101 protein-coding genes (1 of these 101 running past the window's edge) are annotated in these 115343 nt (G+C 32.0%); 86 read left to right on the top strand and 15 right to left on the bottom strand.

Features of this window, described 5'->3' with window-relative positions; all coding sequences use genetic code 11:
* The 5 genes from abc-f to DP68_RS16845 all read left to right on the top strand — a co-directional run.
* Window positions 1-1449, top strand: partial view of a ribosomal protection-like ABC-F family protein gene (gene abc-f / locus DP68_RS16865; RefSeq protein WP_035311577.1) — the 3' portion only. 432 nt of this gene lie to the left of the window's left edge; 1449 of the gene's 1881 nt are visible here — the last part of the coding sequence; the start codon falls outside the window, past its left edge; its stop codon occupies window positions 1447-1449.
* Between the two features lie 30 nt (window positions 1450-1479).
* Entirely contained in the window at window positions 1480-2742 is a 1263-nt protein-coding gene (locus DP68_RS16860) for an MFS transporter (protein WP_291550006.1), read from the top strand.
* Between the two features lie 376 nt (window positions 2743-3118).
* Window positions 3119-4543 (top strand): efflux RND transporter periplasmic adaptor subunit, encoded by a 1425-nt coding sequence (locus DP68_RS19065; protein ID WP_052085874.1) that lies wholly within the window; start codon window positions 3119-3121, stop codon window positions 4541-4543.
* Window positions 4543-5250: an ABC transporter ATP-binding protein gene (locus DP68_RS16850; RefSeq protein WP_035311576.1), complete on the top strand. Its 708-nt coding sequence runs from the start codon at window positions 4543-4545 to the stop codon at window positions 5248-5250. Before DP68_RS19065 ends, DP68_RS16850 begins: the two co-directional genes overlap by 1 nt.
* Entirely contained in the window at window positions 5251-6456 is a 1206-nt protein-coding gene (locus DP68_RS16845) for an ABC transporter permease (RefSeq protein ID WP_035311575.1), read from the top strand. It abuts the gene before it with no gap.
* Between the two features lie 88 nt (window positions 6457-6544).
* Here DP68_RS16845 and DP68_RS16840 read toward each other — a convergent pair whose 3' ends face one another.
* The 3 genes from DP68_RS16840 to DP68_RS16830 all read right to left on the bottom strand — a co-directional run bounded on the left by DP68_RS16840 (window position 6545) and on the right by DP68_RS16830 (window position 7952).
* The gene (locus tag DP68_RS16840; protein ID WP_035311574.1) at window positions 6545-6943 is read right to left on the bottom strand and encodes a (deoxy)nucleoside triphosphate pyrophosphohydrolase; all 399 of its coding nucleotides are present in this window, start codon (window positions 6941-6943) and stop codon (window positions 6545-6547) included.
* 81 nt (window positions 6944-7024) lie between these two features.
* The gene (locus DP68_RS16835) at window positions 7025-7516 is read right to left on the bottom strand and encodes a DMT family transporter (RefSeq protein ID WP_035311573.1); all 492 of its coding nucleotides are present in this window, start codon (window positions 7514-7516) and stop codon (window positions 7025-7027) included.
* Window positions 7517-7529: 13 nt separating this feature from the next.
* Complete coding sequence (locus DP68_RS16830) at window positions 7530-7952, bottom strand: DMT family transporter (RefSeq protein ID WP_035311572.1); 423 nt, start codon at window positions 7950-7952, stop codon at window positions 7530-7532.
* A gap of 126 nt (window positions 7953-8078) precedes the next feature.
* Between DP68_RS16830 and DP68_RS16825 the strand changes: the two genes are divergently transcribed.
* Window positions 8079-8774, top strand: a complete 696-nt coding sequence (locus DP68_RS16825; protein ID WP_035311612.1) for a cyclic nucleotide-binding domain-containing protein — start codon at window positions 8079-8081, stop codon at window positions 8772-8774.
* 139 nt (window positions 8775-8913) lie between these two features.
* Here DP68_RS16825 and DP68_RS16820 read toward each other — a convergent pair whose 3' ends face one another.
* Together DP68_RS16820 and DP68_RS16815 are read right to left on the bottom strand one after the other, a co-directional pair.
* On the bottom strand, window positions 8914-9864 hold the full coding sequence (locus DP68_RS16820; protein ID WP_052085873.1) for a hypothetical protein: 951 nt from the start codon (window positions 9862-9864) through the stop codon (window positions 8914-8916).
* Window positions 9857-10345 (bottom strand): sigma-70 family RNA polymerase sigma factor, encoded by a 489-nt coding sequence (locus DP68_RS16815; protein ID WP_035311571.1) that lies wholly within the window; start codon window positions 10343-10345, stop codon window positions 9857-9859. Before DP68_RS16815 ends, DP68_RS16820 begins: the two co-directional genes overlap by 8 nt.
* Before the next feature lie 232 nt (window positions 10346-10577).
* Here DP68_RS16815 and DP68_RS16810 point away from each other — a divergent pair, with 232 nt between their 5' ends.
* The 17 genes from DP68_RS16810 to DP68_RS16730 all read left to right on the top strand — a co-directional run bounded on the left by DP68_RS16810 (window position 10578) and on the right by DP68_RS16730 (window position 27748).
* Complete coding sequence (locus DP68_RS16810) at window positions 10578-12758, top strand: EAL domain-containing protein (RefSeq protein WP_035311569.1); 2181 nt, start codon at window positions 10578-10580, stop codon at window positions 12756-12758.
* 283 nt (window positions 12759-13041) lie between these two features.
* The gene (locus DP68_RS16805) at window positions 13042-13890 is read left to right on the top strand and encodes a Rossmann-like and DUF2520 domain-containing protein (protein WP_035311568.1); all 849 of its coding nucleotides are present in this window, start codon (window positions 13042-13044) and stop codon (window positions 13888-13890) included.
* On the top strand, window positions 13887-14714 hold the full coding sequence (gene panB / locus DP68_RS16800) for a 3-methyl-2-oxobutanoate hydroxymethyltransferase (RefSeq protein ID WP_035311567.1): 828 nt from the start codon (window positions 13887-13889) through the stop codon (window positions 14712-14714). The genes DP68_RS16805 and panB overlap by 4 nt, the downstream gene beginning before the upstream one ends.
* A 38-nt stretch (window positions 14715-14752) precedes the next feature.
* Complete coding sequence (gene panC, locus DP68_RS16795) at window positions 14753-15607, top strand: pantoate--beta-alanine ligase (protein ID WP_035311566.1); 855 nt, start codon at window positions 14753-14755, stop codon at window positions 15605-15607.
* Between the two features lies 1 nt (window position 15608).
* Window positions 15609-15983, top strand: a complete 375-nt coding sequence (gene panD / locus DP68_RS16790; RefSeq protein WP_035311565.1) for an aspartate 1-decarboxylase — start codon at window positions 15609-15611, stop codon at window positions 15981-15983.
* 337 nt (window positions 15984-16320) lie between these two features.
* Window positions 16321-17322 (top strand): 2-hydroxyacyl-CoA dehydratase, encoded by a 1002-nt coding sequence (locus DP68_RS16785; protein WP_035311564.1) that lies wholly within the window; start codon window positions 16321-16323, stop codon window positions 17320-17322.
* Complete coding sequence (locus tag DP68_RS16780) at window positions 17319-18080, top strand: acyl-CoA dehydratase activase (RefSeq protein ID WP_035311563.1); 762 nt, start codon at window positions 17319-17321, stop codon at window positions 18078-18080. The genes DP68_RS16785 and DP68_RS16780 overlap by 4 nt, the downstream gene beginning before the upstream one ends.
* 17 nt (window positions 18081-18097) lie before the next feature.
* Window positions 18098-18529: a 6-carboxytetrahydropterin synthase QueD gene (gene queD, locus DP68_RS16775; RefSeq protein WP_035311561.1), complete on the top strand. Its 432-nt coding sequence runs from the start codon at window positions 18098-18100 to the stop codon at window positions 18527-18529.
* A 1-nt stretch (window position 18530) separates the two neighbouring features.
* The gene (gene queE, locus DP68_RS16770) at window positions 18531-19196 is read left to right on the top strand and encodes a putative 7-carboxy-7-deazaguanine synthase QueE (protein ID WP_035311560.1); all 666 of its coding nucleotides are present in this window, start codon (window positions 18531-18533) and stop codon (window positions 19194-19196) included.
* Between the two features lie 4 nt (window positions 19197-19200).
* Entirely contained in the window at window positions 19201-19791 is a 591-nt protein-coding gene (gene folE, locus DP68_RS16765; RefSeq protein WP_035311559.1) for a GTP cyclohydrolase I FolE, read from the top strand.
* Between the two features lie 22 nt (window positions 19792-19813).
* The gene (queC, locus tag DP68_RS16760) at window positions 19814-20470 is read left to right on the top strand and encodes a 7-cyano-7-deazaguanine synthase QueC (RefSeq protein ID WP_035311558.1); all 657 of its coding nucleotides are present in this window, start codon (window positions 19814-19816) and stop codon (window positions 20468-20470) included.
* 207 nt (window positions 20471-20677) lie between these two features.
* Window positions 20678-21223 (top strand): carbonic anhydrase, encoded by a 546-nt coding sequence (locus DP68_RS16755; protein ID WP_035311556.1) that lies wholly within the window; start codon window positions 20678-20680, stop codon window positions 21221-21223.
* Between the two features lie 257 nt (window positions 21224-21480).
* A complete protein-coding gene (locus tag DP68_RS16750) occupies window positions 21481-22176 on the top strand; it encodes a response regulator transcription factor (protein WP_035311555.1) in 696 nt (231 codons plus the stop codon).
* Between the two features lie 3 nt (window positions 22177-22179).
* Window positions 22180-23421, top strand: coding sequence for a HAMP domain-containing sensor histidine kinase (locus DP68_RS16745; protein WP_035311554.1), 1242 nt, complete (start codon window positions 22180-22182; stop codon window positions 23419-23421).
* A 185-nt stretch (window positions 23422-23606) separates the two neighbouring features.
* Window positions 23607-24287 carry an ABC transporter ATP-binding protein gene (locus DP68_RS16740; protein WP_035311553.1) on the top strand — a complete coding sequence of 227 codons (681 nt, stop codon included), beginning with the start codon at window positions 23607-23609 and terminating at the stop codon, window positions 24285-24287.
* 16 nt (window positions 24288-24303) lie between these two features.
* Window positions 24304-26787, top strand: coding sequence for an FtsX-like permease family protein (locus DP68_RS16735; protein WP_052085872.1), 2484 nt, complete (start codon window positions 24304-24306; stop codon window positions 26785-26787).
* Between the two features lie 184 nt (window positions 26788-26971).
* The gene (locus tag DP68_RS16730) at window positions 26972-27748 is read left to right on the top strand and encodes a hypothetical protein (RefSeq protein WP_035311552.1); all 777 of its coding nucleotides are present in this window, start codon (window positions 26972-26974) and stop codon (window positions 27746-27748) included.
* A gap of 70 nt (window positions 27749-27818) precedes the next feature.
* Here the strand turns inward: DP68_RS16730 and DP68_RS16725 are convergent, their stop codons facing one another.
* From DP68_RS16725 to DP68_RS16710, 4 genes are all read right to left on the bottom strand, one after another.
* Window positions 27819-29291: a rhamnulokinase family protein gene (locus DP68_RS16725; RefSeq protein WP_052085871.1), complete on the bottom strand. Its 1473-nt coding sequence runs from the start codon at window positions 29289-29291 to the stop codon at window positions 27819-27821.
* 29 nt (window positions 29292-29320) lie between these two features.
* The gene (locus DP68_RS16720; protein ID WP_291549978.1) at window positions 29321-30115 is read right to left on the bottom strand and encodes a DeoR/GlpR family DNA-binding transcription regulator; all 795 of its coding nucleotides are present in this window, start codon (window positions 30113-30115) and stop codon (window positions 29321-29323) included.
* Between the two features lie 143 nt (window positions 30116-30258).
* Entirely contained in the window at window positions 30259-30864 is a 606-nt protein-coding gene (locus DP68_RS16715) for a class II aldolase/adducin family protein (protein WP_035311549.1), read from the bottom strand.
* Window positions 30865-30897: 33 nt separating this feature from the next.
* Complete coding sequence (locus tag DP68_RS16710; protein WP_035311548.1) at window positions 30898-31833, bottom strand: 1-phosphofructokinase family hexose kinase; 936 nt, start codon at window positions 31831-31833, stop codon at window positions 30898-30900.
* A 327-nt stretch (window positions 31834-32160) separates the two neighbouring features.
* Here DP68_RS16710 and DP68_RS16705 point away from each other — a divergent pair, with 327 nt between their 5' ends.
* The 17 genes from DP68_RS16705 (at window position 32161) to DP68_RS16625 (ending at window position 49836) form a co-directional block, all read left to right on the top strand.
* Window positions 32161-33141 carry a sugar phosphate isomerase/epimerase gene (locus DP68_RS16705; protein ID WP_035311547.1) on the top strand — a complete coding sequence of 327 codons (981 nt, stop codon included), beginning with the start codon at window positions 32161-32163 and terminating at the stop codon, window positions 33139-33141.
* 33 nt (window positions 33142-33174) lie between these two features.
* The gene (locus tag DP68_RS16700; RefSeq protein ID WP_035311546.1) at window positions 33175-34242 is read left to right on the top strand and encodes an alcohol dehydrogenase catalytic domain-containing protein; all 1068 of its coding nucleotides are present in this window, start codon (window positions 33175-33177) and stop codon (window positions 34240-34242) included.
* A gap of 25 nt (window positions 34243-34267) precedes the next feature.
* A complete protein-coding gene (locus tag DP68_RS16695) occupies window positions 34268-35509 on the top strand; it encodes a 2,4-dienoyl-CoA reductase (RefSeq protein ID WP_035311545.1) in 1242 nt (413 codons plus the stop codon).
* 131 nt (window positions 35510-35640) lie between these two features.
* Window positions 35641-36615 (top strand): ABC transporter substrate-binding protein, encoded by a 975-nt coding sequence (locus DP68_RS16690; RefSeq protein WP_035311543.1) that lies wholly within the window; start codon window positions 35641-35643, stop codon window positions 36613-36615.
* A gap of 137 nt (window positions 36616-36752) precedes the next feature.
* Window positions 36753-38264 carry a sugar ABC transporter ATP-binding protein gene (locus DP68_RS16685; RefSeq protein WP_242966388.1) on the top strand — a complete coding sequence of 504 codons (1512 nt, stop codon included), beginning with the start codon at window positions 36753-36755 and terminating at the stop codon, window positions 38262-38264.
* Between the two features lie 25 nt (window positions 38265-38289).
* Window positions 38290-39276: an ABC transporter permease gene (locus DP68_RS16680; protein WP_052085870.1), complete on the top strand. Its 987-nt coding sequence runs from the start codon at window positions 38290-38292 to the stop codon at window positions 39274-39276.
* Window positions 39277-39392: 116 nt separating this feature from the next.
* Window positions 39393-40232, top strand: coding sequence for a PHP domain-containing protein (locus tag DP68_RS16675; protein ID WP_035311541.1), 840 nt, complete (start codon window positions 39393-39395; stop codon window positions 40230-40232).
* 114 nt (window positions 40233-40346) lie between these two features.
* The gene (locus tag DP68_RS16670; protein ID WP_035311540.1) at window positions 40347-41276 is read left to right on the top strand and encodes a sugar phosphate isomerase/epimerase; all 930 of its coding nucleotides are present in this window, start codon (window positions 40347-40349) and stop codon (window positions 41274-41276) included.
* A 36-nt stretch (window positions 41277-41312) separates the two neighbouring features.
* Window positions 41313-42359 (top strand): Gfo/Idh/MocA family oxidoreductase, encoded by a 1047-nt coding sequence (locus DP68_RS16665; RefSeq protein ID WP_035311539.1) that lies wholly within the window; start codon window positions 41313-41315, stop codon window positions 42357-42359.
* Between the two features lie 781 nt (window positions 42360-43140).
* Window positions 43141-44391 (top strand): DNA polymerase IV, encoded by a 1251-nt coding sequence (locus DP68_RS16660; protein ID WP_035311538.1) that lies wholly within the window; start codon window positions 43141-43143, stop codon window positions 44389-44391.
* A gap of 15 nt (window positions 44392-44406) precedes the next feature.
* Entirely contained in the window at window positions 44407-44670 is a 264-nt protein-coding gene (locus tag DP68_RS16655; protein ID WP_035311536.1) for a hypothetical protein, read from the top strand.
* 93 nt (window positions 44671-44763) lie between these two features.
* Window positions 44764-45300, top strand: coding sequence for a toll/interleukin-1 receptor domain-containing protein (locus DP68_RS16650; protein WP_052085869.1), 537 nt, complete (start codon window positions 44764-44766; stop codon window positions 45298-45300).
* Window positions 45301-45337: 37 nt separating this feature from the next.
* A complete protein-coding gene (locus DP68_RS16645; protein ID WP_035311534.1) occupies window positions 45338-46117 on the top strand; it encodes an EFR1 family ferrodoxin in 780 nt (259 codons plus the stop codon).
* Between the two features lie 24 nt (window positions 46118-46141).
* The gene (locus DP68_RS16640) at window positions 46142-46375 is read left to right on the top strand and encodes a hypothetical protein (RefSeq protein WP_035311533.1); all 234 of its coding nucleotides are present in this window, start codon (window positions 46142-46144) and stop codon (window positions 46373-46375) included.
* A 148-nt stretch (window positions 46376-46523) separates the two neighbouring features.
* A complete protein-coding gene (locus DP68_RS16635) occupies window positions 46524-46961 on the top strand; it encodes a MarR family transcriptional regulator (RefSeq protein WP_035311530.1) in 438 nt (145 codons plus the stop codon).
* Window positions 46962-47047: 86 nt separating this feature from the next.
* The gene (locus tag DP68_RS16630) at window positions 47048-48439 is read left to right on the top strand and encodes an MATE family efflux transporter (protein ID WP_035311529.1); all 1392 of its coding nucleotides are present in this window, start codon (window positions 47048-47050) and stop codon (window positions 48437-48439) included.
* A 308-nt stretch (window positions 48440-48747) separates the two neighbouring features.
* Window positions 48748-49836: a tetratricopeptide repeat protein gene (locus DP68_RS16625; RefSeq protein ID WP_035311528.1), complete on the top strand. Its 1089-nt coding sequence runs from the start codon at window positions 48748-48750 to the stop codon at window positions 49834-49836.
* Window positions 49837-50010: 174 nt separating this feature from the next.
* Here the strand turns inward: DP68_RS16625 and DP68_RS16620 are convergent, their stop codons facing one another.
* Window positions 50011-51390, bottom strand: a complete 1380-nt coding sequence (locus tag DP68_RS16620; protein ID WP_035311526.1) for a cache domain-containing protein — start codon at window positions 51388-51390, stop codon at window positions 50011-50013.
* Window positions 51391-51588: 198 nt separating this feature from the next.
* Between DP68_RS16620 and DP68_RS16615 the strand changes: the two genes are divergently transcribed.
* The 6 genes from DP68_RS16615 to DP68_RS16590 all read left to right on the top strand — a co-directional run bounded on the left by DP68_RS16615 (window position 51589) and on the right by DP68_RS16590 (window position 60201).
* Window positions 51589-53316: an ATP-binding protein gene (locus DP68_RS16615; protein WP_035311525.1), complete on the top strand. Its 1728-nt coding sequence runs from the start codon at window positions 51589-51591 to the stop codon at window positions 53314-53316.
* A complete protein-coding gene (locus DP68_RS16610; protein ID WP_035311524.1) occupies window positions 53306-54697 on the top strand; it encodes a sigma-54 dependent transcriptional regulator in 1392 nt (463 codons plus the stop codon). The genes DP68_RS16615 and DP68_RS16610 overlap by 11 nt, the downstream gene beginning before the upstream one ends.
* A 221-nt stretch (window positions 54698-54918) precedes the next feature.
* Window positions 54919-55836 carry a glutaminase A gene (glsA, locus tag DP68_RS16605; RefSeq protein ID WP_035311523.1) on the top strand — a complete coding sequence of 306 codons (918 nt, stop codon included), beginning with the start codon at window positions 54919-54921 and terminating at the stop codon, window positions 55834-55836.
* An 88-nt stretch (window positions 55837-55924) separates the two neighbouring features.
* Window positions 55925-57346, top strand: coding sequence for an alanine/glycine:cation symporter family protein (locus DP68_RS16600; protein WP_035311522.1), 1422 nt, complete (start codon window positions 55925-55927; stop codon window positions 57344-57346).
* Between the two features lie 411 nt (window positions 57347-57757).
* On the top strand, window positions 57758-58675 hold the full coding sequence (gene glsA / locus DP68_RS16595; RefSeq protein ID WP_035311520.1) for a glutaminase A: 918 nt from the start codon (window positions 57758-57760) through the stop codon (window positions 58673-58675).
* Window positions 58676-58731: 56 nt separating this feature from the next.
* On the top strand, window positions 58732-60201 hold the full coding sequence (locus tag DP68_RS16590) for an alanine/glycine:cation symporter family protein (protein ID WP_035311518.1): 1470 nt from the start codon (window positions 58732-58734) through the stop codon (window positions 60199-60201).
* A 159-nt stretch (window positions 60202-60360) separates the two neighbouring features.
* On the opposite strand, the gene DP68_RS16585 is transcribed toward DP68_RS16590, so the two are convergent.
* The gene (locus DP68_RS16585) at window positions 60361-61470 is read right to left on the bottom strand and encodes a DEAD/DEAH box helicase (protein ID WP_035311517.1); all 1110 of its coding nucleotides are present in this window, start codon (window positions 61468-61470) and stop codon (window positions 60361-60363) included.
* Window positions 61471-61644: 174 nt separating this feature from the next.
* On the opposite strand from DP68_RS16585, the gene DP68_RS16580 reads away from it, so the two are divergent.
* Complete coding sequence (locus tag DP68_RS16580; protein ID WP_035311516.1) at window positions 61645-61878, top strand: hypothetical protein; 234 nt, start codon at window positions 61645-61647, stop codon at window positions 61876-61878.
* Between the two features lie 244 nt (window positions 61879-62122).
* Entirely contained in the window at window positions 62123-63016 is an 894-nt protein-coding gene (locus DP68_RS16575) for a chemotaxis protein (protein WP_035311514.1), read from the top strand.
* A gap of 50 nt (window positions 63017-63066) precedes the next feature.
* Here the strand turns inward: DP68_RS16575 and DP68_RS16570 are convergent, their stop codons facing one another.
* Window positions 63067-65007 carry a Cache 3/Cache 2 fusion domain-containing protein gene (locus tag DP68_RS16570; protein WP_035311513.1) on the bottom strand — a complete coding sequence of 647 codons (1941 nt, stop codon included), beginning with the start codon at window positions 65005-65007 and terminating at the stop codon, window positions 63067-63069.
* Window positions 65008-65343: 336 nt separating this feature from the next.
* Between DP68_RS16570 and DP68_RS16565 the strand changes: the two genes are divergently transcribed.
* Genes DP68_RS16565 through DP68_RS16555 form a run of 3 tightly spaced genes read left to right on the top strand, consistent with a single transcriptional unit; the run spans window position 65344 to window position 67445 of the window.
* The gene (locus DP68_RS16565; RefSeq protein WP_035311512.1) at window positions 65344-66024 is read left to right on the top strand and encodes a pseudouridine synthase; all 681 of its coding nucleotides are present in this window, start codon (window positions 65344-65346) and stop codon (window positions 66022-66024) included.
* A 3-nt stretch (window positions 66025-66027) separates the two neighbouring features.
* Window positions 66028-66699 carry a chloramphenicol acetyltransferase CAT gene (locus tag DP68_RS16560; RefSeq protein WP_035311510.1) on the top strand — a complete coding sequence of 224 codons (672 nt, stop codon included), beginning with the start codon at window positions 66028-66030 and terminating at the stop codon, window positions 66697-66699.
* 20 nt (window positions 66700-66719) lie between these two features.
* Window positions 66720-67445 carry an MBL fold metallo-hydrolase gene (locus DP68_RS16555; RefSeq protein ID WP_035311509.1) on the top strand — a complete coding sequence of 242 codons (726 nt, stop codon included), beginning with the start codon at window positions 66720-66722 and terminating at the stop codon, window positions 67443-67445.
* Between the two features lie 56 nt (window positions 67446-67501).
* On the opposite strand, the gene DP68_RS16550 is transcribed toward DP68_RS16555, so the two are convergent.
* Window positions 67502-68125, bottom strand: coding sequence for a flavodoxin family protein (locus DP68_RS16550; RefSeq protein ID WP_035311508.1), 624 nt, complete (start codon window positions 68123-68125; stop codon window positions 67502-67504).
* A gap of 293 nt (window positions 68126-68418) precedes the next feature.
* On the opposite strand from DP68_RS16550, the gene DP68_RS16545 reads away from it, so the two are divergent.
* From DP68_RS16545 to DP68_RS16520, 6 genes are all read left to right on the top strand, one after another.
* A complete protein-coding gene (locus DP68_RS16545; RefSeq protein WP_291550044.1) occupies window positions 68419-70044 on the top strand; it encodes a GH3 auxin-responsive promoter family protein in 1626 nt (541 codons plus the stop codon).
* A 196-nt stretch (window positions 70045-70240) separates the two neighbouring features.
* Complete coding sequence (locus DP68_RS16540) at window positions 70241-71086, top strand: ABC transporter ATP-binding protein (RefSeq protein WP_035311506.1); 846 nt, start codon at window positions 70241-70243, stop codon at window positions 71084-71086.
* Window positions 71037-71963 carry an iron-hydroxamate ABC transporter substrate-binding protein gene (locus DP68_RS16535; RefSeq protein ID WP_035311504.1) on the top strand — a complete coding sequence of 309 codons (927 nt, stop codon included), beginning with the start codon at window positions 71037-71039 and terminating at the stop codon, window positions 71961-71963. The genes DP68_RS16540 and DP68_RS16535 overlap by 50 nt, the downstream gene beginning before the upstream one ends.
* A 74-nt stretch (window positions 71964-72037) precedes the next feature.
* Window positions 72038-73045, top strand: a complete 1008-nt coding sequence (locus DP68_RS16530; protein ID WP_035311606.1) for an iron ABC transporter permease — start codon at window positions 72038-72040, stop codon at window positions 73043-73045.
* The gene (locus DP68_RS16525; RefSeq protein ID WP_035311503.1) at window positions 73042-74049 is read left to right on the top strand and encodes an iron ABC transporter permease; all 1008 of its coding nucleotides are present in this window, start codon (window positions 73042-73044) and stop codon (window positions 74047-74049) included. The genes DP68_RS16530 and DP68_RS16525 overlap by 4 nt, the downstream gene beginning before the upstream one ends.
* Before the next feature lie 203 nt (window positions 74050-74252).
* Window positions 74253-76577 carry an Ig-like domain-containing protein gene (locus DP68_RS16520; RefSeq protein WP_035311501.1) on the top strand — a complete coding sequence of 775 codons (2325 nt, stop codon included), beginning with the start codon at window positions 74253-74255 and terminating at the stop codon, window positions 76575-76577.
* A 314-nt stretch (window positions 76578-76891) separates the two neighbouring features.
* On the opposite strand, the gene DP68_RS16515 is transcribed toward DP68_RS16520, so the two are convergent.
* A complete protein-coding gene (locus tag DP68_RS16515) occupies window positions 76892-76993 on the bottom strand; it encodes a putative holin-like toxin (protein ID WP_035311500.1) in 102 nt (33 codons plus the stop codon).
* A 295-nt stretch (window positions 76994-77288) separates the two neighbouring features.
* On the opposite strand from DP68_RS16515, the gene DP68_RS16505 reads away from it, so the two are divergent.
* The 3 genes from DP68_RS16505 (at window position 77289) to DP68_RS16495 (ending at window position 80581) form a co-directional block, all read left to right on the top strand.
* A complete protein-coding gene (locus tag DP68_RS16505) occupies window positions 77289-77822 on the top strand; it encodes an amidase domain-containing protein (protein WP_035311498.1) in 534 nt (177 codons plus the stop codon).
* A gap of 232 nt (window positions 77823-78054) precedes the next feature.
* A complete protein-coding gene (locus tag DP68_RS16500) occupies window positions 78055-79155 on the top strand; it encodes a PQQ-dependent sugar dehydrogenase (protein WP_035311496.1) in 1101 nt (366 codons plus the stop codon).
* Between the two features lie 619 nt (window positions 79156-79774).
* On the top strand, window positions 79775-80581 hold the full coding sequence (locus DP68_RS16495) for an MBL fold metallo-hydrolase (protein ID WP_035311495.1): 807 nt from the start codon (window positions 79775-79777) through the stop codon (window positions 80579-80581).
* Window positions 80582-80791: 210 nt separating this feature from the next.
* On the opposite strand, the gene DP68_RS16490 is transcribed toward DP68_RS16495, so the two are convergent.
* Window positions 80792-81706 (bottom strand): branched-chain amino acid transaminase, encoded by a 915-nt coding sequence (locus DP68_RS16490; RefSeq protein ID WP_035311494.1) that lies wholly within the window; start codon window positions 81704-81706, stop codon window positions 80792-80794.
* Between the two features lie 463 nt (window positions 81707-82169).
* Between DP68_RS16490 and ilvN the strand changes: the two genes are divergently transcribed.
* From ilvN to DP68_RS16360, 26 genes are all read left to right on the top strand, one after another.
* A complete protein-coding gene (gene ilvN, locus DP68_RS16485; protein ID WP_291549925.1) occupies window positions 82170-82649 on the top strand; it encodes an acetolactate synthase small subunit in 480 nt (159 codons plus the stop codon).
* Window positions 82650-82685: 36 nt separating this feature from the next.
* Window positions 82686-83678, top strand: coding sequence for a ketol-acid reductoisomerase (gene ilvC / locus DP68_RS16480; RefSeq protein WP_035311490.1), 993 nt, complete (start codon window positions 82686-82688; stop codon window positions 83676-83678).
* 80 nt (window positions 83679-83758) lie between these two features.
* Window positions 83759-85270 (top strand): 2-isopropylmalate synthase, encoded by a 1512-nt coding sequence (locus tag DP68_RS16475; RefSeq protein WP_035311489.1) that lies wholly within the window; start codon window positions 83759-83761, stop codon window positions 85268-85270.
* A 9-nt stretch (window positions 85271-85279) separates the two neighbouring features.
* Window positions 85280-86842: a citramalate synthase gene (cimA, locus tag DP68_RS16470; RefSeq protein ID WP_035311488.1), complete on the top strand. Its 1563-nt coding sequence runs from the start codon at window positions 85280-85282 to the stop codon at window positions 86840-86842.
* 17 nt (window positions 86843-86859) lie between these two features.
* A complete protein-coding gene (gene leuC, locus DP68_RS16465; RefSeq protein WP_291549922.1) occupies window positions 86860-88128 on the top strand; it encodes a 3-isopropylmalate dehydratase large subunit in 1269 nt (422 codons plus the stop codon).
* On the top strand, window positions 88129-88620 hold the full coding sequence (leuD, locus tag DP68_RS16460) for a 3-isopropylmalate dehydratase small subunit (protein ID WP_035311487.1): 492 nt from the start codon (window positions 88129-88131) through the stop codon (window positions 88618-88620). It begins immediately after the preceding gene.
* 17 nt (window positions 88621-88637) lie between these two features.
* Complete coding sequence (leuB, locus tag DP68_RS16455) at window positions 88638-89711, top strand: 3-isopropylmalate dehydrogenase (RefSeq protein WP_035311485.1); 1074 nt, start codon at window positions 88638-88640, stop codon at window positions 89709-89711.
* Window positions 89712-89723: 12 nt separating this feature from the next.
* Window positions 89724-91385, top strand: coding sequence for a dihydroxy-acid dehydratase (gene ilvD / locus DP68_RS16450; RefSeq protein WP_035311484.1), 1662 nt, complete (start codon window positions 89724-89726; stop codon window positions 91383-91385).
* Window positions 91386-91390: 5 nt separating this feature from the next.
* Complete coding sequence (gene ilvB / locus DP68_RS16445) at window positions 91391-93058, top strand: biosynthetic-type acetolactate synthase large subunit (RefSeq protein ID WP_035311482.1); 1668 nt, start codon at window positions 91391-91393, stop codon at window positions 93056-93058.
* A 207-nt stretch (window positions 93059-93265) separates the two neighbouring features.
* Window positions 93266-94930: a PAS domain S-box protein gene (locus DP68_RS19345; RefSeq protein WP_081957304.1), complete on the top strand. Its 1665-nt coding sequence runs from the start codon at window positions 93266-93268 to the stop codon at window positions 94928-94930.
* 124 nt (window positions 94931-95054) lie between these two features.
* Complete coding sequence (locus DP68_RS16435; protein WP_035311481.1) at window positions 95055-96191, top strand: 4Fe-4S binding protein; 1137 nt, start codon at window positions 95055-95057, stop codon at window positions 96189-96191.
* A 411-nt stretch (window positions 96192-96602) separates the two neighbouring features.
* Window positions 96603-97406: an enoyl-CoA hydratase-related protein gene (locus tag DP68_RS16430; RefSeq protein ID WP_035311479.1), complete on the top strand. Its 804-nt coding sequence runs from the start codon at window positions 96603-96605 to the stop codon at window positions 97404-97406.
* An 81-nt stretch (window positions 97407-97487) separates the two neighbouring features.
* Window positions 97488-98807, top strand: a complete 1320-nt coding sequence (locus DP68_RS16425; protein ID WP_035311478.1) for a GntP family permease — start codon at window positions 97488-97490, stop codon at window positions 98805-98807.
* Window positions 98808-98903: 96 nt separating this feature from the next.
* Window positions 98904-100463: a CoA-transferase gene (locus DP68_RS16420; RefSeq protein ID WP_035311477.1), complete on the top strand. Its 1560-nt coding sequence runs from the start codon at window positions 98904-98906 to the stop codon at window positions 100461-100463.
* 24 nt (window positions 100464-100487) lie between these two features.
* The gene (acrC, locus tag DP68_RS16415; RefSeq protein ID WP_035311475.1) at window positions 100488-101624 is read left to right on the top strand and encodes an acryloyl-CoA reductase; all 1137 of its coding nucleotides are present in this window, start codon (window positions 100488-100490) and stop codon (window positions 101622-101624) included.
* Window positions 101625-101634: 10 nt separating this feature from the next.
* Window positions 101635-102429, top strand: coding sequence for an electron transfer flavoprotein subunit beta/FixA family protein (locus DP68_RS16410; RefSeq protein WP_035311474.1), 795 nt, complete (start codon window positions 101635-101637; stop codon window positions 102427-102429).
* Window positions 102430-102444: 15 nt separating this feature from the next.
* Window positions 102445-103485 carry an electron transfer flavoprotein subunit alpha/FixB family protein gene (locus tag DP68_RS16405; RefSeq protein ID WP_035311473.1) on the top strand — a complete coding sequence of 347 codons (1041 nt, stop codon included), beginning with the start codon at window positions 102445-102447 and terminating at the stop codon, window positions 103483-103485.
* Window positions 103486-103522: 37 nt separating this feature from the next.
* Window positions 103523-103966, top strand: a complete 444-nt coding sequence (locus DP68_RS16400; protein ID WP_363330966.1) for a MaoC family dehydratase — start codon at window positions 103523-103525, stop codon at window positions 103964-103966.
* 164 nt (window positions 103967-104130) lie between these two features.
* Window positions 104131-105444 (top strand): SLC13 family permease, encoded by a 1314-nt coding sequence (locus DP68_RS16395; protein WP_035311471.1) that lies wholly within the window; start codon window positions 104131-104133, stop codon window positions 105442-105444.
* Between the two features lie 266 nt (window positions 105445-105710).
* Entirely contained in the window at window positions 105711-107123 is a 1413-nt protein-coding gene (locus DP68_RS16390; RefSeq protein WP_052085868.1) for a sigma-54-dependent Fis family transcriptional regulator, read from the top strand.
* Between the two features lie 355 nt (window positions 107124-107478).
* A complete protein-coding gene (locus DP68_RS16385) occupies window positions 107479-108699 on the top strand; it encodes a Zn-dependent hydrolase (RefSeq protein WP_035311470.1) in 1221 nt (406 codons plus the stop codon).
* 210 nt (window positions 108700-108909) lie between these two features.
* Window positions 108910-110298: a dihydropyrimidinase gene (hydA, locus tag DP68_RS16380; RefSeq protein WP_035311468.1), complete on the top strand. Its 1389-nt coding sequence runs from the start codon at window positions 108910-108912 to the stop codon at window positions 110296-110298.
* A gap of 27 nt (window positions 110299-110325) precedes the next feature.
* Window positions 110326-110811 (top strand): DUF1097 domain-containing protein, encoded by a 486-nt coding sequence (locus DP68_RS16375; protein WP_035311466.1) that lies wholly within the window; start codon window positions 110326-110328, stop codon window positions 110809-110811.
* A 97-nt stretch (window positions 110812-110908) separates the two neighbouring features.
* A complete protein-coding gene (locus DP68_RS16370) occupies window positions 110909-112123 on the top strand; it encodes an FAD-dependent oxidoreductase (protein WP_035311465.1) in 1215 nt (404 codons plus the stop codon).
* 12 nt (window positions 112124-112135) lie between these two features.
* A complete protein-coding gene (preA, locus tag DP68_RS16365) occupies window positions 112136-113389 on the top strand; it encodes an NAD-dependent dihydropyrimidine dehydrogenase subunit PreA (RefSeq protein ID WP_035311463.1) in 1254 nt (417 codons plus the stop codon).
* 197 nt (window positions 113390-113586) lie between these two features.
* Entirely contained in the window at window positions 113587-115032 is a 1446-nt protein-coding gene (locus tag DP68_RS16360) for an amino acid permease (protein WP_035311461.1), read from the top strand.
* Window positions 115033-115343: the final 311 nt, after the last annotated feature.

Genomic DNA, 115343 nt, shown 5'->3' with positions numbered 1-115343 from the left:
ATATGTAGTGGATTAAAATTAACAGAGGAATTTCTAAATAAGCAGTTCAGCGTACTAAGTGGAGGAGAAAAGACTACTGTAATGCTAGCAAAGATATTGCTAGAAGAACCAGATATATTACTTTTAGATGAGCCAACCAACCATTTAGACACCGAATCTTTAGAGTGGCTTGAAAATTACCTGAAAGAATACAGGGGAACCGTTCTTATGGTATCCCATGATAGATATTTTTTAGATAGTGTTGTATCTAAAATAGTTGAAATCGAGAATTTAGAATGTAAGACCTACATAGGGAATTACTCTAGTTTTATAAGGCAAAAAGAAGTGAATATTAACCTGGAAGTAGAGGCGTATAAAGAACAGCAGAAGAAAGTAGGGGCTATAGAAAATTCAATAAAGACCTTAAGAGATTGGGCTAATAGAAGTGGCAATGAAAAGTTTTTTAGAAGAGCTGCAAGTATGCAGAAGAGACTAGATAAAATTGAGAGAGTAGATATACCTAATACTGAAAAACAAAATATGAAACTAAGTTTTATAGATAGTGAGCAGTCGGGGAAGGAAGTAGTAAAGATTGAAGATGCATATAAAAGCTTTGATGATAAGATATTATTTGAGAATGCTAATTTATTAGTTAGCTATGGAGAAAGGGTAGCACTGATGGGATCTAATGGAAGTGGAAAATCTACTATTATGAGAATTTTATTAGGAGAAGAAGGTGTTAGTACTGGCAAGGTGGAGCTAGGCGCTAATATTAAAGCTGCATATTTACCGCAAAATATAATCTTCGAGGATGAAGTGCAAACTGTTCTTCAGTATTTTAGAGAAGATTTAGATATATTAGAAGGTAAGGCTAGAGAATATCTTTCAAAGTTTATGTTTTTTGGAGAAAGTGTGTTTAAAAAGGTCAAAAATTTATCGGGAGGAGAGAAAACAAGACTTAAATTAAGTAAACTTTTATATGAAGATATAAATTTACTAATGTTAGATGAACCTACAAATCATTTGGATATTGATTCAATAGAAACGCTAGAAGATGCATTAATAGATTTTAAAGGAACTATATTCTTTATATCTCATGATAGATACTTTATAAATACAATTTGCAATAGAATAGTGGCCCTTGAAAATAAGCAGCTTATAAATTACCTGGGAAATTATGATTACTATAAAGTAAAAAAAGCCGAACTAAAAGAAAGGCAGGAAGAGATAAAGGAAAAAAAGCCAAGGAAGGTAAGAGAGGTAAATGAGACAAAGAAAAAAGAAATTGAGACTAGGAAGATAGAGAAAAAAATAAATAAACTTGAGCAAGAGATCTCTGAATTGGATATTAAAATAGACTCTATAGGTTCTGATTATATAGAACTAAGTAAATACACTTCTCAAAAAGAGAATATTGAAAAGGAACTAGAAAGGTTACTGGAAGAATGGATTAAATATAATGAAAATTAATTAAATATTATGCAAGGACGTGAATATAAAATGAAATATTTAAAACAACTGCTAAAACCATATATAGGATTGCCTAAAGAAATATATGTAATATTTGTTGCTAGAATAATTAATGCTTTTGGTTGCTTTGTAATGCCATTACTAACAATTATACTAAAGGACAAAATAGGACTATCAGAGCAAATGGTTGGAGTGTATATAAGCGCCACAGGTATATTACAGCTCCCAGCTGCTATGCTCGGCGGAAAACTGGCGGATAGTATTGGAAGAAAAAAAGTAATAGTTATATTTGATTGCTTAGCCGCGTTACTTTACCTAAGCTGTGGATTTATGAAGCCATCTATTACTATGGTATATGTATTAATGCTGGCATCAGCCTCAATGATTACTGCAGGACCAGCGCATGACTCTTTAATAGCAGATTTAACTACCAATAAAAATAGGGAGGGGGCATATGCTCTTTCATATATGGGATGGAATTTAGGTTTTGCTATAGGACCAGTTATAGGTGGACTTTTGTATGAAAAAAACTTATCTCTTATATTTATAGGAGATGCAATAACAGCTTTAGTTTCTCTGGCATTGATCACGCTATTTATTAAAGAAACTATTCATAAAACAGAGGAAGAAATTACTGATGAAGATCGTATTATGGAAAGGCGCGAAGAAGGTTCCATTTTTCAGGTACTTATAAAAAGACCAATATTAATTTACTTTGCTGTAATTGTATGTGGATTTAACTTTGTCTACTCTCAATGGTCATACTTAATGCCGCTTCATCTTATATCTATTCATCCGGAAAATAAAGCTGAAATTTTTGGACGAATATCAGGACTCAATGGAATAGTAGTAATATTATTTACTCCTTTAATTACTTATATGTCTAAAAATGTTAAGAGTATTAGAAGAGTAGTTTATGGAGGGGTGTTATATGCCTTAGGGTTTGGAATGCTAGGATTTTATAATGGGTTAGTATACTTCTTTGTAAGTACATTTATATTTACTTTAGGAGAAATATCACTTGCAATTAGTACGTCACCATTTATTGCAAATCATACACCAGCGTCCCATAGGGGAAGAATGAGTGCTATTATTCCTATGATATATGGATTGGGTTATACACTAGGACCTGTAGGAATGGGGCAAATATTAAGATTTGTAACAATAAATGGTGCTTGGAAGATAGTTGGAAGTATAAGTGTAGTTGCGTCTTGCTTTATGCTTATACTTGAGTCTTATGAAAGAAGAAGTAAAATTCAAAATAGTACTGAAGAGGTAATAAGTGTAAAATAGTATAAAAAAACATGGCTAATGGATTTTTGTAATCAATAATTTTTCCTTTAGATAGAGGTTTCATTGTAGTTGTTAAGAAATAATTAATATATTAAATTTACTATGAAGTAACTGGAAATATTGAACTATTGCTTTGCATATGATATCATAAATGGCATAAAAGCCAATTGGTTGAATAATATAACTCAATTGGTTGATATTTGTATTTGTTAATTGATGATAGTGAATACGAAATTGAATTACCCTGATAATTTATCTAAATACATTTCTTAGAAGTGTATTTGGTTAATTATTAGGGCATTTTAATGAAAAATAAAAGAGATCATATAAATGAGTGTAACATTGAAGTGATCTATAAGTATAAAGGGGGAGAATTATGGATAATGGAAATTTAGAAAATCAGTCAAGTATAGGAGTGGATACACAGCCAAATGCAAGGACAATTATAGGGTCTACCTCAGGTATAGACATCAATAATACTAAACCACAAAAACCTAAAAAGCTCAGATTTAGGCTTAAAAAACCAATGATATTTGTTTTACTTATAATCATTGTAGTAGGAGTATTTGGAATTAGGTCCTATTCTAAGTCTCAAAAGGCGAAGATTAAAGAAGTTAGCACTGCAGCAGTTAAAAAAGGTTCATTAACTCAATCAGTAACGCTTACAGGCAGTATTGAATCAAGCAGCAGAAACGAAATAGCATTATCACCTTCTCTGAAGGTTGTGGAGATTTTTATAAAAGAAGGACAAACTGTCAAAAAGGGTGATGTCTTGGCTAAGTTAGACGACTCAGATTTTAAAAGTCAGTTAGAAAAGCAAAAACTTAATTTATCTAATGCAGAATATAATTTAAATTACATAGTAGAAAACAGTTCATCAAACGACAAACTAACTTCTGAGAATGCATTAAAACAGGCACAGATATCACTGGAAAATGCCAAAATTAATTTGGACGATGTAAATAAGAAATATGGACAAAGTAAAAGTTTATTTGAAGGTGGATTGGTATCAGCCAATGAATTTGAAGCAGCAAAAAAAGCAGTTAAGGACAACCAAAATGCTGTGAAGAGTGCTGAAATTGCTCTGGCAAATGCTCAAAGTACTTATTCTAGCATGGATTCAACTATAAACAATAAGATTATAAATCAAAAAAATCAAATTGAATTAATTCAGTCAGAAATTCAGAGTCTTAACAAGAGGATTGAGGATTGTAATTTAAGAGCAAATGTAGATGGAATAGTTACAAAAATAGATGCTAAAGTAAATCAATATCCAGAAGCAGGGGAGAAGATTATAATAGATGATAATTCATTATATAAGGCTTCTATGGATGTAAGTCAGTATGATGCTATAAAGATGAAGAAGGGACAAAAGGCAATAATTAATGTAAATGGAGGGGACAAAAAATACACAGGAGCTGTCACAGATATTGGCCAGCGTGCAGAAAAAAAGTTAAACTCAACAGATCAGGATTCAAAGGTTAATGTCAAAGTATCTATAAACAAGCCAGATACGAATGTTAAAATAGGGTATGAAGTAGACACAGAAATTATTTTGAATGAAAAGAAAGATGTACTACAAATAGGTTTTGAAGCAATAAAAGAAGATGCAGGTAAAAAATATGTTTTTGTTATAGATGGTAATAATACAATAGTTAGAAGATACATCACTACAGGATTGGAAACTGATTATAATATTGAGGTTTTAAGTGGATTAAAAGAAGGGGAAAAATACGTATTAAGTCCAGAAAAAACTTTAAAAGAAGGCGACAAAGTTTCTGAGTCTGGAGGAAATAAATAATGGTTATTGAAATTCAAGATCTTATAAAGATATATGATACGGGAGCTATTACGCTAAAGGCTTTGAAGGGCGTTAATTTTCAGGTTGAAGAAAATGAATATGTTGCAATTATGGGTGCATCTGGTTCAGGCAAGTCTACACTTATGAATATTTTAGGCTGCCTAGACAGAGCTTCTTCTGGTAAGTATATTTTAGATGGCAAAGATATATCTACTCTAGATGATGATAGTCTTGCTGAAATTAGGAACAAAAAAATAGGATTTGTGTTTCAGTCATTTAATTTACTTCCAAAGCTTAGTTCTCTTGAAAATGTTGAGCTGCCTATGATGTATAATAGGATACCTTTAGCGGAGAGACGTAAAAGAGCCAAGGTAGCTTTGGCAAAGGTAGGGCTTGAAAGCAGAATGCATCATAAACCAAATGAGTTATCTGGAGGTCAAAGACAGAGAGTTGCAATTGCGAGAGCTTTAGTCAATAATCCGTCGATACTTTTGGCAGATGAACCTACAGGAAATTTGGACAGTGCATCAAGCGAAGAAATAATGGGTATTTTTAAAGAGTTAAATGATGAAGGTGTAACCATAGTAATGGTAACTCATGAGTCAGATATAGCAGCATATACAAAGAGAAATATTCTGTTTAGGGATGGAAATATAATATCCGATAAACCTGTTTTAAATAGAAAATTAATTAGGGGGCAGGTATAAATGTATCTTCTTGAGAGCTTAAAATCTGCTGTTCAAAGTATAAAGGCAAACAAAATGAGATCTTTTTTAACTATGCTTGGAATAATAATAGGTATATCATCTGTTATCACGATAGTATCAATTGGAGAAGGGGCAAAGCGGTTTATTACAGGTGAGTTTGAAGGTATGGGAACCAATGTGATAAATTTACAGATAAGTTCCTCAACAGACGATGTAGCAAAAAGGGATTATTTTACCTTAGAAGATGTAGATTTATTAACAGCTAAGGTACCAGAAGTTACTGCAGTTGTTCCTGTAGTTAGCGGATTTAGTTCCATTAAAGTAAACAATAAGTCTAACAGGGCATATGTAAGTGCAATAAATCATAATTATCCAGAGATTGAAGATATAAAGCTTTCTTATGGAAGATTTTTAAATGAGCATGATGTTGATACTAAAAAAAATGTTGCAGTAATAGATGAGAGAACAGCAGTAAAATTATTTAATGATGTAGGAAATGTAATTGGGAAAAAGGCAAAGGTTAATATAGGTGAAAAATACTTAGATGTATCAATTATAGGTGTTTTAAAGGAGAAAGAAGGGTTAGCTTCTTTCGAGGATAGCAGGCCAGGTCAAATATATATACCTATAACAATACGGGAACAAATAATGAAATCTAGTGATATAAGCTATATGTCTGTTATTGTATCAGATATGTCAAAAGCAGATGAAATAAGTTCTAAAATAATAAGAATTATTGAAAATAAACATAGTAACTCAGGTAAATACACAGCGAACAAGGGCTTTGAAGATCTGGATAGCGTTAACAAGATATTAGACATGATTATACTTGGGTTAGGTGCAATTGCAGCTATATCATTATTAGTTGGTGGCATAGGAGTAATGAACATAATGCTTGTATCTGTAACAGAAAGAACAAGAGAAATAGGTATAAGAAAAGCAATTGGTGCTAAGACCAGTGATATAAAACTTCAGTTCTTATCAGAATCGGTTATTTTATGCTTAATAGGAGGAATAGTTGGAACTATGCTGGGTATCTCAGCAGGAAAAGCAGCAAGTAAGTTAATGAAGGTGGAAATTCCAGTATCAATAAAAGTTATACTTATTGCTTTTATTTTCTCATCATCAGTGGGAATTTTCTTTGGCCTATATCCTGCTAAAAAAGCAGCAAAACTTGATCCAATTGATGCCTTGAGGTATGAATAAAAGGGGTCAGGCCCCTGGGATAAAAGGTAAAACTAGAAGTTTTCATTAGTAAAAAATGTAGGAGGGATAAGCTATTTAACTTTCCCTCCTAATCGATTTTTGATGCCAATAATTTAACAGCAGGGATATCTGCAGGTGCCCAGTTTAAAGAAAGCAAGTTTTCTTTAGGTAACCAAATAAGTTTTGCATGCTCATCTGCAATAGGGTGTCCACCTACAATTCTGCACTTTGTTGTAATTAAATTTACTATACAATTATCATATTCATGAGTGTTGTCATTGAATATATTAATGAATTCAATATCACAACTAAGCTCTTCTTTAATTTCCCTTACTATTGCATCAGCAATTGACTCACCTTGCTCAATTTTTCCACCAGGAAATTCCCAAAGATTTGGGAGTGTCATTTTTGTAGAACGAAGAGCACAAAGCACTTGATTTTGTTCATTTTCAATAATTGCACCAACTACTTTTACTATTTTCTTCACTTTAAACACCTCTTTATATAGTGTAGCATAGATGTCAAGTGCCAGGCACGTGGCAAGTTACAGGTGATTATTAAATAGATATTAATCATTTATAAATTCTGAGGTGGATGTTATAAGTTGTTCGCTATCAGTTTTCATTTCATGTTTCTTATCTATTAGCAAGTTATAGGTAAGTCCAAGTAATACTAAAAATCCTCCTATAATTTTGCCTATTGATAATCCATCCAAAGTAAAATAATCAATTAATATTCCAACAAATAATTGGCCTATAAAAATAAACAAGGTCAAATAAAAGGCAGAAATTTTTGGCGTTACATAGCTTGATAGTAAGACTACTAAGACACCCAATAGTCCTCCTGAGTAAGCCAATATTGGAATTGAGCTAAATCTTACATTAGATATATATATAAATTCCTTATTTAAAATCAAAAATACAAAAGAAAAAAATAGTCCAATAACATAATTAAAAAAAGTGCCTTGAAAAATACCAATTATTTTAGCTAAGTTAGAATTAATAACCCTTGCAACTACAATGGAAACACCAGCTAAAATTGATACAAATATATATAACATTGATAAACCTCCATTAATAAATAGTCATTATAAATATTCCTAAAATAATAAATATCAATCCAATCAATTTCTTTTTTTCAAATTTAAAAATTTGCATTTCTAATAATCCAAAATTATCTATAACTATGGACGAAAGTGATTGACCTAATAAACCTAAAGCAATTGTTAAAGATGCTCCAAGTTTTAAAAAACTCAAATTACTAAAAAGAACAGTTAACACACCTATAGCACCAGCGCTATATAAGTATATAGGAATATCCTTTTGGATTTTAACCTTTGATTTATTTATTAGCATCACTAGTGTAATAAAAAAAAGTCCAACAATATGAATGATTACACTGGAAGTATAATTTCCAGAGGCAGAAGACAAAGTTCCATTAAACATAAGCATTACAGATATTAATGCACCTATAAGAACTGAAACTGAAGTATTCATAGAATTTATTCCCTCCTTAAAACTCTAAATTTAATTTACCATAAAACAGTTGCAAGGGATTATGACATATGTCATAATTAATGAAAAATATAGGCTGATTTTTATATGAGTTTAAAGGTAGGAACTATGATAAAAATTAATGATTTAAGTTTAATGGATAAGTATATTTTCAAATATAGAATTGACGAAATATTTACTAGTGATATGAGACCTTTCATGGAATTATTACTTTTTAAAAAGAGTGAACATATTTGTAGGGAAAATGAAGCTATAGAATATCTTTTTTTCTTTGTAAAAGGTAAAGCTAAAGTGTATACCACACTTAGCAATGGCAAATCTTTATTACTTTGCTTTTATCAAGATTTTAAAATTTTAGGAGACTTAGAAATTATCAACCCTCAAAACGCTTCTTCAAGTGTGCAGGCTATAGAGGATACATATTGTATAGGTATTTCTTTACAAAATGCGGGGAAACAATTACTTAGTGATGTGAAGTTTTTAAGATTTATGTGTAACTCTCTAGGTGAAAAGCTAAATAGATGCTCAAAAAATAGTTCTATAAACTTGCTTTACCCACTGGAAAATAGATTAGCTAGTTATATTCTTGCTACTGGACAAAGAACAGATAGTAACGGTGAGATAATAATAGAATTTAATGAAAATTTAACTGAGATATCAGAGCTTTTAGGAACAAGTTATAGACATTTATTAAGAACATTAAATCTTCTTTGCTCAAAGGGAGTTATAATAAGAAAACATAATTATTTCCAAGTGATAGAGGAGATAAATTTAAGAAAGCTTGCAGCAGACTTGTATAAATAACTTAAATATAAAGATTAACAATTAATAAATATAATTTAGAAGGCGATTTGTTTGGAAAAGTTATCGAAGATGCTTAATATAGGTGACATATTATTTACCGCCCCCTAAATTTAGGGGGCGGCATCTTGAAAACAGCTATTTATTTTGTAGGATTTGAAACAGTTAGTTCATTCCATAGTTTCTCAAAAACTTTATCATTAATTTTAAAGTATACAGTGGAATAGCCATAATATACATATCCACTTTTTAAAATTGTAAAACTTACCTCGCAGCCATCCTTTAATTTTAAGATGAGTTCTTTATATTCATCATCATTTCTATAATCACCTAAGGAAGTTTCTATTTCCTCCTGAGAGTAAGGAGTAGACTTATTTACCTTATCAAGAAAGCGATTTAATAAAGCTATATCATTTATTGGGCTAAAAGCTTCTACACCATTATTCCAATTATTATAACTTCTAAATTTAGCTTCGATAACATTGCCCTTAAGATTTAATTTTCCAAATACATCTGCTCCGGTATTAATTGTTATTCCATTCAAACAGTCATAAAACTCAGGGTAAGATGCTCCGTCGGGAGTTTTAATATTAGTCATTATTCTAAAGGCTTTATCATAGTCTTTTACTGTATATACATCCTGCTCTCCTATATTAGAGGCAAACTCCTTTGAATACTCTGTTTGTTTACTCCATTCATTTATATTAGCCTTTGTTCTACCTAGTTTCTCGCCTAAAAGATTTTCCGTATTTTTAGAATCAATGATTGTATGAGAAGAAGTATATATTTTGCCATTATATACAATAAGGGGAATCATTTTAACATAGATGCCATTGTTATTTGGTAATTCTATTTTAGGGATGGTTACTATATTAGGTGGATTTTTAGTTTTATTTATTATAGTTTTAAAGCTCATAAGTCCTATGCAGATTAATAAAATAGCGGCTACTGCTGCAAAGGAATTATTATACAACTTTTTCTTTGTCCTCTTTGTCTCTATAGAAGTAGACTTTAAATTGTTCGCTAGTTTATTTTTGAATTCTTCACTTGCTTTTATATTAGAAAAGGCATTTTTGATTTTATTTTTATTCATGCTCAAAATCCTCCATCAATTTAGATTTAAGTAATTTCCTTGCTCTACTAAGTTGTGAACCAACTGTTGATTCTTTTAAATTTAAAATGTTAGCAATTTCAGAAATACTATAATCTTCATAGTAAAATAGAAAAATAACACTTCTATATTTCAATGGCAAGCTTAAAACAGTTGCAATTATTTCATTATCTTCCTGCGTAGCAGCAATAAACTCACCCTCTAATGGAGCTGTCTTTTTAAACCATGAGGACTTTAATTTATCTTTACTTAAATTAATTGCAACTTTAATTAACCAGGCCTTTTCTTGTTCACTGCTTTGAAATGTTGGCTGCTTCTCAAGAAGCTTAATAAAAGTCTCTTGTGTTATATCTTCAGCATCATTAAGGTTTTTCATGTAAGAGTAGGAAATTCTTAGTATCATATCAGAATATTTTTCAATAATATTTTGAATATAATTTTCGGTACCATAAAATTTATTCATGAGTTTTTACTCCCCTTTCACTACTAATACGATTCATAAAGGCAAAATTTTGCACTAATCAATATTTTTATTAAGTAAATCTTTATATTGCATTATGTTATTTTTGGTAATATAATATCATTGGTATGTCTTGGTAAATTTGCCAAGGATAATGTTTGCTAAGATTGCTAAATTGCATTTTGATAATTGGACAGGCGTATTGTGCCTGTTTTTTTGTTAATAGAGGTGAATTATGACTAAGCATATAAAAAATCATTTACTAATATCTTCAATTATTAGCTTTATTTTTATTGGAATAATTACAATATTTGTAGTTAAAGAAAATAGTAATATAAAAATTAAGTATGAATTAAATTTAAGCAATAACAATAAGGATTGTATTTACTTTATTAATCAACAAATTTCTCATGAAAAGTTATCTATACAATCTAAGGGGGATGTAGTAGTAGAACTTCTAGGTAATTCTTTAGAGGAAACTTCTGAAGATAATACCAATATAATATCAAGTATATTTAAAGATAAAAATTTATTATCCAATATGTCACATAACATATATTTTGTCGATGCCTTATCTGGTAATAAGATTAATTCAAAAGAAATAGTTAAATTAACTGATATGGAATATGATTTGAGAGGAAGAGAGTGGTATAAGGATGCTGAAAAATCACAGATTCCTATTGTAAGCAATGTTTATACTGATATGGCAACTAAAAAGCCATGCATAACAATAAGTTACTCTATCTACAAGAATCAGAAGTTTATTGGCGTTATCAGTGATGATATACTGCTGGAGGATATATATAAGTTGCTTGTAAAAAAGGTATACAACTATGATATATATTTGGTATTTAATGATTACAATGTAATAATTTCATCATCTGAAGAGTCAGTAGATAATAATATTAACGAAATTAAAGATAAATGGATTGGAATAAATAAAAATATTTTGGGGTATATAAATTATAAGAATATCAATGACGATGAGATATATGGATATTACAATAGTATAGAAAATTTAAAGTGTAAAATACTCACTTTTACTAAACCTGCTGTAATAAGCAGGGAAAAGAATATATCAAATTTTCGTATTGCATCTATAGGAAGTATTATTTGTTTATTACTTCTTATACTGGCAAATTATTTTATAAATAGGTTTTATAATTTTAGTGATTTAACGGGTTTTAAAACCAAAAATAAATTATATGCTGACATCATAAGAAACTCTAAATATTATGGCAATGCTAGCTTACTAGTAATTAGTATTAAAAAATTAAGTAACATTAAATTTGCATATGGAAGAAACCTATATGAAATGGCTATAAATAAATATGCAAAATTAATAAAAGAACTCTTTGATGATAAGGCAACTTTATATAGTTACAATGATAAATCCTTTATTTTGCTGTTTAAAGATGAAAATAAAGAGGAAGTTTTAGATTTCATTGACAAGAATTTGGCTAAATTAGAGCGCAGAGAATTTAATATAAAAAATAAAAGTATTGAAATAGAATCATTTTTGGCACTTATAGATATAAACAAAATAGAAATGCAAAAGGCTAATGATAGCTTATTCAAGATAGAGAAAATAGTAGATGACTTAAAGTATAGTAAAGATAAGTATATATGCTCTAGTTTAGAAGCGTTAGCAAAAGATATAGAATTGGATAATAATAAATTAATGTTATTAAAAGAAGCAATAAAGGAAGATAGATTAGTACCATTTTTTCAACCAATAATTAACATAAAAACAAAAGAAATAGAAAAGTATGAAGTGCTTATGAGAATAAAAGATGGAGAAAATTATTTATCTCCGTATCCTTTTATTATAACTGCAGAAAAAAATGATTTAATAGAAATTGTTGATTTAACAATACTTGAAAAAGCATTATGTTATAAAAGTAAGATTGACAAAGAAAATAAATTGATATTTGCATTTAATTTATCTGTAAAAGAGATAGATAATATTGATTACTTAAATAAAGTAAATTCAATTATAGATAACTACAATGTTAAACATGAAAATATAATATTTGAAATTACAGAGACAGAAAACATAAAAGACTTTAAGAAATTTACTTCAATAATTAATGAATGTAAAAAGAATAATTATAGGTTTTCTATTGATGATTTTGGCACAGGCTTTTCTTCCATGGACTATTTTAAAAATCTAGATGTAAATTATTTGAAAATTGATGGTTCATTTATTAAGGATATAAATAGTAAACGAGAAAATTTATATATTGTTCAAGCAATTGTAAGTATGGCAAAAGCATTTAATGTAAAGACTGTCGCAGAATTCGTAGAAGATAAGGAAACGCTGAATGCTGTTGAAGAATTAGGTGTGGACCTGTCTCAAGGGTATTATACAGGTAGACCTGATATTAATATTACCCACAAGTATAAAAATATATAATTTCCTATACAGTAAAAATGAGCCGGTTAATGTTTGTAAAATAACATTGACCGGCGTTTTATATTTTTCTTGCCTAGTATTTTTTTCTGTGATAAACTCATTTTAATGGGTGGTATCCTTAGGGAACTGCACTGTTTTATTATATTCAACAAGATTAATTTTGACTTTATATCAATATCTGCTCATATCACAATGAATGAGACTACTATACAGGAGAAGTATACCTCAGTATAGCTGAGGATTTTTTTGTATCACTTCAAAAAAATTAAAGAGGTGATGCTTATTGAATATAGGTTTTATCGGTGCCGGTAAAGTTGGCTTTTCTCTTGGAAAATATTTATCTTATAATAAAGTAAAAGTTGAGGGGTATTATAGCAGAACCTTTCAGTCTGCATATAAAGCGGCAATTTTTACAAATTCAAAAGCTTATAATAATCTAGAGGAACTTGTAAATAACAGTGATACAATTTTTATTACAACTTCTGATGATAGTATATGTGATATTTGGCAGAATATAAGAAATTTTAATATAAAGGATAAAATTATTTGCCACACAAGTGGCGCAGAATCTTCTAAAATATTTTTGGATATAAACAATTCAGGTGCATTCGGATATTCTATCCATCCTATGTTTCCATTTTCAGATAAGTTTAAAACACACATGTATTTAAAAGGTGCCTATTTTTCAATAGAAGGAAGTAGTGAATATCTAGACTATTTATGCTCTTTTTTTGAGGAAATAGGTAATAAGGTTATAAGGATTGATGTCAATAAAAAGTCACTTTATCATTTAGCTAATGTTACTGTGTCTAATTTTGTGCTATCACTTATAAGTTTAGGATGTAATTACTTAGAAGAATGTGGGGTAGATTCTGAAGAATCTACTAACGCATTGATGCCCCTTATTATCAGTAATGTAAAAAACATAGGAGAAAATGGGTTTGTTAATTCACTTACAGGTTCTGTTGAAAGAGCTGATTTAGGCACAATAAAAAAACATATAGAGTGTATTCCGACAAAGGATGTGTACTTATATAAAACTCTGTCAATGAAGCTCTTAGAATTATCTAAAGTGAAAAATCCAGGAAGAAATTATGACCATATAAAAACTTTTTTGGAGGTACTAGAATGAAGAATACATCAGTTAGTTTTAAGAAGGCTAAAACAGAAGGAAGTAAGCTTACAATGCTTACGGCTTATGATTATTTAACAGCAAAAATGATAGACGAATGTGGAATTAATGGAATACTAGTAGGGGATTCTTTAGGAATGGTTTGTCTTGGTTATAAGGATACTTTAAGTGTTACCATGGAAGATATGATTCATCATATCAAAGCTGTATCCAGAGGAAGTAAGAATGCACTTATAGTAGGAGATATGCCATTTATGTCCTATCAAACTTCAGCATATGATGCTTTGGTTAATGCTGGAAGACTAATTAAAGAAGGAGGAGCTGAAGCTGTAAAACTAGAAGGTGGAACTTCGGTATGTAAACAAATTGAAACTATAGTGAATGCGCAAATCCCAGTTATGGGGCATATTGGCCTTACTCCACAATCTATAAATGTTTTTGGTGGATTTAAGGTACAAGGTAAAGATGAATCAGTTGCTATAAAGCTTATTGAAGATGCGAAAAAAATTGAGGCTGCTGGAGCTTTTGCTATAGTACTTGAATGTGTACCAGCTAAGCTCGCAGAAATTATAACTAAATCTATATCTATTCCAACTATAGGAATAGGAGCAGGAGTAGGTTGTGATGGACAAATACTTGTATATCAAGATATGCTAGGCATGTTTTCAAATATTAGTCCTAAGTTTGTAAAGAAGTTTGCAGAGGTTGGAGAAAGTATGAAAAATGGCTTCAAGAGATATATAGAAGAAGTTAATAATGGAACTTTTCCATCGCAAGAACATACTTTTTCAATAGATGATAAGATAATAGATAAATTATACTAAGGGTTTCATTTAATCGGAAGGGAAGAAAGGTATTAAATATGATAACTGTATCTACAATAAAAGAACTAAGAGAATATACAAGAAAGTGGAGAAGAGAAGGATTAAGTATAGGGCTTGTTCCTACTATGGGATATCTACATGAGGGCCATAGAAGTTTAATTGATAAAGCAGTAAAGGAAAATGATAAGGTTGTTGTAAGTATATTTGTAAATCCTACTCAATTTGGACCTAATGAGGATTTAAGTACTTATCCAAGAGATATTCATAGAGATAAGGAACTATGCCAAAAGACAGGTGCAGACATAGTATTTAATCCTGAAGCATCAGAGATGTATTTTAATAATGCTAGCACTTATGTTGATGTAGAAAATTTAACAGAAGGACTTTGTGGGGCTAAAAGGCCAGGTCATTTTAGAGGGGTATGTACTATAGTTTCTAAATTATTCAATATAGTTAATCCAGATAGGGCGTATTTCGGAGAGAAGGATGCTCAACAGTTAGCAGTAATAAGAAGAATGGTCAGAGATTTAAATTTTGATATACAGATAATAGGATGTCCTATAATAAGAGAAGAAGATGGACTTGCTAAAAGTTCAAGAAATGCATATCTTTCACCGGAAGAAAGAAGTGCAGCTACAATTCTTAATAAAAGTTTAATGAAAAGCAAAGAACTTTTAGAAAATGGTGAGATGAATACAGAAGTTATTAAGTCTAAAATAAAATCAGAAATTGATGGTGAACGTCTTGCAAAGATAGATTATATAGAAATTGTAGATAAATATTCACTTGAAACTGTAAGTAGTATAAAAAATTCTATTCTTATTGTAATAGCTGTATTTATTGGGAATACTAGACTTATAGATAATTTTATTTTTGAATTGGAGGAGAAATAATATGCAGTTACATATGTTAAAATCTAAGATACACAGAGCTACGGTAACTCAAGCTGAACTTAATTATGTAGGAAGTATAACTATTGATAGAACTTTAATGGAAGCTGCTAATATTTTGGAATGTGAAAAGGTACAAATAGTAGATATTAATAATGGAAGCAGATTTGAAACTTATGTTATACCAGGAGAGCCAGGAAGTGGAACTATATGTTTGAATGGTGCAGCAGCAAGATGTGTTCAAACTGGTGATAAGGTAATAATAATGGCTTATTGTCAGATGGATGTAGAAGAAGCTAGAGAGTACAGGCCTATTGTAGTAATAGCTAATGAAGATAATACAATAGATAAAATAACAAATTATGAAAGAAATGAATAGAGTATAATACATAGAAATACTAAATAATAATAAAAGTATCCACGAAATTATTAATTAAGTGGATACTTTTATTTTGGCCTGTGGGAATTTATGGGGCATCATAATACTTTATCCTGATCATCTATTTTTATAAACTTGACTTACTAAATGTTTTATAGTAAACTGTAGCCACATAAAAAATAATAGAGACAGTTCGTAACCATCCTGTCTATAAACAAAACTAGGACGTAACTACTGAATTAGGTAGTTTTTTGTTTATGGAGGGCGTATGCCCTTTTTTGTTTGGAAAAAATAGAAAATTATAGATATATAGTTCCTAAAGTAAGGAGAAGTTGTAATGAAAAAAATAGGTTTAACTACAACAGTACCAATAGAAGTTATAATTGCTGCAGGATATACACCGGTAGATTTAAATAATATCTTTATAACCTCAGAGAATTATTTGAAATATATAGATATAGCTGAAAGAGATGGATTTCCTAAAAGCTTATGTGCTTGGATAAAGGGAATTTATGGAGTATGTTTAGAAAATAATATTAAAGAAATAGTTGGAGTTATGGGGGGAGATTGTTCTAATACTAAAGCCCTTATTGAAGTGCTTGAGTTAAGAGGAATAAAGGTTTATCCATTTTCCTTTCCAAATAGCCATAATCTTAAGGATGTAGAAAATGAAATAAAAAGATTTATGGATATCTTTAATGTAACTCTAGAAGAAGTTGAACCAGTTCGAAAAAGATTGAATGAAATTAGGGAGTTAGGTAAGGAAATTGATGAATTAACATATAAGGAAAACAAGGCTACTGGCTTTGAAAATCATCTGTATCAGGTAAGCTTAAGTGACTTTAATGGAGATATAAATTTATATAAAGCTGATCTTGAAAAGGCTATCCATGATATTAGAAAAAGGGAGCCAATAAATAAAAAATTAAGATTAGGATATATAGGGGTTCCTCCAATGACTGGAGATATATATGACTTTGTTGAAAATTTTAATGCTCATTTTGTTTATAACGAAGTTCAAAGAGAATTTGCTTTTCCTAGAGGGAATAAAGCTTTAAATATATTTCAGCAGTATTATGACTACACTTATCCTTATGATACTGGATTTAGAATTAAGGAATTAAAAAAACAAATTGAACATAGAAAATTAGATGGTATAATTCACTACACTCAGGCCTTTTGTCACAGAGCAGTTGAAGATATAGTGATTAAAAGCCAATTGGATATTCCCATCCTGAACATTGAAGGAGATAAGTTAAATGTATTAGATGCAAGAACAAAACTTAGGCTAGAAGCTTTTCTTGATATGCTTCTTGATTTAAAGGAGGCTGAAAGATGAGAATATTAGGAATAGACATTGGAAGTAGAGAAGTTAAGATTGTCTTAATGGAAAATAATAATATAGTCCAAAAGAAAAAAGTAAGTACAATGAGTTTTTACAGAGATTACTGTAGTTTTGATGGCAAGATAATTGTAGATTTAGAAAAACTTGATATAGGTGAGGTTGATAAGGCAGTATCCACAGGTTACGGAAAAAACAATACTGACTTAAAGCTCTTTACACCAATAAATGAGATAAAGGCTCATACTTATGGAGCTATTTACCAAACTAATTTAAAAGATTTTATACTTTTAGATGTTGGTGGACAGGATGTTAAGGTAGTTAAAATAGAAAAAGGTATTACTACGGATTTAGAGCTTAATGAAAAATGTGCTGCTTCCTGCGGTAGATATTTAGAGAATATGGCCAATGTGCTTGAAATAGCCCTTGATGAAATGAGTAAATACTCAGAAAATCCTGTGGATTTAAATTCAACTTGCGCGGTATTTTCTGAGTCAGAGCTAATTGGTAAAATCGCTGAAGGCGTAAGTATTGAAAGATTATGTGCAGGGGTTAATTATTCTCTTTATAAAAGATTGCAGCATCTTTTAACTAAATTTAGAGGTGAAAAACTAGTTTTAACTGGTGGTGTTGCTAATAATACTGCAATAAGGAATTACCTTAAGAATGATTATGAAGAAATAGTGCCTGTAGAAGAACCTCAATTTAATGGAGCAATTGGTTGCTGCTATTATGGAAGTAAGATTTTAAGATAATGTGAGGAGGAATAATTATGTATATTTTAAAAGCAGAACACAGCTTTGATAGTGCTCATTTCCTTGCTAATTATGAAGGGAAGTGTGGAAATATTCACGGACATAGATGGAAAGTTCAAATTGAAGTACAGTCAGAAACATTACAAAAGGGCGGTCAGCTGGATGGAATGGTAATTGACTTTGGAGATTTAAAAAGAGATATTAAAACTATAGTAGATTCTTATGATCATGCATTAATAATTCAGGAAGGAACTATGAGAGAGGAAACATTACATTGTATATGTCAGGACGGATTTAAAGTAATACAGGTGAGTTTTAGACCAACAGCAGAAAATTTTGCAGCATTTTTCTTTAAAACAATGAAAGAAAAAGGATATAACGTAAAACGAGCTACAGTCTATGAAACTCCTACTAATAGTGCTATATATGAGGAAAGCGAGGCTAGATAAGGTGGATTTTAAGGTGGTTGAAAAATTTATTAGTATTAATGGAGAAGGACGACTTTGTGGACAATTAGCAGTATTTATAAGATTTGCAGGATGTAATTTAAACTGCAGCTATTGTGATACTACCTGGGCTAATGAAAAAGATGTACCTTATGAGCTAATGTCTGCTTATGATATATATGAGTATATTAAATCCACAGGTGTTAAAAATGCAACCTTAACAGGGGGAGAGCCTCTTCTTCAAGAAGGAATAATAGAACTTTTAGAAGTGCTATCTAGAGATAAAGAACTTAACATCGAAATAGAAACTAACGGAAGTGTACTTTTAAATAAGTTTGCAAACATAGAAAATCTACCAAGCTTTACCATGGACTATAAGCTTCCATCAAGTAATATGGAAGAAAAAATGGCAGTAGAAAATTTTAATTATTTAAGTAAGAAAGATACAGTTAAATTTGTATCTGGCAGCACCAAAGATTTAGAGAAAGCTAAATATATAATAGATAAGTATAATCTCGTGGATAAAGTTAGTGTATATATTAGTCCTGTATTTGAAGAAATTCAAATGGAAGATATAGTAGAATTTATGAAAGATAATAAAATGAATGGAGTTAACTTACAGGTACAGCTTCACAAAATTATATGGGAACCAAGTAAAAAGGGGGTATAATATCATGGCTATTGATATAAAAGCAATTGAAGAGCATATAAGGGGAATCTTGGTAGCTTTAGGTGATGATCCTAATAGAGAAGGGCTGAAGGACACGCCTAAACGTGTAGCTAAAATGTATGAAGAAGTATTTAAGGGAATGTGCTTTACTAACGATGAAATTGCAGAAATGTTTAATACCACTTTCGAGGATGATTTATCTATAAATGAAAATTCTAGTGATATAGTTTTTATGAAAGATATAGAAATATTTAGCCATTGTGAGCATCATTTAGCATTGATGTATAACATGAAGGTGGCAGTAGCATATGTGCCTAATGGAAAAGTTATTGGATTAAGTAAAATAGCAAGAATAGCGGATATGGTAGGCCGCAGACTTCAGCTTCAAGAGAGAATTGGAAGCGATATAGCAGAAATAATGAAAAAGATAACTGGTTCAGAAGATGTAGCAGTTATTATAGAAGGTGAACATGGATGTATGAGTACTAGAGGAATAAAAAAGCCAGGAACCAAAACAATATCAACTACTTTAAGAGGTAGATTTAACACAGATACAATTTTAAATAATAAATTGATGATGCTTTATACTAAATAAAAACTTAAAGGCGGTGTAGTAAATGAATAAGAAAAAAGCCATAGTAGTATTTAGTGGTGGACAAGATAGTACAACTTGCTTATTTTGGGCAAAAGAAAAGTTTGAAGAGGTTATAGCAGTATCCTTTGATTATAATCAAAAGCACAAAGTAGAATTGGAATGTGCAAAGGACATATGCAAAAAATATAATGTAGAACATCATATTTTAGATTTAAATTTATTAAATCAATTAGCACCGAACTCATTGACTAGACAAGATATAATTGTTGATAAAAATGCACCATCAGAGGGAGTGCCTAATTCATTTGTAGATGGGAGAAACATGTTGTTTTTAACCTTTGTTGCAGTATTTGCAAAACAAAGGGGAATAAACACTATTATAACAGGTGTGTCTCAAAGTGATTTTAGTGGTTATCCAGACTGTAGGAATGTATTTATAAAATCCTTAAATGTTACATTAAACTTAGCTATGGATTATGAATTTGAAATCATCACTCCTTTAATGTGGATAAATAAAGCAGAAACTTGGAAAATGGCCAGTGATTTAGGAGTTCTTAATATTGTAAAAGAAGAAACCTTGACTTGTTACAATGGAATAAAAGGAAATGGCTGTGGAGAATGCCCAGCCTGTAAATTAAGAAAAAATGGTTATGTAGAGTTCAAAAAAGAATATTTATAATGAAAATGGGGATGGTTAACAACTAATTGTGATTTTCTTAAATAGTTGTTGATTGTCCTTAATTTATTGGACGGCGTTTTCAAATATTTAATGAAAAAACTTGGCTTAAGCTATCAAATATACTATAATAGTAAACTATATACTTGTAGGGAGTAATAAATACGGTTCGTGACTACTTTTATTTACATAAAATAAGGAGGGCTATTTATGAATAGATTAATAAAGGTATTAGATAAAAAGGATATATTACCACAATATATAAATACTCCAATTGAAAAGTTGTTACAATATCATAATTTAGGGTACGATTTTGAAAAATATGCTAAAGCTGAACTTTTAGTAGGAATGTGTATGGATAATCGTAAACAACTTAGGATTCCTAATAACTTTGCTTATATTTTACGAACAGGTGGGGGCAATTTGAGATATAGCGAATTTAAGGTATCCTATGCTGTTGCTATTGGAGGTATTAAAACAATAGCTTTAATAGGACATAATAATTGTGGAATGGTAAATTTAATGTCCAAAAAGGATAATTTTATAAAAGGATTAATTGAGAATGCTGGATGGGATGAAAAACATGCAGAAGAACATTTTACAAGTTTTGCTCCAATGTTTGAAATTGAAAATGAAATAGATTTTTTGTTAAGTGAAACAAAAAGGTTAAATGAAAAATATCCAAAGATATCAGTTATACCGTTATTTTATAATGTAGATGATAATCTCTTGTATTTAATTGAGGAAAGTAAATAAACTTACAGTGTTATTGAGAAAATAAGTGATATAATATAAATTTAAGCTAAAGGCATTTGCAAATTGCAGGTGCTTTTTTCGTGTGCGCCCGGCATGGGCGTAATCTTGTCAGTGAAAGTCTGATACTCGACTTGCCAAGTGCCACCCACATGGCAAGTTGTTATATGCATGATAAGTGTGTTAATAATTATAATATAGATGTATAATCTAATTGAAATAAAGATATGGATTGTAGTTTCAAAATGATGGAGGAATATATGAATAAATTACTATTAGTTGAAGATGATGAGGCATTATCAATGGGTATAGAATTTACCCTTACAGATGAAGGCTATGAGGTTTTTAGTGCTTCCACTTTAGAAAATGGAAAAGCACTCTTTGAAAAAGAAGATTTTGATTTAATAATATTAGATGTAAATTTGCCAGATGGTAATGGATATGAACTTTGTAAGTACATCAGAACTAAAAGTGATACACCTGTAATATTCTTAACTGCCTTAGATGAAGAGGTAAATGTGGTGCTTGGCTTTCAAATGGGTGGAGATGACTATATAACTAAGCCTTTTAGAGTAAAGGAACTGCTGCTGAGGATAAAAGCAATTTTAAGAAGAAATTCTAAGATAGCGGCATCTGGAAACAAATTGATAAGTGAAGATATTGTTATAGATATATCCACAGCTCTTACTAAAAAGAATGGGAATGAATTAACTCTTACAGCTCAGGAATATAGATTACTTTTAATATTCATGTCAAATGCAAATGTCTTAATGAAAAGAGAAGAAATATTAAAAGAGTTAATGGATGGGGCAGAAGTTTTCTTTGATGAAAATACCCTTTCTGTGTACATAAAGAGAATTAGAGAGAAGATAGAAGAAAATCCTAAGGAGCCAAAGTACATAGTAACTGCAAGAGGGCAAGGGTATAAGTGGAATAAGGAAGTAATTAAGGAGTAATATATGAAAAGATATTTTAATAACCCGGAAATAAAAAGGAGTTCTATTATATTTCTTTTAATAATGGCTGTATTCTTAACTTGCAATTATTTTATGATAAAGGCTCATAATGAAAAGTTAAAAAGCGATTATATAAAGGCTTTAGGGAGTGTTACAGCTAAGATAGTTGAATCTGATCCTAAGTTTGAAAAAGAAATAGTACCACTTTTAACAAGGGAAGTAAGTAAGGAACAAGAGAGAAAAGGGAGAGAAATTTTAAGGCAATATGGGTTAAGTGAAAAGTTAGATATAAGTTTATTTCCTTATATAAAAGGCAATTTTAAAAGTATGGAACTAAGTATATTTAGTGCAGGAATTATTCTTACAATGCTACTTTTTATTCTTAATTATTTTCAGCATGGATATTTTTATGAAAATATGAGAAACTTTAGCTCAGCAGCAAAAAAAATCGTGGAGGGAGACTATAATTTAAAACTTAGTGAAGAAAAGGAAGGGGATTTATCAAAGCTCACAAAATCCTTTAATTCCATGGGAGAGGTTATTAGAGGCAACTTATTCACTCTTAACAAGGAAAAAAGGTTTTTAGTAGAATTACTTTCAGATATTTCTCATCAGTTAAAAACTCCTCTCTCTACAATGATTTTATATAATGATATTCTTTTAAATAAGGATTTAACAAAAGAGCAGCAAAATACTTTCTTGAAGAATAATGAAAATCAGCTTAATCGTATGAGCTGGCTTATTTTAAATTTACTAAAGCTTGCTAAAATAGATGCTAATGCCATAGAACTTGAAATGGAGGAGCAGAGCTTAAATGAAACCATAGAAGAAACTGTGGAAATACTGGAAAGCAAAGCTATGGAAGCTAAGGTTAAGGTAGAATTTATACCAAAGGATACTGTAATCTTAAAGCATGATAGGCTATGGATGCAAGAAGCACTAAGTAATGTAGTTAAAAATGGAATAGAGCATGCCTGCCAAGGTGGAAAAGTAAACATAAACATAGAAGACAATCCAATATACACAAGAATAATCATAAAAAACACTGGAGAACCTATTTCAGAAGAGGATTTACCTCATGTGTTTAAGCGGTTCTATAAGAGTAAAAAATCCAAAAAAAGTGACTCTATAGGAATAGGTTTATCATTAGCAAAATCAGTAGTTGAAAGGCATGGGGGGTATATTGAGGTTATAAGCAAAGAACAAGATGGAACAAGTTTTATAATTACATTTTTAAAATATTAAGGTTATCTTACTAAACTGTAAGATAACTTTTTTCTTTGTAAGCAGTATGTCATGGAGACTTTATTTAAATAAGACTATAATAATGTCATTGGTAGAAGTGAGCTATAATCTAATACTAAAAGCCATTTCTAATTTTAATTAATAGAAGCTGTTTTATATGGAAGATAATATTAGGAGGTAAAAATATGGAGATATTAAAGGTTCAAGGCTTAAATAAGATTTATGGAAAAGAAGGAAATAAAGTAGAAGCATTAAAAGGTGTGGATTTAAGTATAAATAAAGGTGAATTTGTAGCCATAGTAGGGGCTTCGGGTTCTGGAAAAAGTACTTTACTTCATCTTTTAGGAGGATTGGATAGACCTACTGAAGGAAAGGTTATTATTGATGGAGAGGATATTTATAAATATAAGGAAGAAAAGCTTGCTATATTTAGAAGAAGAAAAATAGGTTTCATTTTTCAATTTTTTAATCTGTTACCAATACTTGATGTAGAAGAAAATATTGCATTACCAGCTTTACTTGATAATGATAAAGTAGATAAGAAATATTTAGCTGAAATAATAAAACTTTTGGGCTTGGAAGATAGGAAAAACCACTTGCCCTCAGAACTTTCGGGAGGTCAACAGCAGAGAGTATCTATAGGAAGGGCGCTTCTGAATAAACCATCCATAATACTTGCAGATGAGCCTACTGGAAATCTTGACAGCAGTAATTCCAAGGAAGTTATTGAGCTTTTAAAGTTTTCTGCAAAAAAATATAACCAAACTTTGATTTTGATTACTCATGATGTTAACATAGCTTCTAGTGCAGATAGAGTAATAACGATTATGGATGGAAGAATAGTTTCAGATAAATATTTGAAATAGATTAGAGGTGAAAAATATGATAAAGAGTTATAAGGAGATAACAGGGAAATATCTAAGAGGAAATAAAAAAAGAACAATACTTACTTTAATAGGAATTATATTATCAGTTGCTTTAGTATCATCCATAGGATTTTTTCTAAAGAGTATGCAAGAAGCACAAATACAAGATATGAAAAATACCTATGGGTCATGGCATATTATGTATTCTAAAGTTGATGAAAATCTTATTACTAAAATAAAGAGTAACCCAAATGTTTTAAGAAGTGGTACTTATGCAAAGGGAAAAGAAATAAATATAGGCAATAATCTTAAGGGACAAGAAATATTTGTAACAGATGAGGGTGTAAAACTACTACCTTACACTCTTAAAGAAGGAAGATTTCCAGAAAGGGATACAGAAGTAGTTTTAGAAAAGTGGTTTCTTGGCAAAATAAGTAAAGATTCAAAGCTAGGAGACACTATAAAGATATCAGATAAAGAGTATACTTTGGTTGGAATATTAAGTGATACTTTTAGGAGCCAAAGTCTAGGCATAGGAGAGATAATTACAAATAGTTCTGATTTAAATCAAAATGAGAGAATTTTACTAGCAGAACTGCATGTTAATAAAAATCTTGGAACAAACCTTGATGAGCTTAAAAAGTTATCAGATGAAAAATCAGTTGTGAAAAATTCTGATTTATTAGCAATGCAAGGTGAAGGATTTCCTAAGGAATTATTAAATGTTTTAATTGTGGTAATTGGAATTGTAATAATTGCTACCATTGCTGTTATATATAATGCTTTCCAGATAAGTGTAGTAGAAAGAGTTAAGCAATTTGGACTTCTAAGAGCTGTAGGAAGCACTCCAAAACAAATAAGAAAAATTATATTAAGAGAAGCTACATTTCTTGCAGCCATAGGAATTCCTATAGGACTAGTTGGAGGAATAATTGCATTATATGGAATAGACTTAGCATTTAAAATTATAGGTAAAGGTGAATTGGTTTTCATTAAACCAACCATCACTATAGAGGTTTTAATTATCAGTGCCATTGTTGGATTACTTTCAATTTATACATCAGCAATGCTTCCAGCGGTATTTGCAGGGAGAATTTCACCGTTAGTTGCAATAAGCAGTAGAAATTCAATAACAAAAGAAAAGATAAAGAAAAGAAAAAGCTTGGTTGTAGGAAAAATTTTTGGATTTGAAGGAGCTTTGGCTTCAAAAAATATAAAAAGAAACAGAAAAAGGTATAGAACAACTATATTTTCAATAATAATTAGTGTAACTTTATTTATAACATTTAAAGCTTTTATGGATATGTCCCTAAATGTTTACAGTGAAATGAATGAGTCAAATAATATACATTTTTCAGTAAGAACTTCTGGAGATGATAATACTAAGGGTATAGAAGATAAAGTTTTAAGTGATGTAAAAAAGCTACCTGAAATGGGAACTTTGTACAAGGAATATGGGACACAGTATTTTAAGGCAGTTATAGATAAAACTAAGGAATTGGCACCTATAAAAGCTATAGGAGGAATATATGAGGATATAAAATATAAGGGAGAAGTTAAGACTTTAGCTGATGCTTCTTTAGTTGTTTATGATGAAGCTTCTTTAGAAGTTGCAAAGAAGTATTTAAAGGAAGGAAATATAAATGTTGATAACCTTAATAATGAAAATGGGGTAATTATAATAGGGAAAAATAGAGTATATAATGGAAAAACCAAGAATAGTTACTACGGACCTGTAACAGATTTAAAGGTAGGAGACAAAATTCTTCTTCAAAGAGATGGAAGTAGATTTAATGAAGAGGAGGGTATCTTAGGGTTTGGAGAAGGAGATGTAAATAAAGTTAAAGTCCTGGCTGTGCTTGAAAGCAATCCTTTTGATTTTCTGGGATCTGAAACAGATATTAAAATAATAACTACGGAAAAGGTTGCCGAAGAATTAATAGGCAAGAATATAAAACCTTCAGCATTAAACATAAAATTAAAGGATGCAAAGGCAGAAGATACAGCTAAAAAAGATATTGAATCTATAATAAGTGGAGAAGGAAACTTAAAGCTTATAAATATTATAGATCAAAATAGAAAAACAAAGGCTTCTATATTGATGATTAAAATCTTATTATTTGGATTTGTTGTGGTGGTATCATTAATAGGCAGTGTTAATATTATAAATACATTAACCACAAACTTAATACTAAGAAGAAGAGAATTTGCGGCACTAAAATGTATCGGGCTCACTCAAAAAGGACTTAAAAAAATGATAACTCTTGAGGGAATGCTTTATGGAATTGTGGGAAGCTTATATGGGTCAATAATAGGAATTTCATTATCTTATGCTATGTACAGAAGTATGAATGAGGTGAGAGAACAAAGTTATAAACTACCTGTAGATTCTATAATTATTGCAGTGGCAGGAGCTATGATAATCGGATATATCTCTGTGCAGGCACCTCTTAGAAGAATGAAAAAGGAAAATTTAATAGATGTGGTAAGAGAAGAATAGTGCCACCCACATGACAAGTGGCAAGTTAAAAGCATCTGCAATTTGTAGATGCTTTTTTCATAGAAGCAGGAGAAGTTAATAATAAAAGAATCAGAAAATAATGTGAGTTGTTTCAGTATAATTAACAATACTCCGTAATATAGTTATATTGAGATAATATAAACAAATTTGGGGGGAGTAACACATGGCGAAAAGAAAGATAATGCCAATGATTTTAGCTTTGACACTATCGATTGGACTTTTAGCAGGATGTAGTTCAAGTCAGCCAACTGCACAGCAGGCTAACCAAACACAGTCAACACAAATGAAAATTTATAGGGGAGTAGGACAAATTCCAACTTTCCGTGTAGGACCTGGAAAGGATAGTAAGGGAACTCAAGTGTATACCTTTACTTATGTAACTGCTAGTGCGATGTTTGATAAGGATGGGAAAATACTTGATGTTTATTTTGATTCCTTAGAAGTAAGTACCCCTAACTATGATGGCGCAAGTATGCCTCATTTTTCTGGATGGCCAGGCACACAAGGATATAATGTAACTGATCATAAAACCATGGAGGTAAGTGGAGTATCTAAGAATACTGATGAAACGATTGCAGCTGAGGTTAATGGTTGGAAAACTAAACGTGAACGTGGAGATGAATATGGTATGGACTATGCTAGAGATTGGTATAAACAAGCGGACTTCTACCAGAAGGTTTTTAAAGGTAAAACCGTAGCAGAAATTGAACAGTGGTATGCAAAAAATTGTTCTGACGTTAATGGACGTCCATTAAAGGCTGATTCCAAAAACGAGAAAGATAAGGAAAAGTATGCTAAGCTTACTGATCAGGAAAAGAAAGATCTTGCCGATGTAGTATCTGGGGCAACTATGAGTCTTAAAGATGCGCATGGTGATATAATAGGTGCAATTAAAAAAGCTTATGAAAATCGTGCTGAAATAACTGTTACTACTAAGTAATGGCTTATTAACTTAAAAAAGCATCTGCAAAATGACAGATGCTTTTCCTATTATAAGAGGGATAAGGGACTCAATCTAAATTAAACAAACCTTTAAATCTAAAATATTGTTCCTCCCAAACTCTTGTGTCCTCAGGATAAAATTTCTGAGTTGGAAAGGATTTTTGTAATATGTTTTTTCCTTGGTTAATATCAGAGATTTGTTTGTTAGCAATAAGTTGAACAAGAATATTTCCTAGTGCTGTGGCTTCTGAAGGCCCAGCGATAACTGGTTTGTTACATGCATTAGCTGTAAACTGACACGTTAATACTGAGTTTGAACCACCACCAACAATATTGATAGTTGGTAACGGCTTGCAGGTAATTTGTTCAAGCTTTTCAATGGTCCAACGATATTTAAAAGCCAAACTCTCATATATACAACGTACTAGCTCACCTATTGTTTTAGGAGCATGTCCATAAATATTCATGCAATATGTGGAGATTTTTTCAGGCATATCTCCAGGTGAAAAGAATATTAGATTATCAACATCTATTAGATATACAAAAGGCGGTGCTTCAACTGCCAAAGATTCTAGCTGAGCATAACTATAGTCTTGACTTTGGTTTTTATAATATTCACGAATTTCCTGAATTAACCAGGAACCCATTACGTTTCGAAGTAGGCGATGTCTTCCGGGATAGCCGCCCTCATTAGCAATATTGTATTTAAAACTTTCATCTGTAATAATAGGTTCAGATACTTCTGTACCAACTAAAGCCCAAGTTCCACTACTAATAATAGCGCAATCGCTTTGGCAGATAGATGCCAGAAATGCAGAGGCGGTATCGTGTTCGCAAACTGCAGTAACTTGAAATCCTTTGGTCTGTAGTTGCTTATTGTATGACTCTTTTGTAGTCCCTACAATTGTACCAGGTTCAACTAAATCTCCAAATAAATCTTTAGAAATTTTAAATGTATCCAAAATTTCATTGCACCAGTTTTTGTCTTTAAAACTATACATTTGGCTAACAGAAGATATAGTATATTCAGATATAAATTTATCAGTTAAAAAATTAATAAGCAAATCAGGGGTAAAAAGCATTTTGTGAGAGTTATCCAAAATAAAACTTTGACCTGCTTGTTGCATTGCAGCCAATTGCATTAAAGTATTAAATGACGCATTTTGGTTTCCTGTAAGAAGATAAAGAGCTTTTGGAGAAATCTTATTATAAATGTCTTGCTGATACTTTTGTGTTCGATTGTCACGATAACAACGTAACGGAGAAAGTAATTCTCCGCTGCTATCAATAAATACAAAATCATTAGAAAAAGTATCAATGCCTAATGACTCAATATTATCATTTGTAATATGAATTGCTTTTTTTATACCAATATTCATTTGCTGATAAATACTTATGATATTCCAATAAAGAGCTCCATTAATGGAAATAGGACTATTTTCAAATCTATGAACATTTTCAAGATATATAGTGTGTCCGTCAAACTGCCCCAAAAACACTTTGCCACCGCTTCCACCTAAATCAAAGGCTAAAACATTCATAAAGTAACTCATCTCCTATAATCAATTAACTAATCGGCAAAAATCAACTTAACATTTGTTTTATCTAAATATCCTAAGGATTCTTTATCTGTTTGATTATCAGTAATAATATAGTCAATTGGATCAAAACTAGATAAAAAAATCTGGCCTGCCTTTTCGAACTTCGTGTGATCAGCAAGTACAAAAACTTCTTGAGAACGTTCAATCATCATACGCTTTGTATCAACTTCGTGAATGCTAGAATCTGCAAGCATATTATGTGGGCTTATTCCTGAACAAGACATTAAAGCTTTATTAGGATAGTATTCACTAGCGCTTTGCAAAGTACTGTTTCCGTAAACAGAAAGATTACTATCATTAAAAATACCTGATAAGCAAATTAGAAGATGATTGTTATTTGGATTTTTTGTATACTCTAATAAGAATTTAATAGAATTTGTAATAATAGTTACACGGATATCAGATGGAATATATTTAGCTAAATATATGGTAGTAGAACTATTATCCACAAAAATAGTATCGCCATCTTTAATAAAAGAAGCTGCTTTCTTGCAAATTTCATTTTTTTCATTGAAGCGTTGTATACCGCGTACCGCAACAGGATATTCGGTAGAGACAGGGGTGTTTGAAGATTGCTGAATAAGTACAGCACCACCATGAGTACGTTTTAAGGCACCTGCATTTTCTAACTCCTTAAGATCACGACGGATAGTTTCTTTAGAAATTCCAAATCTAAGTGCAAGGGCATTTACATCCACGCTGCCTGTTTTTTCTAAGATATTCATTATTTCTGATTTTCTCTCAATATTATACAATTTAATCACTCTCTACATTTTATTAAATTTAAGCATAAATTTAAGTAGCTTATTTTCTTTATACTACCAATAATTCCTTGTGTGGTCAACAAGTTTTAAGACTTTATTTTTGATTATGACCGTATGTGTATTAATAAATTATATATGGAGTCTTATATAGTATTTCTTGTAATAGTACAGAATGCATCTGTTTCAATTCTCTCAAGCATACTGTAGGCCATATAGATATCTGGTCCGGAAACGACAACTCCATGAAGAGGAAGAATAACACCAATTGGTTTTCTTTCCGCAAGCTCTCTGTGCTTTTCGAAGTAATTATATACATTTTGTGAAAGTTCAGGAGTATATGCTTTTGTATATTCTATACATCCTACAGCCCCTCTTCCTAAAGTAGCTTCTGTTACATTAGGGATTGGTTTTGCTTGGGCCACAAATGGCATACAATAGAATGGGTGAGCATGAATTGTGCATCCAATTTCTTTAAAATTCTTTAAAATCAGCATATGCATAAGACCTTCACGAGAAAGCTTTCCGCTGCCTTCTAAGATATTTAAGTCATAATCGATAAGCAACATATCGCTAGGTTTTAAGCAGCAATGATGACGTTCGGACATTAAAGATGGAGAAATAAGAATTCGATTATCATCAACTCTAACAGCAAAATTACCTCCTGCTGCATTAGTCAATCTGCGATCCCACATGTTTTTTGCTACAATGGCCATTTCTTCCCTAATTTCAATATATGATAAATTACTCATTATCAAAGACCTCTTTTCATTTTAATTTTATATTTAACGAATTTTACTTACTGTCACCAAAGGAATGAGTTCTAATGCACGGCTTAATTCAAAGCCTACTGACATTGATGATTCAGCAGTTGCTGCAGAAGCTGCTGTTGCTAGCTGAATCATATAAGTTGTTGTCATATTTTTAGAAATACCGAAAATTAATCCGGATAAAAAACAGTCTCCGCAGCCAATAGTATTTACTACATTGACTTTAGGAGGAGTTGCTTTATAAATGCCATCAGGTGTTTTAATAATTGAACCTGCACTACCAAGAGACACAGCAATAATTTCCATATTATATGGTTCAAGTGAATCAATTGCTGATAAAATATCATCGTCATTACATGTAAGGGTTCGTCCACATAAACTAGATAACTCATCTAAGTTTGGCTTGATTAAGAAAGGGGACTCTTTAATACATTTTTTTAGTGAGTCACCACTAGTGTCTAAAAAAACTTTTAAGTTCTTATCCTTAAGTTCGGTTAATATTTTATTGTATACTGTTGAATCAGAATAATTTGATGCATCTCCAGATAATACAAGATAATCATTATTTTGTATTTCATTTTTCATATTCAGTAGCATGTCCTGAAAATCGGCATCAGAAATCTGCACTCCTTTTTCAGCCACTACCGTACAATCTCCATTTTCTTCCACTAACAAATAATTGGTACGGCTATCAAAATTATCTTTATGAGTAAAATGGACATCTACATCAAATTTCCTCAGCATATCAATAATCTTTTGACCTATTTTCCCATGAGATATACCAAATGCTTTGCTATTTTCTCCGAGTATCTTCAAGTTAATAGATACATGAGTACCTTTTCCTCCTATGGTTTCTGCAGTATCTTGAACACGACTAGTTACATTTTTTTCTAACTTACCTAGATATAATACCTTATCTACTGCAGGGTTTAGTGTTACTGTGTTTACCACTCACATCGCTCCTTTCATTAGTTATACTAAAGCGGGCAATATAGAAAAATTATTTTTGTTTATGACTGAATTGTAACACCAAACGGTCATAAAAGCAATATGTTTTTGAACGTTTGGATTTATTTGAAAATATATAATATTTAGCAAAAAGTGTTTAATCTTATTAAAATCATCATTTAAACTGGAAAAATATTCTTTACTGTATTGCATTTTTAATAATGCGCTGATATAATAAACACATAAGCAAAAACAAAATCAATTAAACGGAAGTGAGAACAAACACACATAAACAAGCATAGAGAGTGGATTATAAGGGGGAAAAAATATATGAAACTTGGATTTTTTACTGCAAACTTTACTGAAAAACCATTAGAAGATGTTGCTAAGATGGTCTCTAGTTATGGCTATGAGGCACTTGAGATACCTGCTTATGAAGGAAATGGGCAACTGGAAACGGTAGAGGTTATAAAAGGGAACAATGCAGAACAAATTAGAAAGATGGTTGCTAGTTATGGATTATCTATATCAGCACTTAGTAATCATGCAGATTCATTCTTAATTATGGGACCTACAGGAGTTGAAACAGACTTTATATATAAGGGAAGCGCTGAGGAAAAGATTAAACATGGTACAGAAAGTTTGATTCGTACAGCTCAGGCAGCCAATGCTTTAGAGGTTCCAGTTGTAGTTGGTTATCCAGGTGTAGAAAATTGGGGACGTTTTTTCTTTTTTCCATATGGACAAGGGTGGAGCGAATATGAAGAACAATTTGTAGAACGCTTTATTCCCATATTAGATAAATTTAAAGAATATGGTGTGAAATTTGCAATTGAACCTCATCCAAATAGCTTTATATATGATATTCATACAGCTGAAAGAGCATTAGAATTAGTGAATTATCATCCTTGCCTTGGATATAACTTTGATCCAGCAAATGTAACTTATCTTTCTTTAAGTCCAGAAATATTTGTTGATAGATTAAAAGATCGTATTTTCCATGTCCATGCTAAGGATGCTGAATTGGTAGCACATAATCTTGCAACTGGAGGAACTCTAATGCAGGGTGATATGAGCAGACTAGATCGTTCATTCCGTTTCCGTATACCTGGTTGGGGTGATGTAAATTGGAAGAGACTAATTACAGAACTTTCAATGACAGGTTATCAAGGAGTTTTAAGTTATGAACATGAGGACGTTACAATGAGTCGTATGGATGGAGTGGAAAAGACAGTAGCATTCTTAAAACCATTATTAATCAAGGCGCCTTATGAAGGACGTACTGATAAATTATTTAGTAATAAAGACTAATATTAATTATTTAATAATATAGGGGGGAAAGCAATGACGAAAATGATGCGTGCTCAGGTAGTACAAGCTCCAGGTAAAATGGAACTTAAACAAGTACCTGTTCCAGAAATAAGTGATGATGAAGTACTAATTAAAGTTAAAATGTGTGGCATTTGCGGTACAGATTTAAAAATTTATGCTGGGGAATACGTAAAAGAACATCTTCCACTTATTTCTGGGCATGAGTTTTGGGGAATTGTAGAAAAAGCTGGTAAAAATGCAAAAGGAATTAAGGTGGGAGATAGAGTTTCAGCTGATATATGCATGACATGCGGAACTTGTTATTTTTGTAGAAGAGGCGATGAGTTACTATGTGAAAGCTTCACTCAGCTAGGTATACACACCAATGGGGCTTTTGCTGAATATGTAAAGGCTCCATGGAAGAATTGTTACCTTATTCCAGAAGAAGTAGATGACTATTCAGCAGCATTTATTGAACCTATGACAGCTGTATTAGAAGCTTCAAAAGTAATGGATTGTAAAATTTCTTCTAGTGTAGTTGTACTTGGTAGCGGTCTAGGTATTTTACATGCAGCAATGGCTAAGGCAAGGGGTGCAGCACCTGTTATAATTACTGGCGACAGCAAAAATCGTTTACAGTTAGCTAGAAAAATGAACGTAGCAGATTATTATATAGATATTACAGAAGTAGATGATGTAGTAGCAGAAGTAAAACGAATCACAGGTGGAGTGGGTGCAGATTATGTAATTGAGGCAATTGGGCGTCCTGAAACCTATGAACAAGCGTTTAAAATGGTACGCAGAGGTGGAGTTGTTGAAGCGTTTGGTGTAGTTGGACAAGGGAAAACTGCTTCATTTGAACCCTATGAATTTGTTTTAGGCGAAAAGAAAGTTCGTGGCAGCTGTGCAGGAATTGGAAATGATTGGGCTGAAGTTATCAATCTTTTAAGATATAAACGTATTGATCCTAAACCTATGTTTTCTCAAGTTGTTCCATTAGAAGATTTAGAAGATGCAATTCACGAATTAAAAACCAATAGAGAATTGATTAAAATATTTGTTTCTCCAGAGATTACTGAAAGAATATATTTTGATAGATAAATTTATTTTAGAGAGGATGACAAAAATGAGCTATAAAGAAACATTATTAAATCCTATAAAAATTGGGAATAGGGTAGCACAAAATAGATTTTTTATTCAAGCAATGGAATGTAATGATGAGGATGAATCAGGCAATCCATCAGAACGTACAACAGAGAGATATAAAAATTTAGCTAAAGGTGAAGCGGGGTTAATTTCGCTAGAGGCTATTTCTATTACAAGAGAAAGTCGTTCTAGAGATAATCAGTTGACTATTATGCCTCAAAATGAAAAAGCATTAACTAAGTTTGTTAAAGAAGTTAAGGAAGCAAACCCTGATACATTATTTGTTTTCCAACTTACACATTCAGGGGAACTTTCAAATCCACAATTCTCCAGAAGGGTTACAGTTAAGCCGCTTCATGGTTACGGTGGAGATGTTCTTACTGAAGATGAAGTTGATAAAATTATGGATGACTTTGTTCTGGCAGCTAAAATTGCACATTCAGCCGGTGCTGATGGTATTGATATGAAGCTATGCCATGGATATTTAGGTTCACAAATACTTAGACCTTATAATGACCGCAAATGGAAATACGGTGGTTCATGGGAAAACCGCAGCAGATTCGCATTTGAGCTTTATGAGCGTATATCAAAAGAAGTAAATGATAAAAACTTCTTAATTGGATCTAAGATATCCGCATGGGAAGGATTCCCAGGGGGGTTTGGAACTGATGGCCCTGACTCACCAATTATTGATCTTACTGAACCAATTTCCTTAATTAAAGGATTAGAGGAGCGTGGAGCTCAGTATTTTATCCAATCAGCAGGAAGTCCTTCTATTACAATTAGCTTAACACAAGTTGACAAACATATTCCTTATTATGCATATCTTCATCAATATTTTGCTAAAGAATTAAAAAAGAACTTAAAGCCTGAAACTGTACTTATTGGTTCGAATTTTTCACCATTCCGTGATGGAAAAAATGGTCTTTGTGCTGTTAATGAAGAACAAAGTTCTTTGCTTCACTATGGTGCACAGTGTGTCGATCGTGGTGTAGTAGATATGGTTGGACTAGGCCGTCAATCATTTGCAGACCCATTCCTAGCTAAGAAACTTCGCGAAGGTAAAGAAAATGAAATTAAATATTGTACACTTTGTGATAACTGCTTAGAATTGCTAATTCAACAGAGCAAAGTTGGATGCGCTACATTTGACAAACGTTATACTGATGAACTTGTGAGGACACGTAAAGAAAAAGGTAAATTAAGAATAGCTCACACATAAGATAAGTAAGTTATTTTGTAAAAAGTAAGAAGTAACTTATAGAAAATAATAATGTTATTCTCCTTCTCTATAGAGGAGGAAAATATAAAAGTCAAAGGGAAAAATTAATCATATCTAAGGGGGATAAGTGTATGAAAAAAAGTTTAACCAAAATTCTTGCACTACTATTGATGACAAGTACCCTAAGTTTTGCGGGTTGTTCTAATTCAAAGTCTACAAGTACTGAACCAAAAAAAGAAGAGGCTAAAAGTAAAGTCATTGGAATAAGCGTTCCAGCGGCAACACATGGATGGGTAGCTGCCACAGCTTATTATTCAGAGAAAAAGGCAAAGGAACTTGGGCTTGAGTACAAATTAGTTGTAAGTGCTAATCCAAGTGAGCAGGCAGGTCAACTTGATGAATTAATAGCAATGAAACCTGCAGCAATCGTATTGCTACCACAAAATGACGAGGTTACAGTTGCGGCTCAAAAGGTATTAGATGCAAAAATACCTCTTGTTAACTTTGATCGTAAAGTTAATGTAGATTCAACTGCTTATATAGCAGGAGATAACGTAGGAATAGGCGTTGAAAGTGCAAAATATATAGGAGAAAAGCTTAATAAAGAGGGCAGCGTAGTTATTGTTGGAGTTCCTAGCTGGGGAGCTATCAATACAGAAAGAATAAATGGATTTAAAGATTACGTTTCTAAAAACTTGCCAAATATTAAAATCATTAACGAATACGGTGCTGCTACTGCTGCATCACAAGATGGACTTAAGGTTATGGCTGATGCATTGACAGCAAACAAGAAAATTGATGCAGTATTTTCTGTAGATGATGAACTTTCTATAGGTATTCAAAAGGCTTTAGAAGAAGCTAAGAGAACAGATGTAAAAGTTGTTACAGGCGGAGGCGGAATGCAGGCATATTTTAACCTTATAAAGGCTCAAGATAAAACTTGGTATGCAAGTGCTCTTTATAGCCCTTCAATGATTCAGGATGCTGTGCAAATTGCAAAAGATATTATAGATGGAAAAACACCTGAAAAAACAAAGATTATTCCAAGCGTAGTTGTTGATCGTAATAATGCGGACAAATACTTAGATGCAAAATCTCCATATTAATAGTGCAATTTATTTTATTTTTACAGACTGTAGTATATACAGTCTGTAAAAGGTATTTATATTTAAAATTCATATTATAAGGTTATGCTCTAATATTTAAGAGTTATAAGAACTAAAAATATAATAGAGGTAGAAATATGGAAAATATTATATTGGAAATGAAAAAAATAAACAAATCCTTTAATTCAAACCGCGTAGTAAAAGATGTGAACTTTAAAATGGTAAAGGGAGAAATTCACGCTTTACTCGGGGAAAACGGAGCAGGTAAATCTACATTGATGAATATATTAGGCGGGGTGCTAAAGCCAGATAGCGGAGAGATATATATAGATGGACAAGAAGTTGATATCCAAAATCCATCAAATGCAAAAGAGCAGGGGATAGCATTTATTCATCAAGAATTAAATCTGGTAAATGATTTAACAGTATATGAAAATATGTTTTTAGGCTCTGAAATATTGAAGAAGTCAGGATTTATTGATATAGAAAAGATGTGTGAAAAAACAAAAGAGGTATTGAAACTAATAAAAGTTAATATAGATCCTAAGACCATGGTTAGTACACTTGATGCTTCATATAAGCAAGTAGTGGAAATAGCTAAAGCAATTTTGCTAAATGCAAGGTTAATTATTATGGATGAACCTACAACATCACTTACTAATGTTGAGATAGAAAATGTATTTAAAATAATGAGAACATTAAAAGAAAATGGCGTGGGTATTATTTTTATTTCACATAAGCTGAGGGAAATTGTAAGTATATGTGATTCTTATTCCGTCTTAAGAGATGGGGTGCTTGTGGCAAATGGAGATCTTAAAGAAGATAAAATTACAGAGGAAGATTTAGCGTCGTTCATGGTAAAGTCCGATGTGCAAATTGATAAGTTTAATCGAAAGAGGGAATTAGGAGATACAATCCTTGAAGTAAAGGATTATTCCATGAAAAACTATTTTTCAAATATCAATTTTTCAATAAAAAAGGGTGAGATTTTAGGTTTCACAGGTCTTCTAGGGGATGGAAGCAGCGAAGTTTTTCAGTCATTATTTGGATGTAAGAGTGGTGCCAAGGGATCAGTAAGACATAAAGGTAAAGAAGTAGTGATCAGAAATCCTATTGAAGCTGTACAAGCAGGAATAGGTTATGTGCCTAGAAATAGAAAGGAAAATGCAATAATAAAGGATTTAACAATAGTAGAAAATATCACTTTAGTTGCATTAAATAATTTTAAAAGAAGGTTTTTAATAGATCACAAAATGGAATGTGGTTGTGCTTGTAAGTATAAGGATGCTTTACAAATAAAGATGAGAAACGAGAAAGATTTAATCACATCTCTTTCTGGAGGAAATCAGCAAAAAGTTGTTTTAGGTAAATGGATGGAAGCAAGACCAGATGTTTTAATACTAGATAATCCCACGCAAGGTGTAGATGTTGGAGGTAAATATGATATTTACTCGATAATATTTGAACTTGTGGCTAAGGGAATGAGTATCATTGTACTTTCAAATGAGGCACAAGAGGTAATGCGTTTATGTGACAGAATAATGGTTATGTATCACGGGGAAATTGTTAGGGAGTTATCATCGGAAGAAGCAACCGAGGAAAAGATTATGATACTTGCTACAGGTGGAAGTATAGATAAAGTTAACTAATATTTTGGATTAAGAGGTATTAAGAATGGATAAATTGAATTTTAGCGGAAAACGTATAGATCTCAGTAAAATTTGGGCTAATTACAGTGTAGGAGTAATATTTGGGATAATAGTATTACTTTCTATTATGGTTAAAGGTAGAGATTTCTTTTCAGTTACAAATATAGTTAATATATTCAGAAATAATTCTATTGTAGGAATTATTGCGCTCGGAATGACTTTTGTTATCATTTTAGGTGGTATTGATCTTTCTGTTGGATCCCAGCTTGTTGGTGTGGGAACAATCGTGGTATTGATTCTTGAATCAACATCAAAATCTTTTTCTCCGATTTCATCTATTCTTCTTGCGGTTCTAGGAGGAATCGTCACTGGAATAGTACTAGGCGGATTAAATGGCTTAATTATAACAAAAGGAAAGGTGCCTGCTTTTATTATGACACTTGGAACCATGAATATTTATAGGTCTGTTGCACAGTATTTTCTAAGAGGAGGAGGGTTTTCAACAACTAACAAATCATATATTCGAATAGCTAACTATGAATTGTTTGGAATAATACCACTTCCTATTATTTATTTTTTAGTACTTACTTTTATAATGCATGTAATTAGCAAGTACACAAGATTTGGAAGATATATTTATGCAGTAGGAAGTAATGAAAAGGCTGCAAAGTTATCAACTATTAATGTAAACAAGATAAAAATGCTTACCTATACATTGATTGGACTATTAGTGGGTATAGCAGCTATTATAGAAACTTCCAGAATGGGAAGCATAAATCCAACGTCCTCTGGAAATTTTTATGAAATGGATGCAATTTCTGCAGTTGTTGTTGGTGGAGTAAGCATGAGCGGCGGCAAGGGTATGATTATGGGTACCTTCTTTGGAGTTTTAACCATTGGACTAATAAATAATATGATGACTTTAATGGGAGTACCTCCATTTCTAGTAAATGCAACTAAAGGAGTTATTATCGTAGCTGCTGTACTTTTACAAAAGAAAGAATCGGATTAGTATAGATAAAAGCAGGGAATATTCCCTGCTGCTTTATAATATATTTTCTTAGCTACAAAGTTGATGAAAATTTTTAATGCCAATAATATTTATTGCGTAGGATAGGATGTGTAATGATGAAGTGTGATTTACATATTCACAGCAAATTATCGGATGGGTCTTTAAGTATTAAAGATATTGTATGTTACTCAAAAAAAATAGGTTTAGATTATATTGCTATTAGTGATCATGATACTTTGGCGGGGGTAAAATCTGCAATATACTTTGGAAAACAATTTAAAATAAATATAGTTCCTGCTGTAGAAGTTTCAACTGTTGATCCAAATTGTAATAGGCCAGTTCATATGCTCTGCTACTTACCACAAAAGCCAGAAATTTTACAAACCTTTCTAAATGACACACTAAAAAGCAGATATATACAAAAGATTAAAGTTATAGAAAAAATCATGAAGTTATATCCAATTACAATGGAGCATATTAAGCAATACAGCGATCAAAGTCAATCTATCTATGAATCTCATATTATGCAGGCTCTGTGCGATTTAGGTTATAGTAATATAGCCATAGGTCCTCTTAGAGATGAGCTTATATCGAAACAAGGAAGTTGTTATGTACCAAATATTTATCCTGATATTTATTCAGCCTTAGATATAATCTCTGAAGCAGGTGGAATTTCCGTTATGGCACATCCAGAACAATTTGATTCATTGAGTTTGCTAGAGGAACTAGCAGCTCAACAAAAAATACATGGTGTTGAATATAATCATCCACGAAATTCTGATGAAACAAAGAAACATATCCTTAAAATTGCATCAAAATACAATTTAATAACAACAGGGGGATCGGATTTTCATGGACAATATGCAAAAAATCCGCATCCACTAGGATCATTTACTTGTTCGGAAAAAACTATACATGATATGTTCAAATTAGCTAATGAAATTAAGTTTATTTAGTCAGATAATATCTTCTTAGAACATAAATAATAAACTACTTGCTTTGTGAGTAGTTTGTTTTCTATACAGAATTTAAATCATAATAATGATATAAAAGAAGGAAGGTATAGCAATATGAAACTTGGATTTTTAACTGGATGTTTACAAGAAAGCACATTGGTAGAGAAAATAAACTGGGCAAAAGCAAATGGATTTGACTGTGTAGAAGTATCCTGCTGGCCTAAGATAAATACAAGAAATTATTCTGGTAGTGATATAGACGTAAAAAACTTAGATGAAAAAGGCGTAAAAGCAATAAAGGAAGTGTTTAAAAAAAATGATTTATTCATATCTTCTTTAGCTTATTATGACAATAATTTGCATAGAGATATTGATGTTAGAAGAAAAAATATTGAACATTTAAAAAAAGTTATCGATGCAGCTCAAATGCTAGAAGTGGAACTTGTGGGCACTTTTGTAGGTAGAAATTTAGATATGACAATAGAAGAAAATTTTGATTTGTATGAAGAAGTATTTACAGAATTAGTGGAGTACTCAAAAAATAGAAATGTAAAGCTTATGATAGAAAATTGCCCTATGCCAGAATGGCAAATGGATGGAGGTGCTGGAACCATATCTTATTCACCAGAACTATGGAATGAAATGTTTAAACGAATACCAAATGAAAGCCTTGGCTTAAACTTTGATCCTTCTCATTTAACTTGGCTTCAGATTGATTATATTAAGGCTTTTATAGATTATAAAGATAAAATTTTTCACGTTCATGCAAAGGATATAGAGTTTTCTAAGGAAATGCTTTCTCGCTATAGTATCTTTGGAAAACAGCTGAATAAAAAGACACCTATTGACTTAGGGTGGTGGAAGGCAAAAATTCCAGGAAAAGGTCAAATAGATTGGGATAAATTTATAAACACTTTGAAAGAAAACAATTATAAAGGCGTTGTCAGCATAGAACATGAGGATGAAGATTATGCAAATGATGAAAGTATAATAAAAGAAGGTCTTGTATATAGCAGTAAGCATTTAAGAAAATTTATGGATTAAATTTAAGTGACTAAATAAATTAGTTGAGGTGGGAATATGATTAAAGTAGGAATTTTAGGTTGCGGTTCAATAACGAAATTTAGACATGCTCCCGAATATGCAAATAACCAGCAGGTAGAAATTGCAGCTTTTTATGATACTAATAAAAATAGAGCTGAAGAGCTAGCTTCTATTTATGGTGGTAAAGTGGCTGAGACTTATGAAGAAATTTTTAATGATCCAGAAATCACTGCAATCAGCAACTGTTTGCCCAACAATTTGCATTATAAAACAACTATAGAGGCATTAAAATCTGATAAGCATGTATTATGTGAAAAGCCTATGACTGGAGATTTAAATGAAGCTAAGGAAATGGTAGAAGTAAGCCAAAGCACTGGAAAGATACTTATGGTGGATCACAATCAAAGGTTTGCCGAAGCTCATAAAAAGGCTAAGGAGATATTAAAAAGTGGCGAACTTGGAAGAGTATTAACTTTTCATACGGTTTTTGGACATAAGGGTCCTGAATATTGGAGTGAAAACAAAACTAAAGGAACTTGGTTTTTTAACAAGGAACAATCTATACTTGGGGTTGCAGGTGATTTAGGAATTCATAAAATTGACCTGATAAGATACATCCTTGAAGATGAGATAGAGTATGTAACTGCAATGGAAGGCACATTAGATAAGAAAGATGAAAATGGTGATCTTGTTAAAGTAAGTGACAACATGATATGCACTCTTAAGACTAAAACTGGAATTATAGGAAATGCAACTTTTAGCTGGACGTATTATGGTGAGGAAAAAAATTATACAATGTTGTTCTGTGAAAAAGGAATAATGAGGATTTATGATAATCCTGAATATGACTTAATAGTTGAAAAACTTAATGGCGAAAAGGTGTTTTATAAAGTAGGTAAACTTCAGACAAATGATAATCAAACATCTACAGGTATCATTGATGAATTTATTGAGGCAATAATACAAAATAGAAAACCATTAATTACAGGAGAAGATGGCTTAGAAGCCTTGAAGGTTATCTTAGCAGCAATTGAATCAGCTTCAAGTCATAAGAGTGTCCGTATATCAAAGGCAAATGGATAGTTAGGGTTTACTTCTATATTTTACTATATAAAAAATCAGATAGTATTATTAAATTATTTTTTAAAAATAAAAAAAGATAATGTATTATATTTTTATAATTGAGCACAATAATAGCATAAGGGACATGACAGTTGAGCGAAGACTTATATATGCTCTTAGGTTTTGGGGTGTATATGAGTCGAACAAAGATTTTACATAGATCTATAAGGGTTTATGTAAGGTCGGCGATAAGATCTTATACTGTGAGGTAAAGTTTTATTATAGTTGATTTTGAAAAATAAATTCATTATAATAGGGCTGAAACTTATAATATAAGGTCGAGTTAAGATTATATAATGTATTGAAATAGATTTTATAGAGTCGAGAGATTTTATAAGGTTTATTATATATGTTATATAGTCGAGGAAACCATTATTATAGGTTGTGATTTGTTTTATTATAGTCGCAAGATTATAATAAGGCAATAAACTATCTATATTAGTGCAACTTAGATTATTATGTTCTTTAGATGTGATATTAGCCCTAAAAAGTTAATAACTTTATGAAAACTAATATCATAAAATGGGCATAAATGGATTGCTCATAAAAACCAGAAATTCCGATACTTTACGAAATAAAGTATCGGAATTTTTTTGTTTTTATAATAATACCTCAATTATAGTTTTAACTTAAGTCATAATTTTTTTAAAAACCTCTTATAAAAAGTATAAAAATGGTATATAATATATACGAACATATGTTCTAAGGTATGAATTGAAATTTATTAAGAGGTTGAGAGTTTATGAGTAGATTAATTTTTCACATTGACGTAAATAGTGCATACCTTTCATGGGAGGCAACCTACAGGCTTCAGCAAGGAGAGGAATTAGATCTTAGAACAATTCCATCAGTGGTAGGTGGGAATGAGTCAAGTAGACATGGAATTGTTTTGACGAAATCCATTCCTGCAAAGAAATACAATATTCAAACCGGTGAAACTTTATATAATGCTAGAATAAAGTGCCCTGAATTAGTAGTGGTACCACCAAGATATTGGCTATACGTTCAGTGCAGCTCAGCTATGCATGAAATATTACAAGAGTATACACCCAACATACAAAGATTTTCTGTAGATGAAAGTTTCTTAGATTTTTCTGATATGGAAAATTTACATCCAGATTATATTAAACTTGCTGAAACCATAAAGCAAAGAATAAAAGATGAATTAGGGTTTACAGTGAATATAGGAATATCAAATAATAAACTACTTGCAAAAGTTGCTTCAGATCTAAAAAAGCCAGATAAAATACACACTCTATTTCAACGGGAGATAAAGGAGAAAATGTGGCCTCTTCCAGTTGAAGATTTATTTATGGTAGGTAGAGCTACAACTCCTAAATTACACAAATTAAATATCAATACAATAGGAGATTTAGCAAATTATGATGTTAATATACTAAAAAATATTTTAAAAAGTCATGGAGAATTAATTTGGAATTATGCTAATGGTATAGATAACTCAAAGGTTAAAAAAGGTAATTATATTGATATTAAGGGCATAGGGAACTCTACAACAATTCCTTTTGATGTAGAAGATAAAGAAACAGCCCATAAGGTAATTTTATCTTTATGTGAAACAGTAAGTATGAGGCTTAGAAATTCAGGTAATTGCTGTAAGGTGGTTTCAGTATCAATAAGAGGCAGTGATTTGATATCTTATTCACGTCAAAAGAAGTTAATTACAGCTACAGATTCCACTAGAAAAATATATGAAGTAGCATGCTTGTTATTTGATAATGCATGGAAAGGAAATAACATAAGACATCTAGGGGTGCATATAACAGATTTTTGTAATAATGATTTTTATCAATACAGCATACTTGATTCCTTTGATTATGATAGAGATAGAGAATTAAATAAGGCAGTGGATGAAATTAGATTAAAGTATGGAAATAAAGCTATCATGAGATCGTGTTTTCTGCATTCAGGTTTGAGTTCAATGTGCGGAGGCATAGGGGAAGAGGACTATCCGTTAATTAGTTCTATGCTATAGTGAAAGGTGAGATTTATGAGAATCATAGCTAAGCCAATTGAAGTAGTTTCTTACACCAACGATAAGGGTGATATAAGGCCTTTAAGATTTAGGTTGCAGATGGAGGACGAAACTATAAAGGTAATAAAAGTTGATAAGGTTATTGTAAAAGAAACTGAGAAGCTTGCTGGCAATATCATGCTTGTATTTAAATGCCAAAGCTTAATTGATGATGTGATGAAATTATTTGAAATTAAGTACGATTTAAAAACCTGCAGATGGATGCTATATAAAATCTAGTGCCACCCACATGACAAGTGGCAAACTAGGCATAGGATTATACTGACACATAAAGATTTAAATTTATTATTAGGTACAGGGAGATGAGGTTGAATGAATAAGAATATTTTTTTATCCTATTGTTGGAAGGATGAGGAAGTTGTAAACGAAATAGATAATTATTTTAAAAGTAGACAGGTTATATTTCAAAGGGACAAAAGGGATATTGAAAGTTGGGAAAGTATAAAAGTCTTCATGAAGAGAATAAGAAAAAGCAGCTACGCAATATTAGTGATTAGTGACAATTATTTGAAATCTGTAAACTGTATGTATGAAGTATTAGAAGTAATGAAAGATGAAAATTATAGAGAGAGAATACTTACTGTAGTTTTAAATGATGCCCTAATATATGATGCATTAAGTAAAGCTAAATATATAAAGTATTGGAAAGAAAAATACAGTGAATTATATGATACAATAAAAGAGATTGATGATAATCAAAGTACTATAAAATTATTAGAGGAACTTAAGAAAACTAAGGAGATAATGAATAATATCGGTGAATTTATGGCAATAGTATCTGACATGAATAATCCTTCCATAAATAATGTTTGCGAAGAAATAGGAATTAAGCTAAAAAACAATAGCTGAGGATAATCAAATTAATATATAGGAGAGAGGTTTTATTATGATATTTTATTTTTCAGGTACAGGCAACTCTTTAGAGGCAGCTAAAAAAATTGGAAGTTATAACGATGAACTATTGATTTCTGTATCAAAGGAAATGAATAGTAAGAGTGGGAGTTTTGAGTATACTCTAAAAGATAACGAAGTTATAGGATTTGTATTTCCGGTGTATGCTTGGGCACCGCCTAAGATGGTGCTGCAGTTTATTGAAAAATTAAAGATTAATAATTATAATAATAATTACATTTTTTCTGTAGCAACTTGTGGAGAAAATATAGGGAACACTATGAAGATTCTTGATAATTGCCTGAATAAGAAAGGCATGAAATTAAGCAGCGGATTTTCCCTTGTAATGCCTAACAACTATATTATTATGGGTAATATTGATTCAAAAGAAGTTGAAAGTAAGAAGTTACAGTGTGCAGATGAAGTTTTAAGAAATATTAGCAGGATAGTTAAAGAAAAAACAGTGGGTATATTTCAAATTGAAAAGGGATTCTTACCGGGAATATTAACATCAGTCATAAATCCATTATTCAATAAATATGCCATGAATACAAAAAAGTTCAATGTAAATAATAAGTGTACTAGGTGTGGAATATGTGAAAAAGTATGCAATTCTAAGACTATTAGGGTTAAAGAAAAACCAGAGTGGGGAGATACATGCACACAATGTTTAGCATGTATTCATCTTTGTCCAGTAAAAGCTATTGAATATGGTAAGAATACGCAAAATAAGGGAAGATATAAGAATCCTAATATAAGTATAAGCGAGATGTAAATAACAATTTAAGGAGAAAGAACTATGAGAGTAATATTTGAATTTAAAGACTCAAGTGGCACAGTACTTACAGAAAATAATATAGAAAAGCAGTTAACTAATGAAGAAATTCTTGTAATCTTAAATAGTAAGGAAGTAGCTTATCCGGTACATGATGGATTTTTGTTCACAGTTAAGCACTGTGTAATTGAGAATTCCATGTATGATATGTTTGCAGAGCCTTATAAGTTAAAAATAAGTCTTAGAGAAAGGCTATAGATTAAATCTATAGCTTTTTTATATATTTATAGCTGCATTAAATGTTCTATAAAATGAAGCATCAATTAATTTCTGGTGTAATTTCCTTGCAGTAAAGCTTAATATTTGTTATGCTTATATAAGAAATGCTTAGGAGGCTAACTAATTTATGAAGGAAAAACCTGAAGATTGGATTGGATATTGGATTAATAAAATCGATAGAGCCATGAAAAATGTTCATGATAAAAGGTTTCAGGAGTATGATCTAACCACATCCCAAAAGTCAATTTTGTATCAGCTTTGGAATAAGGATGGACTTACTCAAAAAGAAATTCAAGAAAATCTATGTTTGAAAGCAGCTTCTGTATCTGGACTTGTAGAGATGTTACTAAAAAAAGGATTTATATATAGAGAACAGGATGATGAAGATGCAAGATTCAAAAGACTTTATCTAACGGAAAAGGGAAGACAGATGAAGGAGATATCTATAGCAATTTTAAAAGAAATTGAAGATGAAGTATCTCAAGGGTTTTCTGATGATGAAAGAAGAATTTTTATATCATGGATGAGAAAGCTATATATTAATCTTAATGCTATAGAAAAATAAGTATATAGCATATTTTAATGCGTTTAATTATACTTAGATGCTTAGGAAGCTAAATAAAGTAGTTAAAATAAGGGAGGTAGCAAAATATGAATGAATCAAAAGAATTGGAAACGGAAAGTGTAGGGAAACTTCTCCTTAAATTTTCTATTCCAGCTGTTATAGGCATGCTTGTTAATGCCCTATATAGTATTGTAGATAGAATATTTGTTGGAAGAGGAGTTGGATCACTTGCACTTTCAGGTGTAGCAGTTACCTTTCCTATTACCAATATAATTATGGCAGTAGGAATGCTTGTAGGAACAGGTGCTGCAGCGGTAGTTTCTATAAAACTGGGACAAAAGAAGAAAGAAGATGCAGAAAAGATTTTAGGGACTTCTTATGTTCTTACAATAATAATGTCAATAATCGTAACTATTTTAGGACTTATATTTTTAGAGCCTCTTTTAAAGATATTGGGTGCAAGTGCAGAAACCATGCCTTATGCAAAGCAATTTGGAGGGATAGTACTTCTAGGAACTGTACTTCAAAATATAGGATTTGGACTGAATCCAATAATTCGTTCACAAGGTGACCCTAAGACAGCCATGAATACTATGCTTATAGGTGCTGTACTTAATTTGATTATAAATCCAATATTAATATTTGGATTTAATTTAGGAGTAGTAGGATCAGCAATTTCAACTATTGCTTCGCAAGCTGTTTGCTCAATATGGATATACAAATATTTTACAGGAAACAAAAGTTTATTAAAGCTAAAAAGAGAAAATATGAAATTGAAAAAAGCTGTTATTAAGGAAATAATAGCAATAGGTATGTCTCCTTTTGCTATGCAAATTGCAGCTAGTTTAGTTACTATTACTATAAATACTAATTTAGCAAAGTATGGTGGAGATCTTGCTATAGGAGCTTATTCTCTTATAATGAGTATTGCTGTTTTAATATTGATGCCTGTACTCGGTGTAAACCAAGGGGCACAGCCTATAATAGGATATAATTATGGAGCAAAAAACATAAGTAGGGTTAAAAAAACATTGCTGTACTCAGTTATTGTAAATACGTGTATATCAACGGTTGGATTTATCTTAGTTCAACTATTCCCAACTGAAATTATTAAAATTTTTAATAAAACAGACCTTAAACTTATAGCTCTTGGAGCAAATGGACTTTCTATTTATCTTATGGCTTTTGCTCTTGTGGGACCGCAAGCAACTTGCACTAATTATTTTCAGGCTGTGGGAAAGGCAAAATACTCAATGTTTTTAAGTTTACTAAGACAAATTATACTGCTTATACCTCTTATATTAATACTTCCCCATTTTTATGAATTGAATGGAGTATGGATATCAGGACCAATTGCGGATTTTGTTTCATCAGTGATAACGTTCATTTATATAGGATATGAAATGAGAAGGTTAAGAGCACTTAGAAATGATGAAGCAGTTGACTCTTCTGAAGCAAGAGTTAAGTTATCAGTTTAATTAGGGATAAATAATGGATAAAATATTATATTAATTTTTTCAAATGTTGAAGACTAAAGCATCTGCAGTTTGCAGGTGCTTTTTAAATGCTCAAATAGTAATAGTTTTTATATATTGAATGTATAGTTATATTCATAAGTACTTGGTGGGAAAATTATTTGTTGGAATCTATTGAAAGAAAATGTCTAAATATGTATAATTATAATGTATAATTTAGAATTAATTTTAGTATATATAAACTTAGGATTATATTGGTCAAATGTTTGTTGAAATAATACTGAGTCTTAGATAAAGGTGGGAATATACTTATGAATTTTGACTATGAGATAGAAAAAATAAATGCCATTAGCATTACTTCTGAAGAATTTAATTCTTATGAAATTCCTAGTAATGTTCGAAAATCTATAGCTCTTTATAATAAGTCTATTATAAATTTAAAACTAAAGCTTGTGAACTTAGCTATAACAGACTTAAAAAGATCTTTATCACTTAATTCAGATTTTTGTGAGGCAATAAAACTTTTAGGGTTATGCTATGTACATAAAAAGGAATTCAATAAGGCTGAAAAAACTTTTAAAAAACTAGCTAGCTATGATATATATACCAAGCTGGCAAATGAATATCTACAGGAACTAAAGGCTGAGAGAACTGTTTCAAAAGCTCTTAATACCATAAAAAATGTTAGTTCAAATTCAAATGATAGAAATAAAATAAAAATTACTAGTAACTTTACAAAAAAGTTCACTATATTATTTTTAATAGTAATTATGATAATTACTATTTCAGGATTAGTTTATTGGAACGAGTCTAATATTAAGGCAATGTTTAGTAAAACTAAAAATACTTATGCGAATAAAAACCAAGAAATTGAACAAAAACAAGCAATGAATGAAAAATACAATAAAATAGAGGAACAAAACAAGAAACTTCAGAAGAACTTGGAAAATACAAAATTAGAACTTGATAATTATAAAAACAAAAATAACATTATTTTAATGATAAGTAATGCTGAGAAATTTTATTCAGAAGGAAATTACGAAAAAGTGCTGGATAATTTAATAGCGTTAAAATCTTTAAAACTTGATAATACAGAAAGCTCAAGAGTGGATAAGCTTTGGAATAGTATGAAAACAAATAATATATGGGCTATATACAATGAGGCAAACAAATTATATAAACAGGGAAAGTACCAAGAGGCATTACCAAAATTGATAATTGTTGAGAAAATTAATCCGGAATTAGATATAATGCCATGGGTGCTTTACCAAATAGGAAATTGTTATAAACAAGGTAATGATAATAGAAATGCGCTTATATTTTTTCAAAGAGTTAAGAATGATTATCCAAATACAGAATATGCCGGTTATTCCCAAGGAATGATTAATGAAATAAAATAAATTTACTTCAATGAAATTGTTCGAGAAATAAATACCATTAAAGATATCAAAGGAAATAAGATATTGATAATAAATTAGGGTACATAGTTAAGAGGGAAATATAAGGGATATTTTTATAGGTAAACATTATTAATATAGCCATATAAGTTATAACTTATATGGCTATTAGTTTACTTAAGAGTTAGTAATAGAACTAATAAGTTCATCTAATTGCATAAGTTCAGTTTTTAATTCAAAAGAAATGGAATTTTTATGTAGAGAATTTATATAATTTTGTATCTCGGAAAGATAGTTATTTATACTTATCATTTGGATTTCATGAGACTTTATAGATAAATTCAGCTTATTTTTATAACTACCCAGTCTTGCTATTAAAACTTTTAGTTCATTAACGCTTGAATAGCAAAAATTACCACTAATATTTACTAATTTGTTTATTCGCTCCTTTTCGGTTTCGATTTCAAATAATATGTTAATATTTGAATTTGGTTTTTCAAGTAGAAGTTCTTCATCTTCAATTTCGAATAAATTTGATTTCATTGATGTATGTGGTGTTCTTTCGTCTATAGCTTTAATGGAGCCGCTTAGGGATTGTATAGTATGGCCCATCTGTTTTGTAATGTATAATATACTAATAATGCTGATAAATATTATAGCAATAACTCCAATAAATATGTTAGTTATTATAGTCTTTGTTTCTTTTATTAATTGATTTTGTTCTATAATACCTACAACCTTCCATCCGGTAACTGAATTCGTTGTATATGAAACGTAGTACTCTCCGGATGGACCGCTAGAATATAAGCTTCCTGATTTTTTGCTATATATGCTATCAATAAGATTCTTATTAAAAACAGCTTTAGAATTGCTATTTTCACTATTATCAACTATAAAGAAATCTCTATTGTCACTTCTTGATATAATATAAATGTCCCCTTGATTAAATTCTTTGAAGTAGCTTATTTTTTTAGATAAATCATCAAGATAAATATCTATAGCTAGAACGCCTTTAAATTTATTTTCCTTATCCATAACTGTTTTAGAAACAGTTATGATATGTTTCTTTGTAGTGCTATCAATATAAGGCTTTGTCCAAGTAATTTTGCCTTTAGAGTTAATTGTATTTATATACCATGGTCTTTGTGTTGGCTCCCAATAATCATTCGAAAGTTCTCCCGAGGTATCTGGCCATGATATAAGTTTTTTTACACCAAATATTTTTTTTTCTGGTGTAAAATAAGCAAATGCAGTTGATGAATAAGCCTGTTGAAAGGTTTTTAAAAGTTCAAGAGTAGAATTATAATATTTCTCAGGATTGTCAGATACATATTGAATCATTTCATTCTTAGATAGCATCTCAACAGCACTTTCTAAGGTGGATAAAAATTCAGTTATTGAAACATTATGCTGTTCTATGGAAATGTTAAAGGATTTAGTAGATTTATTTGTAGATATTATACGGTTAGCATTTATATAAATATTTGTAACTATAAGGATAATAATTACAATAAGTATAACGATTTTTGCCGTTAGGTTATTTAATATTTTAGACATGAAAGCACCTCCTGAGTATAACTACATAATCATTCTAGCATATACATAAGTTCCAGTGTTAAAATTTTTTTGTTCAAAACTACAAAATAATAAGTTATAATAAAAACGATTATTGTTGAACATCAACTAAATGGAAAAAATAACTGATTTTATATTGAGATTTAGAATATATTTTCAAGAAGGAATAAGGTGTAGAATATGAAACTTAAGTTTAAAAGAAGAATAGTATTACCAATATTATTTCTAATGACGATGCCTACACTAATACTAAGTATTTCTTTTTTTAGTAGAATGCAAAAGATTTATTATGATAATGTTGTTCAGAATACAGAGAATTTTTTTAACTTGATTTCAGAAAGAACTTATAAAATAAAGGATGATTTTTATTCTGAACAAATGTTGTCTAGTGAACTTTCTTCACTTAAAAAGTTGGGAGTTGTGGCATATAAGGGAGACGATATATTTTATACCAGTTTAGATGGAATTAACTTGGATATTAGCATAATAAAACTTGGTCATACAGAGAATAAAAGATATGAAATTAAGAAGAAAGCTTATGAAAACTTAAATGTCTCTATATATGTAGTAATTGATAAGTATGAGATATTCTTTGATGTTTTAAATGTATATAAGCCATATTTGATATTAATAATTGTTTCGATATTTATTTCACTACAAGCAATTCTTTTTTTAATAGATAGTTTTTCAAAACCTATATCCATACTTTTGGAAGGATATAATGATGTAATAACGGGAAACCCTAAAAATAATATAGATATTAAAATGGAAGATGAACTAGGGCTTTTGGGTGAAGCATTTAATGAAATGAAACAACAGATAGCTATTGGAAGTAATAAATTTTTACAAATGAAAAGATTTAATGAGGACATATTACGCAGTATCTCAACGGGAATAATAACTGCAGATATGTGTGGAAAAATAAGAAATTATAACGATGCTGCATCAGATATTATTGAAAGGGTAATGTGTCTTAATGAAAAAAATCCCAAAATAATAAAAATACTTGTGATGCAGATAAATGAAACTATAGACAGAATGGACTCTGTAAATAGAATAGAGCATTTTAATGAATATAATACAAAGGAATCAGTTTATTTAGATATAACTACAGCATTAATGAGGGATTCTTCAGGGGAATGTATTGGAGTAATTTGCAGTTTTAATGATATTACAAACAGGAAAAAGATTGAAGAAAGCGTAGAAAGGATAGATAGACTTACTTCATTGGGAGAGTTAACAGCAGCTTTAGCCCACGAGATAAGGAATCCTCTTTCAGGAATTAAGATGAGTGCACAAATATTAAATAAAAGGCTTACTAGTCATCTTAAGGCATCTGAACAAAATTTATTTGAAGCTATAATCAAAGAGACAGACAGGCTTGATTTATTAATTACAGATCTTCTAAACTTTTCAAAACCTAGAATACCAAAGTTTCAAATTATAGATGTATTCGAGATTCTTAACAGAGCACTTCTTTTTTCTGATAAAAAAATAAGGGAAAAGAATACAATAGTTAGTATAAATAACGATATAGATGAATCACAAGTGTACTTTGATAAGGGACAACTTTTACAAATTTTTTTAAATATCATATCAAATTCATTGGATGCAATAGATACAGAAGGTGGTCTGAAAATAAGCGTGGAAAAATTGGTATATAAAAATGATGCATGTATATGTGTATCATTTGAAGATAATGGATGTGGGATTGATAAAGAAAATATAAATAGGATTTTTGATCCTTTTTTTACAACAAAAGAAAGTGGAACTGGTTTAGGCCTTTCTGTAGTACATAAATTAGCTACATCAAACAATGGAAATATTGAAATAGAAAGTATAGAATCAGTTGGAACCATTGTAAAAGTATATTTGCCAAAGTATAGGGGAGAGATTAATGAATACTAAAATTTTAGTAATTGATGACGAAGAAATAATGCGATTGACCCTTGGAGAAGGGCTATGTGATTTTGGATATAACGTAGAAACAGCAGCAGACGGCTTGGAGGGAATAAAAAAATTAAAGGAATTTAGGCCTGATGTTATATTGCTTGACATGAGATTAGGACCGGAAAATGGCCTGAATATTGCAAGAAAAATAAAGGAAATAGATGAATATGTTGAGATAGTTATTATGACAGCATATGGAGATATTAAGACTGCTGTAGAGGCAATAAGGATAGGCGCTATAGATTATATAAAAAAGCCTTTAGATATTGAAGAGATTGAAGTTACTATATCAAAGGCAATTGCCAGTCAAAGTATGAAGAAAAAATTAAAGCTCTATGAAGAAAGAGAACTAAAATCTGGTGATACATTTATAAGCAAAGACCCTGCAATGGAAGATACTATAAGAAAAATGAATGTCTTATCTCAAAATGATTCTGTAACTGTATTGATAAGGGGAGAAACTGGCACAGGGAAAGAAGTTATTGCTAACTATATACATAAAAATAGTGCTAGAAAGAATTCCCTAATGCTCAGTGTTAATTGTGCTGCAATACCTAGGCAGCTTCTTGAAAGTGAACTTTTTGGTTTTGAGAAAAATGCATTTAGTGGAGCAAATTCCAGAAAGAGAGGGCTTCTAGAACTAGCCAATGGTGGAACTGTATTCCTTGATGAATTAGGGGAGATGCCGCTTGATATACAGTCCAAACTGCTTAGATTTCTTGAAACAAGAAAGTTTAATAGAATAGGTGGACTTGAGGAAATAGAAGTTGATATAAGAGTAATTGCAGCTACTAACAAAAACCTTGAAGAAGCAATAGCTAAGAAGGAATTTAGAGAAGACTTATATTATAGGCTAAATGTAGTACCTATTTTTATTCCAGCATTAAGAGAAAGAAGAATTGACATTATTGAGCTTTCTGAATACTTCTTGGATGTTTTTAACATTAAATTTAAGAAAGATTTTAAAGGTTTCACAACTGAAGCTATTGATAAGATGATATCTTACCAATGGCCAGGAAATATAAGAGAACTTAAAAATATTATAGAGAGAATTGTAATCTTAAATAATGAAAGTTTTATAGATGTAGAAAATCTTCCTAGTGAGATACAAGAACAAGTAACTGATAAAAAATACGTAGAAACTACAGAAGAATATGAAGAAATAATTCAATGTGGTTTTTCTCTAGAGGAAAAGGTTGCAGAATTGGAAAGGTATTACATAAAAGAGGCGCTAAGCAAATCAAAAGGAAATTTTAGTGCTGCTTCAAAACTCCTTGGAATTTCAAGACATGCGCTTAATAGAAGGATGGAAAAATACTTTAATGATATAATAAAATAATTATTATAAAATTTGTTGATATGCATAAAAATGCTCTATATTGAACAATGTGTTTGATATCGAGCATTTTTTTATGTGCTTTTTCGAGCGATTTTAGTATAAATATGCATAAAAATTATCATTTCTTAAATTTTATCTACGTTCCTTATTTGGCATGAATCTTGCTGTATATATTTAGTGCTAAGATTAATGTCCAGAAATTAAGCAGGAGGTAATTATTTATGAAATCGATTTTGAAAAGCGTAATTGAAGATAGTAGGGATAGTACAAAACTTGGACAAGTAGCAGCGTATATTCCTGAACTTGCAAAGGGGAATAGAGATGCCCTTGGAGCATGTATTTTTGACATAAGTTGTAATTCAATTTTAGAAGGTGACTATGAAACAAAGTTTACTATTCAAAGTGTGTCAAAAGTAGTAACCCTTATATGCGCCCTTATAGACAATGGGAAGGAAGTGGTTTTTTCTAAGGTAGGTAACGAGCCTTCCGCAGATCCATTTAATTCATTACTAAAGCTGGAAATAAATGAAAACCACAAGCCTTTAAATCCATTTATAAATGCGGGGGCAATAGTTTGTACGTCTCTTGTATCAGGGGATAACGGTATAGAAAAGTTTAGTAGAATCCACAATATGATGAAAAAATTGGCCAATAATGATGACATTGATGTAAACTATTCAGTTTATAATTCAGAAAAACTAACTGGAAATACGAACAGGGCGATAGCTTATTATCTTAAAGGAGCTAACATAATTGAAAAGGATGTAGAGGACACATTAGATACATATTTTAAGTCTTGCTCAATAGAGGTAGTCGTGGAGGATGTAGCAAGGATAGCTTCTGTAATTGCCAATAATGGTGTAGCACCGTGGTCAAATAAAAGGTTAATTCCAGAAGAGGTTAGCAGAATAGTCAAGGCTATTATGACAACCTGTGGATTATATGATACATCTGGAACGTTTTCTGTTAATGTTGGTGTTCCGGCTAAAAGTGGAGTAGGTGGATGTATCATGGCAGTTGTACCAAATCGTATGGGAATAGCAGTTGTAGGACCAGCACTTGATAAGCATGGAAACAGCATTGGTGGAGTGAAGGTCATGGAAGGTCTTTCTAGAGAACTAAATCTAAGTATTTTCTAATTTTTATAATAGAATATTTAGTTTGATATGTTAAAAATAATAAATTTATTGTATTTAGAAATAAAATTATTAAGAGGAGAGTGTACAAATGGCAAATTTTTTAAATTCTTTTGTATCATTTAGTAATACCATACTTTGGTCCTATGTACTGATAATTTTGCTTATAGCAGTAGGACTTTATTTTACTGTATATCTTAAGGGAGCGCAGTTCAAATTTTTCTTTCAAACATTTAAGCTTTTAGCTGGTGGAAAACCTAAGGATGGTAAAGGGGTTTCTTCATTCCAAGCATTCTGTATAAGTGTTGCTTCTAGCGTTGGTACTGGAAATCTTGCAGGAGTTGCCATCGCAGTTTCAGTTGGAGGCCCAGGAGCTGTTTTTTGGATGTGGCTTATAACTCTTTTAGGAGCAGGTTCAAGTTTCGTTGAAAATACATTGGCACAGGTATATAAAGTAAAGGACAAAAATGGATATAGGGGTGGTCCTGCATATTATATGGAAAAGGCTCTTGGAAAAAGAAAGCTAGGAATTATATTCTCAGTGCTTATAACCGTATCTTTTGGGCTTGTATTTAATTCAGTTCAGGCAAATACTATAACTTTTGCATTTGAACAAGCTTTTGGTCTTAGCAGGCTTTATGGAGCTATAATTGTTATAGCACTTACTTCTATGGTTATATTTGGTGGAGTTAAGAGGATAGCGCAGGTTGCAGAAGTTATAGTACCAGTTATGGCTGTAGCTTATGTGTTAGTTGCATTATTTGTAGTTTTGAAAAATATAGGTCAACTTCCACACGTATTTACAATGATTTTTCAAGGTGCTTTTGGATTAAAGCAATTTACAGGCGGTGGAATTGGTGCAGCTATTATGATGGGAATTAAAAGAGGATTATTCGCAAATGAAGCAGGTATGGGAAGTGCACCAAATGCAGCAGCTGCAGCAGAGGTAACTCATCCAGTTAACCAAGCAATTATGCAAGTGTTTGGAGTTTTCCTTAATACTATAATAATATGCAGTGCAACAGCATTTATTATATTAGTTTCTGGTACGAATCAACAAGAAGGGCTTACTGGAATACAGTTAACACAAACAGCATTAACTTCTCAAGTAGGTAATTGGGGGAACGCATTTATAGCAGCATGTACTTTTATGTTTGCTTTTAGTTCTATAATTGGAAACTACTATTATGGTGAATCCAATATAGAATTCATGAATGGAGGTAAAACTGTGCTTAGTATATTTAGATTTGCGGTAATTGGTATGGTATTCATAGGTTCCATGGCTTCATTAGACATGGTATGGAATTTAGCGGATTTATTTATGGGATTAATGGCACTTCTTAATATTGTAGTTATATTTAAATTAAGTAAGATAGTTTCAAAGGTAATTCAAGATTATGCAGTGCAGAAAAAAGAAGGAAAAGATCCAGTATTTTATGCAGAGAATGTTGATGGATTAGTAAATGTTGAATGCTGGAGTAAAGATAGCGAAAAGATTGAGCATTCTGCATAGAGAATGTTGATAGTTTAGTAAATGTTGAATTCTGGAGTAAAGATATAGATTACATTTAGATCTTATTGATAAGTTTTTTATAAGGGGGTGTCTTACAATGAATAAATACGCATTTTGATACCATCCCTTTATTAGTTATACTATAATGATATTTTATTTGTAGAAAGATTCTATAATGGAAGATGATATAAGAAAGATGAATGTACTATCACAAAATGATTTTCTATATAAAAAATGCTCGATATCGAACGACTTGTTCGATATCGAGCATTTTAAATGTGCGATTTCTAACATTTTCAGCATCAATATGCAGAAAAGTAACTATTTTTCAAAATTTGATTGTGTTTTTTCATTGGTATGCATTTTGCTATATATATTAGTGTTCAGAAATTGAGAAGGAGGTAATTATTAGTGAAAACGATTTTAAAAAGTGTAATCGAAAACAATAGGTATATTACAAAATTTGGACAAGTAGCAACGTATATTCCTGAACTTGCAAAGGGAAATAGAGATGCTCTCGGAGCATGTGTTTTTGACATAAGTTGTAATTCAATTCTAGAAGGAGACTATAAAACAAAATTTACTATTCAGAGTGTATCAAAGGTAGTAACTCTTATATGTGCTCTAATAGATAATGGCAAGGAAGTGGTTTTTTCAAAGGTAGGTAATGAACCTTCTGCAGACCCATTTAACTCGTTACTAAAGTTAGAAATACAGCAAAATCATAAGCCGTTAAATCCATTTATAAATGCAGGAGCAATAGTTTGTACATCCCTTGTAGCAGGAGATAATGGGATAGAGAAGTTCAGCAGAATTCATAATATGCTGAAGAAGTTGGCAAATAATCGTAATATAGATGTGAACTATTCAGTTTATAATTCAGAAAAATTGACTGGGAATACAAACAGGGCAATAGCCTATTACCTTAAAGGAGCTAACATAATTGAAAAAGATGTAGAGGACACATTAGATGCGTACTTTAAATCCTGCTCAATAGAAGTAGTTGTTGAAGACATAGCGAGGATAGCTTCGGTAATTGCAAACAATGGTGTGGCACCTTGGTCAAATGAAAGATTAATTCCAGAAGAAGTTAATAGAATAGTAAAAGCTATTATGACAACCTGTGGATTATATGATACATCTGGAAAGTTTTCTGTTGATGTTGGTGTTCCTGCTAAAAGTGGAGTAGGTGGATGCATCATGGCTGTTGTTCCAAATCGTATGGGAATAGCAGTTGTAGGGCCAGCACTCGATAAGCATGGGAACAGCATTGGTGGAGTGAAGGTCATGGAAGAACTTTCAAAAGAGCTTAATCTGAGTATATTTTAAATAAGATAAAATTTATTAATTTAAAAAATAAAAATTGTTAATAGGAGAGTGTAAAAATGGGAGAGCTTTTAAATTCTTTTGTATCATTTACTAATAATATACTTTGGTCATATGTACTCATAGTTTTACTTATAGCGGTAGGACTTTATTTTACTGTTTATCTTAAGGGACCACAGTTCAAATTTTTCGGTCAAACATTTAAGCTTCTAGGTAGTGGAAAACCTAAGAATGGTAAAGGAGTTTCTTCATTCCAGGCATTTTGTATAAGTGTTGCTTCTCATGTTGGTACTGGAAATCTTGCAGGTGTTGCAATTGCAGTTTCAGTTGGAGGTCCAGGAGCACTTTTCTGGATGTGGATTATAGCTCTTTTAGGAGCGGGCTCAAGCTTTGTTGAAAATACATTAGCGCAGGTATATAAAGTAAAGGATAAAAATGGCTATAGAGGTGGTCCTGCATATTATATGGAGAAAGCTCTTGGCAACAGAAAGCTAGGAATTATATTCTCAATACTTATAACTATATCCTTTGGTCTTATATTTAATTCTGTTCAGGCAAATACTATAACGTTTGCATTTGAAGGAGCTTTTGGTCTTAACAGACTTTATGGTGCTATAATTCTTATAGTTCTTACTGCTATGGTTATATTTGGTGGAGTTAAGAGAATAGCACAAGTTGCAGAAGTTATAGTTCCAGTTATGGCTGTAGCTTATGTATTAGTTGCATTATTTGTAATCTTAAAAAATATAACTCTAGTCCCACACGTATTTGGAATGATTTTTGAAGGAGCTTTTGGGATAAAACAATTCACAGGCGGTGGAATGGGTGCTGCTATTATGATGGGAGTTAAAAGGGGATTATTTTCAAATGAAGCAGGTATGGGAAGTGCACCAAATGCAGCAGCTACAGCAGAAGTAACTCATCCAGTTAAACAAGCTATCATGCAAGTATTTGGTGTTTTCCTTGATACTATAGTAATATGTAGTGCAACAGGATTTATAGTATTAGTTTCTGGTGCAAATCAACAGGAAGGGCTTACAGGAATTCAGTTAACACAGGTGGCATTAACTTCACAGGTAGGTGCTTGGGGGAATATATTTATAGCAGCATGTATTTTTATGTTCGCATTTAGTTCTATACTTGGAAACTACTATTATGGAGAATCAAATATCGAGTTTATGAATGGAAGTAAAACGGTGCTTAATATTTTTAGATTTGCTGTAATCGTTATGGTATATGTAGGTTCTATGTCTTCATTAGATATGGTATGGAATTTAGCAGATTTATTTATGGGATTAATGGCGCTTCTTAATATTGCTGTTATATTTAAATTAAGCAAGATAGTTTCAAAAGTAGCTCAAGATTATATAGCACAAAAAAGAGAAGGCAAAGATCCAGTGTTCTATGCAGAAAATATTGATGGATTAGTAAACGTTGAGTGCTGGAGTAAGGAGAATGAAAATGTTGAAAATCAAGAAGGAAAAGGTAAAAGTTCAGTATCTCACGCAGAAGCATCTATTGATGGATAGTAAAAACTGATTTAATTAATGAAAATAAAATGCGGTTAAAAAAATGAATTGAAATATTTTTAAACTCCCTATGATTTAAAAAAATTATAGGGAGTTTTATTTTATGTGATTAGAGAAAGTATACAATAGCCATATCAATAAGAGCATATGCTTAAAATATTATATATCTAACTCTCTTCTAGGTATCTCAAATTTTATGGATTTTTCTATTTCTTCTAAGGTTCTTTTATCTTTTGGGTCTATAAATAGACAAGTATAGCCATCTTCACCGGCTCTTCCTGTTCTACCAATACGATGTATATAGGACTCTGCACTTTCTGGAATATCATAATTATATATATGACTAACCCCACTTATATCTAATCCTCTAGCTGCAACATCTGTAGCTATTAAATACTGAACATCTGCATTTCTAAAGGATTTTATTATTCTTTCACGTTTTGATTGAAGTATATCGCTATGTAACTTTGTACAGTTATATCCACGTCTATGTAATGCCATTTCAAGATCATCTACTCTTCTCTTAGTTCTACAAAATATTATAGCCATAAATGGATTATCCTCATCTAAAACTTTACATAAAGAATCTTGTTTTCTTCTGTCTGTAGTTTCTACCACTTCTTGTTTAATATTAATAAGTGTAACTTCTTCTTTTTTAACCGCAACCATTAAAGGGTCATTCATGTATCTATAGGCTAATTTTTTAACTTCAGAATTCATAGTTGCTGAGAAACATAAAGTTTGACGTTTTTTATTTGTTTCCTTTATAATAGCTTCAACATCATTTTTAAATCCCATAAGCAGCATTTGATCTGCCTCATCTAATACTAATGTTTTTAATTTGCTAAGATCGACTGTTTTTCTTTGGATATGGTCTAATAATCTGCCTGGAGTTGCAATTATTAAATGAATATTTTTACTAAGCTTTTTTAATTGAGATCCAATGTCTTTACCGCCATATGCCGCTAAAATATTTATGTCTTTAGCAGCTTTAAATTTCATAGCTTCTTCAGTTATTTGAATAGCAAGTTCTCTTGTAGGAGATATAATCAATGCCTGAATTGTATTTACATTAGGTGATATGTTTTCAAAAATAGGAATCAAAAAGGCAAAGGTTTTTCCTGTACCAGTTTGTGCTTCTGCGATAACATCTCTTCCTTCTTTAATAAATTTAATACTTTCTTGTTGAATTGCTGTTGGCTCAGTAATACCTGTGTGACTTAGTACATTTATTATATCTTCACTAATTCCTAGTTCTTTAAAATTCATTATGCTTCAAACCTTTCATTACTTATTTATATTTAGTCTTTATTAAATCAATTAATAATATCACATAAATATTGATAGTAATAGGGGACGGTTAATTAGATAACTAAATACTTGTTATTTTATTATTAATACATATAATTATACTTGGGAAAAACAAATAATGGAGGTGAGAATATGACTAGTGATGAAATATATAAAAGAATAATTGTTATGGATAGCGTTAAAGCTGCCAATGCATTTATGAAGGATAATAATATAAGTAAATCCGATATTGGAAAGTTGTGCAAGAAGTATGATATATTTATAGACCCTAAAGCAACGAAAGAAGAGTTAATAAGCAGATTTATAAGTTTGACTTTAGGTGAAAAGTTAAAAAAGAAATCTGCTAATAAATATAAAACAAAATAAGAAATAAGTGCCACCCACATGGCAAGTGGCAAATGAAGATAGATAATTTATATGAACCACCTTCCAGCAATGGATGGTGGTTTTTAATTTAGCAATGCTGTAAAGATAAACCCTGGCCAGTCGATAACATAAATAGAAAAACATAGAAAAGAATCATAATTTGAAATATAATATACATTGAGGAAAGTTTGACTATTTATATATTTATTAAGAAATATATTATTTATAAAAAGGAGATTTGATTATGGGAAGTGGTATATTACTCGAAAGCGGCACTGGTGAAGTAGAGATTCTAGAATTTATAGTTAATAATAAGCACTATGGAATTAACGTAATAAAGGTTAAAGAAGTACTAGAAATGGAAGAGTTAACTGAAATTCCTCAATCCCATCCAGCAGTAGCAGGATTGATTCTATGCAGAAATGAAATAATAACTTTAGTAAATTTAAAATATGTTTTAGATGGACAAAGTGTAGTAAATAAGAAAAATAAAATAATACTGTGTGAATTTAATAAAACTAAAGTTGCATTTAATATTGATAGCATAGTTGGTATACATAGAATAGGGTGGAATGATATAAGTAAACCTGAAGATATTGCAAGCAATCCTTTAATTATAGGGAACATAATATTAAATAATAAAATAATCTTCTTACTAGACTTTGAAAAAATTGTTACAGATATAAACCCTGAGTCTGGAATAAGTGAGGATAAAATTATAGATGTTGAATATAGGGATAGATCAGATATTAAACTTATGCTAGTAGATGATTCTCCTCTAATAAGAAGACTCTTAAGAGAGACTTTAACTAAAGCCGGCTTCACTAATTTGAAGTCTTTTGATGAAGGAGAACAAGCTTTAGATTATCTGAACAAATTAGTAATGGAAAAGGGGGAGGATTTTATAAAAGAGGTTCAGTTAGTTATAACTGATATAGAAATGCCCAAAATGGATGGGCATACTCTTACTCGAAAAATTAAGGAGGACAATATATTAAGGGAACTTCCAGTGATAATATTTTCTTCTCTAATTACAAATGAGTTAGCTCATAAAGGAAAATCTGTAGGAGCAGATGCTCAATTAAGTAAGCCAGAGGTAGGAACTTTAGTTGGATTAATAGATAAGTTTATAAAATAGTATTTATAACAAGAAATAAACCGCCACAGATGGCGGTTTTTCTTACTCTATTAATTATATATATCAGAAAATTCAATTTGTATTTTTTCTACATTTATCTGGTGAGGGGATTTATTTAGTGGTTCGGATATATCTTCTTCTAAAATTGTTTTAACAGGAAGCTCTATAATAAATTCTGTTCCTTCCCCATATTTGCTTTTCGCAGAAATTGTTCCATCATGCATCTCCACTAAGGATTTTACCATTGATAGACCTATGCCGCTTCCTTCGTGGGTCCTACTTAATAAAGGACCTACTTGTTTAAATCTTTGAAAAATTTGTTGCAAGTTATCCTGAGAAATTCCTGTACCAGTATCTTTTACAGAAATAAGAATAGATTCTCCCTTGTCATAAATATTAACTTCTATTTTATCACCAGGTTTTGTGAATTTAGTTGCATTAGAAATAAGATTAAGCATAATTCTCTCCATTTTTTCTAAATCAAAATTCATAATTTTTTCCTCAGTATCTGTATCAAATATAAGGTCTCTGGATTTACTTTCGACATATTCAGCAGTTGATAAAGTTATATTTTCAATTACCTCTACAATATTAGCCTTTTGCAAATTTAATTCCATGAATCCAGAATCTATCTTTGTAATATCAATTATATTATTTACTAGTCTAAGCAACCTATAACAATTTTGTTTAATAATAGTTATGTGTTGATTCATCTTTGTATTAGCAAATCCTTCAGGATTATTGTTTATATAGAGAGAAGAAAGTTGGACTGCTGAAAAAATTATATTTAAAGGTGTTCTTAATTCGTGGGACATATTTGCAATGAATTCAGTTTTTAATTTATCATACTTATCTTTTTCCTCTAGTAATCTTTTATTTTCCTTTATCATGTGATTAAAGCTATTTGATAGTATTCCAAGTTCATCTTTACTTTTTATATCACAACGTATTGTTAAATCGCCACTGCTGGCAATCTCCATACAGTGTTTTAGTTTGTTTATAGGTTTAAGTAAAGTGTTAGCTAAGAATAAAGCCAAAATTGAAGCTGTTAGTAAGATTAGTATCACCGTAATTAATGTCATATCTAAGATTGATTTAGATGAGGATTTTAAATCGTCATAATTAGCAGTTGTAACAATATACCAGTCCCAAGGCTCAAAATACTTGTAAGCAGCTAATTTTGAGATACCGTTAAATTTATATTCAATTACTCCACTACTGTTTTGAAACATTTTTTTAGAAAAATCATACTCACCAATATTTTGTCCTTTTATATTTGGATGAATAAGAACATCCCCCGTTGAATTCATTATATAAACATAGCCGGTTTGTCCTATTTTGATGTCGCTTAACGTCTTTTCTAAATACTCATTTAAAGCTTTATAGCCTAAAGCAATTGCACCTATAACTTTTTTGTTTTTATCTAGTAGGGGCTTATATCCTGCTATAAGCCAATTTCCTTCAACGAGATTGCTATCATAATAGGACTCAGCATTTACTATTTTTCTATAAATAGGAGAACTGTTACTTATGAAAGTTCCTACAGCATTTTTATTATCTTTGGTAGTAACATCTGTAGAAACTCTTATTAGTTTATCATCCTTTAATAAAAATATGGAGGTAAGTGTCCCAGTTGATCGTTTTATGTCATCAGTCAAGGCTGAAGATAGCGGCAACTTACGATCACCAATATACATAGAAGGTAAAATAAAACTTCCCACTTGAATCTGTTTCTTATCATCTATTATTATTTCACCTGAATTAATTATTAGCTTTTCCACATAATATAACTCACAGTGCACTTTTTCTAAGAGCAAATTATTTCTAACATCAATGGTGGTACTAATTAGTTCTGATACACGTTCACTTTTTTCTGTTATTTCATTAAAGACTGCAGTTCGTGATTTGGTAGCGATTAAAAAACCTAAAATACCTACTGAAAACACAATCAGCACTAAATAACTTGTCATTAATTTAGATTTAATATTCATATATTTTCATCAACCTCCTTGTATTGCATTAGAGTGTATAGATGTTCCTTGAAGCTTATCAAGTATTCAGAATAGTTCGTGAATTTTGATTGTATTCTATAATTCTACATTTTCTTATAAACTCCTCTTTTATTTTTAATTAGAAATTTTATTAAAATAACATTTGTATTATAAGTTGGAAGAGAGTATTAATTGCAATATTAAAGATTATCACATATTAACTTTAAAGTTTGTTGTATAATATTTATAAAGGTAAGGTCATTATTAATTAAAAAGTAATAAGAATTTATATGAACTAATTTATATACACATATATAGAAAGGATAAAGAGTTAAAATGAGAATCAATAAACTTCTTAGTAATTTGGGTTATTGTTCAAGAAGGGATACTAATAGACTTATTGAGGAAAATAGAATAACAGTAAATGGTGAACTTTGTAGTCCAGGACAGTGGGTGAAAGAAGAAGATGTTATTCTCATTGATAATAAGCCTATCCCATTAAAGGACAAGATTTATATTGCATTAAATAAACCAGTTGGAATTACCTGTACTGCATCAAAAGAAGTGGAAAGTAATATAATTAATTTTATGAATTATCCAGAATATATTTTTCCTGTGGGCAGATTAGATAAGGCATCTCAAGGATTAATATTAATGACCAACGATGGAGATTTGGCAAATAAAATCTTGGAATCAGAAAATGAGCACGAAAAAGAATACATTGTAACTTTGGATAAGCCATTTGATGATTCTTTCATGAAAGGCATGTCTGAAGGGGTAGAAATTTGTGGAGTCAAGACAAGAGCTTGTGAAGTGAATAGAATAGGGAAAGATACTTTTCGTATTATTCTCACCCAAGGACTAAATAAGCAAATTAGAAGAATGAGTAAAGTCTTTGGATATACAGTTGTGAGATTAGAACGTATCAGAATCATGAATATAAAAATTGATGGGATAGATGTTGGTAAGTGGCGTAATCTTACAGAGAAAGAGATATCAGAATTAAGGAGGAGTTAGTTTATGTTTCAGGTGGTTGATGTTGAAAAGTGGGAAAGAAGGGAGCATTTTAAATACTATACTGAACAAATTAAGTGTGGCTATAGTATTACTGCAAATCTTGATGTCACTTTGCTTAAAGACTCATTAGAAAAGAACAGTCTAAAATTCTACCCTTCATTTATCTATTGTGTTACTTATAACATAAATTCCATGCCAGAGTTTCGCATGAGGTTGGGGGAAAATAATCAATTAGTAATATATGATATTGTTCATCCTAATTATACAATTTTTCATAATGATGATCATACGTTCTCAGATATGTGGTCAGAATATACTAGCGATTTTTATAAATTTTATAATAATTATAAGGATGATATGGAAAAGTATTCAAATGTTAAAGGCATAAAAGCTAAGCCAACCCAACCTAAAAATTTTTATTGTATATCTTGTGTTCCATGGTTGAGTTTTACCGGATATTCAACCTATAGTAGCGGCTGTACACCAGCATTAATGCCAATTATAACATACGGAAAGTATCATGAAGAAAATGGAAAGTGGATAATGCCGTTTACTGTAACAATATCACATGCAGCGGCTGATGGATATCATGTAAGTAAGCTCATAAATAGTATTCAAATGACAATAGACAAATTTGATATAATATTATCACGGAAATATAAGAATCAGGAATAATGTTGAAGGAGTAAAAAAGTATGGAACTAAAGAAGATATCTGATAGAATTTATTATTTACCTAACGAAGAAGAAAATGATAGACCAGTTCTTGGGTATATCAAAGGAGATAAATATTCATTAGCTATAGATGCAGGTAATTCATCTAAGCATGTAGAAAAATTCTATTCTGAATTAAATAATTTAGATTTGAAGTTGCCAGATTATACAGTGATTACTCACTGGCACTGGGATCATACATTTGGCATGCATTCAGTAGTAGGGAAGACAATTGCAGGAAAATTTACAAATGATAAATTGGAAGAAGTTGCAACATGGAAGTGGTCTGATGAGGATATGAAAAATAGACTTGAAACAGGAGAAGACATTGAAATGTGTGATAGGTGTATCAAAGTAGAGTATTCAAACAGGCAAGAGATAAGAGTAATCCCTGCAGATATAGAATTTAACGGAAGCTTAAAAATTGATTTAGGCGGAATTCATTGCGAATTAATCCAAGCTGAGGCGCCTCATTCAGAAGACTCTGTGTTAATTTATGTACCTGAAGAAAAAACTCTGTTTGTTGGTGATGCAAATTGTGAAGATTTCTATAATAACAATGGTAATTATGATAAAGATAAGCTTGAGTCTTTTATTGCACTAATGAGAAAAATTCATTTTGATACTTATGTCTGGGGGCATGATGAACCACAAACTAAGGATGAAGCAATTACATATTTAGTAGATCAATTAGAAACGCTTAAATAGAGTTAAAAATCAGGGTAAGAATACTCTTACCCTGATAAATCATAGTTTTTATTGAATTAACGTATAAAATTAGTAACAGCTCGTTGTTCTTTTTCTGGAAGTGTAACTCCAGTTTCTTTGCCAGCATTTATACACTTTAAAAGCCAAGCCATATTTTTGCCTAGTGTTCTCATTGTCTGCATTCCCTCAAGATCTTGCTTTACTTCCTCAGGAGTATTTCCATGAACCATATTCCAATACTGAGAGGATACAACAGGCATATTTGAAATGGTAAAGTATTTATTTAACTGTTCGAAAGCTGCTGTTGAACCACCACGTCTACAACTTACAATTGCAGCACCAGGTTTATATTGAAAGCTGTTTCCAGCATAGAAAAATCTATCTAGAAAGGATGTTATTTGACCAGATGCACCTGCATAATGTACAGGAGAGCCAAAAATAAATCCGTCAGCATCCTTTGCTTTTTCTAAAGCAATATTCACAGTATCATCGCTAAATACACACATATCATTATTAGTAGAACATCCACCGCAGGCCATGCAACCACGAATAGGGTTGGTTCCTACATGAAAAATTTCTGTTTCAATACCGTCATTTTCTAAAGCCGATGCTACTTCATTTAATGCAGTATAAGTACAGCCTCGAGCTTTTGGACTTCCATTTATAAGTAATACTTTCATTTTGTTACCTCACTTTAATTATATATTTTCTACGCATATTATTATTCTAAAATACGAGTAGCAATATTACAAGCATGCTATTTTTTACTTAGATGCTAAATTCTCTTAGCATAAGCGAATAGGTCATTTGTCCACTAATGTTAATGATTTTACATGTTATATATTTTTGCAACTAGTTATTAGCAAAATTCCAACTTTTTTCATATATTAATCACAGAGAAATACCTAGGGAGTGTGCGATTACGAGTATAATAAGTAAAGCGCTTTATAAAATTGCCATAGAGGGTGGAGGAATAGTTAAAAAGAAGTTTGATAGGGAAACCAGAAACTGTGGAGTAGCAAATTCAGAAGCACTATTTAAAATATTGAGGGCAAACTCTAAAAGTGAAATTGGAAATAAATTTAACTTTGGGAATATTAAGTCTATAGAGGATTTTAAGAAACAAGTTCCATTAACAGAGTATGGGTATTATGAAAACTATATAGAACGAATGGCAAATGGCGAAAAGAAAATTTTAACAAGTGAAGATGTGGAATACTTTGGACATACATCAGGAACAACAGGAAAACAAAAATTAATTCCTTCTACTAAGAGAGGTAGAAAGATTGCTTCAAAGTATATGGCGCTTCTTACCAATAAATTTAGTTATGATAATTTTAAAGAAAACTGGAATTATGGAAAAGGCTTAATGATAGCTGATATAGTTATGACAACTTATACTAAAGGAGGAACTCCAATATGTGCGGCTACTTCTGGAGGAATGAATGGTATAAGGCATATTCTACCATATCTATACACTTCACCAATAGAAGTTATGAAGATAAAGGATAAGGAAGCTGCACTTTATCTTCATCTATTATTTGGATTAACAGAAGCTAGACTTTTATATATAAGTGGAGTTTTTATTTCAAATATATTAGATTTATTTAGAGTTTTAGAGAGTAAAAGCCAAGATTTAGTAAGAGATATAAGAAGAGGACGTATAAGTAACAATTTAAATATTGATGGAACTACTAGAAAGAATTTAAATAAATTTCTTACTCCTAATGCTAGCAGAGCTGACAAGTTAGAGTGTGAGTTCAAAAAAGGATTTAAGGGGATAGCCAGAAGAATATGGCCTAGTTTACTATATATTGCTACAGTAACTGGAGCAAACTTTTCTATATATGATGATAAAGTAAATTATTATACCGATTCATTGCCTATCTATTCTCCAGGCTATGCTGCTACTGAAGCTATGATTGGAATTAATCCTTATGTAAATAAGATAAGGTATGTAATTGTCCCTGATACTGCTTTTTATGAATTTATTCCTATTAAAGAAGAGGCTGAAGGAAGTCAGTATACCTTTTGTTTAGATGAGCTAAGATTAGGGGAAAAGTATGAAATAGTTATCACAAATTATGCAGGACTTTATAGATATAGAATTGGTGATGTTATTAAAGTGGTTGGCTTTTATAATAATTGTCCAGAAGTTGAATTTTTATATAGGAAGAACCAAGTACTTAATATGGTGTCTGAAAAGACTAATGAAGAGCATTTAGCTAGCTCTATAAAAAATACAGTGAAAAAGTTAAATTTAAACTTAGTAGATTATACAACGATGCCAGATAATTCAATTACACCTGGAAGATATATTTTTTATTTTGAATTAAAAAATAATATATATAATTACAAAGTTGAATTATTAGAAGAAACATTGGATAGAGAAATTAGAAATTCAAATTTGGCCTATGATAGAGCTAGAAATAACAAGAAGTTAGGTAGGGTAAAAGTAATACTTTTAGCACCAAATACTTTTAATTTAATAAAGGAATCATTATTAAATAAAGGAATATCAAAAAATCAAATTAAGATTCCAAGGGTCGTAATTAATAATAAAAATATATTAAATATTATAAATAAAAATAAAATGTGAAAGTGAATCATTCTAAATTATAATTGTTACAGGAAACTGTCAGAGATGATAGTTTCTTTTTCAGTTTATAGGAAATGGAATATTTATCTAGTAATAAATTAATAAAAGTCTATTGACATTAAGCATAAATGCAATTATACTAACTTTATCAAATGATAAAGATTATCATTATCAACGATGAGACGGAGGAAAAGCTATGATTCGCCTATATACAGATAATATAAATATTGGATACGGTGAGCGTTTAATTGTGAAAGATCTCAGTGTAGAAATCCCAGATAAAAAAATTACTACTATCATCGGGGCAAATGGATGTGGGAAGTCTACACTACTGAAGGCAATTACTCGTATCATTTCTTATAAATCTGGGTCAGTTATTCTAGATGGGAAAAATATTTTAAGGGAAGATACCAAAGCTTTAGCAAAAAAAATTGCTATTCTTCCACAAACACCAGAGGGAACAACAGGACTTACAGTTGGCGAATTGGTATCCTATGGACGTTTTCCTTATCAAAAAGGCTTTGGACAACTAACTAAGAGAGATCACGAAGTAATTGATTGGGCACTAGAGGTTACTGGAACAAAAGATTTTAAGTTTCGCAGCATAGATGCATTATCAGGAGGACAAAGGCAGCGTGTGTGGATTGCAATGGCTTTAGCTCAAGAAACTGAAATTATATTTCTTGATGAACCTACAACTTATTTAGATATGGCTCATCAATTAGAGGTATTAGAACTTCTACAAAAATTAAATGTAGAACAAGAGCGCACAATTGTTATGGTTCTGCATGACTTAAATCATGCAGCCCGCTTTGCTGATTATATAATTGCTTTAAGAGCTGGGAAAATCGTAAAAGCTGGAAGTTCAGAAGAAGTTATTAATAAAAAAGTGTTGAAAGAAGTATTTCAGATTGATGCTGAAATTGGCAGAGATCCGAGAACAAACAAACCAATATGTACTACTTATAATTTATTAAAAGGAGAATATAAAAATGAAAAAGATACTAATTCCATTCATACTAGTGTTTGCGCTAATTATTAGTGCTTGTAGTAATCAATCAGCAAAGAAGGACAACTCTTCAAATACAGAAGAAAATAAATCAAAGAGGGTTACATATCAATCTGAAAATGGACCAATTGAAGTTCCAGCTAAACCAGAACGTATCGTTGTTTTAAATGCATTTGTATCTGGTAGCGTTATGGCCTTAGATGGAAATATTGTTGGTGTAGATACATGGTCTAAAGCTAACCCTAGATATGAAGAGTATGTTAAAGATGCTGTAGAAGTATCTGATGAAAACTTAGAAAAAATTATTGAGTTAAAGCCAGATCTTATTATAGCTGCATCAACTAATAAAAACATTGATAAATTGAGTAAAATTGCTCCAACAGTTACATATACATATGGAAAAGTTGATTACTTAGCACAAATTTTAGAGGTTGGTAAGTTAATTAATAAAGAAAAAGAAGCACAAGAGTGGATTAATGATTTTAAAACACGTGCACAAAAGGCTGGGAAAGACATTAAAGCAAAGCTTGGTGAAAATGTAACTATTTCTGTTATAGAAAGTTATGAAAAACAGCTTTATGTATTTGGTGATAATTGGGCCAGAGGCACAGAAATACTTTATCAGGAAATGAAATTAAAGATGCCTGATAAGGTAAAGGAAATGGCACTGAAAGAAGGTTACTATGCATTATCAGCAGAGGTTCTTCCGGAATATGCGGGAGATTATATAGTATTTAGTAAATATCAAAACGCAGATAATTCCTTCGAACAAACAAACACATACAAAAATATTCCTGCGGTAAAAAATAACCAGGTAATTGAGATGAATGGAAATGGAGCTTCGTTTAATGATCCTATTACATTAGAATACCAATTAGATTTATTTAAGAAAAGCTTACTTGATAAATAACACTAGGGGAGGAATTCTTATTCAAAGAGTTCCTCTTACTTTATTTAATAAATAAGAAAGGTACGGAATTGAAGATGAGAGAAAACAAAGGTTTCATTCCATTTGGACTTAAATTGCTATTAGGAATAGCTGCTCTTACTTTAATGTTTGCTATTGCCATGGTTTTTGGAGCAGCAGATATCTCAATTAAAGATGTATGGCTTGCACTTACTTCCAATGAAGCGGGTAGCAAAATTTCTATTGTACGTGAAATTAGATTACCTAGGGAAATTGCAGCGATTTTTGTGGGAGCAGCTTTGGCTGTTGCAGGTGCAGTTATGCAAGGGATGACTAAGAATCCGCTAGCTGATCCAGGATTGCTTGGACTAACAGCAGGTGCCAATGCAGCACTAGCTATTACAATAGCATTTTTTTCTTCAGCTAATTACTTTATAATTATAGCCGTTTGTTTTATTGGATCAGCTGTTGGAGTTATTCTTGTGTTTGGAATTAGTTCTGTAAAAAAAGGTGGATTTTCCTCTTTTAGGATTGTACTAGCGGGTACGGCAGTTTCCGCTTTTTTATATGCAGTATCAGAAGGTATTGGAATTTACTTTAAAGTGTCAAAACAAGTATCTATGTGGACCGCAGGGGGAATAGTTGGAACTTCATGGAGTCAGCTTAAGATAGTTATTCCTTTTATTTTGATAGGGCTTTCAACTGCTATGTATCTTTCAAAGCAACTTACAATCATTAGTTTAAGTGAAGAAGTTGCAATTGGACTTGGACAAAATATAAGAAGAATAAAAATAATACTTTTTATAGTGATTACTTTACTTGCAGGTGCTTCTGTTGCACTTGTTGGCAATATGGCATTTGTGGGACTGATGATTCCTCATATGGTTCGTGCTATTGTTGGAACAGATTATAAATTTATTATACCAATGTCCATCGTTTTAGGAGCTACTTTAATGCTGCTTGCAGATACACTTGCTCGTACAATTAATGCTCCATATGAAACGCCTATAGCAGCTATAATGTCAGTGGTAGGAATACCATTTTTCTTATTTATTGTACGAAAAGGAGGGAAGATGTTCTCATGATTAAACAAGCTTTAATAAGGAAACAACGATTAACATTTTGTTTATTACTAGTACTAATTGCAGCCACTATTATTGCAGGGATAGGCATAGGGGAATCTTCCTTATCCTATAATAGACTTATTCCTACTATCTTGGGTAAAGGTGATTTTAAAGAAGAGTTTGTTTTATTCTCTATTCGCCTGCCTAGAATTATAATTACGCTGTTAGCAGGTATGGCACTTGCACTCTCTGGTGCTATTTTGCAGGGAATTACTCGAAATGACTTAGCTGATCCTGGTATTATAGGAATAAATAATGGAGCAGGTGTTGCAATTGCTATTTTCTTTTTATTTTTCCCAGTGAATACGGGAGCATTTACGTATTTGTTACCTGCAGTTGCTTTTGCTGGGGCTCTTATTACAGCTGGTGTTATCTACTTGTTTTCATATAACAAATATGAAGGGGTACAAACTGTAAAGTTAGTTCTTGTTGGAGTTGGATTTTCAATGGCACTTTCAGGACTTATGATTGTACTTATTTCATCGGCAGATCAGATAAAAGTGGAGTTTATAGCAAAATGGCTATCAGGAAATATTTGGGGTACTGATTGGCCGTTTATTTGGGCAGTTATTCCATGGTTAGTTATTTTAATCCCCTTTGTATTATATAAAGCAAATCATTTAAATTTACTTCAAATTAGCGAATCTGTAGCTATAGGGGTAGGCGTATCCGTTGAAAAAGAACGTATTAAACTTTTAACGGCAGCTGTAGCATTAGCAGCCTCAGCAGTTTCAGTAACAGGAGCAATTTCATTTATCGGATTAATGGCTCCACACATTGCAAAGGCGTTAGTAGGACCAAGAAATCAATTATTTATTCCAATTGCTATTTTAATAGGAGGATGGCTTCTATTGTTTGCAGATATAATTGGACATAATATAATTCAGCCTAATGGAATTCCAGCGGGAATTATGGTTGCTTTAATTGGCGCACCATACTTTATATATTTATTATTAAAAAAATAAAAGCACATGTATTAGGGCGATTGAATATTTAAAGAGCTATACTTTTAAATATTTAATCGCCTTTAAAATTTAATAAATATATGTCATTATATATTAAGTGGTTTTGTAATCGAGAGTATAATTTTTATGAGAAAATAAGGAGGATATTAGAATAAAATGTAGAATTATATATGTAAATAAAATAACATTAAAGGAGATTAAGGATGAGTATTAAAAAGACTGGTAAGATATTTTTGATTTTAGTAATAACATCTATGATAATTTTCAACCTGCCATTTACACTTAATACATTTCAAAGTGGGTTGTTGACTATAAATAAGGTAGCAGCAAAATCAGTAAGTCCAGCAATAACGATATCTTCAATAGATGACATAAATGAAACGGTTTATATAAATGACAAGTATACATTACCAAGGACAGTAAAGGCAACGATGAGTGATGGAAGTACTAAGGATGTAAGAGTAAGCTGGAAATCAACAAGGGTAACTACCAATAAAGCAGATACATATAATTATAGTGGAACAGTTTCTGGATATAGTAGTAAAGTTAAATTAACATTAACAGTTGTTCCTATAGAATCAATAGCTGATATAAGTGAAACAATATACATAAATGACAGTTATACATTACCTAAAACAGTAGCGGCAACAATGGGTGATGGGAGTGCCAAGGAAGTAAAAGTAACTTGGAATAAATCAACAGCAGTTACAAAAGAGTGTGGAGTACATGTTTATAGTGGAACGGTTTCAGGCTATAGTAATAAGGCTAAATTAACATTGATAGTGATACCTATAGTTTCAATAGCTGATATAAGCGAAAAAATATACATAAATGACAGCTATACAATGCCAAAGACAGTAATAGCAACAATGGGTGATGGGAGCACAAAGGAAGTAAAGGTAACTTGGAGCTCATCAAAGGCAACTGTAAATAAGGCAGGCACAACTACTTATAATGGAACAGTTGCAGGATACAGTACCAAAGTCAAATTAATATTAACAGTAATAGGAGTAACCTCAGTAGAAAACATAAATAAAATAATAAATATAAATGATAGTTTTACATTACCAACTACGCTAACAGCAGTGATGGGTGATGAGAGTACGAGGGATGTAAAGGTAAGCTGGAGTCCGTCAAAACCAGTTACAAATAAAGTAGGTACATATACTTATAATGGAACAGTGAGTGGATATAGCAGCAAAGTTAAATTAACATTAACAGTAAGTCCAATATCCTCAATAGAAGATGTAAATGATAAAGTATATATAAATGACAGCTATACATTTCCTAAAGAAGTGACAGCAACAATGAGTGATGGAAGTACTAGGGCTGTACAGGTAAAATGGAAATCATCAAAGGCAAAGACAAGTGAAGCTGGAGAAACTACTTATACAGGAACAGTAAGTGGATATGATAAAAACGTTAATTTAAAATTAACGGTAATTGGAATAGCATCAATAGATGATATTATTGAAACAATAGACATAAATGGCACCTATACATTACCAAAAACAATAATAGCAACAATGGGTGATGGAAGTACAAAATCTTTAGAAGTAAAGTGGAACACGTCAAAAATAGATACAAGTAAGATTACGCAACCTGATTATTTAGGAACAGTTAATGGATATAAAAGCAAAGTTAAATTAACATTAATAATAAATTCAATAACATCAATAAGCTCAATAGTAAGTGCAACAGTAAATCAATACGATAGCTATACATTACCAGCTACAGTAACAGCAACAATGAGTGATGGAAGGACAAAGTCTGTAGAGGTAAAGTGGAACCCATCAAAAGCAAAAACGAGTAGTAAAGGTAAAACAACCTATACGGGAACAGTAGGTGGGTATGATAGTGAAATTAAGTTCACATTAAATGTAAATCCTATAACATTACTAACTCATAGTGTAAATTTTGGAGATAACTATACATTACCAACTAAAGTAGATGCAACAATGAGTGATGGAAGTATAAAAAAGGGAGTTGGTGTAATATGGGATATTTCAGAAGTTGATACAAGCAAGTTAGGGAAACAGACATATATTGGAAAGCTGAATGGATATATGAATAAAGTTAAGTTAGAGCTAACAGTTAAAGAAGAAAATCCTATTAAATCAGTAGAGTTCAAAGAAATTGAGAAGCCTAAGTATTCTAAGACATTTAACTATGCATCGATATTAAAAGCTGAGGAATCAAAAGATAAGGATCCGGTTATTACCAAAGGCGTTATTACACTTACCAGTTCAACATCTAAAAAGATTCGCTTAGATATAAATAATACAGCAGAGACTAAATATAATATTTTGTATATTGATCAAAATTCGGATGGTCACTATGACAAAGGAACTGATCAAATTATTGGACAGTTTACAATTATAATAAAAGGTAAGTTTGCAAATACTTATAATGGTTTAGTAGATGGTATTAAAGTAGCACCTGGGGATGATGGAATTTTAGTGTTTAGAGTTTATAATGTAGATGGCAGTAAAGATAAAGCTTCAACTACGATCAATGTTGAATTTTAAAGTCTTATATAAAATAGGTTTAATTTTGTAAGTGTAAAGTGCCACCCACGTGGCAAGTGGCAAGTAGTGCTAATGATGTGTAAATTTATGTGGTTTTATTAGAATAGTAGTATTATACTATATAAATCCTAAAAGTCTTATATAAAATGGGTTTAACTTTCTAAAATATTTGATATAATATAAGTATAAATGAGCAAAATAAAATAGGGTGCTGGTAACACCCTATAACATACAATTCTAGTTGTTTAGGCAACTGATATCACTATTAAATGTTTAATTAAAATAGTAGCTAACCAATTGCGAGATGGGGGCTACTATTTTTTTGAGATTTTTTCTATAAGTAACACTATTAACGTTAATAGTGAAATCAAGAATAATCCACCTTCAAATAATAACATTAAAACGTCATTACTCATTTTATCACCTCCCTTCAACAGGGATGAGTGATAGCAAGTAGCCCACATTCAACTATATTGAATTGTGCTAGAAAATTATACCATATGCCTTGTGAAAATTCTATAATAGGAAATATGAAAGATATTTTATTGAAAGATAAGGATTTAAGAAATGCTAGTAAGGTCATGTTGATAATATGCCAATATAAGGATAAAATTATACTTTTGAAAGATTTTCATATTTCTGCAGTTAATTGATGTCAATTCATCATTTGTATCATAATATATAAGTGATAGCATTTACAAGGAATATTATATGTATTATATACCAACTTTTCAAAGACAGAATAAATATATAAGAAGTGCTGCTGTAAATTATGCACTTACCTACGGATTAAAACCTAATCCAAACTACAGGTATTTCCCATTAATAAATGACAGCAGTGGTGATTGTGCAAATTTTATCTCTCAATGCTTGCTAGCAGGTGGTGCACAGATGGATTTCAACGACGCGAGACCCTGGTGGTATAGACATGGAGCAAATAGATCACAGGATACCTGGGCTTTAAGTTGGACAATTGCCCATTCGTTATATTATTACCTGAGAGTGAACGAGGAAAATAACTCAGTCTATACAAAAGGATTCGAGCTTACAAACAAAAATGATCTTGAGCTTGGTGATCTAATATTTTTTGAGGATACAAGAGGACATATATTTCATTCTACAATTGTGACAGGTTTTTCAGCAAGCGGACCACTTGTTACTCATCATTCCTTTGAAGCAGTAAATATTCCCTACAGAAGCTCGTGGCCTGCATTTAAGTATCACTATATAAAAGTTGTAATATAAATTATTATCCAGCAGGCTTATATTTTATCGATAAATAAGGATGCTGTATATGATAAAGGAAACATTGATGTCTAAGAATAATTGGATATTAATGTTTCATTTTGTATTTGCCAATACTTTGTAAGTCATTTAAATCAATATGATTTTTCATTAGGATTTGTCTATTAAAATGGTACAGCTAGCCTCTTAAACGAATAATATAATAATTAGATTAAGTTTGGAGGATAACAGTATGAAAAATGCAATTTACAATGCTTTGTCTAATATGATGTTTCGTGCTCATAATATAATTAATATCAAAGCAAAGACTAGCGCATCAAGGCAATTTCCTTATGAGATTGAAGTTATCGCTGAAAACTTATATGTGCCTTGGGCCATAGATATAAGCAATGAAGACAAACTATATTTTACTGAGCGGTCTGGAGCAATTAGAATTATTGAAAATGGTAAACTTCTTTTGCAGCCACTGATTACACTTCCTGCGCCCTTTGTAAGTGAGGGAGAAGGAGGCCTGATGGGTATTGCCCTAGACCCAAATCATTCACAAAACCGTTATATGTATGTTATGCACTCATATGCAGAGGGTAACCGAATCTATAACCGTGTTGTTAGATTAGTTGAAAGCAATAACAGGGCATCCATCGACAGGGTTCTTCTAAACAAAATCCCTGGGGGACGAATTCACAATGGAGGAAGGTTAAAGATAGGTCCGGATAAGAAATTGTATATAACAACGGGAGATGCAGGGAATCCTGCATTGGCACAAGATTCTAGTAGTACAGCCGGAAAAATACTGCGGATAGAATTAGACGGCAGCATTCCTAAGGATAATCCAATTAGTAATTCACCTGTTTATAGCTTAGGTCATCGAAATCCACAAGGTTTAGCATGGAATTCAAGAAATGTATTGTATGCATCAGAGCATGGACAGACAGCACATGATGAGATAAGCATAATAAAACCCGGAGCTAATTATGGCTGGCCTCTTGTTCAAGGAGATGAAACCTCCGCACAAGTTGTAACACAAAAGCCATTGATACACAGCGGAGAAGTTACATGGGCGCCCTCTGGTATTACCTTCGTAAATCAAGGACCATGGCAAGGAAAATTACTGGTTGCTTGTTTACGTGGACAGCAACTACTAGCTATCTTTTTGAATGGAAATGGAACAGTAGTTAGAAATGTAGAATCATTGTTGAAGAATGAGTATGGACGTTTGCGGGAAGTTATCCAGGGGAAAGATGGATCAATTTACTTGACAACAAGCAATAGAGATGGCAGAGGTAATCCTCGTATATCAGATGATAAAATCATCCGGCTTATTCCGAAATAAAGAGATGTTTAGACACCTTAAGATATATCATCTATTTTATTTGGGACAATATAAACAGCCGTTAAGAAGAAGTAGTAAGGGGACTAGAAAACTAGGACACTTCTTCTCAGTGGCTGTTTTGACATTTGCAATAAATATAATAATACAATGTGAATTTTATCTAGATGAAAAGTATGGTAGGTAGGTTCTAAAAAGGATTTGTAAGGTTGGAATAGAATATATTTATAAAGGCTAAATTGTATATTATGGGGAAATAATTAAATTTTAATTGGGGGATTATTTATATTTTTTACAGAAATTATATGCATTATACTTATCATTTTATTTTTAATTTTAGCGGTTAAGCCTTTGAAAGTAGCAAATATTATTAGAACTATATTTCGCATGCAGGAGTTACATGTTGATGACTCCAGGATTTTTTTCTTAAGAGCTTCTGGTATAACAGGAATAGTGGTTTTTTCTTTATTTCTAATACTAACAATATTTTATTAGAATTGTTATTTGATTTATGTTTAAGTATTTTATTAAATTCATCAATAATAAACCTATGCTTTTTTAAATATTAAGTAAGATTTAGTGAATTAAATACAACAAATTAATAGATGAAGGAGATGAAAATGTGAAACTAAAAGTTTTAGTAGATAACAACACATATATTGACCAATATTATTACGGCGAACCTGCCGTTTCGTACTATATTGAAGATGAAGATACTAGACTATTATTGGATGTAGGATATTCTGATTTATTTATCAAAAACTCAAATGCCTTAGGGGTAGATTTAGAAAGTGTAAGTACTATCGTTATTTCACATGGTCATGATGACCATACACGAGGATTAAAATACTATTTTGAACAAGAACATAAAAATAATATTTCCATTATTGCTCACCCGGATGCATTTAAAGAAAAAGCAGTAGGTGACTTAAAAATTTGCGCTCCTATCTTAGAGGAAGAACTAAAAGAAAAATGTAATCTAATTCTTTCAAAAAAACCTATTAAGGTTAGTAAAAACATAACTTTTTTAGGAGAAATACCACAAATAAATCATTTCGAAGAAAGAAAGCCTATTGGCAAACAAATTGTTGGGAAGAATTCAATTGACGACTATGTAAGAGATGATACTGCACTTGTTTATAAGAGTGAAAAGGGTATTTATATTATTACAGGATGTTCTCATAGTGGAATATGTAACATAATAGAATATGCAAAAGAAGTGTGTAAAGATAATAGAGTATTAGGAGTTATAGGAGGATTTCATTTGTTTGAAGTAACTAAGCAGGTTAGTAAAACTATTGATTATCTAAAACAGAACAACATAAAAGAATTATATCCTTGTCATTGTACTTCATTTATCGTTAAAGCAGAAATACATAAAGTTTTACCAGTAAAAGAAGTTGGTGTTGGCCTAGAAATAAACTGGTAAAGATGTTGAAAATAAAAATACATAGCAGCTAAATAATGCCGCATTTTTAAATTTGGCGTATAGCTGCTACTTTATAAGTAGGGTACAGCACATAGCATAGAATAGTGGTAGGGGGAGCTACCTTTTATTCTGTGATTTGCAATCTGTACCCAGAACTTGCTTGAAAACTAATTTCAACTTGCCACTTGTCACGTGGGTGGCACTTTTATGCTAATAAACAGCAGTACAAGAATCTTTGTATTTTTCAATCTTGCCTACGGTTAAATTTGAAAATGCTTCTTTAATTCTTTTGCATATTTCGCCAGGTTCTCCATTACCAACAATTCTATCATCTGCCTCAATAATTGGGGTAACTTCCATAGCGGTACCACTGAAAAACAATTCATCAGCAGCATAAAGCTCTGTTCTTGATATGCTTCTTTCAACTACCTCTATACCTAAATCTTCCCTTGCTATTTGCATAACAAGTTCTCTAGTTATACCCTCTAATATGTTATCTGAAGGAGGAGGTGTAATTAGTTTACCTCTTCTAACCATAAATATATTTTCTCCTGGTCCTTCACAAACATGACCAGTTGCAGTTAAGAATATAGCTTCGTCATATCCTCTGCTGGTAACCTCCAATGAAGCCAATGCAGAATTTAAATAAGATGCAGTGGCCTTAACTCTTGGAGGAAGCATATTATCGTTTAGTCTTGTCCAAGATGTTACAGCAACTCTAAGACGATCTTTTCCAGTGTAACTTCCTAGCGGTTGACAGTATATAACTATACGATCATCGTTATCTTTAAGAGTAGGCCCTATATGCTCAGATCCCTTAAAAGCTATAGGTCTTATGTAGGTCGTAGATTTAAAATTATTTTTCCTTAAAAGTTCAATTGTAATATCACAAAGTTCTTCTACACTATAAGGCAATTTGATATTTAAAACCTTACAGGATTGAAGAAATCTAGTATAGTGTTCTTTTAATTTAAATGCATAAAGTTGATTACTATCTTCATGCCAATAAGCTCGTATTCCTTCAAAGCAAGCAAGTCCATAGTTAAAAGCCTTAGACCTAACACTTATATTTACGTTATTTTCCTTTACAAAGTCCCCTTGATAAAATGCTAAACATTCATTCATAGAAAAGCCCCCTTACAAAATATAAATTTATTTTTATATATTCGACATGTTTGCAAAATAGCAAATTTTTCATGAATTTTGATATTTTAATTATAGATTCTAAAGGTATTTTCACCATATGTCAACAGAAAATTGAATGAAAAACAAAAATAATTTAAAATTTCTTGTGATTTTCAGAATATAGAAATAAATAATTCTAAGTTGATTATAAATGAATAATTTTAAATCAGCAGATATTTAATAAGAGCCTAGGTGCTGAAATGCCTTAACGGCAACGTTTACAGAGGTTTAATAAGCTAAAAAATGAAGGATTAAATTCAAATGACGGAGGCATCATGCAATTTTTAATTATTTAAGAAAATTGATTGACCTTGCAAAAAATATATGATAATATTACTGACAAGATTTGGTTTAAGTAGCTTGTTTTCTCTGAAAGGAGATGATTGAGATAAAATCTTATGTTTTGTCAGTTACAGTTGATAACAATCCAGGAGCTCTTATGAGGGTGTGTCAACTTTTTAGCAGAAGAGGTTATAACTTAGAAAGTGTTACAGCAGGAATTACTGAAAGAGAAGGCATATCTCGGTTAACGTTAATTGCTAAAGTTGAAAAGGATGATATATTAAATCAAATAGTAAAACAAATTAAAAAACTAGAAGATGTTTATAAGGTATCAGTTCTGGATGAAAACAGCTCTATATGTAGACAAATGATGTTTATAAAGGTTAAAGCACAAGGAGAAAGTAAGCAGGAAATACTGAATATAGTTAATATTTTTAGAGGTTCCATAACAGACATTACACCTGAAAGTTTAACAATAGAAATTACAGGGGATGAAAATAAGCTAGAGGGGCTAAAAAATGTATTAATGCCTTTTGGTATTTTGGAAATAGTAAGCAGTGGTTTTATTGCTTTAGAAAGAGGCGTAGAATCTCTTAAATAATAATAAATATTTAAAAATCACAAGGGGGCTATTATTATGGCAAAAGTATATTATGAACAAGATTGTAATTTAGAGGTTTTAGAAGGAAAGAAGATTGCTGTAATTGGTTATGGAAGCCAAGGACATGCACATGCGCTTAACCTAAAAGAAAGCGGACAAGACGTTATAGTGGGGCTCTATAACGGAAGTAAGTCTTGGAACAAGGCTGAAGAAGCTGGACTTAAGGTTATGGTTGCTGCAGATGCTGTTAAGGCTGCAGATGTAATAATGATACTTGTTAATGATGAAAAACAAGGTAAGCTTTATAAAGAAGATATAGAACCTAATTTAACACCAGGTAAAGCATTAGTATTTGCTCATGGATTCTCAATTCATTTTGGTCAAATACTACCTCCAAAGGATGTAGATGTATTCTTAGTTGCACCAAAGGGACCAGGACATACTGTTAGAAGCCAGTATTTAGAAGGAAAAGGGGTACCGTCTCTTATAGCAATACATCAAAATGCTACAGGAAATGCAAAAGAAATAGCATTAGCTTATGCAGCAGGCATAGGTGGAGCAAGAGCTGGAGTTATTGAGACTTCCTTCAAAGAAGAAACTGAAACAGATCTTTTTGGTGAACAGGCTGTATTGTGTGGTGGACTAACTGCATTAATAAAGGCAGGATTTGAAACTTTAGTTGAAGCAGGTTATCAACCAGAAATGGCTTACTTTGAGTGTTGTCATGAAATGAAACTTATTGTTGATTTAATTAATCAAGGTGGATTAAATTTCATGAGATATTCCATAAGTGATACTGCAGAATATGGTGACTACATAGCAGGACCAAGAGTAGTAACAGAAGAGGCTAAAAAAGCAATGAAGGGCATCTTAACAGATATTCAAAATGGTACGTTTGCCAAAAATTGGTTGATTGAAAATCAAGTAGGAAGACCGTTCTTCAATGCTACAAAAAATAAAGAATCAGAACATGAAATTGAAAAGGTTGGATCTGAACTTAGAAATATGATGAGTTGGACAAAACAATAAATCATAATCGATAAATAGGTGCCACTTATGCTATTAGAGTAAGTGGCACTAAATTTAGTCTTAGAGGGGAGGAGACAATTTTGGATAGACGAATAAAAATATTTGATACTACATTAAGAGATGGAGAGCAAACTCCTGGTGTAAATCTTAATGTAAAAGAAAAGGTAATGATTGCAAGACAATTGGAAGCCTTAAATGTGGATATCATTGAAGCAGGCTTCCCATTTTCATCTAAAGGAGACTTTGAGGCAGTAAAAGCTATAGCAAAAGAAATCAAAAAGTCAACTGTAGCAGCATTATGTAGAGCTACTAAGGGTGATATAGATTGTGCATGGGAAGCTGTAAAGGAAGCGGCAAAACCTAGAATTCATACGTTTATTGCCACGTCCGATATTCATATGCAGCATAAGCTTCAAATGACTAAGGAAGAAGTCTTAAAAAGAGCTGTCCAAATGCTCTCCTATGCTAAAAGCTTATGTGAAGATATAGAATTTTCAGCTGAGGATGCATATAGAAGTGATCCAAAGTTTTTATGTGAAATTTTTGAAAAAGTTATTAAGGCTGGGGCGACAGTGATTAATATACCCGATACAGTGGGATATGCTTTGCCTTCGGATTACTATAAATTTATTGAATATATAATGAAAAATACCAAGGGTATAGAAGCTGTAGACGTAAGTGTACATTGTCATGATGATTTAGGCTTGGCAGTGGCAAATAGTCTATCAGGAGTTATGGCAGGGGCAACACAGGTAGAATGTGCTATTAATGGTTTAGGGGAAAGAGCTGGAAATGCAGCCTTAGAAGAAATAGCTATGGCTATAGACCTTAAAAAAAATTCTTTAGGTGCATTTACTAATATAAATACTAAGCAAATTTATAGAACGAGCAAGCTTGTAAGTTCCTTAACAGGTGTGAATGTACAGCCTAATAAGTCTATTGTTGGAGGTAATGCTTTTGCTCATGAATCAGGTATACATCAAGATGGAGTTCTTAAAGAAAAGAGCACCTATGAGATTATTACTCCAGAATCAGTTGGAATAAATAATAATTCAGGTATTGTACTTGGTAAGCATTCAGGAAAGCATGCCTTTGATAATTATTTAAAGGATATGAATATTGATCTTGATAAGGAAGAATTGGAACATGCCTTTGAAAAATTTAAAGAGTTAACGGACAAGAAGAAAACCATAACTTCTAAGGATATAGAAGCAATTGTACATGCTAAAAAATACTTCAATGAAACCTATAAGCTTAAATCATTCCAAATAAACACTGGAAACAACATAGTTTGTACAGCAGCAGTAGAAATATTAAAAGGTGAAGAATTATTTACTGAGGTTGCAGTAGGAGATGGCTCTGTAGATGCAGCATTTAAGGCTGTAGAAAGAACTATAGGTATGAATATAAACCTTAAGGACTACTCTATAGCATCTGTAACTGATGGAAAGGATGCATTGGGAGAGGTAACAGTGAAAATAGAAGATGAAAAGGGACATATTTTTGTAGGTAAGGATATTTCGGAAGATGTTATGGAGGCAAGTATACGTTCGTATATAAATGCAATAAATAAGATGATTGATGAGAGTTAGGTGATAGGTATGAATAAAAGGGTACACATTTATGATAGTACATTAAGGGATGGGGCTCAGGCAGAAGGGATTTCATTTAGCGTTACTGATAAACTTAAAATCGTAGAAAAGCTAGATAATCTAGGAGTGAGCTATATAGAAGCAGGAAATCCATCATCAAATCCTAAGGATTTAGAATTCTTTAAGGAAGTAAAAAAGCTAAATTTAAAAACCTCTAAAATATGTGCCTTTGGAAGTACCAGAAGACCTAATATAAAGGTAGAAGAAGACAAAGAATTAAGTAGTCTTGTAAAATCCGATGCTGAGGTTTTAGCTGTATTTGGAAAGGCTTGGAGTTTCCATGTGGAAGAAATAATTAAGACTACCCTAGATGAAAATTTGTCAATGATAAGAGATACCATAGAGTATTTAAAGGCTTTAAATAAAGAAGTTGTATTTGATGCAGAACATTTCTTTGATGGCTATAAAAATGATGCTGAATATGCTTTAAATGTTATAAATACAGCTAAGGAAGCGGGAGCAGATTGGATTGTACTTTGTGATACAAATGGTGGCACCATGCCTATGGAAGTTCAAAAGATATTAAATTATGTTGTGAAAGACTTAGAATTTAATAACTTAGGAATACACTGTCATAATGATTTAGGCACTGCTGTAGCTAATTCTTTAATAGCTGTCCAGTGTGGAGTAGCCCAAGTACAAGGCACTTTTACAGGGGTTGGTGAAAGATGCGGTAATGCAAATTTAAGCACAATTATAGCAAACTTAAATTTAAAAATGAAATATGAAGCAATAAAGGATGAAAATTTAGAAAAGCTTATATCCACATATAGATATATTAGCGAGGTAAGTAATGTTACTCCAAATAAATTAGAGCCCTATGTTGGAAGTTGTGCCTTTGCTCATAAGGGCGGTATGCATATAGATGCTGTTTATAAAAATCCCACATCCTTTGAACACATATCACCGGATTTGGTTGGTAACGAAAGAAAAATTCTCATGTCTGAGGTTTCTGGAAGAAGTACTATTATGTCTTTTATAAATTCTTTAAATCCCAATATAACAAAAGACTCAGAAGAAACCAAGGGGATACTGAAAAAGTTGAAGGATTTAGAATACGAAGGATATCAATTTGAAGGGGCGGAGGGTAGTTTTGAACTCTTAGTTAGAAAAGAATTAGGACTATTTAAGCCATCCTTTCAACTTGTTGAATATAAAGTAATGATGGGAGAATCAGATACAGGAGTTTCCAATGCTTTAGCAACCATGAAGATAATGGTGAATGGAGTAATGGAAATCACAGCTGCAGAGGGAAATGGTCCAGTAAATGCATTGGATAAAGCCCTTAGAAAAGCACTAACAGTTTTTTATAAGTCTATATCAAGTATGTATTTAACTGATTATAAAGTTAGAGTTATAGATGGAGATAAGGCTACAGATGCAAAAGTAAGGGTAATAATTACATCTACAGATGGAAGCTCAATATGGAGTACAGTTGGAGTTTCAAATGACATAATAGAAGCTAGTTTTAAAGCACTAACAGATTCTGTTGAATATAAATTAATTCAGTAAAAGGGAGATGACATATTATGAAAAAACCTATGACTATGACACAAAAAATACTTGCAGCTCATGCAGGTTTAGATTATGTACAGACAGGGCAGTTAATAACAGCAAACTTAGATTTAGTTCTAGGAAATGATGTAACAACACCAGTTGCTGTTAAAGCCTTTAACAGCATGAACATTGATAAAGTTTTTGATAAAGATAAGATAGCAATAGTGCCTGATCACTTTACTCCTAATAAGGACATAAAATCAGCAGAGCACTGTAAGTTTATTAGAGAATTTGCCTGTGAAAAAGAGATAACAAATTACTTTGAAATAGGGGAAATGGGAATAGAACATGCGCTAATACCAGAAAAAGGATTAGTAATTCCAGGTGATGTGGTAATTGGAGCAGATTCTCATACTTGTACCTATGGAGCATTAGGAGCTTTTTCAACAGGGGTAGGAAGTACTGACATGGCTGTAGGAATGGCAACAGGTAAAGCTTGGTTTAAGGTTCCAGAAGCTATAAAGTTTGTTTTAAAAGGTAAACTTTCTAAATGGGTTTCGGGTAAGGATTTAATACTTCATATCATAGGTATGATTGGAGTAGATGGTGCACTTTACAAATCAATGGAGTTTACTGGAGAAGGAGTAGCAGAGCTTTCAATGGATGGCAGATTTACCATAGCTAATATGGCTATAGAAGCTGGTGCTAAAAATGGAATATTCCCTGTAGATGATAAGACTTTAGAATACATAAATGGACGTACAGATAGAAAGCCAACTATATTTGAAGCTGATGAAGATGCAGAGTATAGCGAAGTTTATGAAATAGATTTAGGTGCTATAAAGCCTACAGTAGCTTTCCCACATCTACCTGAAAACACTAAAACTATAGATGAAGTTGGAGAAGTGAAAGTCGATCAAGTAGTAATTGGTTCTTGTACTAATGGAAGAATGGAGGACTTAAGAGTTGCAGCTTCTATATTAAAAGGCAAGAAAGTTAAAAAGGGAATTAGACTTATAGTATTCCCAGGAACGCAAAATATATATTTACAGTGCTTAGAAGAAGGATTAGCTAAGATATTTGTAGAGGCAGGAGGAGTATTTAGTACACCAACTTGTGGCCCTTGTCTTGGAGGACATATGGGGATTTTAGCAGCAGGGGAAAGAGCTATAGCTACTACAAATAGAAATTTTGTTGGAAGAATGGGACATCCGGAAAGTGAAGTGTATTTAGCAAGTCCAGCAGTAGCTGCAGCATCTGCCATAGCAGGAAAAATCGTATCACCAGAGGAGGGAATATAGATGCAGGCATTAGGTAAAGTTTTAAAATACGGAGATAATATAGATACTGACGTTATAATACCGGCTAGATATTTAAATACATCTGTTCCAGAGGAATTAGCAAAATATTGCATGGAAGATTTGGATAAAGACTTTTTGAGAAAGTTAACCAAAGGAGACATTGTAGTTGCAGGTAAAAATTTTGGATGCGGATCTTCAAGAGAACATGCTCCAATATGTATAAAAGCAGCTGGAGTTTCCTGCGTAATAGCAAAAAGTTTTGCAAGAATATTTTATAGAAACTCAGTAAATATAGGTTTTCCGATACTTGAATGTGAGGAAGCTGTAAATGCTGCAGAAAACGGTCATGAGTTAGAAGTGGATTTTGAAAAAGGAATAATAAAAAATATTACATTAGATAAGGAATATCAGGCACAGGCCTTTCCTGAGTTTATGTTAAATATAATGAAAAATGATGGATTAGCAAATTGCGTAAATAAAGGATTATTTTAATTTAGGGAGGGACAAACATGAAAGAATTTAAAATAGCAGTTATACCAGGAGATGGTATAGGCGTTGAAATAACAAAAGAGGCTTTAAAGGTTTTAGATAAAATATCAGAAAAGTATAATACAAAATTTAATTATGTGGATTTGAAAGCAGGAGGATGTGCCATAGATGCTTATGGAGAAGCTCTTCCAAAGGAAACTTTACTAAAAGCCAAAGAATGTGATGCATTATTTTTAGGAGCAGTTGGAGGGCCGCAGTGGGATCACCTTCCAGGAGATCAAAGACCTGAAAAAGCCCTTCTAGGACTAAGATCAGGATTAGGACTTTATGCAAATTTGAGACCAGCAAAGGTTTTTGAAGAACTAAAATCAGCATCCCCTCTTAAAAATGCACTAGTAGAAAAAGGAATAGATCTTTTAGTTGTAAGAGAATTAATAGGTGGAATTTACTTTGGTAAGAGAGATACGGTAGTTGAAAACGGAGTGGAAACAGCCTATGATACAGAAAGCTATAATGTAGATGAAATAAAAAGAATTGCTCATGTAGCTTTTAAATCAGCAATGAAAAGAAGAAAGAAAGTTACTTCTATAGATAAAGCAAATATTTTAGATGCTTCAAGACTTTGGAGAAAAGTTGTAATAGAGGTTTCAAAGGAATATCCAGAAGTTGAGTTAAATCATATGTATGTTGATAATGCAGCTATGCAGCTTGTACGCGACCCTTCACAGTTTGATGTAATGCTTACAAATAATATCTTTGGAGATATATTATCTGATGAAGCTTCTATGCTTACAGGATCAATAGGAATGCTTGCATCATCAAGTGTTGGAGAAGGTAGCTACGGAATGTATGAACCTATTCATGGTTCTGCACCAGATATAGCAGGCAAAGACATAGCAAATCCACTAGCACAAATACTTTCAGCAGCTATGATGCTTGATTATTCATTTAATATGACAGAAGCGGCAAAGGATATACAAAATGCAGTTAAAAATGTTCTAGCAAAAGGTTATAGAACTTCAGATATATGGACAGAAGGTATGACAAAGGTTGGAACAAAGGAAATGGGAGAACTTGTTTTATCAGAAATCTAAGGAGGGATTTGCATGAAATCAGATGCATGTAGAAAAGGCTTAGAAAAGGCACCTCATCGTTCTCTTTTTAAAGCTCTGGGTTTTATAGATGAAGAGATGGATAGACCACTTATAGGTATTGCAAATTCCTATAGTGAAATAGTGCCGGGACATATGAATTTAGATAAAATTGCTCAAGCTGTTAAAGATGGAATAAGACTTGCAGGGGGAGTACCTGTTGAATTTAGTACTATAGCTGTATGTGACGGAATAGCTATGAATCATAAGGGAATGAGTTATTCCCTTCCTTCTAGACAAATAATCGCTGATAGTGTTGAAATTGTTGCAAACGCCCATTCCTTTGATGGATTAGTTTTACTTCCTAACTGTGATAAGGTGGTTCCAGGTATGATTATGGCAGCAGCAAGGGTTAATATACCTTCAATACTTGTAAGTGGTGGCCCTATGCTGGCTGGAAAAACTAATGGAAAAACAACTGATTTAAGTGCTATGTTCGAAGCAGTAGGATCAGTTAAAGCTGGAAAAATGACTGAGGAAGAACTACTTGAAATGGAAGATACCGCATGCCCTGGCTGTGGTTCCTGCTCTGGAATGTTTACAGCAAATTCTATGAATTGCTTATCAGAAGTTTTAGGAATGGCGCTTCCATACAATGGAACCATACCAGCAGTTTTTGCAGAAAGATTAAGACTTGCAAAAAAGACAGGAATGAAAATTGTAGAGCTTGTTAAAAAAGGCGTTAAGCCATCTGAAATTTTAACAAAGGATGCATTTATGAATGCAGTAACTGTAGATATGGCATTAGGATGCTCTACTAATTCACTGCTTCACCTACCAGCAATAGCGAAAGAAGTATCAGTAGAAATAAATTTTGATAAAGTTAACGAAATAAGTAATAAAACTCCAAACCTATGCAGACTTAGTCCAGCAGGGCATCATCATATAGAGGATTTGCATATGGCAGGAGGAGTGCCAGCGGTAATCAATTTACTAGCTAGTAAAAATCTTATAAATAAGGATTGTTTAACTGTAACAACAGCAAGTATTTATGAAAATGTAAAGAATGCAAAAGTTAAAAACAATGAAGTAATAAGGGATATTGATGCTCCTTACAGCAGTACTGGAGGACTTGTGGTACTTAAGGGAAGTTTAGCACCAGATGGAGCTGTTGTAAAAAAATCTGCTATGGCACCAGAAATGATGAAGCATACGGGAAAAGCTAGAGTGTTTGATAGTGAAGAAGAAGTAGCAGAAGCAATAATGGGTGGAGAAATAAATCACGGTGATGTAGTGGTAATAAGGTATGAAGGACCTAAGGGTGGCCCTGGAATGAGAGAAATGTTATCGCCTACAGCTCTCTTAGCAGGCATGGGATATGATAAAACTGTGGCTCTTATAACAGATGGAAGATTCTCAGGAGCAACAAGAGGAGCTGCTATAGGCCATGTTTCACCAGAAGCTGCAGAAGGTGGGCCAATAGCATTGGTTAAAGAAGGAGATCTTATTGAAATAGATATAGAAAATAAGAAATTAAATCTATTAGTAGATGAAGAAGAGTTACAAAAGAGAAAACCTCAGGGGAAGATGAAGTCTGTAGAAGGATACTTAAAAATTTATAGAAAATTAGTATCCTCAGCCTGCAAAGGAGCGGTTTTTGAAGATGTAAAGGAGTGATTAATTTGGAGTATACAGGTGCCAGGATTATACTTGAATGCTTAAAAGAACAAGGAGTCGATACTATTTTTGGCTATCCAGGAGGAGCAGTGCTGAATATATATGATGAGTTATATTCCTTTGAGGGTATAACCCATATACGTACAGCCCATGAACAGGGATCTGCGCATGCTGCAGATGGGTATGCAAGAGCTACGGGAAAGGTAGGAGTATGTATTGCTACCTCAGGTCCAGGAGCTACAAATCTTGTAACAGGAATTGCTAATGCCTATATGGACTCTGTTCCTATGGTAGCAATAACAGGCCAAGTGCCCACAAGCTTAATAGGAAAGGACTCCTTTCAGGAAGTTGATATACTGGATATTACAATGCCTATAACTAAACACAATTTTATTGTTAAAAATGTAGAGGACTTAGCACCTGTAATGAGAAAGGCCTTTTCAATTGCAAAACATGGAAGACCAGGACCGGTTTTAGTAGATATACCTAAAGATATAACTGCAGCAATATGTGAATATACGCCATTAGAATTAATAGAGTATGTTAATAATAAACCCATTAATGAAGATGAAGTAGAAAATGCAGTAGAAATAATAAATAAAAGTAAGAAGCCCGTTATTATAGTAGGAGGAGGATGTAATATTTCGGATGCTCAAGAAGAGCTTCAAGAATTTCAAAATAAACTAAAATCTCCTGTTTGCTCTACAATGATGGGACTTGGATCCTTCGATGGAACACATCCTATGTTTACTGGAATGGTTGGAATGCATGGAACTTTGGCATCTAATAAATGTATTTGCGAGAGTGATCTTATAATAGCTGTTGGAGCTAGATTTAGTGATAGAGTTATAAGTAATGCAAACACCTTTGCAAAAGATACAAAAGTAATACATTTAGACATAGATGAAGCTGAAGTAGGTAAAAACATCGAAGCTAATTCGTGGATTATAGGGAATATCTCAGATATACTTACAAAATTAAATAATAGGCTAGAAGAAAGAAAAGAAACTGAATGGACAAAATTTGCTTTAAATCTAATAAACAAGGATGAAAGAAAAACTTTAAGGATAAATCCTAAAGATTCAGTAAATCCTGTTTATCTTATAAGAAAACTGTATGAGCTTACAAAGGGAGAGGCTATTATAACCACAGAAGTTGGACAAAATCAAATATGGGCAACTCAAGGGTATATATATAAGAAACCAAAAACCTTTATAACATCGGGCGGCCTTGGAACTATGGGATATGGCTTTGGTGCCGCTATAGGTGCCAGCATGGGTAAAAAGACAGCTGTGTTTGATATAGCGGGGGATGGAAGTTTTAAAATGAACTGTAATGAACTAGCTACAGTGGTGGAATATAATATACCGGTTAAGATAATAGTACTCAATAACGGCGTTTTGGGAATGGTAAGACAATGGCAAAACCTTTTTTATGAAAAGAGATTTTCACAAACTACGTCTGAAAAAAGAGTAAACTTTGCTAAAATAAGTGAAGCTTACGGTGCGCTAGGAATTAGCATAAATACAAATGAAGAAGTAGAAAATGCACTAAAGATGGCCATAGAATATGATGGACCAGTTGTGGTTGATTGCCTCGTAGACAAGGATGCTATGGCAGTACCTATAGTACCGCCGGGAGCTGATATAGAAGAAATGATGATATTGGATTGAAGAAAATATAACCTCTTTAGAAGGAGGCTCCTTAAGGGGCCTTTTTTTTATACGAAAATTAACTATGGCTTATTTTGTAAATTTAGAACTAAAATATTCGAAATTCTCTTTCATATTGAAAGGATTTTTACTAGCTGCATAGAAATAATGCTTAACATAATTCATTTTGAATATTGTTCTAACTAGAGGGTGGGAGGGGTAGTTAAGATGTATGAGAATGAAAATGTAAACCTTTTAAAGAAGCGTATTGAGGAATTGGAAAAAAGATTAGAAGAAACAGAGAGTAAATTACGAAAGAGTGAATACTTATTTAAAAGTGTCATTGGGTTGTCGCCGATTTGCACTTATATTCATAGGGGAGATGAGTTATATTACACAAATAAAGCTGGAGCTAAACTAGCAGGTACGGATAATCCGAAAGAACTCATAGGAAAGTCTATAAACTCCATAATAAATAATCATCCTGATTACAATGATATAGTGAAGGAGAGGATAGAAACATTACTTAGTAATGAAACCAGCGTACCCTACATGGAACAAAAACTTATAAAAAATGATGGCACTACAATGTATGCTGAAATTGCAGGTGTCTCTTTTATGTGTGATGATGTCATGAATTTATTAACTGTAATTCGAGATGTAACAAAAAGAGTAGAGTTAGAGCATGCTTTTAGGGAAAGGGAAGAACTTTTTAGAGGTATTTTTGAAAATGCAGCTGTGGGTATGGCCCTAGTAGATTTAAAAGGTAAGGCTATAAAGGTTAATAGCTCAATATGTGAAATTATGGGTTATTCTGAAGATGAGCTGCTTGGAAAAACCGTTCATGATGTAACTCATCCAGAAGATATAAATAAAGAGTTAGATAATGCACATAAGTTATTAGAAAATAAAATACACTGCTATCATATGGAAAAACGATATTTTCATAAGGATGGCCGCATTATATGGAGTATTCTAAGTGTTTCATTAATAAGAAATAAACAGGGAGAACCTTTGTATTTTATATGTCAAATTCAGGATATAACCAATATAAAGCAGGCAAAAGAGGCTTTAGAATACGATAAGTTGAAAACAGAATTTTTTGCGAATATATCGCATGAATTAAGAACTCCTATAAATATAATTTATAGTTCAATACAACTCTTAAATATGTATATGGAAAATAATCAATTGTCAGGTAACGCAAGTAAAGTTAAAGGATATTTAGATATAATGAAACAAAATTGTGGTAGGACCATAAGACTAGTCAACAATCTCATTGATACCACTAAAATGGATACAAATTTTTATAATTTAAATTTACAAAACCATGATATAGTAAAAATTATCGAGGATATTACATTATCTACTGCGGAGTATATACAGGATAAAGGAATAGATATAATTTTTGATACAGATATAGAAGAAAAAATAGTTGCCTGTGATGCAGATAAGATTGAAAGAATTATGCTCAATTTACTTTCTAATGCAGTTAAGTTTACAGAAAAAAGTGGGAAAATTAATGTATCACTGCAGGCTAAGAAAAAACACATTAAGGTTTGTGTAAAGGATAATGGTATAGGTATTCAGGATGATAAAATTGATTTGATCTTTGAGAGGTTTGGACAAGTAGATAGATCTCTTGTGAGAAGTCATGAAGGAAGCGGAATAGGACTATGTCTAGTTAAGTCTTTTGTAGAAATGCATGGAGGAGAAATAACAGTTAAAAGTAAATATGGACACGGAAGTGAATTTATTGTTAAGTTACCTACGAAAGTTATTGAGGAAGAAAAACCACAGGAAAAATGCGAAGAGTTAAGTAAAAAAACAAATGGTAACTTTAATAACCATATTGAAAGAGTAAATATTGAGTTTTCAGATATATATTTATAGAAAATCCATTTCTGGAGGCCGCCATGGTTTTTCCTTTTCACAAACTTATCACAATTAACACAAGTTTTAATCATATTATTTTATTAATATAATCTTATACAAAATGTGTAGGAGGTTATTAATAATGAAAAACAAATGGAAATGGGTAATAGCAATTTTCTTTTTAATATTTACCCCAATAGCTGGAGTTATGCATCAAATTAAAGGTGGAGGTCCTAGTGGATCACCGTCAACAGATGCATTATGTCCATTTGGTGGTATGGAAACATTATATAGTTTAATTGCTAATGGAGATTATATAAAGAAAATAGAGCCATCATCTTTAATTCTTTTAGGTGCAACATTACTAATTACTATAGTTATAGGAAGGGCCTTTTGTGGATATATCTGTCCTTTAGGGACGATTCAAACTCTTCTAAATAAATTAGCAAAAAAACTTAAAATAAAACAAGTTAAGCTCCATGGAAAGGCTGATAAGGTATTAAGATATGTTAAGTATATAGTGCTATTTTTAATATTATTTATAACTTATAAATCTGGAGAGTTAATTTTAAGACCTTATGATCCTTGGGCAGTATTCATGCACTTAGGTAGTGGAGCGGAAATATTTGAAGAATTTCTAATAGGTTTTATTATACTTATAGCTATACTTATATCTTCAATGTTCATTGAAAGAGCTTGGTGCAGGTATTTATGTCCTTTAGGAGCAACTTTAGCGTTACTTGCACCTTTAAGCATTTTCAAAGTTAGAAGAAGTGATTCTAAGTGTGTTGACTGCAAGGCTTGTACTAGAAATTGTCCTATGGGGCTTAATGTACATTCACAAGAAATAGCATCTAAAATTGAATGTATTTCCTGTGGAGAATGTGTATCAAGCTGCCCTGTAGATAATACTTTAGAAATGAAAAAAGGTAGTACAGTTTTATCTTTAAATAAAATGGCAGCAATACCTTTAGTGATATTAGTTATAGTTGTTGGCTCAAACATAGCTTTAGGGACTTTTAAGACTTCTTCCTCAAATGTTGAAGTGCTAAATGAAAATGGTGTCTTAAATGCTGATAATATTAAAGGATATATGACAATAAAGGATGTAGCAAATGAATTTAATATAGATACTAATATAATTGTAGAAAAGGCTAACTTGCCAAAGGATACTGATATAAATAAACCTTTAAAGGAATTAAAAAATGACTTGCTAGATAAAGGAATTGAATTTGAGACTGAAGATTTAAAAGAGGTAGTGAAAGAATTGATAAAGTAAAGTTATTAAAAATAAAGTAAGGATTGTATTTTTAGTAACGGCAGGATTGTTGAAAAGCGTAGATAAATTTATAAAACGTAGAAAAAATTCTACAAGTATTAATAAAAGAGTAAGAAAGATTGAAATTAAAGAGTTTTAACAATACCGAATTACATTCAAAAGTATAAAATTTTTAAGTTGTAGAAAAAATCCTACAATAACTGAAAGTTTTAATATCCTATATAAGTTATAAAATTAACTTATATAGGATATTTTTGTTTAAAATTTATCTATGTTATTAACTCTTCATGCTTAGTATAGGTGATTGCTTATTAAAATGGATTAAAAAAGTTTTTATTATAAACGATAATGCTACCTTTTGGCAAAGATATTGCTTTATATATAAATGCAAAGATAAAGGAGGATGTTTTTATGAAAGAAATAGTATTAAAAGATTTAAGTCTTGAAAATATCAAGGTGAATATTGAAGAAAATGTAGCAATTGTGACTATGAGTCGTCCAAAGGCTCTAAATGCATTGAATAATCAAACTTTAGAAGAGCTAGATGCCATTATCGAAAGCATAAGTGTAGATAAGAGTATTTTAGGCGTTATTATTACAGGAGAAGGAAAGGGTTTTGTTGCAGGAGCAGATATTGCGCAGATGAGACCTTATAAAGCAGAGGAGGGCAGAAATTATGCTGAGTATGCTCAAAGCGTATTTAATAAAATTGAAGCTCTTGGAAAGCCTGTAATTGCAGCAGTTAATGGATATGCACTTGGCGGTGGATGTGAGCTATCAATGAGCTGTGATTTGAGAATTGCTTCTGAAAAGGCTGTTTTTGGACAACCAGAGGTAAACTTAGGCGTTATTCCTTGCTTTGGCGGAACACAAAGATTACCTAGACTCATAGGTAGCGGACGAGCAAAAGAACTCATTTACACAGGAAGAATGGTAAAGGCTGATGAAGCGCTCCTCATGGGTCTTGTAAATAAGGTAGTTCCAGCTGAAGAACTTTTAACTGAGGCAAAAAATATGATGAAAGGTATTATTTCAAAGGCTCCTATGGCAATTAAGTATGCTAAGATAGCCATTAATAAAGGAGCTGATTTGGATTTAGCTAATGCACTTGAACTTGAAAAAGATTTGGCAGCACTTACATTTGCTTCAGAAGATAAAGATGAAGGTATGGCAGCGTTTCTTGAAAAAAGAACTGCTAAATTTGAAAATAAATAAAAGTAAAATAAAGTTACTCTTTGTAACAGCCATATTAGTTTAATAAATTAAATAATAAGAAATGGAAGGAGGAGTTAATATATGTCAGGCGGAGAAATTATAAGTTTAATTGGTATTATAGGAGCACTTGCACTATTAATGTATTTAGTAATGAAGGGTGTAAATATTTTTATTATAGCTATAACTTGCTCAGCTATTGTTGCATTGACAGGAGGCATTAATTTGTATGCTGCTTTAAAGGAAAATTATATGACTGGTTTTGTTAGTTTTTTTAAAGCAAACTTTTTGATTTTCTTAACTGGTACATTGATGGGAAAGATGTACGAGGTTACAAATGGAGCCAAGGCAATAGCAAAGATGATTGTTAAAACCTTTGGCCCTAAAATGGCTTTAATCTCAATTCCTTTAGCTTGCGGTATCATATCTTACGGTGGGGTTAGCGTTTTTGTTGCCAGTTTTGCAGTATTTCCTATCGCCCTTGAAGTTTTCAAAGAAGCAGATTTACCTAGAAGGTTTATTCCAGGAGCATTGACCTTTGGGTGTTCTACATTTGCAATGGTTGCGCCTGGTGCTCCTCAAATTCAGAATGCAGTCCCTGCTCAAGCTCTAGGAACGGATTTAATGGCAGGTGCTGTAAATGGTTTCATTTCAGCATTTGTTATCCTTATAGTTGGAGCATTTATGTTATATAGAATGGTAAATAAAGCAAAGGCCAATGGTGAACATTTTGCAGCAAAGTCTGTTGATAATTTTCATGATAATTCAAAACTTCCAAGTGGAGTTGCAGCTTTAATCCCATTAATTATTACAATAATATTAATTAATGTTAAAGTTAACGGCAAGGTGCTGCTTCCACTTGAAGCAGGTGTATTTGCTGGTACTGTAATAGTATTTCTTGTTTTAAATAAATATCAAGATAATAAAACAGTTTTAAATAATATAGGAGAAGGATGCAAAACTTCTGTATTTGCTATTAGTAATACCTGTGCTGTTGTGGGATTTGGTGCGGTGGTTAAGGCAGCTAAAGCATTTCCAGCTGTTATAGATGCAATGGTTAATATTCCTGGACCAGACTTTGTAGGTATTGCTGTAGGTACAACAGTTATAGCAGGTATATGTGGATCTGCATCAGGAGGCCTTGGAATTGCAGCTCCTTTAATAGGACCTGTTTATTTAGCAAAAGGTGTTGCAGCTGCCGCAATTCATAGAACAATGTCTATTTCATCTGCAGCCCTTGATTCTCTGCCACACAATGGATATGTTGTAACTGTTACAAATGGATTATGTAATGAAACACATCATGATGCATATGGACCAGTATTTTGGCTAACAGTAGTTGCTCCAGCAATTGGGTCTGTGGTTGCAGTTATTTTGTTCTCAATGTTCCCATTCCTTCCTTAGTAGAGTGAGTATAAAAGGATGAAAGGACATAGTTTAACTTATGTCCTTTCATCAAAATTAATTGATAATTTTATTTAAGTTAAAGGGGGTTTTTATGTGAGTAAGATAATTACAGCAAAGCAAGCAGCAGAAATGGTTAAGGATGATATGACAATTGCGGTGGGGGGCTTTACCAGCTTTGGACTTGCAGAAGATTTATTGATAGCACTGCAAAATAGATATATTGAAACAAAGTCTCCTAAGAATTTGTTCCTTTTTCACTGCGCAGCTGTTGGTGATGGTGGAGAAAGAGGTGCTAATCATCTTGGGGAAGAAGGATTAGTTAAAAAACTTGTGTGTGCGCATATTGGTTTAGAACCAAGATTAAACAAGCTAACAGTTGCAAATAAGCTAGCGGCTTTCATGATTCCACAGGGAGTTACCACTCATATGCTTAGATCAATTGCGGGAGGAAAGCCTGGGACTTTAACTCATGTTGGATTAAAAACCTTTGCTGACCCTAGACTTGAAGGCTGCAAAGTAAATAAGGCAGCTATTGATTCTGGGGAAGAGGTTGTTTCTGTAGTAAATATAGAAGGACAAGACTATCTTTTTTATAAATCTTTTCCTATAGATATTTGTTTTATAAAAGGTTCATTAGGGGATGAGAATGGAAATATTTCTTTAAATAGAGAGGCTTTAATTTCAGATCAATTGGAAATGGCTGCTGCAACACATAATTCAGGAGGTATTGTTATAGCTCAAGTTGAACAAATTGTTCAAAGGGGAAGTATAAAAGCACATGATGTCAAGGTTCATGGATTTATGGTTGATTATATTGTAGAAGGCACAAGAGAAAATAGCCTTCAGACATATGCATACGATCATTATAGACCAGAATTATCAGGTGAGACAAAAGTTCCATTAGCTTCTATTGAACCTATGAAATTAGATGAAAGAAAAGTTTGTGGAAGAAGAGGTGCTTTAGAGCTAAAACCTAATTGCCTTATTAATTTAGGTATCGGTGTTCCAGAAGCTGTGGCTGCAGTTGCAGGGGAAGAGGGATTCTCAGATAAGATTACACTTTCAATTGAGTCAGGTGCTCTTGGCGGCGTGCCTACAGGTGGTATTGCCATTGGCGGCTCCGTTAATCCTGAATCCATATATAAACAGCCTGATATATTTGATATTTATGATGGCGGTGGAATTGACATGTCTTTCCTTGGTGCAGCTGAAATTGATGCTTTAGGAAATGTTAATGTTTCTAAATTTGCAGGGAGAGTTGTAGGTCCTGGCGGTTTTATAAATATATCACAAAATGCTAAGAAAGTTTGTTTTACAGGAACTTTTAAGGCTGGAAAAATGGAAACTGAAATTAAAGATGGAAAACTTACTATTTTAAAGGATGGAAAAGGAATAAAGTTTAAAAAAGAAGTAGAGCAAGTTACTTTCTCAGGTGAATATGCAAGTGAAACTGGACAGCAGGTCTATTACATCACAGAAAGGGCTGTATTTAAACTTACTAAAAATGGAATTATGCTTATTGAAATTGCTCCAGGAGTTGATTTGGAGAAGGATATTCTCGCAAATATGGAGTTTAAACCATTGATATCAGAGGACTTAAGGCTAATGGATGAAAGAATATTTAAAGATGAGAAGATGGGGCTTTCACTTTAAAGTTTAGTTATAGGGGGAGATAGTATGGATTTTAAGTTAACAGAGGCACAACTTATGTTACGAAAGGTTGCCAGAGAGTTTGCTGAAAAAGAAGTTCAGCCTATTGCAGCTGAAATTGATAAGACAGGAAGATTTCCACGAGAGACCTTTGACAAAATGGCAAGAATAGGGTTCACAGGAATTGGCACGCCTTTAGAATATGGAGGATCGGGTGGAAATGATATTGATAAAGTTATAGTAGTTTCGGAAATAGCTAAAAAGTGTGGAGCTACAGCGGCTATTCTTTCAATACACACAGTTTTTTCTTCTATTATTCAAAAGTTTGGTACTGAAGAGCAGAAACAAAAATATTTGCCACAGGTAACAAGTGGAGGATGTCTTGGAGCCTTTGCCTTAACAGAGCCTAATGCAGGTTCAGATGCAGGTGCCGCTAAAACAACAGCCATATTGGATGGTGATGAATATATTCTTAATGGAACTAAATGCTTTATTTCCGGTGGAGGGCAGGCACAATATTTAGCTGTTGTTGTGCTGACACAGCCAGAAAAAGGGCTAAAAGGCTTATCTACAATTGTTGTAGAAAAAGGTACTCCAGGTTTCACAATAGGTAAGATTGAAGACAAAATGGGCATTCATGGATCAGAAACTGTAGAACTTATATTTGATAATTGTCGTGTTCCAAAAGAAAATCTTGTGGGAGTAGAAGGCAAGGGATTTATGATGGCAATGAATGCTCTCGATGGTGCTAGAATTGGTATTGGTGCTCAAGCTCTTGGTATAGCTGAAGGTGCTTTAGAAGAAAGTGTTAAGTATATGAAGGAAAGAATCCAATTTGGTAAGCCTCTTACAGCGCTTCAGGGCCTTAGTTGGTATATAGCAGAAATGGCAACTAAGATTGAAGCAGCTAGATGGCTAGTTTATTATGCTGCTCATCTAAAGACAATTGGAGAGAAACACACTAAGGAAGCAGCTATGGCTAAATTAAATGCATCGGATACAGCTAGAGTTGTTACAAATCTTGCATTACAAATTCATGGCGGTTATGGCTATATGAGGGATTATCCACTAGAAAGAATGTATCGTGATGCAAAAATCACTGAAATATATGAAGGTACTTCTGAAATTCATAAATTAGTAATTTCAAGAGAAGTACTGGGCTAGGAGGAGAAAAATGAATATCATTGTATGTTTAAAACAAGTTCCGGATACAAATGAAGTTAGAATTAATCAGGAAACAGGAACACTTATAAGAGATGGCGTTCCAAGTATTATAAATCCTGATGATAAAAATGCCCTTGAAGCAGCACTTCAAATTAAAGATGAAAAGGGCGGCAAAGTTACTGTGATAAGTATGGGACCTCCTCAAGCAAAAGACGCCCTAAGAGAAGCTCTTGCCATGGGTGCTGATGAAGCAATTCTTATAAGTGATAGAGCTTTTGGTGGTTCTGATACATGGGCTACGGCTACTATTATTGCAGCAGCAATTGAAAAGACTAAAAATTACGATATTGTACTTTGTGGAAGACAGGCCATTGATGGTGATACAGCACAGGTTGGCCCAGAAATTGCTGAATTTTTAGGTGTTCCACAAATAACATATGCCAAGGAAATTAAGTTAAATAAGGAAAAGGTAACGGTAACAAGGTTTACAGAAACAGGGGATTATATAATAGAAGCAAAATTACCAGTACTTCTAACAGCTATTAAAGAATTGAATACTCCAAGATATCCAAGTGTAAAAGGCATATTTAAGTATTATGCACCTGAATCTGATGAAATCACTGTTTGGAGCTTTAATGATTTAGAAGTTGACCCTACACAAATTGGTCTCAAGGGTTCTCCAACTAATGTGTTTAAATCCTTTGTACCAACAAAGTCTAAAACAGCAGAAATTATTGATGGAATAAGCGGAAAAGAAAAAGCAGCTATTTTAGTAAATAAGCTTGCTGATCTGAAGCTTATATAGGAGGTAGGTGCAAATATGGAAAGTGCAAAAGTAAATCAAGATATTAATTTAAGTGATTATAATGACGTTTGGGTAATTGGTGAGCAGAGAGAAGGGAAAATTCATCCTGTAACCATTGAATTAATTGGTGAAGCAAAAAAGCTTGCAAGTGAAATTAATAAAAAGGTAGCGGTTGTTGTTACAGGATATGAAATTGACGAAGAAGTAAGCAAGCTCCTTAATTATGGAGCAGATAGAGTTTTATATATCTGCAGTCCATTATTAAAGACTTTTTCAACGGATGGATATGCACTTTCAATTTCAAATCTTATTTTAGAGAGAAAACCTGAAATTGTCCTAGTTGGAGCCACATCAATAGGAAGAGATATAGGACCTAGAATTGCAGCTAAAATTGGCACAGGACTTGTTGCTGATTGTACAAAGCTTGATATTGATCCTGAAGATGGAAAAATTCTTCAGACAAGACCTGCCTTTGGTGGTAACTTAATGGCAACTATCATCTGTCCTAAAAACAGACCTCAAATGGCTACAGTAAGACCTGGGGTAATGAAAAAAGCAGCACATGTGGATAATCCTACTGGAGTTATTGAAAAAGTAATTCCTGAAATCACTGAGGAAGATATTACAGCTAAGGTTATTGAAATTGTAAAAAGCGGTAGGAGAAGAGTGGACCTTACAGAGGCTAAAATTATTGTGTCTGGTGGACGTGGTGTAAAGGGTCCTGAAGGTTTTGAACTCATTAAAGCTCTTGCTGACAAGTTAGGCGGGGAAGTAGGATCATCTAGAGCTTGTGTTGATGCAGGATGGATAGATAGCATGCATCAGGTAGGACAGACAGGCACAACAGTAAGACCAGAAATTTATTTTGCTTGCGGTATATCTGGTGCTATTCAGCATTTAGCGGGTATGAGCGAATCAAAATATATTGTAGCAATTAATAGTGATAAATCAGCTCCTATTTTCAAGGTTTGTGATTTTGGAATTGTAGGGGATTTAAAAGAAGTGATACCAGCTATGATTGAGGAAATAGGGAAAAATAAGGAATTTGAGATTTAAATTCATATTGAAAGGTAGGGAGAGTAAATTGAGCAGTATGATAGATGAAAATAGTTTAAATATGAGTGGGTACAGCATAAATGAAATTTATATTGGTATGAAAAAAAGTGTAACAAAAACTATTTCAGAGTCAGATGTGTATACCTATGCAGGCTTAATAGGTGATATTAATCCAGTACATGTAAATGCTGAATATGCTAAAACAACAAGATTTGGCGAAAGAATCGTTCATGGAATGCTTACTGCATCATTCTTTTCTACAATTGTTGGCATGCTTATTCCTGGTGCAGATGCAATTTATTTAGGTCAGACATGTAAATTCTTATTACCAGTTAAGTTTGGCGATACAATCACAGCTACAGGTGAAGTTATTTCTATGCGTCCAGAAAAGAAAATTGCTATAATGAGGACCACAGTTGTTAATCAAAGAGGGGAATTGGTTATTGATGGTGAAGCTACAGTTATGGCTACCAAGGAATAAAACTTAAATATATTGTTTACTAATGAATAAAATAATGCCATTTTATCAATGAGGAATAAATAATGGAACCTAATTTGAACGGGAATGTATTTATACTCAATGATGAAAATGGCATTATTTTTTATATATCTAATTCAGAAAAATTCAGAAAGGAAGTGTAAATAATGTCATTTGATGTTTTCATACTTGTATTAGCCATTATACTATTCACAGTTTTAGCTTACAAAAGAATTAGTGCTGTTATATTAGGCCCTTTAGTTTCCATTGTTGTAATTTTACTTGCAAGACTTCCTGTTTTTCAAACTTTAACGGGAGCATATATGACTTCAGCCTCTAATTATTTTAAAAGTTATTTTTTTATTTTCCTTGTAGGTGCTATTTTTGGTTCTGTTTATGAAGAAACAAAGGCTGCAAAATCTATTGCATCTGCACTTCTTAAAATTTCTAAAGGTAAATTTACTGCAGCTATTATAATGTGTATAACAGGTATACTTACCTTTGGTGGTATCAGCGGCTTTGTTGTTTATTTTGTTATGTATCCAATTGCTTTGCAGTTATTTAGAAAGAATGATCTTTCTAGAAAAATTCTTCCGGCAGCAATATCTGCAGGTTGTTGGACATGGTCTATGAATAGTCCTGGGTCACCATCTATTCAAAATGTTATTCCTATGAGGAGTCTAGGAACAAGCGCAACAGCTGCTTTTATCCCAGGTATGGCAGGATTAGTGGTTCAATTTGTCCTTATTTTCCTTTGGCTAGAATATAGAAGTAGAAGTTTAAAAAAGAAGGGCTATTTATTCCATGATGATAGGCTAACGCCCCTTCCACCACATTTATTAGAAGACAATGATTCTAAAGATGAAAAAGTTCCTCATCCTCTTATTGCATGTATTCCAGTAGCGTTAATACTTGTTTGTTTCAATATTTTTCATTGGCAAGTTGAATTTGCTGTAGCAATGGGTATTCTCTCTTCAATCATTTTAATGTATAAATTTATTCCAAGTGGCATAAGTGGGTTGATTAAAATTTTTAATACTGGTGGTTCCAATTCATGTAGTGCTATTTTAAATACCGCTCTTGTAGTTGGATTTGGTGGAGTTGTTAAAATAACAAGTGGATTTTCAACAGTAATAGGTGGCTTGCAGAATTTAAATATATCTCCATTATGGTTTGTTGCAATTACTACTGCTATTTGTGCAGGAGTTTGCGGCAGTGCATCTGGTGGTCTAGGCATTGCATATGATGCTTTAAAGGATACATTTATTTCAATGGGAATAAATCTTGAGTATGTTCATCGTATTTCTGCAATTGCAGCAGGTACATTAGACAGTTTGCCACATCAAGGAGGACAGATCACACTGCTAGTTCTGACAAATTTAAGTCATAAAGATGCTTATTATGATGTGTTTATTACACAACTTTTAATTCCAACTATAACTTTATTTGTAGTGATTCCAATGTGTGCATTGGGGTTATAGGTATATAAAAAAATGTATGAAAGTCCTATGCTACAATAAGCTGATTGTAAAAAATCCTATGGCAGCATAGGGTTTTTTATAATGTTTAAAAGTTTATAATATAAAACTCTAGTCATCTTTTTTAAATTATGAACTTAAGGTTTATGAATTCTTAACATATGTAAATTTTTTACAAATAAAAACGTATTTTCGTATTTCAATGTAATTTTATGGTATAATATTACATAAAATAATTTACATTTTAAGGAAAAGGGGCTTGAGGTAACATGATTAGTGATATGGATTTAGAGCATTATAAGTTGATATTTAATGAGATTTTAGATATGACTGAGGATGGCTTTGTGGTAACTAAAGTTGATGGCACTATATTCGATATAAATAATTCATATTGCGATTTTTTAGGAACCACAAAGGAAAAAGCTATTGGGCATCATATCGGTGAGTTTATAAAAAACACTAAGATGCCAGAAATAGCTAGCTCTGGCATAAAGGAAGTAGATGTGATTCATCCCTTAGTTGATGGACAGCATTATAATGGAGATAAGTTTTTGTTTGTAACTAGGGCTCCAGTAAAGAAAAATGGTAAAGTAATAGCTGCAGTTGCTCAAGTTAAATTTAGAGTTCAAACACTTAATTTATCTCAAAAATTATATAAGCAGGATCAGGAATTAAAATATTATAAGGATGAACTTCAAAGACTAGGAGAAAGTAAATTTGATTTTAATTGTATACTTGGGGAAAGTGAAGCTTTTTTAGAAGTGAAGGAGTTAGCTAGAAAGGCATCCAGAAGTAATCTAGCAGTTTTAATAACCGGGGAAACCGGAACAGGAAAAGAGGTTTTTGCAAATGGAATACATTATGCCTCTGATAGAAAAAATAGCCCTCTTATAAGAATAAACTGTGCTGCAATTCCTGATGAGCTCTTAGAATCAGAGTTATTTGGCTATGAAGAGGGTTCTTTTACTGGAGCTAAAAAAGGAGGGAAAAAGGGTAAATTTCAACTTGCCCATAAGGGAACAATATTTTTAGATGAGATAGGGGATATGCCTCTACATATGCAGGCAAAACTTCTTAGAGTACTTCAGGAAAATGAAATTGAACGAATTGGAGGCTATGAACCAATACCAATAGATGTAAGAGTTATTGCTGCAACTCATCAGGATTTAAGAAAATTAATTAAGGAAAAGAAGTTTAGAGAAGATTTATTTTATAGATTAAATGTTATAAATATAAAAATACCACCTCTAAGACAAAGAAAGGAAGATATACTGATATTCATAAATCACTTCTTAGGTCAACTCAATAAAAAGTATAAGACCGACATTACTATATCTCAAAGAGCAGTAGAATTATTATTAAATCACAAGTGGCAAGGAAACATAAGAGAATTAAAGAATGTCATAGAAAGTGCATATGTTCTAACAGAAAAAGATATATTAGGAGTTAAACACTTACCATCAAATTTACTAACTTTTTCTCCAAATACAGCTCCCGAGGTTAAAGGTGGTACTTTAGATTTCATATTAAATGAATTTGAAAAAGATATAATTTTAGAGTCATTAATGGAAAATAATTATAAAATTTCTAAAACAGCTAAGGATCTAGGCATACACAGAACCACATTATATAAGAAGTTAGAGAGGCTTAATATAAAATTTTCTAAAGATATTGCAGAGTGATTGATGTTATCTATAGAAAACACCTGTAAGGCAATTGCAGGTGCTTTTTTTATTTCACTAAAGTTTTAAAAGAAGAAAAACTTTCGTCAATAACAGTAAAATTGCAGAATTAAAGATTAATTATGATTAAAAAGAAAGAATAAATAACTAAATTTAAAACTACAAGGCAAATACATACAAACCATCTTATAAGATTAAGGAATTAAGTCAATAATTAGGCAAAAAGAAAGATAAATTTTTAACAGGAATAAAATGTAAATAGATATAAATTATGGTATAATATCATAGTATAGTAGTGAAGATGGACAAACACCAAAAATTAAACTATTTGTTAAGAGAAAGGGAAGTGTGTGATATGTTAAGTTGTAAAAAAGAAAGATTAGAAGAAAAGATACTTACATTTAGTAAATTTGGGGCTACTGGCAGAGGAGGAATAACAAGATTATCCTTATCAGAGCCAGCTCTTCAGGCAAGAGCAGAATTTTGTGAAAGAATGAAAGCCATTGGCGCAGATATAGTAACAGATGATATGGGAAATATATATGCAACTATTAAAGGTTCAGAGGAGCTTCCTCGTATTGCATCAGGTTCCCACTGTGATTCAGTAATACAGGGTGGAAATTACGATGGTATTTTAGGAGTATTAACTGCAATGGAAGCTGCTGAAACTATAGTTAAAGAAAATATTCCTCACCGTCATCCAATTACAGTTATGATTTGGACAAATGAAGAGGGAGCTCGTTTTGATCCTGCAATGATGTCATCAGGCGTTGTTACAGGTAAATTTGATAAGGCAAAGATGTTAGCTTCAAAGGATACAGAAGGAATAACTTTTGCAGAAGCATTAGATGCAAGTGGCTACAAAGGTGATGAAAAAAATAGAATGAATACTAAGGACTACAAGGCTTTTGTAGAATTACACATTGAGCAAGGTCCAGTACTCGAAAATGCAGGCATAGATATAGGAGTTTTGGAAGGCGTTGTTGGAATGGTAAACTATGAATTCCAGTTTATAGGTCAAGCTGGTCATGCTGGAACTGTTCCTCAAAAATTAAGAAAAGATGCTCTTTTAGCAGCTTCAGAAGCTATTCAATATCTTCATAGAGAACTTGATAAGTTAGATGGTAAATTAGTGTACACTACAGGAAGAATTAATTGTTCGCCAAACGTACACACAATTATACCAGATGATGTTAGGTTTACTTTAGATGCAAGACATCAAGATCCAGAAGTAATAAAACAAGTTGTTAAAATTATTGAAAATATTCCAAAGGAACTTGCAGGCTGCAAAGTTAGCTACAAAGAATTATGGTCACGTAAAACAGTTAGCTTTAATAAGGAATTTGTAGATTTTGTTGAAAAAGGTGCAAACCTTTACGGTTATTCAAATATGAGAATGTACAGTGGTCCTGGACATGATGCTCAGTTTGTTGCTGATATAGTACCTACAACTATGCTATTTGTTCCAAGCATCGGTGGACACAGCCATTGCGAAATAGAAAAAACTCCTACTGAGCAGTGTATAAAAGGAGCTAACGTATTATTACAAACAATTTTAGAGATAGATAAAAGATAGAAGAAATAGAAGCAAAGTTTCAGTAGAAATTTTACTTCTACTGAAACTTTGTTGTTTAGTATAATAATTACTTTTAAATAGATTAATTGATGGAGTAGTTTTATTAGTAATAAATGTTTTAAAAGCAGACTTTTATATGGGCTATTTTCGGAAAGTATTGTTAAAAATATAACAAAGTAATAATGAAAATAAAAAGAAAGAGGTGTCATTATGACTAAGTATGATTTTATCATTAAGAATGGAACTATTGTTACAGCATCAGATACATTTAAAGCAGATATTGCTATCAAGAATGAAAGGATAGTAGAAATAGGAGAAAACATACAAGAAACTGAAGGTGATAGAATTTATGATGCAAATGGAATGTATCTTATTCCTGGTGGGATTGATGCCCATACCCACTTAGATATGCCTTTTGGTGGAACTTTCTCTAGTGACGATTTTTGCACTGGAACTAAAGCTGCTGCAATTGGAGGAACTACTTCCATAGTAGATTTTGCTATACAACCTCAGGGGAAGACTTTACACGAAACTATCGATATATGGAGAGAAAAAGCTGACAAAAGGGCTGTCATAGATTATGGAATTCATATTGCAGTTACACAGCTGAATGATGATGTAAAAAAAGAAATTCCTCAAGTTATTTCTGAAGGTTATTCAAGTTTTAAAGTATTTATGGTATATGACAATATGAGAGTTGATGACTTAGCTTTGATTGAGGTTTTAAAAACTGCTAGCGATGCAGGTGGACTCATTGGGGTACATGCAGAAAATTATTATGTTATAAAGCATCTAGTAGAAAAACTGCTTTCTGAAGGAAAGATTGAACCAAAATATCATGCAGTATCAAGACCTTATATATGTGAAGAAGAAGCTACTAATAGAGCAGTAAAGATGGCACAGATTTCAAATGCGCCTTTACATGTAGTGCACGTAAGTTGCGAGGAATCTGCTAAGGCAATTAAAGAAGCCAGAGAAAAAGGATTACCTGTAATGGGTGAAACATGTCCACAATACTTGATGTTAGACGATAGTAGATACGATGAACCTGAATTTAATGGTTCAAAATATGTAATGTCACCACCATTAAGAAATAAGAAGAATAACGAAGTTCTATGGAAGATGATTAATAACGGTATTTTACAAACCATTGCAACAGATCACTGCCCATTTTTCATGAAACAAAAAGAGATGGGTAAGGATGATTTCACTAAGATTCCTAATGGGGCTCCAGGTATTGAATTGAGAATGCCGCTAATGTATTCAGAGGGCGTAGAAAAAGGAAGAATTTCTTTAAATAAATATGTTGAAATTACATCTACAAATAGTGCAAAGATATTTGGTATGTATCCTCAAAAGGGAACAATTGCAATAGGTAGTGATGCAGATATTGTAGTTTTAGATCCTAATAAGAAAGTAAAAGTATCTAAGGATATTTTACATGAAAACGTTGATTATACACCTTATGAAGGATTTGAAATAAAAGGTTATCCTGTAGCAACTTTCTCTCGTGGAGAGTTGATCGCTGAAAATGGTAACTTTGTAGGAGAAGAAGGAAGAGGAGAATTTATAAAGAGAGGAAAGCCTCAGATTATTTAAAATGAATTAATTATAGGAGCTGAGTGTATGTATTTAATAATACTTGGTATATCCACTGGTATATTATGCGGAGTATGGACTTTTGTAGCCCCATTAATAGCATTATCAGTATGGGGAGGATTTGCTGGAACAACTACCTATTTTGCTTCAGGAAAACATGGACTAGAAGGTATAGGTTTAGCAATTAGATGTAATTTAGCTGGTATAGCATGTGGTATGTCTATGATGTTTCTTACTAATTTATTTGGCTTTAGTGGAGGAGGAGCAGTGGCAAGCGCGATCATTTCTGCTGTAATGTGCTTCTTAGGACTGTGGAAATATACTACTTTTGTACCTGGTATATTTTTAGGTTGTTTCACAACCTTTGCTGCTAACGGAGACTGGATATTACTAGGAAGTTCTGTAATATTAGGTGCAATTTTAGGATATGGATGTGATGCTTCTGGTACATGGGCTTACAATAAATACTTTGCTAAGAATGATGTAGTAGAAAATAATGGAGAAGTTAATTAACACAAGTCTTACAGAAATAAGTTAAAAGCATTACCTGTATTGAATAGATAGGTATGCGTGCCTATCTATTCTTAGATTTATATAAGGGGGAATTATAATGGCAAAAGTTAATAAACTCGCTTATGGTGAGCAGAATGTTCAGGATTATAATATTAGAACAGCAGTTGAGGAAGCTAGTAGATGTTTATTATGTGAGGATTCACCATGCAGCAAGTCATGTCCAGCACTAACTGATCCGGGAAAATTTATACGCTCTATTCGTTTTAAAAATATTAAAGGAGCAGCAGAGGTTATTAGAAGTAACAATATATTAGGTGCATCCTGTGCTTTGATATGTCCTCATGAAAATCTATGCGAAAAAGCATGTAGTCGAACTGAAATAGACAAGCCTATTAATATTGGGAAGCTACAAAAATTTGCTATGGACCAAGAAAAGATGTTCAATTTAAAAGTATTAAAAGCTCATGAGAAAAAAAGAGAAGAAAAGATTGCATGTATAGGTTCTGGGCCAGCTTCCTTAGCATGTGCAGCAAAATTAGCCCTAGAAGGATATCAAGTAACAGTATTTGAAGAAAAGGAAAAGTTAGGTGGAATGCTTACTTATGGAATCACTCCATCACGTTTACCTCAAGAGGTTGTTGATCAAGATATTAACTGCCTTAAGGAATTAGGTGTAGAATTTAGAACTAGTGAACATATTGCACCAGAAGATATCAAGAAATTAAAAAATGAATATAAAGCTATATTTATTGGCGTTGGTCTTGCTAAGTCTAAAGATATTAAGATTGAAGGTCATGATTTAGATGGTGTAGAAAATGCTTTATCATTTTTAGCAAATGCTCGAAGCTCTAATGGGAAAGTTAAAGTAGGAAATAATGTAGTTGTTATAGGACTAGGAGACGTAGCGCTGGATTGTGCAACAACTGCAAGACAGTTATCTCAAGGTAAAGTTAGTATTGTATATAGAAGAAGTATTGAGGAATCACCTGCACACGGTGCTGAACTTACCTATACCCAAGGTATGGGAATTCCTATATATACAGAGTTTGCTCCAGAGGCGATACTTGGAGAAGATAATAAAGCTATGGCTTTAGTTTGTAAATCTCGAGACGGGTACTCAGAAATGAAGTTAAAGGCAGATCATATAATCTTTGCAATTGGACAAGAACCTTATGAGGAGTATAAAAACTATACTCTTGAAGATGGTTTATTCGCAGGTGGAGATTTTGTGAGCGGTGGAAAAACTGCAGTAGAAGCAGTTGCTGATGGAAAAGAATCTGCAGAAAAAATTATTTCATATTTAAATAAATAGGGAGGGTTCGTTATGGCATATAAAAAAGATTTATCTATAGAATTTTTAGGTGTAAAATGTGAAAATCCGTTCTTTCTATCTTCTTCACCAGTTGGAAGCAATTACGACATGATAGCCAAAGCTTTCGATGCAGGATGGGGAGGGGTTTTTTATAAAACAATAGGTATCTATATTCCTGATGAATGCTCTCCTAGATTTGATATAACTAAAAAAGAAGGCACTCCTTGGACAGGGTTCAAGAATATGGAACAAATATCTGACAAACCATTAGAGGTTAATTTAGAATATATAAGAAGATTAAAGAAGGATTATCCAAGTAAAGTTATGGTTGTTAGTATTATGGGAAGCACTAAGGAAGAGTGGGAGATTTTAGCTAGAAAGGTAACTGAGGCGGGGGCAGATATGATAGAATGTAATTTCTCTTGTCCACAAATGACTAGTTCTTCTATGGGATCGGATGTAGGAACAAATACAGCTTTAGTATATGAATACACCAAAGCTGTAGTAGAAAACACTACTCTACCAGTCATTGCTAAAATGACACCAAATATTACTTTAATGCAGGTTCCAGCAAAAGCTGCTATAGATGCTGGGGCTAAGGGAATAGCGGCTATTAACACAGTTAAGTCTATTACTAACATTGATTTAGAAAACTTAACTGCAATGCCTGTTGTAAATGGCAAGTCTTCTGTATCAGGATATTCTGGTGCAGCAATAAAACCTATAGCTCTTAGATTTATTTCTGATTTAAAAAAGGATGCAGATTTGAAGGATGTACCTATTTCAGGAATAGGTGGTATAGAAACTTGGCAAGATTGTTTGGAATTTTTATTGTTGGGCTGTGAGAATATACAAGTTACAACTGCAGTAATGCAATATGGATATAGAATTGTTGAGGATATGATCAGTGGATTATCTTATTATATGGAAGAAAAGGGATTAGACAAATTAAGTGATTTAATAGGTTTAGCATTAACTAATGTAGTTGGATCTGATGAAATTGATCGTTCCTTTAAGGTTATTCCTAAGATTAATGAAGAATTATGTATTGGTTGTGGCAGATGTTATATTTCTTGTTATGACGGAGGACATCAAGCTATTGATTGGAATAATGAAGATAGAAAACCAACCATAAAGGACACTTGTGTTGGTTGCCATTTATGCTTAAATGTTTGTCCGGTATACCAATGTATTACCCCTGGTGAAGTTCAATTTAAGGAAAATAGAGAGCCACATGAAGTAGCTTTAAAAACTATATATTCTTAGATTAACATAGATAGGCTTCAATATATTTGGAAATTACTATAGGAAAAACTTCCTATAGTAATTTTTATTTTTTGGGGTATTACTAGATAATGGATTGAAATAATTTAAAGAGAATGTATTTGTGAATTTAGGAAATAATAATTTTGCACATTAAATGGCCTATTATATCTCAAATGGTTTGTACGGAGGATAAGATTATGGAGAAAGAGCATAAAGGACTGTCTGCATGGCAGCTTACAATGATGGCACTAGGTACTGTAATAGGAGGTTCGTTTTTTCTTGGCTCGTCAGTAGCTATACATGCTGCAGGGCCTGCAATTTTAATATGTTATGTATTAGGTGGAGCATTAGTATATTTTATACTTTTTGCTTTATCCGAGATGACTGTAGCAAATCCCGATTCAGGTTCTTTTCGAACCTTTGCAGCGCAAGCATTTGGTCCAGGAGTTGGATTTGTAGTTGGATGGGTATATTGGACTGGAATGATTTTAGCTATGTCAAGTGAAGCTACTGCTGTGTCAATCTTAGTTCGTGGGTGGGCCCCTAACATATCTATATCATTACTTGGAAGTTTAATAATAATTAGTGTTACTATGTTAAATTTATTAGGAGCTGATAAGCTAAGTAAGCTGGAGAGCAGTCTTGCAGCAGTAAAGCTATTTGCTATAGTTTCTTTTATAGTTATAGCTCTTCTATTGATTACAGGAGTAATGCCAAGAACATCAGCAATTGGCGCTGGAGAATTAAATAGAGAACCTTTTATGGCAGGAGGCATAAAAAGTATAGCAGGAAGTATGCTTATAGTTATATTTGCCTATGCAGGTTTTGAAATAATTGGCTTAGCCGCGTCAGAAACAGATAATCCTAGGGAAACAGTTCCTAAAGCAATTAAATATACAGTTATATGCCTTGTAGGATTTTATATACTTTCTGTTGCTGTATTGCTTCCACTAATTCCAACAGCTGGCCTTAGTGAAGATATAAGCCCAATGGTAGCAGCCCTTAATAGGTGGAGAATTGGGTGGGCAGGTACTATTCTTAATATAGTACTTATTACAGCTATACTTTCTACTATGCTTGCAGCTATGTTTGGGCTAGGAAGAATGATGAGATCACTTGCAGATGAAGGGCATGCACCTAATTGGTTAAAAGATGAAAGTAATGTTCCTCGTCGTGGGATATTATTTTCTGGCTTTGCAATGCTTTTAGGTCTAGGTTTTGGTATGCTGCTTCCTAGAGTGTATTTATTTTTGATAAGTTCTGGTGGATTTGCACTGCTTTTTACATATGCCGCAATTTTAGCTACCCATATACGTTTTCGTAAGATTAATGGATGCCCGCCAGAAGGAAAATGTCAGATGCCAGGCTATCCATATACATCTTGGATTGCTTTAATAAGTATGATTATTATTATTTTAAGTATGCCATTTATTCCTGGGCAAGGGTCAGGACTTATTGCAGGATTCATATTAATAGCTTTATATTCATTTATTTATATGGGAATAAAATTTGTTAATAGTCCTGAAAGAAATAATGTTATTAATAGAAGTGTAAGTAATAGAAGATATAAAAAGAGACTATTAACAGAGTTTTCTAAAGAACTAACTGAAGAAAATGAAAAGAAAGACAAAGATGATAGATAAGAGGAATACGCAGGAGAATTCGATAGTAGTTAATGTAAACTTTATCTAGTGTATCAGTACATGAAATTCTAAGCATATGGTCGAATAATGCTAAATAATACGTTTATTTTTGCTTAATAGCACTTAATAAAAGGAGGGCAGGAATAATCTCATGGTAAGATAGTCTTCGTCGCTGAGATGAGTGGCAAACAAGAAACAGCAAAACATTTAAACTTCAATAATATTTGGAAACAAATTACTAGTTGACAAGCTTAAATGAATTTGATAAGATGTAAAAGTTGCTTCAAGCAACAGGGTCTTTGAAAATTGAA

It is taken from the genome of Clostridium sp. HMP27 (assembly GCF_000765165.1).
In the GTDB taxonomy this organism is placed as follows: Bacteria; Bacillota; Clostridia; order Clostridiales; family Clostridiaceae; genus Clostridium_AK.
This window is presented reverse-complemented; position numbering and strand designations above follow the sequence as displayed.

Bases quoted from the DNA above. Each gene is read 5' to 3' on its own strand.
- DP68_RS16810 (WP_035311569.1), top strand. From the start codon at position 10,578: ATGACTAAGCATATAAAAAATCATTTACTAATATCTTCAATTATTAGC.
- glsA (WP_035311523.1), top strand. From the start codon at position 54,919: ATGAAATCGATTTTGAAAAGCGTAATTGAAGATAGTAGGGATAGTACA.
- ilvC (WP_035311490.1), top strand. From the start codon at position 82,686: ATGGCAAAAGTATATTATGAACAAGATTGTAATTTAGAGGTTTTAGAA.
- DP68_RS16600 (WP_035311522.1), top strand. From the start codon at position 55,925: ATGGCAAATTTTTTAAATTCTTTTGTATCATTTAGTAATACCATACTT.
- DP68_RS16830 (WP_035311572.1), bottom strand. From the start codon at position 7,952: ATGAATACTTCAGTTTCAGTTCTTATAGGTGCATTAATATCTGTAATG.
- DP68_RS16725 (WP_052085871.1), bottom strand. From the start codon at position 29,291: ATGAATGTTTTAGCCTTTGATTTAGGTGGAAGCGGTGGCAAAGTGTTT.
- DP68_RS16375 (WP_035311466.1), top strand. From the start codon at position 110,326: ATGTATTTAATAATACTTGGTATATCCACTGGTATATTATGCGGAGTA.
- DP68_RS16520 (WP_035311501.1), top strand. From the start codon at position 74,253: ATGAGTATTAAAAAGACTGGTAAGATATTTTTGATTTTAGTAATAACA.
- DP68_RS16525 (WP_035311503.1), top strand. From the start codon at position 73,042: ATGATTAAACAAGCTTTAATAAGGAAACAACGATTAACATTTTGTTTA.
- DP68_RS16430 (WP_035311479.1), top strand. From the start codon at position 96,603: ATGAAAGAAATAGTATTAAAAGATTTAAGTCTTGAAAATATCAAGGTG.
- hydA (WP_035311468.1), top strand. From the start codon at position 108,910: ATGACTAAGTATGATTTTATCATTAAGAATGGAACTATTGTTACAGCA.
- DP68_RS19065 (WP_052085874.1), top strand. From the start codon at position 3,119: ATGGATAATGGAAATTTAGAAAATCAGTCAAGTATAGGAGTGGATACA.
- leuB (WP_035311485.1), top strand. From the start codon at position 88,638: ATGAAAGAATTTAAAATAGCAGTTATACCAGGAGATGGTATAGGCGTT.
- DP68_RS16730 (WP_035311552.1), top strand. From the start codon at position 26,972: ATGGCGAAAAGAAAGATAATGCCAATGATTTTAGCTTTGACACTATCG.
- DP68_RS16700 (WP_035311546.1), top strand. From the start codon at position 33,175: ATGACGAAAATGATGCGTGCTCAGGTAGTACAAGCTCCAGGTAAAATG.
- DP68_RS16535 (WP_035311504.1), top strand. From the start codon at position 71,037: ATGAAAAAGATACTAATTCCATTCATACTAGTGTTTGCGCTAATTATT.
- leuC (WP_291549922.1), top strand. From the start codon at position 86,860: ATGAAAAAACCTATGACTATGACACAAAAAATACTTGCAGCTCATGCA.
- DP68_RS16625 (WP_035311528.1), top strand. From the start codon at position 48,748: ATGAATTTTGACTATGAGATAGAAAAAATAAATGCCATTAGCATTACT.
- DP68_RS16630 (WP_035311529.1), top strand. From the start codon at position 47,048: ATGAATGAATCAAAAGAATTGGAAACGGAAAGTGTAGGGAAACTTCTC.
- preA (WP_035311463.1), top strand. From the start codon at position 112,136: ATGGCATATAAAAAAGATTTATCTATAGAATTTTTAGGTGTAAAATGT.
- DP68_RS19345 (WP_081957304.1), top strand. From the start codon at position 93,266: ATGTATGAGAATGAAAATGTAAACCTTTTAAAGAAGCGTATTGAGGAA.
- DP68_RS16740 (WP_035311553.1), top strand. From the start codon at position 23,607: ATGGAGATATTAAAGGTTCAAGGCTTAAATAAGATTTATGGAAAAGAA.
- DP68_RS16620 (WP_035311526.1), bottom strand. From the start codon at position 51,390: ATGTCTAAAATATTAAATAACCTAACGGCAAAAATCGTTATACTTATT.
- DP68_RS16505 (WP_035311498.1), top strand. From the start codon at position 77,289: ATGTATTATATACCAACTTTTCAAAGACAGAATAAATATATAAGAAGT.
- DP68_RS16850 (WP_035311576.1), top strand. From the start codon at position 4,543: ATGGTTATTGAAATTCAAGATCTTATAAAGATATATGATACGGGAGCT.
- DP68_RS16575 (WP_035311514.1), top strand. From the start codon at position 62,123: ATGGGAAGTGGTATATTACTCGAAAGCGGCACTGGTGAAGTAGAGATT.
- DP68_RS16815 (WP_035311571.1), bottom strand. From the start codon at position 10,345: ATGAATAAATTTTATGGTACCGAAAATTATATTCAAAATATTATTGAA.
- DP68_RS16610 (WP_035311524.1), top strand. From the start codon at position 53,306: ATGAATACTAAAATTTTAGTAATTGATGACGAAGAAATAATGCGATTG.
- panB (WP_035311567.1), top strand. From the start codon at position 13,887: ATGAAGAATACATCAGTTAGTTTTAAGAAGGCTAAAACAGAAGGAAGT.
- DP68_RS16665 (WP_035311539.1), top strand. From the start codon at position 41,313: ATGATTAAAGTAGGAATTTTAGGTTGCGGTTCAATAACGAAATTTAGA.
- queD (WP_035311561.1), top strand. From the start codon at position 18,098: ATGTATATTTTAAAAGCAGAACACAGCTTTGATAGTGCTCATTTCCTT.
- DP68_RS16360 (WP_035311461.1), top strand. From the start codon at position 113,587: ATGGAGAAAGAGCATAAAGGACTGTCTGCATGGCAGCTTACAATGATG.
- DP68_RS16835 (WP_035311573.1), bottom strand. From the start codon at position 7,516: ATGTTATATATATTTGTATCAATTTTAGCTGGTGTTTCCATTGTAGTT.
- DP68_RS16550 (WP_035311508.1), bottom strand. From the start codon at position 68,125: ATGAAAGTATTACTTATAAATGGAAGTCCAAAAGCTCGAGGCTGTACT.
- DP68_RS16705 (WP_035311547.1), top strand. From the start codon at position 32,161: ATGAAACTTGGATTTTTTACTGCAAACTTTACTGAAAAACCATTAGAA.
- DP68_RS16490 (WP_035311494.1), bottom strand. From the start codon at position 81,706: ATGAATGAATGTTTAGCATTTTATCAAGGGGACTTTGTAAAGGAAAAT.
- DP68_RS16755 (WP_035311556.1), top strand. From the start codon at position 20,678: ATGAATAGATTAATAAAGGTATTAGATAAAAAGGATATATTACCACAA.
- DP68_RS16660 (WP_035311538.1), top strand. From the start codon at position 43,141: ATGAGTAGATTAATTTTTCACATTGACGTAAATAGTGCATACCTTTCA.
- DP68_RS16385 (WP_035311470.1), top strand. From the start codon at position 107,479: ATGTTAAGTTGTAAAAAAGAAAGATTAGAAGAAAAGATACTTACATTT.
- DP68_RS16745 (WP_035311554.1), top strand. From the start codon at position 22,180: ATGAAAAGATATTTTAATAACCCGGAAATAAAAAGGAGTTCTATTATA.
- DP68_RS16750 (WP_035311555.1), top strand. From the start codon at position 21,481: ATGAATAAATTACTATTAGTTGAAGATGATGAGGCATTATCAATGGGT.
- DP68_RS16500 (WP_035311496.1), top strand. From the start codon at position 78,055: ATGAAAAATGCAATTTACAATGCTTTGTCTAATATGATGTTTCGTGCT.
- DP68_RS16405 (WP_035311473.1), top strand. From the start codon at position 102,445: ATGGAAAGTGCAAAAGTAAATCAAGATATTAATTTAAGTGATTATAAT.
- DP68_RS16680 (WP_052085870.1), top strand. From the start codon at position 38,290: ATGGATAAATTGAATTTTAGCGGAAAACGTATAGATCTCAGTAAAATT.
- DP68_RS16580 (WP_035311516.1), top strand. From the start codon at position 61,645: ATGACTAGTGATGAAATATATAAAAGAATAATTGTTATGGATAGCGTT.
- DP68_RS16655 (WP_035311536.1), top strand. From the start codon at position 44,407: ATGAGAATCATAGCTAAGCCAATTGAAGTAGTTTCTTACACCAACGAT.
- DP68_RS16540 (WP_035311506.1), top strand. From the start codon at position 70,241: ATGATTCGCCTATATACAGATAATATAAATATTGGATACGGTGAGCGT.
- DP68_RS16585 (WP_035311517.1), bottom strand. From the start codon at position 61,470: ATGAATTTTAAAGAACTAGGAATTAGTGAAGATATAATAAATGTACTA.
- DP68_RS16565 (WP_035311512.1), top strand. From the start codon at position 65,344: ATGAGAATCAATAAACTTCTTAGTAATTTGGGTTATTGTTCAAGAAGG.
- DP68_RS16400 (WP_363330966.1), top strand. From the start codon at position 103,523: ATGATAGATGAAAATAGTTTAAATATGAGTGGGTACAGCATAAATGAA.
- DP68_RS16425 (WP_035311478.1), top strand. From the start codon at position 97,488: ATGTCAGGCGGAGAAATTATAAGTTTAATTGGTATTATAGGAGCACTT.
- DP68_RS16845 (WP_035311575.1), top strand. From the start codon at position 5,251: ATGTATCTTCTTGAGAGCTTAAAATCTGCTGTTCAAAGTATAAAGGCA.
- DP68_RS16615 (WP_035311525.1), top strand. From the start codon at position 51,589: ATGAAACTTAAGTTTAAAAGAAGAATAGTATTACCAATATTATTTCTA.
- DP68_RS16395 (WP_035311471.1), top strand. From the start codon at position 104,131: ATGTCATTTGATGTTTTCATACTTGTATTAGCCATTATACTATTCACA.
- DP68_RS16515 (WP_035311500.1), bottom strand. From the start codon at position 76,993: ATGAGTAATGACGTTTTAATGTTATTATTTGAAGGTGGATTATTCTTG.
- DP68_RS16670 (WP_035311540.1), top strand. From the start codon at position 40,347: ATGAAACTTGGATTTTTAACTGGATGTTTACAAGAAAGCACATTGGTA.
- acrC (WP_035311475.1), top strand. From the start codon at position 100,488: ATGGATTTTAAGTTAACAGAGGCACAACTTATGTTACGAAAGGTTGCC.
- DP68_RS16860 (WP_291550006.1), top strand. From the start codon at position 1,480: ATGAAATATTTAAAACAACTGCTAAAACCATATATAGGATTGCCTAAA.
- DP68_RS16640 (WP_035311533.1), top strand. From the start codon at position 46,142: ATGAGAGTAATATTTGAATTTAAAGACTCAAGTGGCACAGTACTTACA.
- DP68_RS16735 (WP_052085872.1), top strand. From the start codon at position 24,304: ATGATAAAGAGTTATAAGGAGATAACAGGGAAATATCTAAGAGGAAAT.
- DP68_RS16690 (WP_035311543.1), top strand. From the start codon at position 35,641: ATGAAAAAAAGTTTAACCAAAATTCTTGCACTACTATTGATGACAAGT.
- DP68_RS16785 (WP_035311564.1), top strand. From the start codon at position 16,321: ATGAAAAAAATAGGTTTAACTACAACAGTACCAATAGAAGTTATAATT.
- DP68_RS16825 (WP_035311612.1), top strand. From the start codon at position 8,079: ATGATAAAAATTAATGATTTAAGTTTAATGGATAAGTATATTTTCAAA.
- panC (WP_035311566.1), top strand. From the start codon at position 14,753: ATGATAACTGTATCTACAATAAAAGAACTAAGAGAATATACAAGAAAG.
- DP68_RS16685 (WP_242966388.1), top strand. From the start codon at position 36,753: ATGGAAAATATTATATTGGAAATGAAAAAAATAAACAAATCCTTTAAT.
- folE (WP_035311559.1), top strand. From the start codon at position 19,201: ATGGCTATTGATATAAAAGCAATTGAAGAGCATATAAGGGGAATCTTG.
- DP68_RS16675 (WP_035311541.1), top strand. From the start codon at position 39,393: ATGAAGTGTGATTTACATATTCACAGCAAATTATCGGATGGGTCTTTA.
- ilvD (WP_035311484.1), top strand. From the start codon at position 89,724: ATGAAATCAGATGCATGTAGAAAAGGCTTAGAAAAGGCACCTCATCGT.
- DP68_RS16530 (WP_035311606.1), top strand. From the start codon at position 72,038: ATGAGAGAAAACAAAGGTTTCATTCCATTTGGACTTAAATTGCTATTA.
- DP68_RS16390 (WP_052085868.1), top strand. From the start codon at position 105,711: ATGATTAGTGATATGGATTTAGAGCATTATAAGTTGATATTTAATGAG.
- queC (WP_035311558.1), top strand. From the start codon at position 19,814: ATGAATAAGAAAAAAGCCATAGTAGTATTTAGTGGTGGACAAGATAGT.
- DP68_RS16370 (WP_035311465.1), top strand. From the start codon at position 110,909: ATGGCAAAAGTTAATAAACTCGCTTATGGTGAGCAGAATGTTCAGGAT.
- cimA (WP_035311488.1), top strand. From the start codon at position 85,280: ATGAATAAAAGGGTACACATTTATGATAGTACATTAAGGGATGGGGCT.
- DP68_RS16410 (WP_035311474.1), top strand. From the start codon at position 101,635: ATGAATATCATTGTATGTTTAAAACAAGTTCCGGATACAAATGAAGTT.
- DP68_RS16635 (WP_035311530.1), top strand. From the start codon at position 46,524: ATGAAGGAAAAACCTGAAGATTGGATTGGATATTGGATTAATAAAATC.
- DP68_RS16780 (WP_035311563.1), top strand. From the start codon at position 17,319: ATGAGAATATTAGGAATAGACATTGGAAGTAGAGAAGTTAAGATTGTC.
- DP68_RS16820 (WP_052085873.1), bottom strand. From the start codon at position 9,864: ATGAATAAAAATAAAATCAAAAATGCCTTTTCTAATATAAAAGCAAGT.
- DP68_RS16590 (WP_035311518.1), top strand. From the start codon at position 58,732: ATGGGAGAGCTTTTAAATTCTTTTGTATCATTTACTAATAATATACTT.
- DP68_RS16715 (WP_035311549.1), bottom strand. From the start codon at position 30,864: ATGAGTAATTTATCATATATTGAAATTAGGGAAGAAATGGCCATTGTA.
- DP68_RS16560 (WP_035311510.1), top strand. From the start codon at position 66,028: ATGTTTCAGGTGGTTGATGTTGAAAAGTGGGAAAGAAGGGAGCATTTT.
- panD (WP_035311565.1), top strand. From the start codon at position 15,609: ATGCAGTTACATATGTTAAAATCTAAGATACACAGAGCTACGGTAACT.
- DP68_RS16650 (WP_052085869.1), top strand. From the start codon at position 44,764: ATGAATAAGAATATTTTTTTATCCTATTGTTGGAAGGATGAGGAAGTT.
- DP68_RS16570 (WP_035311513.1), bottom strand. From the start codon at position 65,007: ATGAATATTAAATCTAAATTAATGACAAGTTATTTAGTGCTGATTGTG.
- DP68_RS16555 (WP_035311509.1), top strand. From the start codon at position 66,720: ATGGAACTAAAGAAGATATCTGATAGAATTTATTATTTACCTAACGAA.
- DP68_RS16695 (WP_035311545.1), top strand. From the start codon at position 34,268: ATGAGCTATAAAGAAACATTATTAAATCCTATAAAAATTGGGAATAGG.
- DP68_RS16645 (WP_035311534.1), top strand. From the start codon at position 45,338: ATGATATTTTATTTTTCAGGTACAGGCAACTCTTTAGAGGCAGCTAAA.
- leuD (WP_035311487.1), top strand. From the start codon at position 88,129: ATGCAGGCATTAGGTAAAGTTTTAAAATACGGAGATAATATAGATACT.
- DP68_RS16435 (WP_035311481.1), top strand. From the start codon at position 95,055: ATGAAAAACAAATGGAAATGGGTAATAGCAATTTTCTTTTTAATATTT.